The following is a 113,474-nucleotide window of genomic DNA, read 5'->3' on the forward strand; positions in this document are numbered from 1 at the left end:
TGCCAGTATCGGCATATCCGTCACGGACGGCGCTATCGAGAATCCAATGGAGCTGATACAGCAGGCGGACCTTGCCATGTACAGCGCCAAACAGCTGGGTCGAAACACTTATCAGTGGTTTTCTGAGGAGCTGAACACGTCCGCCAGCTACCGGGTCAAGCTGAGAAATGAACTGCAGGATGCCATCGAAAACGACAATCTGACCGTTTATTACCAGCCCGTTATCGATTCCCGAACTGGCCATGCCCGCTCGGTCGAAGCCCTCGTGCGCTGGGAACATGCAACCCGAGGGCTGGTCTCACCGGGAGATTTCATCCCCCTGGCGGAGGAAACCGGGCAAATCGTTGCCCTTGGCAAACAGGTTTTGCACAAAGCCTGCCGTGACATGGTTGAGCTCCATTCTGCCGGCTTCAGGGATTGCAAAGTAGCGGTAAACGTTTCACCGATACAGATTCGCAAAGAGGGTTTCAGCGAAACCGTCCAGGAGGCCCTCACTCGCTCGGGCCTGCCGCCAGAAGCCCTGGAGCTCGAGGTGGTCGAGTCTGCGGTGCTTTACGATACCGATCAGGTTATCCAGACATTGAACGAGCTACGAGAGCTGGGTGTGCGCATCGCCATTGATGATTTCGGTACAGGTTTCTCCAGCCTCAGTTATATCAAGCTGATGCCGGCCAACAAGATCAAGATTGACCGGTCCTTTATCAAGGATGTCATCCAGAGTCGAAGTGATGCTGCCATTACCCAGGGCGTTATCTCCATGGCGCACCATCTCGGGCTGGAAGTGGTTGCGGAAGGCGTAGAAACGGAGGGCCATGCCGTCTTCCTGAGAAAGCATCAGTGTGATCTGCTGCAGGGCTTCGTCTTCGCCAGACCGATGCCTTTTGCAGACCTTAAAACGTACATGAATACCCACGGGGCTGGAGCAGCAAACACCCATGGTGCCGAACTGACCAACCAGAAAACGCTGCTTCTGCTCGATGATGAGGAAAACATTCTTCGTGCGCTTAAACGGGTTTTCCGCAGGGATGGTTACCGCATTCTCTCCACCTCAAGTATCAGCGAGGCGTTCCGGCTACTTGCCGAAAACGATGTACAGGTCATAATCTCGGATCAACGGATGCCGGAAATGTCTGGAACCGAGTTTTTCAGCCAGGTTAAAGCCATCCACCCGGAAACGGTTCGGATTGTGCTGTCCGGCTACACCGACCTGAAATCCGTAACCGACGCCATCAACGAAGGGGCAATTTACAAGTTCCTGACCAAACCCTGGGACGACAGACAGATCCGTGAACAGATTCAACAAGCCTTTCAGTACCATGCAGCCATGCAGACTTGATGTAAGCGTTCACGTAAACCGCTGCTTCAACTGGAGTTGAATCCGGATTCAGAGGTAGACTGTCGCCACTATAAGCAGTATTCAGGAAACTTTGTTTTGACCGAACTTGTCCGAATCGCACCTGGCGCCCTGACCATCGGCCGGCCCCTGCCCTGGAACGTCTACGATGCCGACGGCAATGTCCTTCTGCGCCAGGGTTATGTGATTCAGACCAATTCCCAACTGGAGCAGCTGTTCGAGCGAGGGCGTTTCAAGCCCCGCAAGATTGAGCGCCCCCAGGAGGAAGTCTTCGAGGACAACCGGGAGCGCAATCCCTTTGCTGACTACCCGGATTTGCTGCATTCCCTCGAAGCAACCCTGAACGCCATCACCGAGTCTGACCCCTCGGCACAGAAGCGTCTGCTGGGCCTGGCCCGGATGATTGAGCGCACCTGCACCGAATCCCCGGAAGCCAGCCTGGCCCTGGTTCATCTTTACTCAATCGGGCCGGTCATTCACGAGCAAATCCTGTTTTACGCCATACTGTGCCAGTTCATCGGCCGGCAGTTCGGCCTGGAAGACAACAGGGTTGCCGTGCTCACCGCAGCCGCCCTCACCGCCAATCTTGCCCTTGTGCCCATTGCCGACAAGCTCAATGCCTCCAATACGGTCCTGAACGACGAGCAACGGGGCGTGATTCGCAAACATCCCCAGCGCAGCATTCAGGCCCTCAGGGCCGCCGGCATCGACAACAAGCTGCTGTTGACCATCATCGCCCAGCATCATGAACAGGCTGACGGCAGCGGCTATCCGAAGGGGCTGAGTGGCACTGAAATACGACCGGAAGCTGAAATCCTGGCCCTGGCAGAACGTTATGTGGCAATGATCACCAAACGCGCCTACCGGCAGCGCATGAACGTGGCCAACGCCCGCAAGCTGATTGCCAACCTTGCCGATGGCAAATTCCGCCCGGCCATACCCAAGGCCCTGCTGCAGGTACTCGGCGAGTTCCCGCCCGGCATTCTGGTGCGGCTGGACAATAACGAAGTGGGCGTGGTTACCCGGCGGCCGGTAAGGGCCCGGGGGCCGTTCGTGAAAGCCATTTTCGGCCCCCGCGGCAACCGCTACACCGGCACCTTCGAGCGGGATACCAGCCAGCCGGACTTTGGCATCCAGGCTCTCGAAGAGCCTGAAATCATGCCCTCCATGGACTTCAGTCTGGTCTGGGGCTTCCGCTCCTGAGCCAGCTCACAGACCCAGTGCTTTTGCGTGATGATCGAGGTGATCATCGATGAACGAGGCAATGAAGAAATAGCTGTGGTCATAGCCCCGATGCATGCGCAGGTTGATGTGATGGTGGAACTTCTCACAGGCATCTGCCAGGGCATCCGGGTTCAACTGGCTATCCAGAAACTCGTCCGCCGTGCCCTGGTCGACCAACAGCGGTAAGCGCTCACGGGCGGTTGGAATCAACAGGGTGGCATCCCATTCCTCCCAACTGCGGGGATTGTCCCCAAGATACCCCTTGAACGCTTTCTGGCCCCAGGGACATTCGGTGGGGTTGGCAATGGGCGCGAACGCCGACACCGAGGCATAGCGGCCGGGGTTCTTCAGGGCGCAAATCAGGGCGCCGTGGCCGCCCATGGAGTGACCGCTGATTGAACGTTTGTCCGAAACCGGTAATTCGTCCTCGATCAACTGTGGCAATTCCTTCACCACATAGTCGTACATCCGGTAATGGGGTGCCCAGGGTTGCTCGGTGGCATTGATGTAGAAACCGGCACCGGAGCCAAAGTCGTAACTGTCATCTTCGCCCGGCAGGTTGACCCCACGGGGGCTGGTATCGGGGCACACAATCGCCATGCCCAGTTGTGCGGCGCGCTTCAGGGCGCCGGCTTTCTGCATGAAGTTCTGGTCGGTGCAGGTCAGCCCTGATAACCAATAGAGGACCGGCACCTTGCCCGGCCTGGAGCCCACAGCCACGGGCGGCAGATACACCGCAAACTCCATGTCGCATTCGAGGGTAGCGGAGGTATGCCGGTAGCGGCGGTGCTCGCCTTCGAAACAGACGTTCGTGGATAGGAGTTCCATAGTGTCCTCAATTTTGGGGGAAGTGTGTTTCAGTCCAAGGCACTGGCGTGCTTTGGCGGCTCCAGACCAAAACCGGTGCGTGCCAGCTCGGCCAGGATAGCAGTACGCGTGACTATACCAATCAGTTTGCCGTGATCCACAACAGGGTACACCTTTGGCTTGCCCGCACCGAGGTTCTGGGCAAGATCCACCACCGACATCTCGGCCGAAATAGTCACCGGTTTCCGGAACATGACATCGTCAACGAGCGGGTCGCCCTCGCGGTGATAGCCGCTCACCAGCAGGGCATGGATGCAGTCCTGCTCGGAGATAAAGCCGATGACATGGCGCTGGTCATCAACAACCGGCAGGCCGGTTACGTGGTTGTGGAGCAGCGTCTTCACCACTTTGGTGAGCTGCGTGCCACAACGGATCGGCTCGATGTGGTTCCACATGACATCTGACACTTTCAGTGAACGCATGGGCAGAATCCCTCCCCTTGTTGGATGGTCGCCATTGCTATGAGCATAGGCAATCACACCCGAATCCACCACTTTTCCCGGGCCATCGGTTTACACGGAAAAATATCTGACTAAACTCAACCGGTTATACCCAACCCGGGTCAAAAATCCAAACCAATCCATGGCACACAGAGGGAGATCCCATGGAAGCTATTTCTGAATTCGTAGGGCAGATAAACGGACTGGTCTGGGGCCCACCCATGCTGGTTCTGATACTGGGCGTCGGGCTGTTTCTCAGCCTGGGCCTGAAGCTGATGCCGGTGCTGAAGCTGGGCGCTGGCTTCAAGCTGATGTGGAAAGGCCGCACCGCCGCCGGTGCCGAATCCGAGGGTGAAATACCGCCGTTCCAGGCATTGATGACAGCACTCTCGGCCACCGTTGGCACAGGTAACATTGCCGGCGTTGCAACAGCGGTTTTCCTGGGTGGCCCCGGCGCGCTGTTCTGGATGTGGCTCACGGCCCTGGTGGGCATGGCCACCAAGTACTCCGAGGCGGTGCTGGCAGTGCGTTACCGGGAAGTAGACGAGCGCGGAGATCACGTCGGTGGCCCCATGTACTACATCCGCAACGGGCTTGGTCGCAAATGGGCCTGGCTTGGTGTGCTGTTCGCCGTTTTCGCCGCCATTGCCGGTTTTGGCATCGGTAACACCGTGCAGGCCAACTCGGTGGCCGATGTCATGGAGACCAACTTCGGATTGCCACACTGGCTGACCGGCGTGGTCCTCATGGTTCTGGTGGGCATGGTTCTGATCGGTGGTATCCGCAGGATTGGCCATGTAGCCAGTGCCCTGGTGCCGTTAATGGCGGTTTCCTATCTGATTGCCGGGCTTGTGGTACTGGCGATCAACGCCGCCGACATTCCCGCCGCCTTTTCCCTGGTGATCGAGCATGCCTTCAGCCCCATCGCCGCCGAGGGTGGATTTGCCGGTGCGGCTGTCTGGGCAGCAATCCGCTTCGGGGTGGCCCGGGGCATCTTTTCCAATGAAGCTGGCCTGGGCTCCGCACCCATTGCCCATGCCGCCGCGCAAACCCGGAACCCGATCAACCAGGGCATGGTGGCCATGCTCGGCACATTCATTGACACCATTATTATCTGCACCATCACCGGCCTGGTGATTATCACCTCCGGCACCTGGACCTCCGGGGAATCCGGCGCGGCGCTGACTTCAATGGCGTTTCAAGAGGCGCTACCCGGTGTTGGCAACTATCTTGTAGCTATTGCCCTGGCAGTATTTGCATTCACTACCATCCTGGGTTGGTCATTCTATGGGGAACGCTGCGTCGAGTTCCTGTTCGGCGTAAAGGCCATAGTGCCGTACCGTGTTGCATGGATTCTGGCCATTCCGGTGGGTGCCACCCTGAACCTGGGCTTCGTCTGGCTGGTGGCAGACACCCTGAATGCCATGATGGCGCTACCAAACCTGATTGCCCTACTCATGCTGAGCCCGGTTGTGTTCAAGCTCACCCGGGAGCACTTTGAGAAAGAGAAGGCACTGGGGGGTTAAGCCCCTTGTAATTGCTTCATCTGGCACCAAGGTTTGTCGTATACACTCAGAACACAACCCGGCAGTTTTCGGGCCGGAATAACAAACGAAATAGTCACTACCATGATCGAAGGAGAGTACACATGACTTTACGTCTCGGAGATACCGCACCCGATTTTGAGCAGGACTCCAGTGAAGGGAAAATTTCGTTTTACGACTGGCTGGGGGACAGCTGGGGTGTATTGTTTTCACACCCGGCGGATTTCACCCCGGTCTGCACCACGGAGCTGGGTCTGACCGCCAAGCTGAAGGATGAGTTTGCCAAGCGCGGCGTGAAAGCCATCGCCCTGAGTGTTGATCCAGTGGATTCCCACCACGAGTGGATCAAGGACATCAACGAAACCCAGGGCTGCTCGGTGAACTTCCCGATCATCGCGGACCACGACCGCAAGGTGTCGCAGCTGTACGACATGATTCATCCCAATGCCGACAGCAGCCTTACCGTACGTTCGTTGTTCGTGATTGATCCGAACAAGAAAGTACGGCTGATGATTACCTACCCGGCCAGCACCGGTCGCAACTTCAACGAAGTTCTGCGGGTGATCGATTCGCTGCAGTTGACCGACGAACACAAGGTCGCCACACCGGGCAACTGGGAGCGTGGCGGAGATGTAGTCATCGTTCCGTCCCTGCAGGATGAGGATGAAATCAAGCAGCGCTTCCCGAAAGGCTACAAGGCGGTGAAATCCTACCTGCGGATGACACCGGACCCGAAAGCCAACTGGAGCGGTGACTGATTGAACGACTGAAACAGGGGTCAGATGAACGCTTTCATCTGACCCCCATCCTTCAACTATCAGAATGCCGGAACAACGGCACCTTCATACTTTCCCATGATGAAGTCGCGAACCGCATCGGACTTCAGAGCCTCGGCCAGCTTCTGCATGGCTTCGCTGTCCTTGTTATCCGGACGGGCAACCAGGATGTTCACGTAGGGTGACTCGGAGCCCTCAATCACCAGCGCGTCTTCAGACGGGTTCAAACCGGCTTCCAGCGCATAGTTGGTGTTGATCAGTGCCAGGTCCACCTGGTTCAGGATACGGGGCAGGGTGGCTGCTTCCAGTTCCTTGAAGTCCAGATTTTTCGGGTTATCGGCAATATCACGGGGTGTCGCGGTGATCTTGCTCTCGTCCTTCAGGGTGATCACACCGGCCTTCTGCAGGAGCAGCAGTGCACGGCCACCGTTGGTGGGATCGTTCGGAATGGCAACTACGGCACCTTCTTTCAGCTCGTCCAGCGAATCGATCTTGCTGGAGTAGGCGCCAAACGGCTCAACGTGAACGCCGGTCACGGTTACCAGGTTGGTACCACGGCCTTCGTTGAACTCGTCCAGGTACGGCTGGTGCTGGAAGAAGTTGGCGTCCATCCGCTTCTGGTCCACCTGGATGTTCGGCTGGATGTAATCGGTGAATACTTTCACGTCCAGTTCCACGCCCTGCTCCGCCAGCTGTGGCTTCACAAATTCCAGGATCTCGGCATGGGGCACCGGTGTGGCGGCTACGGAGAGCTCTTCGGCAGCAACGGCGCCTGAGAAAGTGGCAGCAGCAGCCAGTGCTGCGAGTGTTTTCTTCAGATTCATAGATCAGTTCTCCTGTTAAAAGCGTTGAATAAGTTGGGCTCAGCTATGGAGTACGGCCCGAGGTCGGTCGGAACCCCCTTCCGAAAAGCGCCCGTGAATACGTCCATGTAGGGCTCGGTCGCGCCATCCCTGGCGCTCCACGTTTTCGGAAGGGGGTTCCGACCGCCCACGGCCTATATCCAGCTTTTTTACTTTCTGCTGAAATACAGCACCAGACGGTCGCCGACCATCTGTAGGACTTGGACAAAAATAACCAGTAGAGCGACTGTAATGACCATTACGTCGGTCTGGAATCGTTGATAGCCGAAGCGGATGGCCAGGTCGCCGAGACCGCCGCCACCGATAACGCCGGACATGGCCGCGTAGGATACTAGTGTGATCGCGGTAACGGTGATACCGGCAATGATGCCCGGCAGCGCTTCCGGGAGCAGAGCACCGAAGATGATCTGCTTAACGCTGGCGCCCATTGCCTGTGTCGCTTCGATGATGCCTCTGTCCACTTCACGGAGAGAAGTTTCCACCAAACGGGCGAAGAACGGCGCACCGCCAGCCACCAGCGGCGGGATGGCACCAGCGACGCCCAGCGATGTGCCGATCAGCATTACAGTGAACGGAATCATTACGATCAGCAGGATTATGAAAGGCACGGAACGGAGCACGTTCACCACGAACGACAGCACCGCGTAGGCCACCGGCTGTTCCAGCAGCTGGCGTTTGCCGAACAGGAACAGCAGAACTCCGATGGGCAGGCCGATCAGGACGCTGAACAGCAGGGACATGCCCACCATCACCAGGGTGTCCCAGCTGGCCCATCCGATTTCGGTCCAGTCTACATTGCTCAACAGGGCTTCCATCAGCGCAGCACCTCCACGTGAACGTCGGCGGCTTTCAGCGCCTGCATGGCCACATCGAGATCACCGCCTACCAGTGACAGGGTCAGCTGGCCATAGGGCGTGTCCTTGATGTGGTCGATTCGGCCGGAGAGGATACTGAAATCCACGCCGGATTCCCGGGCGACGCTGCCCAGCAGCGGCTTGTAGGTGGATTCGCCCTTGAACGTCAGGCGCAGGATCCGGCCGTCGGCCTTGCTCAGGTCTTCCTGCAGTTCGTCCCGGTCAATGCTCTCGCTTTCGAATACGAAGTCCCGGGTGGTCGGGTGTTTCGGGTGCAGGAATACCTCGCTGACCGGCCCCATTTCGACCACTTCACCGGCATCCATCACCGCAACCCGGTCACAGACGCGGCGGACCACGTCCATTTCATGGGTGATCAGGACGATGGTCAGGCCCAGTTCGCGGTTGATGTCGGCCAGCAGCTTCAGAACCGACTGAGTGGTTTGCGGGTCCAGGGCGCTGGTGGCTTCGTCGCAGAGCAGGATCGTGGGCCGGCACGCCAGGGCACGGGCAATGCCCACTCGCTGTTTCTGGCCACCGGAGAGCTGCGACGGGTATTTGTTGGCGTGGTCGGTGAGGCTGACCCGGGCCAGCAGTTCTTCGACGCGATCCCGGATTTCCATCTTCGAGTAGATGCCTGCCAGCTTCATGGGGAAGGCAATGTTGTCCGCCACGGTTTTCGACGACAGCAGGTTGAAGTGCTGGAAGATCATTCCCACTTTGCGGCGAAAAGCACGAAGCTCGGCAGCGTTGTAATCGGTGATGTTCTCGTCGTCGATCAGAATGCGGCCGCCGGTGGGTGGTTCCAGCAGGTTGATCAGACGCACCAGCGTCGATTTACCGGCGCCGGAATGGCCGACGATGCCGAATACCTCGCCGGTTTCAATGGTCATATCGGTGGGATGCAGCGCGGGGATCGCCCGGCCGCCTACCTGATACGACTTCTGTACCTGGTCAAATACAATCACGGTCAGCGCCTTGTGGGTGCAGCGTTAAAACCGGCGATTATAGCCCAAACGGTCGGCAAACCCGAATTCCGGAATGATTCTCAGTGTGGGTAGATATCCCTACACAAACGGTTACCTGACACCGGGCAGCCCGGTGAACTAAACTTGGATAACAAAAGAACCTTACATTTCCCCGGAGCTCTTTCAGAGACGCGCTGCCCAGAGACTCACCAACGTGACCAACGAAAAACAACCAACGCCCTCACGGATGAACTCCACCCAGGCATGGGTTACCTATCTCAGCAAAGTCGAGCTGCCGGTACTGGCCAACACGCTTCGACGCATTAATGAGCTGACCGACAGTCAGAACAGCACAGTTAACGAGCTGGCCAACGTGATTCTCAACGATGCCCAGCTCACCTCCCAGGTTCTGCGGCTGTCCAATACCGTTTTCTACAACCAGACCCGGACCCAGGTCAGCACCGTTAGCCGGGCCATCACCCTGATCGGCTTCGACGCGGTGAAGTCCATGGCGATTTCCTCGCTGATCGTCGACACCCTGCTGAAACGCAACGACCGTCCTCATCTGTTGCGCTGCCTGGCACGGGCGATCCACGCCGCCGTCCAGGCCCGGTGTCTGATGCCGAAACGCAACGAGACCGCGCTAGAAGAGGTTTTTATCGGGGCATTGCTGATGAACATTGGCGAGCTGGCCTTCTGGTCTTGCGAAACCGACCAGGCCTCAGAACTGGAAGAGCGCCTGCGGCTTGAGGAGCCGCCGGTTGACGCCCAGAAGGCCGTGCTGCACTCAACCTTTACCGAAATCACCCGGGGCCTTGTGGATGCCTGGTCCCTGGGACCCTTTATCAAGGATGTTGTCTCACCGGGACAGGCCAACTCCATGGCCTCAAGCCTGGTACGTAACTCCGTGGATATGGCCCGGTTGTCCGAACAGGGCTGGAGCGGCCCGGACATGGACAAGGTGCTGGAACGACTGGGTAAGGATATTGGTGAGAGCCCGGCCGTGGTTCGCGACCAGCTCAAGGTGAATGCCTCGGAAGCGACTCGCGTTGCGGTCTCTCTGGGTATTCCCCAGGTTACCGCCATGATGCCGGGCGCGGAAGGGAAACCCGGCGACACCGGAGCAAAGGCTCCGGACATGGATCCGGAGTTGCAGCTGGAAATCCTGCGTGACCTAAGCCAGTGTCTGGCAGAGAAACCAGACATCAACGAAGTATGTCAGCTGGTCATCGAGGGCATCCACAGGGCAATTGGTATGCAGCGGGTGGCACTGCTGATGGGCGATCGTACCGGCAACGAACTGGTGCCCCGAAAACTGGGGGGCCGTGGCACCGAGGAATGGCGTCAGCACTTCGTGATCCGCAAGGATGGCACCGGGCCACTGGGGGCGCTTCTGCCCCACGCCCACTGCAGCATCTACGAACCCAAACCAAACTCAGAAGGCGTGCCCTACGATCGCTGGCTCGGCAAAGTACCTGCGCTGATTGGCCCGATCAAAGCCAACGGCCGACTCATCGGCCTGTTCTATGCAGACAATGCAGCCGGCGCTTACACGCCCTCAAAAGAGCAGCTCTCAGCCTTCGGCCATTTTATCCAGAACGCGCAGCTGTGCCTGACACTGTTATCCACACACTGACAGCCGGACCAAAGCTTCCGGCTGTCAGTGACTTCCTAGTGCAGAGCCCGCATCTGGCGCGGATAGAGCGCTGCGCTGACTTCCGGCTCTTCCAGCAGGTCGGCCAGTTCGCGATCTACGGTGGTTTCTTCACCTTCTTCCGGCAGCGGCTCGAACAGGGTGCTCAGCCAGGAGGCAACGGAGGGTGCTTCGTCCCGCTTGTAATCGGTGGACAGCGCCTTGATGCGGCGGAAGCCGATGATGCGCTGGTGTTTGGGATCCCGAATCTGTTCAAAACCCCGCCAGTAAACGTGGTCCCTGGTGTGCAGTTGCACGAAAAGGGTGTCGATAGGACCATCTGAATCGTCGGCACCCTCCGCTTCTTCTTCAACGGCTTCTGGCGCCGCTTCGGCTTCCACTTCAGGTTTCTTGTGACGGATGGTGGTCCAGGCCGGGTACAGCACGGCCACGGCATCCGCTTCAACATGCTCGCGGGCGGCGCGGAGGATCAACCCCCAGCGGGCCTTGTCGGCATCGGTTTCAAGGGAATTGATGGGCAAGTCGTAGCTTTGCTCGCTGGACAGAACGATAGCCATCATCGGGGCGTCTAACTCCCCCATGGCCTCGGCCTGTGCTACTGATACCAGTTCGTCGATTGCCATCGGTTGGTTCATAATACGCTCGCCTCCTCGATGCCATCAGGGTCGTTCAGGAAGAAGGGGTCTTCCTGACTAACAGCATAGCCTGTTCCGGCTACAAAGATAAACGTGGAGTTTCCCCAGCCGGATCACAACCCCGGATAACTCAAAACGCACCCTCAAGTTTTTCATAATTGCTGAACCAGGGGCTTGCCTCTTCCAGTTGGCCCGCCAGCTGCAACAGGGTCGCCTCGGCGCCATGAGGACCGCCAAACTGCACCCCCACTGGCAAACCCTCGGCTGTCCAGTGCATCGGCACAGACATGGCCGGTGTCCCGGTGAGGTTGGCCAGCTGGGTAAAGGGCGTTCGCGCCAGGCTTTCCAGAGCCATCTGATCCACCTGGCCAGAGCGGTGCACCAGCTTACCGGCCTTCAGCTTCAGCATCAGGCGTGCCGCAAATTTGAGATGGGCCGGCGTTTCCAGTTCGCCGATGGCCGCCGGCAACTGCCCGGTGGTAGGGCTGAGGTAGAGATCATAACTCCCGAAGAACGCGCCCAGCGCCCTGGCAAAATCGTTCCACTGCTGGCGCCTGCGGACATAATCAGAGAGCGGCATGGTCTCTCCAAGCATACCAATCAGCCGGGTATCCAGCTCGAAATCGCTGTCGGTGGCGCCGAACTGCTCTTTCGCCTTCGCCATCAGCGCCGACACTTCGCCGAAATAAAGGCCCAGATAGCAACGGGCGAGAGCCATGCCATCGAATTCCGGCGCAGCGTACTCAACCCTGTGACCAAGGTTCTCAAGAATCCGGGCCGTTTCCTCCACGGCAGCAACGCACTCCGGCGCAACCTCCGTATCGTACGGTGAAGATGTAAACACCCCGATTCTCAGGCTGCCCGGAGACCGCTGCATCAGCTCTGCGTAGGCGGCAGACGGTGCAGGAATCTCGAACGGATCGCCTGGCGCCGGCCCTTTCAGCACATCCAGCATCGCCGCACTGTCTCTGACCGTTCGGCTTACCACATGATCTGTGGATGCCCCGGTCCAGGCTTCGCCCATAAACGGACCCGAGGAAATGCGACCACGGGATGGCTTGAGGCCAAACAGGCCGTTATAGGCTGCGGGAATGCGGATGGAGCCGCCACCGTCGTTGGCGCCCGCCATGGGCACAATGCCAGCGGCGACCGCGGCGCCGGAACCACCACTGGAGCCACCCGGGGTTAGCTGCGTGTTCCAGGGGTTACGGGTTGGCCCCCAGAGCTCAGATTCGGTAACCGCTTTCAGACCAAACTCCGGCGTGGCCGTTCGCCCCAGGAAAACCAGACCGCCGTCCCGGGCCCGGCGGACGAATTCCGAGTCCTGGGGCGCAATATTCTTTGTCATCCCGCGACTGCCATAGGTACACGGATGCCCCGCCTGTTCCTGGGCGAGGTCCTTCAGCAGCAGAGGGACGCCGGCAAACACGGCCTGATCGGGGAAATGCTGGGCTGGCGCTTCGGAGAACTGGGGATAGCAGATCGCGTTCAGCGTGCCGTTCACGCGGGTTGCCCGTTCCACGGCCGCCTCGCATACTTCCCTTGAAGTGACCTCGCCCCGGCGAACAAGATCAGCGAGCGCAGTAGCATCGTAACGTAGGTATTCAGATTGCTTCATGGCAGGTTCCATTTGTTATTCTGTTTTAAGGAAGGTCACGGGTATAACGTCTATGGTCAGAATTCTCAAGAGCTTACGCCAGCTTGCCGTGATTTTCATCCTGGTGGCATCGGTGACCGTTGCCGCCCAGGAAACGCCCCCAGCCACCAGTGACGACAGCGACTGGACCCGCGTTGTCCGTTCCTCGCCCTACTGGGTCAGCCAGGGGGTGTTTGAAAACATTCTCACCATCAGACGCTGGGTGTTGAAGGAATCCGGCTATTGCGCCAGTGCCGATCGCCACGTTCTGTACGACATGCGCGGCCGGTTTCTGGCCTGGATCAGTGACGGGGAAGACCGCGACAGCACCCAGCGGCTGCTGAACGCCACCCGGAAATCACTGTATGAGAATGGCAAGGTAGAAGACTGGGTTGCCGGGGAGACCGGACAGACAGGCTATCCGTTCGCCCTTTCCTGCGACCAGCCCCATGTAAACGTCGATGAAGCCGTTGCCCGCTATCTTGGCACCCTGCCGGCAGACCGGATCTGGGGCGCCTGGGACGACCTCAACTTTGCCGACAGCGGTGCTACGGAAAGCCTGCATGACGCGCTGATTTACGTATACGAACACCGCAGCAATCAGAACCGCCTGACCCTGCCGCAAGCCTTGCCCCGACATCTGGCCGGCCAGATCCTGATTGAAAGTGGAGCGCAGGCAAGAGCCCATTCCCGGGCAAACGCCAGGGGAATCCTGCAGCTCTCACCCGCCGCACTCTCCGACTGCGAAATTGCCCCCGACAATTTCTGGCACCGGCTGGCACAGATCGACTGCGCCCTGCGCCTGATGAACCAGAATGCCCGCAATCTGGCACCGGTTTTCCAGCAACGCTTTGGTCACCTGCCGGAAGCCAAAAGGGACCGTTTGTTCACCCTCCTGCTGGTTCAGGCGTATCATGGCGGCGCCGGACGGGTTCAGGCGCTGCTGGACGACCCAGTGCTGGCAAAGCCGGCGGAATATTTTGCCGCCAACCACGAACGCTTCACCGCCGGTGATATTGCCTTCGGCCTGATTTTCCACAATCTTGGACGGGATCGTCTGGGGCTTGCCTCACTCTATTATGTTGCCGACGTTCAACTGGCAACCGAGGCCCTGTGTCGCACGGCCAAACTGAAATCAACGGAATTCTGTGAATGGAAGTACTCAACCAACTGATACCTGAAAGCCTGAGCCTTCCAGTCGCCGTTTTCCTGCTTGCCAGCTCCACCATTACCTCGATGATCACCGCCAGCCTCGGCGCAGGTGGCGGCGTTCTGCTGCTGGTACTGATGGCCAGCTGGATGCCTCCGGCGGCGATCATCCCGGTTCACGGCATGATCCAGCTGGGCTCCAATATTGGTCGGGCGGCACTGACCTGGCGGCACGTTGACTGGCGGGTGATTGCCGCGTTCCTGCCCGGTGTGATCGCAGGCGCGGCGCTTGGAGCCTGGTTACTGGTGAATCTCCCGGCCCACATCTGGCAGCTGACCATCGCCCTGTTCGTTCTCTATCTTTGCTGGGGGCCGGCGCTACCAAAGGGTGCCTTCGGTGCCCCGGGTGTGTTTCTGGCGTCGACGCTCACCAGTTTTGTCAGCCTGTTCGTGGGCGCCACCGGGCCGCTGGTTGCGGCGTTTATCAAGCAGATTCATACCGACCGGTTCAAAACGGTGGCCACCTTCGCCACTGCCATGACGCTGCAGCACGCCCCGAAGGCGCTGGTATTCGGAGCCGCCGGATTCATGTTCTTCGAATGGCTGCCGTTCATCCTCGCCATGATCGCCTGTGGCTTCGCCGGCACCTGGCTCGGGCTCCATGTACTCAGCACCCTGAGCAACCGGAAGTTCACACTGATCTTCAATATCGTGCTGACCGCGCTTGCGATCCACCTGCTATGGCAGGCCAGTCTCTCAGCCGGCTGGTGGTGACGGAACCACAACAACCCTGTTACGTCCCCGGGATTTGGCGATGTAGCTACCCTCATCCGCCCGGGCCATAACCTCCCGGGGGCCGCTGTCTTCCGGTGTCAGTTCCGTCAGGCCGATACTCGTGGTTACACCGAATGACCGGCCGTCATGCTCAAGGCGAAGAGCCTCAACATCCGCGCGGATCCGTTCCGCCAGAGCCTGGGCCCTTGCCATGCCACAGGCAGGCAGAATAATGCCGAACTCATCCCCGCCGAGCCTGGCCACGGTATCGGATTGGCGAACCGAGTCCTTGAACAGATCCGCCAGCCGTTTAAGCAAATCGTCGCCGAGCAGGTGACCGCCTTCATCGTTAACCGGCTTGAAGTAGTCGAGATCAATGAGCATCAATACCGACCGGACTTCCTGGCGATCGGCCTCTCCGAGACATCGGACCAGCGAGGCATTGAACGCACGCCGGTTGAGTAACTGGGTCAGGCTGTCGTGGGTTGCCTCCCAGGACAGCCGCTCTTCCTGTCGCCGGCGGTCGCTGTCGTCCCGCAACACAAACACCAGGCGTTCATCTTCGCGGCCCTGGCGTATGTGCAACATGGTGAGATCAATGGGGAATGGCACACCCAGCGAGTTCCGCAAGGTCACATAAAGACTGTCCAGATCTTCTCCGGACAGGAACTCCTGCGCCGTAAATTCACGGTCTTCCGTTTCAATGGTGACCAGCTGGAAAAAGTTCCTGAGTACGCACTCACCGTCTGTTCCCAGCAGCCGACAGGCGGCATCGTTGGCAAACCGGATCACACCTTCAACGTCCACCATGAGAACGCCTTCCTGCAGCACGCGAAGAATCGTCTCAGCGCGCTGCTGCTCTGTTCTGAGCGCCTCTTCCACCTCCAGCTCATGGGAGATATCCCGGACTACCGTGATGGTACCGAGGGCCTTGTCCGGCGTATGGATTGCTGCCGTCATCATATCCGCCCAGATCACCCGATCGGGAGCAGGGGATTTCAACCTTAACCGGCCCCTGAAAACGCTTTGGTTCCTGATCGCATTCTTCCAACCGGCAGTCGCCTCCAGTCTGTCGGTGTTGTGCACTCGATTGGCCAGGTAACTGTAGGTGAGTTCTTCTGCCGGCTGGCCGACGATAGCCTCGAAGGCCGGGTTGGCAAATTCGATACGTCCCAGAACATCGGTCTGGACGATGCCGATAGGCGCGCTCTGGGTGAGGGAACGGAAAAAAGCCTCTCTTTCAGCAAGCGATACCAGAACCTCGTCCCGCTCATCGGTCACGGTGTTAAAGATTTCCGCGACCTGGCGGATTTCCTTGCCTCCGGAGACATCCACCGGATCGGAGCGCATCCCCAGATGACGCTCGCGGATCTGAACGCCCAAGGTTTTCAGCGGCGCCATCAAGCGCCGGAAGCGCCAAAGCGCGAGGGGCGCAATCAACAGGATGACCACAAGCAGAATCCAAACCAGGGCATCCACGGTGCGGGTTATCGGCGCCAAGGCTTCCCGAGCCGGCCAGGAAGCAGACACGAACCAGGGAACCTGGGTCAGCTGCTGCACCGACATGATGGTCTTTTCACCATTACTGTCTCGAGTATCCAGAGTTCCTTCAAAGCCTTCCATGGCCTCCCGGAGTACAGGGTTCGCTACCCGAACCGGCGTCATGGCCTCGTCGTCCCGCTGGTTGACCACCACAAAACCGCTGCGGGTTGCCACTCCGAGAGAACCGGTAGTTCCTATGCGGATGTTGATGAACTGATCAAGAAAATTGTTGCCATCCAGGGCTATGGCGCCACCAAGCACACCAATGAACCGTTGGCGGTGGTCGAAAATCGGCGCAGCCACCATGATGGCCGGCTTTTCCTGATAGTTGGAAATGTAGGGTTCGCTGATCACCGGTGTGAGCGTGGAGGAAATACGCTGGAAATATTCCCGATTACTGACGTTCAACCCCGCCTGCTGGTAATCCTCCGGATGCTCGGCAATAACCAGGCCCTTTTCATCCATCAGGTAGACCGCATCAAACAAATGCTCCAGGGCCGTTTGCCGACGGGTCAGAACCCGGGCCCTTGCGTCCAGAACATCGCTGGACATGGTCAGGTTCTGGGCTACGTGGTTGAGTGCTTCGAGGCGCAGAGCCAGCTTGTCATCCAGCTCCCCGGCAATCAGGGTGGCAATGGTTTCCACCTGGTTCCGGGCCTGCTGTTCCAGCTCAGAGCGACTCAGCAAGAAACCGGCGACGGTTACCAGCAAGGCCGTCAGTATGATCGCAACAACCACCAGCGCAACGGCCCGATTCGCCAGGCTGCCCAACCATCGCTTGATCAGCATGACATCCAGACTCCGCAGCGGGTTCGACAACCGGTAATGACCTGACCTCCGTTCTCACGCTTTTTTGTGGCTCTTATATCTGACTTAAGTCTAACAGAGAGGCTGGCGATGTCAGATTACACGCTTGCAAATTTAATGATAATCGTTATTATTAAGTTCCATTTTTACATTATGAGATCACCTCTCATGACGGACCTCAATCTGCCCCTGAACACCGGCCCGCTCGCCCAACTCGTTGATATGGGTGGCCCTGTGATGCTGGTGCTCGTAGTGCTGGCGATATTCGGCGTCGTTACCTTTGTCTATCTGATGCTCCTCGGGGCCCTCTATGCACCGCGTTTGTCTGGCCGGCTTAAAAAAACCGTAATGAACTGGCAGAAGGATCCGGCGTCGGTGCAACCGTCCTACGTCCGACATCAGGCTGGCCGCTGGGGGCGGATGAATCCGTTGCAGCATCTGGTCACTGACACGATTGAGGCCATTCAGAACGGTCAGGACGACCAGCAGATCCGGGAAACCGCCGCACGGGATGCGCAACATGCCCTGGAGCCCTTCGAGGCACCGTTGAAGATCATCGAAGTGATCGCAGCCCTGGCACCCCTTCTCGGCCTGCTGGGAACGGTACTGGGGATGATGGAGGCGTTCAGCGCCATGGCGGCTACCGAGGGCCGAGCCAATGCCACCCAACTCAGCGGCGGAATTTACGAAGCCCTGACCACCACCGCCGCGGGCCTGGTAGTGGCCATACCGTTTGCTGCACTGGCTGCGTGGATCGAGTTCCGACTGCGACGCATCCACAAGACTATCAACAGCACACTGGTTTCCATTCTGCATATCGTGCCGGAGCAGACACTGGACGCCGTTGAAGCAGATTACCAGTCGCCGGAAAGCCAGCGTACCGCCGAAACCGCCGACGACGAGCCCGACCGTTACTCAACCGCCCGGGGTCAGCGATTCGCCCATGCAACTGGTTGAGCCCAGGCCAAACCGTGCGATTCCCATCCGGATCACGCCCCTGATCGATGTGGTCTTCATACTCCTGGTGTTCTTTATGCTGACCACCCGGCTATTGCCCGTGGACTACCTGGAGTTGGCCAATAACACATCGAGCCGCAGCCCGGTCACCGGAGAGCCGCTACCGGAGCTGACGGTAACGGCCAACGGCGACGTAAGGTGGCAGGGCCAGCCGGTAGCCCTGGACCGCCTGGTCACCGAGCTGTCTGAAGCCGGTATCACCGAAGTGAACCTCTCCACAACGGGCGACACACCCCTGGGAGCTTTCACTGCTGCCCTGAGTGCTTTGACTGACAGCGGCATCGACACTCACTGGAAGCGGACAAACGCGACAACACCATGAGCGATCTGGTTCCACCTCCGTTTACCTCCGGCAAAACCCTGATGGAACGCGTGGAAGATGCGCTTCTGCCGTTGATCAACCTGGTGTTCCTGCTGCTGATGTTTTTCATCGTTGCCGGCCAGCTGGCCGATGCCCCACTGCCAGAATTGCCCGCCACCGAGCAGGCCGAAGACCGGCAGTCTCCTCACGCGGACATGATTGTCAGCGCCAACGGAAAGTGGCAGGTCGACGGTGAGCTGCTCAACGAGGAATCCCTGGTTGTCAGGCTGCCGGAACCTGATGGCCAGCAACCCCTGAAAATCGCCGCTGCCGAGAGCATCACCATGGCAGACCTGGAAACACTCTTCCGCTTGCTTGAACAGGCCGGGTATCAGGATATTCTGCTGTTGACGGAGCCTGGCCAATGATGCCGCAACAGCCGCCCTTCCGGTGGGCACTTCTGCTGCTCGCAACGGTAGTGACCTTCGTCGCACTAGCGATCGCCGCTCCCGAAGAGACGGTGGAGCTCAACACCCTGGGCGAATCAGCGGTCAACACAGCGCCGGCCATCAGAATCAAGCTGGCCGGCGAACCCGCGCCGAGACCCGACGCCGCGCCAAAACCAGAGTCAAAACCCGAACCCGAACCCGACTCCAAACCTGAGCCAGAACCGGAACCCGAGCCAGAGCCAGAGCCAGAGCCAGAGCCAGAGCCTGAGCCTGAGCCGGAACCCCAGCCGGAACCTGAGCCGGTAACGGAACCAACGCCCGAGCCAGAGGTTGCCGAAGAGGTCGCGGAAGCGGAAACACCGAGCGGTGATCCGGCAGAGACTGCAACAGAGAAACAGTCACAGGCGACCGTTGCACTGCAAAACGCTGGCGTTAGATCGGAAGTGGATAATTACCTGTCCAAACTCAGCCGCCATCTTGCCCAATACTATGAATATCCACGCAGGGCGAGGCGCCTTGGCCAGGAAGGCACACCCGTGATTGTGTTCGAGTTTCAACGGGACGGATCCCTGGTGGCCCACAGCCTCAGAACCAGCTCCGGACATCAGCTTCTGGACGAGTCGGCGCTGGCCATGCTCGAACAGGCAGCGCCTCTGCCATCAGTGCCGGAAGCAATTGCAGGCCAGAAATTCCGCTACGCCTTGCCCGTACGCTTCAGTCTTCGCTGAGACGTTGCCCTGCTGCGCCAGGTTGCAGCAGCGGTCAATGGGAACGCACCGATCAGGTGCGTGAGAGCGGAGGTCGCCTCTTCTGCCGAGCCCGGCAACCACAGCACGAAAATTCTTACCCTTCTGATTTAATTCCGGTTTCCAGGCAACCTGCGATTCTGGCACAGTCTCTGCAACTTCTCAGACAGCGGAACCAATGTCGGTTCTGTTCACAGCGACAGATTTATTCAGACGACGGCGTCTACTTGCACCTGCAGATTGCAGGCAGCGGGTATCGCCGTTTTTTTATGGCCGTTTCAAAAGTCTGGTCATCCGATAGAAGTCAGAGGAAAACACTATGTCTTACATCGTGCCTTCGGAATTCGTCACCAAAATGGTCGACGCCGGCGAATCCAAAATTTATATGTCCACCCGGGATACCCTCATCCGGGCTTTCATGGCCGGCGCCATTCTGGCGCTGGCTGCAGCGTTCGCCATCACTGTAGCGGTCGAGACCGGAGTCTTTTTGATCGGCGCTATCCTGTTCCCGATCGGGTTTTGCATGCTCTACCTGATGGGCTTTGACCTGCTGACCGGCGTGTTCATGCTTACACCCCTGGCATTGCTTGATAAGCGCCCCGGCATAACCCCGGCAGCCATACTGCGCAACTGGGGCTGGGTATTCCTTGGCAACCTGGGCGGCGCGCTGACCGTCGCCTTCATGATGGCCTTTATCTTCACCTATGGTTTCAATACCGACCCGGGTGCCGTTGGCGCGAAGATCGCCAGTGTTGGCGAAGCGCGCACGCTTGGCTACGCGGAGTTCGGGGCTGCCGGCTGGGCCACCATTTTCATTCGCGGCATGCTGTGCAACTGGATGGTATCCATGGGCGTGGTTGGCGCCATGATTTCCACAAGCGTCAGTGGCAAGGTACTGGCCATGTGGATGCCCATCATGCTGTTCTTCTTCATGGGCTTTGAGCACTCTATCGTGAACATGTTCCTGTTCCCGTCCGCCATCATCATGGGCGGCGAGTTCTCAGTGATGGACTACCTGTGGTGGAACGAGATTCCCACCGTGCTGGGTAACCTGGTGGGCGGCCTGGCCTTTACCGGCCTTACCCTCTACACCACCCACGTGCGCACCGCACCCAAGCGCAAGATTGCAGCAGCCTACAGCGACGCTGCCCTGGCCCGCACCAACTAAGCCGGGTCTTCCTGCAACTCCGGCTGCCGCACCCGCCGGAGTTGCTTTTTCGTTTATCGGGGAAACTCCAGTTGTCAATGACCAGGTCCCTTGCCATTTCCGCCGGCCAGTACTCTGACGCCGGCGCAAACCCAGTAAACCAGGACTTCCACGGATTGTTGGTTCCGACGGGCCATCAGCTGATTACCAAGGGCATCGCCGTTGCCATCGCCGACGGTGTCAGCTCAAGCAATGTCAGTCAGATTGCCAGCGAGTCCGCCGTTGCGGGTTTTCTCAGCGACTACTTTTCCACCCCGGAAAGCTGGTCTGTCAAACAGTCCGCCCAGCGTGTGCTACGGGCAACCAATGCCTGGCTCCACGCCCAGACCCGGCAAAGCCAATACCGCTATGACCGCGACCGCGGGTATGTCTGTACCCTGAGCGTGATGGTGCTCAGGTCCGCGACCGCGCATCTGTTTCACATTGGCGATACCCGCATCTACCGGGTTCACCACGACCAGCTGGAACAGCTCAGCACCGATCACCGGCTCTGGCTCTCCCGGGAAGACAGCTGCCTGACCCGCGCCATGGGCATCAGCAATCAACTGGACATCGATTATCAAAGCCTGCCGATCCAACCCGGCGACACGTTCCTGCTGACCACCGACGGCATCCATGAACACCTGGACGAGCGAACCATGGCCCGCATCATTCGGGAAGCTGCCGGTGACCTGGACGCAGCCGCCCGCCAGCTGGCAGCCGCAGCCCTCGAGCGGGGCAGCACTGACAACCTGACTGCCCAGATCATTCGGATCGACTCGGTACCTTCAGCGCGGGAAAGCAGCGAGTTGTTTCACGAGCTGGCCAGGCTACCGTTTGCGCCGGAACTGCAGCCGGGACACCGTCTGGATGGCTACCGGATTCTGAGGCAGATTCATGCCAGCAGCCGTAGCCACGTCTACCTGGCCGTGGATGAGGAAACCGAAACCCGGGTGGTGCTGAAGATGCCATCACTGGAACAGCGGCATGATCCGGTCTACCTGGAACAGTTTTCCACCGAGCAGTGGATTGCCCGGCGAATCAACAACGCTCATGTTGTCAGGCCGTTCCGACCAGACCGGCACCCCAGCTTTCTCTACCAGGCCACCGAGTTCGTGGAAGGCTGTACCCTGCGGCAATGGATGCTGGATAACCCGGCGCCGACCCTCGAAACCGTGCGTAATCTCATCGAGCAGATCGGTAAAGGCCTGCGGGCATTCCACCGGCTTGAAATGGTGCACCAGGACCTGAAACCGGAAAATGTGCTGGTGGATGCCCATGGCACCGCCACCCTGATCGATTTCGGTGCCACCCGGGTCGCCGGCCTGGAGGACTCTGATATCGGCGAGCAGGCCGTTCCTCGGGGAGCAGCGCTTTACAGTGCCCCGGAGACCTTTCTCGGCGAGCCGGGCAGCTGGTTATCGGACCAGTTCTCCCTGGGCGTGATTACCTACCAGCTGCTCACCGGCCAGCTACCCTACGGCCCGGAAGTGCCAAAAATTCACAGCCGAAACCAGCTTAGAAACCTGAAATATCAGCCTGCTCGACAGTTCCGGGAGAGTCTGCCCGGGTGGGTCGACGATGCCATCGAAAAAGCGGTTCACCCCCAGGCCCACAGACGCTACCCGGCGCTCTCGGAATACCTGTACAACTTGCGACACCCTCCCGTTGACTGGCACAAGCGTCATCGGCCGCCATTAATGGAGCGCAATCCCGTGGCCTTCTGGCAGGGTGTATCCGGGTTATTGCTCCTGGCATTGCTGGCAGCCCTCGGCCTGGGCTGAAGCGGCCATTGGCCGAGCAAGTTCTTGCCCCGCCAGCAATCCGTCGCCTAGCGTTCGGGCGCGGGATTGCCTGGCAATCCCTGAGCATCTCCGAGAAAAACGACAACCCACTGTTTTCAACACAATTATCTCTTCTGGCACAGGCTTTGTACTGAAACTCGGCGTCCAGGGAACACCCCGGGGACACTATTCATTCACAAGTCATGGAGCAGACTATGCCAACTCCTTGTTATATCAGTATCGAAGGCCAAACCCAGGGCAACATCACTGCCGGCGCATTCACTTCCGATTCCGTCGGCAACATCTACGTGGAAGGCCACGAAGACGAAGTGCTGGTTCAGGAATTCAGCCACGTCGTTACCGTACCGACCGACCCCCAGTCCGGTCAGCCTTCCGGCCAGCGCGTGCACAAGCCGTTCAAGTTCACCTCCGCCCTGAACAAGGCCACCCCGCTGATGTACAACGCCCTGGCCTCCGGCGAGATGCTGCCCAAGGTCGAGCTGAAGTGGTACCGCACCTCTGTTGAGGGCAAGCAGGAGCACTTCTTCTCCACCATCCTCGAAGATGCCACCATCATCGACATCAACTGCAACATGCCCCACTGCCAGGACGCCGGGAACGCCGACTTCACTCAGCTGGTCACCGTTTCCCTGTCTTACCGCAAGGTAACCTGGGAACACGCCGTTGCCGGTACTTCCGGTGCTGACGACTGGCGTTCGCCGATCGAGGCGTAATCACGCCAGAAGGGCCCCGCAGGGGTCCTTCTGCTTTTGCAGGGATGAAAAAAATGGATAGTCAATTGTCGGCCGAAGACATTGATAAAATCAGAGCCATCATTAAGGCGTTCTACGGCCATTCTGTTGCTTCAGGATTCACTGAAAGCAGCGTAACCGAAGAAACCGTGCGCGCTATCGCCCATATGCTCGTGGAAACCGTCGATTGTAGTAGATGGGTTGATGCTGTTCCGTCTCCACAGGACCTACTACGACCAACACGCAGGATCACAAAATGGGCTTTACGCCTGATTCGCGAGGCAGGAAAACCTTTTTTGCAGAACGAAGTGAAGGTAAGCTGGCTTTGCCGAACTGTTCGTTCTGGCCAGTTCAGATCCTCTATCGAAACGACATTGAGATGAGACTCCCACCATGGCAAGGATAGCCCTAGCTTTATCATTTTTACTTCTTCTCTCCGGCTGCGCATCCCAATCGTCATTGGTCATTCAACCATACAGCGAACTAGCTATAGAAGTACCAGAAAAGATGTTCTCCTCTGTGAAGATGAGGGATGGCGAGCTTGTATTTTTGAGAAACAACCGGGTCGTAGGTTTTGTCAGATCGGAGGAGATTCCAAGTACAGTAAGCTCAAGTTCAGCGATTGACACCTCAACGACGCTTTTTGAGAGTGCCAATCAGGGTTCAAGTAAACCAATTTGGATGGAGCAAATTCCCGAAGCTCAGGTATTTGGAGTAGTTCAGGGGGACTTTAGAACCGTATTTATTGTACCGAACGGCCAAGCTCAATCGCTTGTTACCTTCCAGGGGCCTGCTGAGAGTTCAACGTCATTGCGGATAAATGGCGAAATGATTTCAGAATAATACATACCCGCCACTCACCCGGGCCCCGAATTCAGCAGCCTGCCAGCAGTTTTACATCGAAATACAATCGGTAATGAGAACATTCATAATTTTAAGGATTGTTTTGGCCAGCCTGATCTCAGGTTGTGCTGTAACTGACCAGGCATCCATTGAGTTTCGCACCTCCAACAACTTGGCGTTCGAAATCAATCAAGATCGGTTTGATACTGTCGATATCCAACCCTCTGAAACAAAGATTTGGCGCGGGTCAGAATTAGTGGGCTCTGTAGCAACGATGGAAACCAACGCCGACTTTTCAACGGCAGTTGAGGAGGTCAGACATGGTTTCAGGGAAGCAAAGAAATCCTTTGGTGACGTGATAAAACTGAAATTGGGCGAAGGAGTCTACGGGTTCTCTGCAACTGTAAACGACTACACCACTGCTTTTATCGCCACGTCGAACCACCCGTCATCATGGGTTACGATTAGCGCCGACGATGACGTTTTCTACGAAGTTTTATCCACATTGACGGTTCGCGAGAGGCACCGATAACATTTGCCGTTAGTTGACACCACTGGCATTGTCTTAATTGAGCGGCTTATTAGCCGCCTCAGCCTGTAAACGCTCAACGAGCCAGACCTTGATAATCGATTGACGAGTAACGCCAATACGCGCAGCCTCACGGTCCAGAGACTCTACGACCCACGCCGGAAAATCAACATTGATTCGCTTTTGTTCCTGATTCACCCGCCGGGCAGAAGATAAATCAAGATCCTCAACCACGTCCCCTTGGGCCTCATCAAACTTCTTGTCGAAATCTTTAGCTTTCATAAAGCTCAACCTCTTTTTTTTCGGGAACGCCTGACAGAAATCAGGCGAATACTCCCTTCCCGGTATGTCACAACGGCCGACCAGTGTTTGTCCCCAATCTTGCCAATCAGTAAATAACGGGGCTCATCCACGCACTTTGCCTTTATTTCCAGCAAATACGGGTCTTTCCACAACTGTTGGGCATCAACGAAATCAATGCCATGCTTGTCCAGATTTGCGTGGCTTTTGGTTTAGTCAAATTCAAACACATCCATGAGTACAAATTATTCCTTTTTTACTCCCCCAACAAGAGAGTACTACAAAACCTGGACCAGCCTCTCTCTTTTGGCTTCCAGATAGGACGCTATCACATTGGCGACCCGGCAGATTCTGGTGTATTCCATCAGCTTGCCGGGACGGAAGGTTTTCCGGGAGCGATAAAGTTCCAGAGCCTCAATCACCACATCCATGCCGATGCGACTCCGGAACTTAAAACAGTACGCCAGGGTTTTCTCAGAGTTGTATACGTTTACGAAGATGCCATCCACGTCCACCCGGTCAATGCCCGCACTGAAGGCCAGCGCGGAAATCAGGCAAAACACCGCATTGGGAAAACGGGTAGCGGCAGCCGCCAGATCCGGGTTTTCGATCGGGGGTACCTACTATAGCCCCGGGCCAGCGCTTCGCTCAGGCGAAGCTGGCCGCCGTGCTCTCGGAACAGGCTTTGGAGTTGCGCCCGGGAAGACTGGGAGGAGCCGGAATCAGACAAACTGTCACCACTTATTGATATCTGGTGACAATTTGTCTGATTAGCGTTGAGGGTTCAGGCGGCGGCTTCGTCTGCCTTCTCCGCCTGGTCACCCTGTATAGAAAGCGGGAGCTCCTCGGCCTTCATGATGAAAAGGCGTCTCCTGAAACTACCACTACACAAAATGTGGAAAGACTCTAAACAACATTGGGAAAGCAGACCATAGCAAACCGTAAATTCGAACGTTAAGCTTGTCTATTCTTACGCAACCGTGAAGTAGCCAGGTACCCAAGTTTGCAGAAAACGCCCTTACCAACCCAGACCGCCATCAGCCTCGGCGAGCTCATGTGCGCCGTCACCCGGCACTGGCTCTGGCAACCGGCGGAGCAGTGGGTCCGGGAACGCAATCCGGGCAGCGTCCTGCATTGCCGGGTTGGGTCCGGCCAGGCCACCTATCACCGTTACGATTCTCGAGACCGGCAACACCTGATCACCTACGGTGCCCGCATGATTGCCGCCAAGCACCAGCCGGAGACGGCGAGCGGCTGGCTGTCGGGCCGGGAGATCCGGAAACGGGGTTACTTCGGTGGGGAACTGAGCACCCTGAATTTGCTCGCACACACCTGCTGCCACGAGTTTGCCCATCTCCTGCAGCAAAGTGCCGGCCAGCGATATCGCGGATCCGTGCACAACCGCCATTTCTACACCATTCTGGATGAGTTGCACGAGAGCGGGACCGCGCAAGCGACCCGTAAGGCCCTGGCAGATGAGGCGAGGGAACAGGGTCTGGCGCTACCGGATACGCCCTTCGAGCCTGTGGACACAAGGCAACAGATGGCCCACTGGCAGGTGGGCGATACCGTGCGTTTTGGTGCCGGCCGGCGGGAACTGCACGGGCAGATTATCCGGGTTAATCGAAAGACCTGCACCGTAGACGGTATCGGGCACTCGAAAGGGGTGCGTTATAGGGTTCCGGTGCAGATGCTAAGCCCGCTTAAACCGACTCGGTAGCGGCAACCAGGAGGCTCCGTATCTCCGGCACACAGGACCCACAGTTAGTGCCGCACTTGAGCTCACGACCGAGGGCATCGACGCTGTTGGCACCCCGCCCAATCGCCTGCTGAATCTGTCGGTCCCCAACCTGGAAGCAGCTGCAAACCAGGTTGCCGGCATCATCCCCATCGACGGCCTTTGCCGCCAGCAGGCCGCGCCGGCTCGCCTCGTCGAGCTCTGGCTGACTAAAGCAGCTGACCAGCCAGTCCACGGATGGCAGTGCAGCCGGGTCACGATCCACCATGAGTACCGCCTCCAATTGACCATTGCGCAACCGCGCCGCCCGGAAGCGGCCTTCGCGGACGTCTTCCATCACCAGCTGCGGCTGGCCGCCGAGCCAGTCTGGCACAGCACTTTTCCAATCCATGTTGCACTGCCCCGCAACGATCCAGCTATCGCAATCGGGCAGAACCTGTTGGGCCCAGTAGTCTGCCTTCCAGCGTTTCGGACGATCCCGTCGCACCAGCAAACGTCCATACCAACGGGCAGGCCAGTGGGTGAGGGTAGCACGACCTTGCTTGGCCTCCGGTTGCCCGGATATCGGGTCCACCAGGCTGTCAGTAAGCGCTGTAGCCAGACCCTGCCCGGTGAACTGATCGTTCCAGTGGATCGGCACAAACACCTCACCACGCCGCTGCTCCGGCGCACTGCGCACCCGGCCGACAAAGTGCCCATGGGCACTCTTCAGTGTTGCCAATGCCCCCGGGGTGAGGGAAAGCGCCCGAATATCCTCGGGATGCACCTCAATGAACGGCTCGGGGCGATGGGCCAGCAACCGGCTGGACCGGGCTGTCCGGGTCATGGTGTGCCACTGGTCCCGGATACGGCCCGTATTCACGATCAACGGAAACGCTTCATTCGGATTCCTGGCCGGTAATCGAGAGGCAATCGGTATCAGGCGGGCGCGCCCGTTGGCGGTCGCAAAGCGACCGTCAGTGAACAGTCGCCTGGAATCAGACGCCGCCGCGGTAACCGGCCATTGGACAGGCTCAAGCAACTCGTATTGTTCATTGCTCAACTCCGCAAGCCCGGAAATATCAAAGAAACGCTGACCGGCGTTCTCGAACCCCGACAACCGGGCATGTTCCCGGAAAATGTCCGCGGGCCTTTCATAGTCAAAGCCCGCCTGGTGTCCCAGGGCGCGGGCCACCGCACTGACGATCCACCAGTCGGGCCTGGCCTCTCCGGGCAACGGCAGAAAGCGCCGCTGACGGGAAATGCAGCGTTCGGAATTGGTAACCGTGCCGTCTTTCTCACCCCAACCCGCCGCCGGCAACAGGATGTCTGCATGGCGGGCGGTGTCTGTGTCCCTGACGCAATCAGACACAATGACAGTCGGACACAGGTCCAGGGCCCGCCGGATACGATGGGTCTCCGGCAAACTGACCGCAGGGTTGGTGGCCATGATCCACAACACCTTGATATCACCCCGCTCAACCGCATCGAACAGGTCGACGGCTTTCATGCCCGGTCCATCTGGGACCGCCTCGGTCTCCCAGAACCGGGCCACGCGGTCCCGGGCACCCGGGCTGTCGTAATCCATATGAGCGGCAAGGGTGTTGGCCAGCCCTCCCACTTCCCGGCCACCCATGGCATTGGGTTGGCCGGTCAGGGAAAGGGGGCTGGCGCCGGGCTTGCCCACCCGGCCTGTGGCCAGATGGCAGTTGATAATGGCGTTGCCCTTGTCGGTGCCGGCCGAAGACTGATTGATGCCCTGGGAGAACGCCGTCACCGTGCGCTGCTCTTCTGCGAACCATCGGTAAAAGGTAATGACATCTTCTAACGGCAGCTCACAGATCCTGGACACCGCTTCGGGAGAGGGTGCCGCGGATCTGGCAGCGCTGAGACTGTCGTCAAAACCTTCACAATGATCAGCCAGGTAACCATGGTCAACAGTCTGCTGGTCGGCCAGCCAGACCAGTAAGCCATTGAACAGCACCGTATCGGTCCCGGGACGGATGGCCAGATGCAGATCCGCCAGATCGCTGGTGGCGGTTTTACGGGGATCAATCACCACCACACGACGACCGGGTCGCGCCGAAGCCTGCATTCTCTGATAGAGCACCGGATGCGCCCAGGCGGCATTGCTGCCCGCCAGCACCAACAGGTTGGCCAGTTCCAGGTCTTCATAACAGCCAGGAACCAGATCCCCGCCAAAGGCCCTTTTATGGGCAGCGACGGCGGACGACATGCACAGGCGGGAATTGGTATCCACGTTGGGTGTGCGGATAAACCCCTTGGCCAGTTTGTTGGCCACGTAATAATCTTCCGTCAATAACTGACCGGAGAGATAGAAGGCCACAGACCCGGGCCCATGAAGCGCCACTGATTCACGAATCCGTCGGGCCACTTCCGCCACTGCCTGCGGCCAGGCACTTTCACGACCGTGAACAACAGGCCGCAACAGTCGTCCATCAGGAGTCAGCGTTTCGTGTAAGGCAGAGCCCTTCACGCAAAGGCGCCCCAGATTCGCCGGATGTGTCTCATCCCCGCGGGTCGCAGATGGCGTTGCGCTCAATCCACAACCCACACCGCAATACGGGCAGGTGGTTTGAACCGTCGCCGGTTTTTTGTTGGTACCGGTCACAGCACCTCCTCGGGTTTCATAAAAAAAGCCCGCCAATCCGGATGCCTTGGAGGCGCATCAGGGGCGGGCTTCTTTGCCAATGGAATCAGGTTGTCTTGAACAGTCGCATAACCGGTTGCAATAACAGGGCCATTCCGATCGAGGGCGGCTCCGGGCTCTTCCAGACACCGACTATGGCGGCTCTCGAGGATTTCAGCCCCGCATCAATGCGCCAAGGCTCCGGGCCAACCATCAAATCCGGTATCAAAGTGGTGCAAACCTGCCCTACCACGCACTAAAACCAGACGAATACCCGCTCACCATACCTGCCGCCTTCTCGAAGAACTCTCCTAACTCGTTGTTTTATCGAGACCAGCCGATATGGCACGGCCCGTGCAAGACGCCAAGCAGAGACGCGCGTTACGACTCAACAGAAAACTGATCCCCAGGCACAGACGCCTGCTTTCCGGCAACGGAGAGCGGGCGTTTTTGCGTTTGGGCCAAACAGAATGAGGTATATCCATGTACACGCTCACACGAAGAACCGCCCGCTGGCTGACTCAAATTCTGCTAACAGCCACCTTCTGGACAGTCAGCACGGGGGCTCAGGCGGAAATTGGTCCGGCCGAGAAGCCGGACCTCAAGCTCGGCTTTATCAAGCTGACCGATATGGCGCCCCTGGCGATTGCCTGGGAACAGGGCTTCTTTATGGACGAAGGCCTGTTTGTGGAACTGGAAGCACAGGCGAACTGGAAGGTGCTACTGGACCGGGTGATTACCGGGGAGCTGGATGGCGCCCACATGCTCGCCGGCCAGCCCCTCGGCGCCTCCATTGGCTACGGCACCCGGGCCGATATCATCACGGCCTTCAGCATGGACCTGAACGGTAACGGTATAACGGTTTCCAATGATGTCTGGGACACCATGAGCCAGCATATCCCCGATAATGCCGACGGCAAGCCCGAGCACCCGATCAGCGCCAGTGCACTTCTGCCCGTGGTGGAAGCGGCCCGGGATCGGGGCGAACGGTTCCGAATGGGCATGGTGTTTCCCGTGTCCACCCATAACTATGAGCTTCGCTACTGGCTGGCAGCCGGCGGACTGAACCCCGGCTACTACGCCCCCCAGCGCGGCGACACCAGCGGCACCCTGGAAGCCGACGTGCACCTGTCGGTGACGCCACCGCCGCAGATGCCGGCCACCATGGAGGCGGGCACCATCCAGGGCTACTGCGTGGGTGAGCCCTGGAACCAGCAGGCAGTGTTCATGGGCATCGGCGTTCCGGTGATTACTGACTATGAGATCTGGCCGAATAACCCGGAAAAGGTCTTCGGCGTGACCCGTCAGTGGGCTGAGGACTACCCGAACACCCATTTGCGCCTGCTTCGCGCCATGATTCGCGCCGCCCACTGGCTCGATGAGAACAACAATGCCAACCGGGACGAGGCCGTGAAAATCCTGGCCCGGCCCAGCTATGTGGGTGCCGATGAGGCGGTGATTGCCAACTCCATGACCGGTACCTTCGAGTATGAAAAAGGCGACGTTCGCGAAGTCCCGGATTTCAATGTCTTCTTCCGGTATCACGCCACCTACCCGTATCCGTCCGATGCCATCTGGTATCTCACCCAGATGCGCCGCTGGGGCCAGATACCCGAGGCCAAGCCGGACGACTGGTATATGGAAACCGCAGCCCGGGTTTACCGGGCCGACATCTACCAGCAGGCAGCTCGTTCACTGATTGCCGACGGCACGCTGAAGGCCTCGGATTTTCCGGACTTCGATGCCGAGAACTTTCAGCGCCCGCAACAGGGCGAGCTGATTGACGGTATCGCCTTCACCCCCCGAACACCCAACGCCTATATCGACGGTTTCGACATCGGCCTGAAAGGTACGCAAACCCCGTAACCGGGTTTGCAAGGAGGTTTGATAACCATGACTACGATTACTTCGGCCAAAAACACCTCCCAGCCGCCGCGCTGGCTGGGCCAGAGATTCAGGTCCCTCGGTGAGTCGCTGACACCCGGCCAGCTCGCCGCCACCGGGCGCCAGATGTTGCTGCCACTGATAGGTATTCTGGTATTTGTCGGTTTCTGGCATCTGGCTGCACCGCAGGTGGATACCTCACTGGGCAGCTTCCCGGGCCCGGCACAGGTCTTGGAACAATCGGGGCAACTCTGGCAGGAGCACGTCAACCAACGTGAGCGGGCCGACAAGTTCATTGCCATGCAGGAAGAGCGGAACGCCCGGATTCTGGCGGACAACCCTGAGGCTGAGGTCAGGATCCGGGATTACCCCGGTGCCCCCACTTTTCCCGACCAGATCCTGACCAGTCTGGTTACTGTCCTGGCCGGATTCATCGTGGCGACCGCCATCGCCGTGCCCCTGGGCATCGTGGTGGGCCTGAACCGGCATTTCCAGGCGGCGGTCAACCCGCTGATCCAGGTGTTCAAGCCGGTGTCACCGCTGGCCTGGTTGCCGCTGGTGACCATGGTGGTCTCAGCAACCTATGTGAGCGATGACCCGATGTTCGAGAAGTCGTTCCTGACCTCCATGATCACGGTCACCCTGTGCAGTCTCTGGCCCACGTTGATCAATACCAGTGTCGGTGTGGCCGCGGTCAATCCGGATCTGCTGAATGTCTCCCGGGTGCTGCGGCTGTCGTTCTGGACCCATGTCCGCAAGGTGGTTCTGCCTTCTTCGGTGCCGATGATTTTCACCGGCCTTCGGGTGTCGCTGGGCATTGCCTGGATGGTGCTGATCGCGGCCGAGATGCTGGCCCAGAGCCCGGGGTTGGGCAAGTTCGTCTGGGATGAATTCCAGAACGGCAGCAGCCAGTCCCTGAGCAGGATCATGGTGGCGGTTCTGGCTATCGGGTTTATCGGGTTTGTGCTGGATCGGGTGATGCTTTTGATTCAGCGCCGGGTTGCCTGGAACGAATGAGCCCTGGTTTGGAGTATGCCGCACCGGGCAGGGGATGCCTCCCGGGACACGCGGTGAATACATCCATGTACGCTCCGCAAAAACATCCATGTTTTTGAGGGTCCCGGGAGGCATCCCCTGCCCGGAGCTCCGCATGATTGAGAGGTGACTTCCATGAGTAAAACACATTTGGAACTGACTGGTGTCGAGATGGCGTTTGATACGCCGAAGGGGCCATTTGTGGCCCTGGACAACATTAATCTGAAGATACAGAAGGGCGAGTTTGTTTCCCTGATTGGCCACTCCGGCTGTGGCAAGTCCACCGTCCTGAACATTGTGGCTGGCCTGCTTCAGGCCACCAAGGGTGGCTGTGTGCTGGATGGCCATGAGGTGAATTCGCCGGGGCCAGAGCGTGCGGTGGTGTTTCAGAACCATGCGCTGATGCCCTGGCTGACGGTGTACGAAAATGTCGAGCTGGCAGTGCAGCAGGTGTTTCGAAAATCGATGGGCAAGCAGGAGCGGCGCGACTGGATTCATCACAATCTGGAACTGGTGAATATGGCCCATGCGGCGGACAAACGGCCAGGTGAGGTATCGGGTGGTATGGCCCAGCGGGTGGGGATTGCCCGTGCCCTGGCCATGAAACCCAGTGTTCTTCTGATGGACGAGCCGTTTGGCGCACTGGATGCACTGACGCGGGCCCACCTGCAGGACTCACTGATGGAGATTCAGCAGGAGTTGAATAACACCGTCATCATGATCACCCACGATGTGGACGAGGCGGTGTTGCTGTCAGACCGGATCATCATGATGACCAACGGGCCCGAGGCCACCGTGGGTGAGGATCTCTACATTGATCTGCCCCGGCCCCGCAACCGGGTGACTCTGGCGGACAACCCGGAGTACGTGCGTTACCGGCAGGAGGTCTTGCGCTTCCTGTACGAGAAACAGCGCAAGCTGGAACACATCTCGCCACGCCGTTCGGGAAAGCCGGAAGCCTCCGAGGGTGAGCAACCGAAGGCCCGGGCCGCCAGGGCGTGATACGTTTCGGTTACTTCAGGACATCCGCCATGGATACCAGGGCCCGGGCGACCTCGGGCAACTTCCGGCCCTGGTCCATGGCCAGTTTCCTTAATACCCGGTGAGCCTCGTCGTTGCTGATCCTGCGATGTTCCATCAGCAGCAGCACGGCTTTTTCCTGGGTTTTGCGGTCTTCCAGAGCTTCCCTGGCACTCTGCAGTTCATCGGTCATCTGTTGCAGGCGCCGGGTCTGCTCCTGGACCAGATCGAAGATGGAGCGGCCAAACTGCTGACCAATACCATCGCTGGCCCAGGACTCACCGGCCTGTTGTTCGTTTCCGGAATCGCACAGCACCAACATGGGTTGAGAAGCCGGTTCCTGGGCATCCAGGGAAGTAATCAGGGTTTCCTGGTGGGCCAGCGAGTTTCTGGCATCGGCAAAACGCTCGGTGCAACGGGCATGAAAACAGCCCTCCACGGAATCCTCTATCTTTTTGAGCTCATCCATCCGCTCAGACATGAGCCTGAACCATTCATCGGCCAGGGCCGGGTCCAGGTCTTTATAACGACCAATGGCTGTGCCCCGCTGGCGGAGGTTTTCAACTTCGGACTCACGGGGGTTTTCGCGCAGTTTTTCCCACAGGTCCAGGGAACCCTCATCGGCAAAGCTGTTAAACACCTCAAAACAGCGCTCCTGCGCCTCAATCAGGTGCGCCATGCGCTCTGACAGTGCACGATCAAACCGGCCACTGGAAAACCCCGCCGAACCGACAGCCCGCTCCTGTCCACAGAATTCTTTGCCGTTCATCAGGTGCACCATGGCCACCAGAAGCCCCGCTATGGTGGGGTCAACCGCGGTATCTGCGGCCTCAAACACCACCGCAATCAGGTTGTGGATCAGGGTACTGTAATCCTCGGTGGCAGAGGCTGCGGTTACTTTCCGGGCCACCACACACCGTCGCAGTTCCGGCAGACCCTCAAGGCCGTGAAGGGCGCTCGCAAGCTGGTTAAGCAGGCGGCTACTGACAGGATGCGCCGTGAGTTCCTGGTGAATCTCGGCAAGGGCCTGCTCGAACTCCGAACGGAGCCGATCCGACGTCGCAACCAGGTGTTTTCGCTCCTGGGCAAACTTTTCGCCGGAAGAACCAAGAAACACGTTAGACGCACCCCGCTCGCACTGCAGTGCATGTACCAGATTGCTGATGCACTGGACCAGTTTGCCCATCTGCAAGAAGTACTGGAGGTTCATCAACTCGCAGCTTTTCGAGGCAATCAGGTAGTCGCCCGCGGATGGCGATTTATAGGCGGCGGCACGTTTGGTGTTCATAACAGACTCCGGAGGCAGACAGCCTCTAATGCGACAATCACGGTCAGATCAGTCACTCGCGTAACCAACCTCTTGCCAGTGCGCAGCAATTACCGCGCCACCGCATCTGGCCCAAAACCGTGCAATCCGCCCCGTCGCAGGGCAGTTTTCAAGTGTTCGTACAGGTGATAGCAACCCTGAAAAACGCTAACCGTATGATTTTTAAAGGTTCGAAGAACTGGCACGAAGATCGCTTTGCAATTGGTAAGGACGAATGTCCCGGCCAAGGATCAGGCCGGACCATCAGATCATTGTTGTTGGCATTGGCGCCGGACCATCGATTTCCCCTTGGGAATAGATGCTCCGGCTTTTTTTGTTTGGTCGGAAAGTACGGGTTCGAGCGAAATGACAGGAAACACTGAATCGACACTGGTGATCTGCGGGCACGGCATGGTTTCGCAACGCCTGCTGGAAGCTCTCTGCCGTGGGCGAGTCAGACCGTTTACCCGCATCATCGTGTTCAACGGTGAAGGTTCCGCTGCCTACAACCGGATACAACTCTCGCTGCTGCTCGCCGGTGAAACAAATGAAGCTTCGCTGGCCTTGCAGCAGGACCAGTGGTTTCGGAACAACGGCATTGAAGTCTGCAACGGAGAACCGGTAGTCACCATCAATCGGGAAGATCAGACGGTGACCACCGGATCCGGTCGGGTGCAACCCTATACCCATCTGGTGCTGGCCACCGGATCTCGGCCTGCAAAACCGGGGCTACCGGGCGCAGACCTTCCGGGTGTCATGACCTTCCGGGACCTGGAAGACACCAGGACCCTGATTGAGTCTGCTGGCCGCCATCGGCGAGCGGTGGTCGTCGGCGGAGGCTTTCTTGGCCTGGAAGCCGCTGAAGGTCTCCGCCAGCGTGGTATGGCCGTCACCCTGCTGCACCGCAGCGGCCATCTTCTGAACCGTCAGTTGGACAGAATCGGGGGTCAGCTCCTGCAACAGCACATGGAAGAGCGGGGCGTAAATATTCGCACCGGAACCGCTCCCAAAGCTCTGCTCGGGCGATCAACGGTCCGGGCCGTCCAGCTGGATGACGAAACTCTCGTCAGCACGGATCTGGTGCTATTCGCCACCGGTATCACGCCTGCTACCGAGCTTGCCCGGACTGCCGGTCTGGAGTGCGATCGCGGCATTCTGGTGGACGGGCAGCTACGCACCAGCGATCCGGCAGTCTCTGCGCTGGGTGAGTGTTGTCAGCTGGGAAACGCCACCTTCGGACTGGTGGAGCCCGGATACCAGCAGGCCGAGGTGCTTGCAGGCGTGCTCAACGGAAACACTCCAGACGCCGAGTATCGGCCGGTGGATACACCAACCCGCCTGAAGATCAGCGGGGTTCCGATTTTCTCCTGCGGACAGATCAGCCCCGACGGGGACACCGAATCCGTGGTCTGGCAGGACCACGAACAGAACCACTATTGCCGGCTGCTGATCCGGAATCAGCGGCTGACCGGCGCCGTACTGCTGGGCGACACCCGGGACGGCCCCTGGTACAGCCAGCGAATTCAGCAGCAGGACGATATTTCCCGCTACCGGGACTTCATTGCATTCGGCAAGAACTACTGCGAGGCGGCGGCATGAGCCGCTCTGGAAAGAGGACAGACCCATGAGCAAGAAAACCCTGATAGTCGTCGGCAACGGCATGGTCGGCCATCACTTCCTGGAACAATTCTGCGCCAGCCCGGCCGCTGCCGATTTCGAGATCATCGTGTTCGGCGAGGAAAAACAGCTGGCCTATGACCGGGTTCACCTGTCCGAGTATTTCGGCGGCTCCAGCCATGCCGATCTCGCCATGGGCACGCTGGAGTGGTACACCGAGCAGGGCATTCAACTGCACCTGAACGAACAGGTAACCGGCATCAACCGGGAACATCGCACCCTGGAAACGCCCCGTGGCGGCTACCGGTACGACGAACTGGTGTTGGCCACCGGCTCCTATCCGTTTGTGCCCCCCATCAAGGGCAATGACCGCCCGCACTGCCTGGTTTACCGGACCCTCGATGACCTTGATACCATTCGCGCCAGCTCGGAAGGTGCCCGCACAGGCGTGGTGGTAGGCGGCGGCCTGCTGGGTCTTGAAGCTGCCAATGCGCTCAAGAGCCTGGGACTGGAAGCCCACGTGGTGGAATTTGCGCCCCGGCTGATGCCGGTTCAGCTGGATGCCGATGGCGGCGCCCTGCTGCGCCACAAGATTGAGGAGCTGGGCGTTCAGGTACACACCGAGAAGGCGACCACAGCGATCACCGAGGGCGAGGATGCCCGTCTGCGCATGAATTTCAGCGACGAATCCTTCCTCGAGACAGACCTGATCGTCTTCTCCGCAGGCATTCGGCCCCAGGACGCCCTGGCCCGGGCCAGTGGACTGGAGATCGGCGAGCGCGGCGGCATCGTGATCGACAACCATTGCACCACTTCGGACCCCCATGTGCACGCCATTGGCGAGTGCGCGCTCTGGGAACAGAAGATTTTCGGCCTGGTGGCCCCCGGCTACACCATGGCCCGCACTTTGTCTTCCGCCCTGAACGGCGATCGAGACACTGCTTTCACCGGAGCCGACATGAGCACCAAGCTCAAATTGCTGGGCGTAGACGTGGGTTCCATCGGCGACGCCCATGCCCAGACCCCGGGCGCCCGCAACATTCGCTTCAACGATGAGCAGGCCGGCCACTATCGGCGCATGGTGATCAGCGAGGATGGCAAGACCCTGCTGGGCGCCATTCTGGTGGGCGACAACAGCCACTACGACACTCTGCTGCAATACGCCCTCAATGGCATCACCCTGCCGGAGAATCCGGAAACCCTGATCCTTCCGGAGAGCCAGGGCGGCGCGCCGGCCCTGGGCCCCGATGCCCTGCCGGAAACCGCTTCGATCTGTTCCTGCCACAACGTGACCAAGGGCGATATCTGCCGCGCCATTGATGCCGGCTGCTCGGACCTTGGCAGCGTCAAGTCCGAAACCAAGGCCAGCACCGGCTGTGGCGGCTGCACCGCCCTGCTCAAGAACGTAGTGGACAGCGAGCTGGAAAAACGCGGCGTGGAGGTCAGCAAAGATCTCTGCGAGCACTTCCCGTACAGTCGCCAGGAGTTGTTCCACCTGGTGAAGGTGAACGGCATCCGCACCTTCCGCACCCTGATCAGCCAGCATGGCAAGGGCCACGGCTGCGACATCTGCAAACCGGCGGTGGCGTCGATCCTCGCCATCTGCTGGAACGAGCACATCCTGGCCACCGACCACGTGCCTCTTCAGGACACCAACGACACCTTCATGGCCAACATGCAGAAGAACGGCACCTACTCGATTGTGCCGCGCATTCCCGGCGGCGAGATCACCCCGGACAAGCTGATCGTGCTGGGCGAGGTGGCCAAGGAGTACGACCTGTACACCAAGATCACCGGCGGCCAGCGCGTGGACCTGTTCGGTGCCACCCTGAGCCAGTTGCCGGAGATCTGGGAAAAACTGATTGCCGCCGGGTTCGAGACTGGCCACGCCTACGGCAAGTCATTGCGTACCGTGAAGTCCTGCGTTGGCAATACCTGGTGTCGCTACGGTGTCCAGGACAGCGTGGACATGGCGATCCGCCTGGAGGACCGTTACAAGGGTCTGCGGGCGCCCCACAAGGTGAAGATGGCAGTCTCCGGCTGTACCCGCGAATGCGCCGAAGCCCAGAGCAAGGACTTTGGCGTGATCGCCACGGAGAACGGCTGGAACCTGTATGTCTGCGGCAACGGCGGCATGCGGCCCCGGCACGCCGATCTGTTTGCCACGGACCTGTCTGACGAGGAGCTGATCCGCACCATTGACCGGGTGGTGATGTTCTATGTGCGCACCGCCGACCGGCTGCAGCGGACCAGTGTCTGGATGGAGAGCCTGGAGGGCGGTCTGGAGTACCTGAAGGAGGTGGTGCTGGAAGACAGTCTCGGGATTGGTGCGGAGCTGGAGGAGCACATGGAGGGGATTGTTGGAACCTACCAGTGCGAGTGGAAGACGGCTGTCGAGGATCCGGAGAAGCGGAAGCGCTTCCGGGAGTTTGTTAATGCGCCTTCGCAGGCAGATCCGGTTCAGGAGTGGACGGTTGAGCGGGGGCAGCGTCGGCCTGTTTTGGAGTCTGCTTAGACTGGGTGTTGAGGGGCGGAGCGTGGGGGTAGGTATCTTTCCCCTCGGGAAAAAGAACTCGCTGCGCTCAGACAGCTTTTTCCTGTCGGGGAAAGATACCTACCCCCGCGCTCACCGGGCCAACAGTTAACGCCTGGGTGCAACAGACCAGAATTTTTTAAGTCGAATCGGCGTGAAAAGCTAAAAACGATTCGATTGATTGCAATAGCGACATTGGAGGAACACATGAAACCACGCACTCGTTGGGAAGCCGTCTGTACCGTTGACGATTTGGTGCCCGAATCCGGCATCGCGGTCTGGACCGAGGACGGGCCGGTGGCGGTGTTTTATCTGCCGCATCGGCTGCCGGCGTTGTTTGCCATCAGCCACAGTGACCCGTTCAGCGGCGCCAATGTGCTGGCCCGGGGGATTACCGGGGATTTGAAAGGTGAGCCGGTGGTGGCATCGCCCTTATACAAACAACATTTCAGTCTGCGTACCGGTGTCTGTCTGGAGGACGACACCGTGCGGGTCAAAACCTATCCGGTGTTGCTGGATGGCAACCAGATCCGTCTGGAAGTCCGGGCCAATCAGCGGGAATCAATCGCTGCCTGAACAATGGCCTGTCTGGATGGCTGCAACTTCACGGGAGTCGACTCAGGTGATACTAATCTGCGCTACTATTGTCACAATATCGACAACAAGGACGCCCCGTGAAACCTCTCAGCCCTACGGATCAGCTTTTTCTCTGGCTGGAAAAGCGGCAGCAGCCCATGCACGTGGGCGGTCTTCAGCTGTTTTCTTTTCCCGACGACGCACCGGATGATTACGTCGCCCAGCTGGCCGACCGGCTCAGGCAGTACACGAAGGTAACCCCGCCGTTTAATCAGCGCCTGGATTACCGTTTCGGCCAACCGGTCTGGGTGGAAGACGAGCACCTGGATCTGGAGCACCACTTCCGATTCGAAGCACTGCCGACACCGGGGCGGGTCAGGGAACTGTTGTCGTTTGTTTCGGCAGAACATTCCCATCTGATGGACCGTGAGCGTCCGCTGTGGGAATTTCATCTAATTGAGGGGCTGGGGGAGCGGCAGTTTGCGGTGTACATCAAGGTGCACCATGCCCTGGTGGACGGCGTATCGGCCATGCGGATGGTCACTCAGATGCTGTGCCAGGATACCGGCGAGCGGGACATGCCGCCGATCTGGGCCATGCCGCCCCGCCCATCCCGTGAGAAGGATGATGGCGGCCCGTCCCTGTGGCGAAGTGTCGGCCATCTGCTGGGTGAATCCGGCAAACAACTGGGCACCGTACCCACCGTGGCCCGGGAACTGCTGCGAACCATCAACGACGCCCGCAAGGACCCGGCCTACTCCTCCATTTTCCACGCGCCCCGCAGCATCCTGAACCAGAAGATCACCGGCTCCCGACGCTTCGCCGCGCAGTCCTACTGCCTGAGCCGGATAAAGGGTGTGTGCAAGGCCTATGGAACCACGGTCAATGATGTGGTGATGGCCATGTGCGCCAGCGCGCTGCGCAGCTACCTGATGAACCAGGACGCCCTGCCGGAAAAGCCACTGATTGCCATGGTGCCGGTGTCCCTGCGCAAGGACAACAGCTCCGGCGGCAATCAGGTCGGCGTTATCCTCGCTTCGTTACACACCGATGTCACCAGTCCAGTGACCCGGCTGATGCAGATCCATGAGGATGTGAAAGCCGCCAAGGACCGCTACGCCCACATGTCTGCGGAAGAAATCATCAACTACACCGCCCTGACTCTGGCGCCGGCAGCGTTCAATCTGCTCACCGGCATGGCACCAAAATGGCAGACCTTCAACGTGGTGATTTCGAACGTCCCCGGACCGCGAGAGACTTGCTACTGGAACGGTGCCACGATGGACGGCATGTACCCGGTCTCCATCGCCATGGACCGCCTGGCCCTGAACATGACCCTGACCAGCTACGGCGACCAGGTGGAATTCGGCCTCATCGGCTGCCGCCGCACGCTACCCAGCCTGCAGCGGATGCTCGACTATCTGGAAAAGGCCCTGGTCGAACTGGAAACCGCCGCCGGCCTCTAGCCAGATCAGATCAACCGAACCGGCGCTCCTCGTTCCGGATGGAAATCTGGTTGTTCAGGGTCCAGAAGTCATACAGCACGCCAATCAGGAACAGACCGCCGGTGAACAGGTAGATGATCCCGGTAATCCACTTGCCCATGTACATGCGATGAATTCCGAACACCCCCAGGAAGGTCAGCAGGATCCAGCTTATGTTGTAGCTGACCTCACCTTCCCGGAACCGCAGGTCCGCTTCCCGGTCCATGGCCGGGATCAGGAACAGGTCGATGATCCAGCCGATGAACAGCAGCCCGAGGGTAAAAAACCAGATGGTGCCGGTAACGGGTTTGCCGTAGTAAAACCGGTGCGAACCCAGGAATCCGAAGATCCAGAGCAGGTAGCCGATCAGTTTGCTGTGGGTGTTTGGCCTTTGGGTCATGTTCGTTTTCATCCTTTTGGGTTGGTGTCCGGTTTCAATTATGGCCCTAGCCGGGTTGATTTGGGGGCTGGCCGGGGGGAAGGAATATTTTCCCTCGGGAAAAACAACTCGCTTCGCTCAGACATCTTTTTCCTGTCGGGAAAATATTCCTTCCCCCCGTCCGTCCAAACATTGTGGCATAGGAGACGAAAAGCAAATTAAGACAGGGCAACAAAAATTAAGACGGCAATCTCTTCTGTAAGCAGGGCGTGGGGTGGGGCATTATTTTTTCGGGGAAAAAGATGTCTGAGCGCAGCGAGTTGTTTTTACCCGAAAAAATAATGCCCCACCCTGCGACCACGCTCCCAACCAAGCGGTCCCAAAATATCAGGGCCCCACCTCGGGCGCAGGGTCCGGACCACCTTCGCGAAACTCGCTGGCCGACTTGCCGGTCCACTTCCGGAAGGCCCGGCTGAAGTTGGAGAGGTCCGCATACCCCAGCTCGTAGGCAATCTCGCTGACCGATTGGTTGGTATAACGGAGCAACTGGATCGCCCGGTCTTTCAGCACCGCTTCGACAATTTCCCGATAGCTGGTATCCCGGTCCGCCAGCCGGCGTTTCAGGGTGCGGGACGAGACGCAGAACCGTTCGGCCATGGCTTCCAGTGACGGCAAGGGGCCCGGCATCATCCGGAGCATGTTGCGGATCGCCAGGACAATGTCACCCTGTTCCTTCAGGGCCTTCTGCAGTTCGAACTCGCACTGGTCACGGGCCATTCGGGAGGCTTCGGCGTCGGCCAGACGCATACGCACCTCCAGAAGCTCCCGGGGGAACACCATCATTTCGTCGGGCTGGCCGTATTCGAACCGAACGGGAAGCTGGTCGGCAAACTGCCGGTACCAGGGCGGCTCCGGGGCGCTCAGGCGAACGGTGACACCCGACAGCTTGCCGTCTTCCAGGGCAAAGCCGTGTTTTGCCGCGTCCTCCCGGTCCAGGAGCTGTTCGGTCAGCAGAATCAGGGTGGCGCTGACGGTCTCGGCCAGAAACGGATAGAGGCCGGGCACTTCGAATTCGGTGCAGAGTTTTACCAGCACCTGATCCCCTGCTTCGGACTGGCTCATGCTGAGAAACGGCACTCGCAGGTGCAGGTATCGGCGCACAGAATCCAGGGCATCGGCGAAGGTGGGGCTGGTGAGGGCGGCGAAGCCCAGAGTGCCGTGGATTGTCAGCCGCAACTCCCGGGCCAGCATAAAGCTGAGACCGTCCTGACCGGCCAGGTTCATGGCCCGCTTGGCCATTATGATGGCATCGGTGACAAACACACGGCTGTCGTTGGACTTGAGATCGTCCGGGCTGAAGTCCAGGCCTTCATAGAGTAACCGGTCGTTATAGCCCAGTTGCCGGACGGTCTCGGCCAGAACCCGCAGGTAAGCGCCCGGCACCAGAAACAATCCCAGCATCTGCCGTTCTTTGTCCGGACCGGTTGCGCTCATTGGCATTCCTTATTATTCAGTTGGCTGAAGCACTTGGCCTGACTCTATCAGATGCCTCCCGCCACTACAGTGGGGCCCGGCACACCCGGGTCGCCGTCAGCATGGCCAATCAATTTCCTGCCCGTGTCCCATCCTGATCGACTGCCGTCCCCTTTGCGCATTCCTGCCTGACCTTGACTGCCCCACACTGAAGCCATGACATCAGCCAGAGTGAGGAGTACACACATGCTGAGCAGCAAAACCGCCGAAAAGAAGACGGCTCCGGTTACCCGGGCCTCCAACACACCCGGCAACGTCACCATCACAGCCCAGCGCATGGGGTTTGAATTCGGTGAGCAGGTGCCCCGTTACTGGGTCGATAACAGCTATACCATCAGCCACATCATGAACGGGCTCTCGGTGCTGTTTCCGCAGGGCGAGCAGTTCTTCGTGGATTCGGTAAGAGCGTTCCGGGACCAGATCTCCGATCCCAAGCTGAAGGAAGAGATACGCGGGTTCATTGGCCAGGAGGCCATGCACTCCCTGGAGCACATTGCCATGAACCAGCACGTTCGTGACCAGGGCATGCCGGTGGAAGAGCTCGAGAAACACCTGGAAGTGGTTCTTGGCATTACCAAAAAACTGCCCAAACGCCACCAGCTGGCTATCACCTGTGCCCTGGAGCACCTCACCGCCATGATGGCCGACATGCTGTTGGCCCGTGACGATGTACGCGAAGATATGGATGAATCCATGCGCCCACTATGGGTCTGGCACGCGATTGAAGAAACCGAGCACAAGGCGGTTGCCTTCGACGTGTTCCAGGCGGCGGGCGGCACCTACGCCGAAAGAACCTTTTATCTGGCGTTCAGCACAGCGGCCCTGGGTGTCATGAGCACCTATTTCACCAGCCGGATGATGCTGAACGACCGCAAGAACTTCTCTTTGAAAGACACGGCTACCGGCCTCTGGCGACTCTGGGGCGTAAACGGCACCTTCTCAAGCCTGATTCCCACATGGCTGGAGTATTTCAAGCCGGGTTTCCATCCCTGGGATCATGACAACAGCGACCTGATTGCCCGTTTCAAGGAAGAAATCCAGGCGCATATTGCACCGCAGTACCAGAAGGGTAATCGACGGACTCTGCAGTAATCTTGGGAGTTACGCGGACAAGCAGGTGGGGAGGCCTTTGTTCCGGGAAAAACAACTCGCTGCGCTCAGACATCTTTTTCCCTGCACAAAGGCCTCCCCACCCACTCATCCGCTTGATCTGGCAGAGATCAGCTGCCCGCTTTGGCCACTCCGGATCGAATAACCTCTCCCTTTCGCCAAAGCCGCCATTCACCTGGCTGGTAAACATCCCACTTTTCATCTGTGGTCAGAGGTTCAGTAACGATCACGCTGACGATGTCGTTGGGCGTCGTTTCCGATTCGAAATCCACCGTCACGTCCGCGTCTTTCAAACGGGCAGGGCCGAACGGTGCCCGTCGGGTAATGCTGGCCATTTTGGTGGTGCAGTAGGTGAACAGCCAGTCGCCGTTGCTCAGAAGAAGGTTGAACACGCCCTGGCTGGCGTAAGCCTTCGACAAGCGCACGAGCCGATCGGTGATGTCGTCGGTGGGGGTGTTCCGGTCGCAATGGCTGCGCAGGTGGTTGAGGATATCGCAGAACAGGGCTTCGCTGTCGGTGGTGCCGACCGGCTCGTAGAAGCCCGGATTTGAACGGAAGCCGGAGAGCTGGCCGTTGTGGGCGAATACCCAGTAGCGGCCCCAGAGTTCGCGCATGAACGGGTGGGTGTTGGCCAGGCAGATTGCGCCGACGTTGGCCTGGCGGATGTGGCAGATGGCTACTTCGCTTTTGATGGGATGAGTCTGGACCACTTCGGCGATTCGGGAACTGGCGCTGGCGTCGGCGTCGTGGAAGGCCCGCACGCCTTTGCCTTCGTAGAAGGCCACACCCCAGCCGTCCTTGTGGGGGCCGGTCTGGCCGCCCCGACGGGTCAGGCCGGTGAAACTGAAACACAGGTCGGTGGGCGTATTGGCGCTCATGGCCAGCAGTTCACACATGGGCTACTTCAATCTTGCAGGAGGATGATGGCCCAAGAATACCGGAATCAGCCGGCTTCGACAGTCAGAATCTCAAGCTGACGGGGGTTATGGCCAGCCCCTACAACCCGATTTCGCCCGGCTCGCTTGCCGCTGTAGAGCCAGCGATCGGCAACCCGGAACAGGCTTTCGGCCTCGCGACCATGGTCTGGCCACTGGGCGATCCCGAAGGAGGCAGTTACCCGGATGCGGGCATCGCCGTAAGATAGTTCTCGCTCGGAGATTCGCTGACGCAGCTCGTCCATCAGGACAAATGCATCCGCCGGTTTCACATCCCTGAGAATCAGGCCGAACTCCTCGCCACCCAGGCGGCCGACAAAGTCGGTGCTTCTCAGGCGCTCGGTCAGGCATCGGCTGATGTTCTTCAGAACAAAGTCTCCGGCCTCATGGCCCAGGGTGTCGTTGACAACCTTGAAGTGGTCAATATCCATCACCACCAGCGCAAACCCGGCTCCACTGCGATCACACTCGGCGATGGTGCGGTTCAACGTGCCCTGGAAGTTACTGCGATTGGCGAGGCCGGTCAGTGCGTCCGTCTGGGCCATGTCCACCAGGCGCTGTTCGGCCTCTTCACGGCGAACCTCATACATGTGAATGAAGGCCAGCATCAGTGCACCGCACAACACCATGTTGAGCAGATCGATCATCGCGTGGAGGCTGCCGACCTGGTCAAGGTGGATGTAGTAGATAACGCCGCCGACGATCATGAAAGGCGCGCTGAGAATCACGCCTTCTTTCTTGCCAAGCAACAGGTAGGCAAGAACCGGCATCATCAACACCCAGACGAAAGCGGACACCGAGGCTTCCGGTAACAGCATGATCACCAGGAAGAATGCGAACAGGGGCACCAGATAGGCATAGACCCATTGCTGTAAATACGGTGTCGACTTCAGGCGCCAGACGCCGAAATACAGCAACGCGCTGGCACACAACTCAGCAACCCCCACCCAGGGGTAGCCATTGAGGAACTGCAGGCATGCGAAAACCACCAGTGCCGAGCCGGTGATCAGAAAAAGCAGCCGCATCAGTGAGCGGCGATGGCTGTCGCGCAGACCCGAGCGGCTCTGTTCCAGAGTGGCCCCCAGGTCGGAATGGTGAGGCGTATTCATGCTGACTCTTCCTTGGATCAGCTTCCGAGTATAGCCCCGAAAAACTGTTTGTAAAACGTACAACGAGCCCGACCTTCAGGCCCGCTGCACGCATCGGTTCTTCAGATATAGAGGTTCTTGCGGGAGAAACGCTCCACCAGCGGCTGGTAAGCGGAACCCAGCAGACGGTTGATCGCATCAATACCCCAGGCATCCGGGCCCACCAGTATGCGGGACTCATTCTTGAGGATGCCTTTTACAATGGTTTCTGCGGCTTTCTCGGGCGTGGTCATGGCGAGTTTATCGAAACCTTTACGCTGGGCGACGGCGTTCTCGGACTTGCCCATTCGGGCCGCGTTGGCGATGTTTGTGCGGATACCCCCAGGGTGCACACAGCTCACCGCCACCGGCTGGTTCTCCAGCTTCATTTCCTGGCGCAGAGCTTCGGTGAATCCGCGCACCGCAAACTTGGCGGCGTTGTAGGCGCTCTGCTTGGGCACGCCGATCAGGCCAAACACACTGGACACGTTCACTACATGGCCATCGCCCGAGGCAATCAGATGTGGCAGGAAGGCGCGGGTACCATGGGCAACGCCCCAGAAATCAATGTCCATGACCCATTTGAAGTCCTCGTCGGTCATCTCGCGGACCGTGGCAGACAGGGCAACGCCCGCGTTGTTGATGACCAGATTGACCTGGCCGAAATCTTTCACAACCTCCTCCGCATGGGCAAAGATGGCATCACGATCAGACACATCCAGCGAGTAGGTCTTCACATCGGCGCCTTCAAGCGCTTCCGCGGTTTCCACGAGGCCTGCCTCATTGACGTCAGACAGCGCCAGCCGGCAGCCCCGGTCCGCCAGCGATCTGGCGAGCGCGCGGCCGATACCCGAACCGGCACCGGTAACAACGGCAACTTTGTTCTTCAGATTCTTCATGGTCACAGACCTCTTGATTGTAGGCACATCAATTAAAGCAGATACTCTACCAATTGCCTGCCGGCGGGATATGGCTTTAGTGAACCAGGCCACATGGCATTCCGGCCACCCTCTGACGCGGCACCCGGTTTCCGGTACAATCCTGTGCCGTTGGTCGGTGCACGACACCGACCCTCTACCTCCCCCGAACCTGTGGATTTTCTGTATGGAATGGAGTCTTACGCATTTCTGGCTGATCCTGGCCCTGGTGCTGAGCCTGGCGGAACTGGCCTCAGGTGTTCTGTTACTTCTGGCCCTGGGCATCGCGGCCGCGCTGACCGCCTTGCTGGCCTTTCTGGACATACCATTCGAATGGCAGCTGGCCGGTATGGGGCTGTTCTCGGGAATCCTGGTGCCTGTCGCCATTCGCTGGATTCGGCCGCGCTTCTCACCAAAGGGCGTGGCTTATGGCACAACCGGTACGGGCGTGGAGCAGGGCCGGCGTTACCAGACCCTGAAGCGGGATTTCGACGGTGCGACTGGCATCAAGGTCAATGGTGATTTCTATCGCCTGCGAGTGACTGACACCGGAGAAACCGACCTACCGGAAGGAACCGACGTCATTTTCAAACAGTTTGACGGCACCACCGCCGTTGTTGAGACGATCACACACAAGGAACAGTAAGCATGGAACAGTATCTTTCACCCGGGCTGATCATCAGCCTGATTCTGGTCGCCATCGGCATCTTCATCATTGCCAAGGGGCTGGTCATCGTGCGCCAATCCGAGGTCATGGTTATTGAGCGCCTCGGTTCGTTCAACCGGATCCTCGAAAGCGGCGTGAACATCATCATTCCCTTCATCGAGCGGCCACGGCCGATCACCATGCTTCGCTACGTGCGCATGGGCGAGGATTATCATCCGGTGATGAGCGATGAAGTCCGGATTGACCGCCGGGAAACGGTTATGGACTTCCCGGGACAGCCGGTAGTAACCACCGACAACGTGACGGTTAAGATCAACGGCGCCCTCTACTACCAGATTATTGACCCCCGCCGGGCCGTTTATGAAGTGGCCAACATGAGCCAGGCGGTAGAAGTTCTGGCAAAAACCACTCTGCGCTCGGTGGTGGGCAAGATGGAACTGGACAAGCTGTTTGAATCCCGCAGCGAGGTGAACAACGCTATCCAGGCAGAGATGGAAGAGGCCGCTTCAAAGTGGGGCGTCAAGCTTACCCGGGTCGAGGTCCAGGACATCAGCATGCCCGAAGAAGTGGAAGAAGCCATGCGCCTGCAGATGGCTGCGGAACGAAAGCGCCGGGCCACGGTCACCGAAGCCGAGGGCGAAAAGTCGGCGGCGATCGCCATGGCCCAGGGCCAGCGCGAGTCCGCCATTCTGAATGCCCAGGGCGACAAGGAATCCGCCATTCTCCGGGCCCAGGGCGAGCAGGAGTCCATTCGACTGGTGCTCAGCGCCATGGGTGACTCCGAAGAGAACAAGCAGACGGTTATTGGCTACCTGCTGGGCCAGAGCTATATCAAGGTTCTGCCGAATATGGCAAAAGAGGGTGAGCGGGTATTCGTACCCTATGAATCCTCAGCGCTGCTGGGCTCCATGGGCATGTTCCGGGAACTGGCCGGCAGCCCCGAGGACACCGTTCGCCAGCATTTGCAGCGCGATGGCCTGCGTGGCGGGCTGGTTGGTTCCGCGGGTAACAGTTAAGCCCTGAGAAACTTTCAACCGAGCAGGTTATCCAGGGGTTGCTCATAACTGGGGGCAAACACCTTCAGGAAATAGGCAACCTCTGGCAGTCCGTCTGCGTCCAGCCGCTGGCGGATCTGTCGGGCGGCCGGCTCGAATTCCTTGTTGCCGGCCCGGATCTCCGCCTGGCACTTGAGCCACGCCGACAGCCTGTCGGCGGCTTTGATCAATTCTTTGTCTTCTGCCGGTAACTGCGATTCCCGAACGTAGGGCGAGAAATCCTCCCGCAGATCCTCCGGCAACAGCGCCAGCAGCTCGGCCTCGGCCTTGTGCTCGATGTCTCCGAATGCCTCACGCATCACCTTCGAATGGTATTTCACCGGTGTCGGCATATCCCCGGTAATCACTTCCGTCGCATCGTGGTAAAGCGCGGCCGCGGCAATGCGGTCGGTGTTCACCTGGCCGCCAAAATGCCGGTTTCGGATAATGGCAAGGGCGTGGGCGAGTGTTGCCACCTCCCAGGAATGGGTGGCCACATTTTCCTCAATGGCATTTCGCATCAGCCCCCAGCGCTTGATCCAGCGCAGGCGGGAAACATAGGCGAAAAAATGGCTGGCAACGTTACCCATCACATACAGACCTGTTTTGCATTAGTTCATAATCTTTTGCTTCAGATGCACAAAATCCCCGTGCTATTCTGAATGCGTATTCAATTGTTACACAACCGGGGATACCGTGTCCGCCAAAGCCCATATTCGGAAACTGCTGGCCATCCTTACTGCCGCTATTGTGCTGGCAACGGCGCCGGTTCATGCAAACGAAACCGAAATCACTGTGGGCGTTTACCACTTTCCTCCAGTCGCCGGTGTTGGCAACAGCGGGGAAGCCACAGGCCTGCTCGGAGACCTGCTGAAGGAACTTGAGCAAGCCCACCCAACGGTATCCTTCCGGGTCTTTCATACCTCGCCCAAGCGACGATACCTGGATTTCGACGCCGGCCTCTACGACGTCATCTTCTTTGAAAGTCCCGACTGGGGCTGGACAGAGAAGGAAGTGGACATCAGCCGTCCGATCCTGGCCGACGAAGAACTGTATGTCGCTCTCAAGAAACCGGGCAGAGATTCCTCATTCTTTGACGATCTGCACAGCCGATCCATCGTCGCCATTTCAGGCTATCACTATGGTTTTACCGGGTTCGAAACCGACAATTCGGTACTGGAACAGACATTCGATATCGAGTTTTCCGACAGCCACAGCCGCAACATAAATCTGATCAAGGCCGACCGGCCGTCCGTTGCAGAGGTCGCCATTGTCAGCTACTCCTACCTGCAGCGGCACCTCGCGCGGCATCCGGAGGACTGGGACACATTACTGATCTCAAATGAGCCCGACCAGCGCTATCGGCTCAGCATCATCGCCCAAAAGGGCGGGGCTGCGACCGCAGACGAGATGCTGCGACTGCTTGCGCCACTGGTGGACAACGGTCGATACCGGCAACTCGTTGAAAAATGGGGCCTCCAGTTACCAGCTGGTTTTCTGACCGGTTTCAAGGCCCCCTGAATTCAACGAACATCCAGGTTGAACGCGACGATAACGTTACCTTCGCCTCCCACTTCCGCATTTCGAGCCGGATCAAGCAGGAATAACTGATCAGCCGGTACTCCGTGGGTTTGCTGCAGGACATTGCGCAGGGTTACACCTCGCGAGGACGCCAGGTTGCTCAAAGCCTCCGGCGCCAGTGAGCGCTCACCCGCCAGGTAGGCTTCACGGGCCTCCTGCCATGCCTCCTCGGACAGTTCCTGCTTACCGCCGGCGGTCAGATCGTCCCGCAATAGCGCAAGTCCGTCTGCCTGGGGTTCAATGTTGCCCCGGATATTCAAAAGAAGGTCTGGCCGTTCCAGCAGCGCGTCTGCCAGTGCTGCCAGCTTTTCGGCCTCACCCTCGGCCAACTGGATACTACCGGGAATAAAGCTTACCTTGCCAAGCTCTTCCCCGCTCAGGCCGGCCAGTTCGGCAATCGAGCCAAGCATACTGAACGGCGACGCAGCCGCCTTCGCCAGCAGGTTCACAAATGCCCGCATCACCACCTTGCCGACGCTGAAGTCCGGGTCGGACAGATCGCCGCTGATGGGCAGGTCCACTTCGATAACCCCTTTGCTGTCCCGTAACAGGGCCAGACCCAGCTTGACCGGCGCGTTGACGGCCTCATCGCTGGCTATGGCGGATCCCAGTTCAAGGCGATCCATCACCACCAGATTGGAGGCATCAATTCTTGAGCCGGCAATTTCGTAATCCAGATTCAGATTCAGTTTGCCACTGTCCACGCCATAGCCCAGGTATCGACCAAAATAAGGCGAGAGCGCGGGCAGCGACACATCCTGCATCATCAACTGCAGGTCACTGACATCCTCTGTTCCGAGTGTGCCAATGGTACCCTCAAAATCCAGATCCGCCACGCCGCCAACGCGGCCCCGGATGGACACCTTGCCCTGCTGAGGGGAAATGTTGCTCAGCCCGGTTACGCTGCCATTCAGCTCATCGAACGATGTAGTGAAGACCGGGTCCAGAGTACGATCAGTGTAAGCCAGCTCACCATCCTCGAGCATCAGCTGGCCAATGCGGAAAATGAACTCCGGTTCGGAATCCCCCGCTCCCTGAGCGTCCGCAGCCGGTTCCTGTTCTTCGGCTGAACCGTTTGTCCTGGCAATACGCTCCACGTTATGGACACTGTCGGTATTTCGGACGATGTTGATAACCGGCTGCGCCAGGGTCACGGTGCCGATTTCCAGCCGGGCGGGATAGACGTTGTATTCAATCGGCGCCAGGCGCAGGGTTTGCCACGACACCAGAGATCCGGAACTGTCAGGCAGCTTCAGGTCAAGGCCGGCCACTTCCGCAGTACCGCTGAAGGTGCCGGTGAGAGGTTCCTGCTGGCCGTCGAGATCCAGATTGCCATCCACCGCCAGAGTGCCGGTGGTTATGGCAAGGTTGGCGCCTTCCTGAACGTAGGGCTCGAAGGCCGCCAGTGAGACATCGCTGCCGGAAATGGCAGCCTCCAACGTAAACGGCGCAGGGGTTACCTGGCCGTTCAAAGAAAGCTTCCCGCCACTGACCAGCGTTCCGGCCACCTTGTAAGTTACCGGCTCGTCAAGTTGATGGCTGAGTTCGCCAATTGAAACCGAGAGCTGTTCAAGGGCAATTTCAGCCGCCGTCGCCGGCTGACTGTCCTGCCATAGCACACGCCCTCCGGAAAGCGTTACACCCGCAACGGACCAACGGAATGGCTCGCCGCCGGCGGAAGCTTCGCCGGCGCTTGCAGCCTCACCGTCATCGGATGACAGCGGCGCCAACCAGTCGATCTCTCCGGTTGCGCTCCGCGCCAGGGCGAGTTCGAGGTTATCCAGAGAAACCTGGCCAATGCGGACCTCCCGCCGGTTAAGGTCGAAACCGATGGCATCCACAGACAGCATGGCGTTGCTCAACCTGGCCTGTTCACTCTGCTCATCCAGGGCAACCGCAAGATTATCGAGTTCCAGCTGACCGTTGGTCGTTTCCAGGTAAAAAACGTCACCGGCCTGCACTTCGTAGTCCGAGCTGAGGGTAACGCTGCCACCACGCAGGTCATAGGGGAAAAACGGTGCCAGAAAATGCGCCAGGGTTTCATGATCCACCGATGACACTTTGAGGGTACCGTTGGAATAGAACGGTGCGACACTCAGATCGCCCTGCCACTCGATGGTCTGGCTACCCAATGCCGCCAGCAGGGAATAGTCGCTATCCTGTCCCTCCCGGCGCCAGGTAGCCAGATCGTTCAGGGTCAGATCCAGCGGGATGATCCGGAACTCTGCCATAGTCTCCTTGGTGAAATCCCGGAACAGCATTTCACCGCCGTTGAGCTCGATTCTCCCGAAATAAAGCCTCGGCGGCGCGGCCGAGTCATCGGATTGCCCGGCTGCCGGCTCTGCCTCGGCAGGCTCCGCATTGGCCGCCTGCCAGTCCCTGGCGAAATTAACGCTGTAGTCCTCCAGCAGATCCACCCGAACGTAAGGCTCGTCCAGTTGAATCGCTTCAAAACCGGCAATACCACGAACCAGCTGGAAAAAATTCATGTCTACCATGAGCCGATCGAAGCCAACCACCTGTTCACCATCAGTGTCGGCTGCCGACAACCCCAGTGCTTCGACCCGCAAGGTAAATGGATTGGTATGAATCTCGGTGATTTCTGCCTGCCAGCCCATGCGCTGATCCAGCTGCTCCGGCACCAGCCGCTCGAGCCACCAGGGAAGAAGCAGGAAACCGGCCAGGGTGTACAGAATCAGAAGGGCCAGGAATCCAATCAACAGATTCCTGGACATGTGACTGCGTTTACGGCTTTGAGCCACGGACATCTCCTTATAAACGGCGGATTCTCGGGGCAATCTTTCCCACCTGCCTGTTCACAAGGATAGTCGGCCTTGTGCCGGTTTGTCAGCTGTGGCGGTTATGACCCGGCAACACCAGTTCCGGGTCAGAAACCATGTTCGCAAACTGGCCAATCTCGTTAAGATCTCTGGGCACCATGGCAGCGCGCAACAGCTTGCGTGTGGAGTTGCCGGTAACCGGATAAGCGGACTGACCCGCACGCCAGGTGACCTGCATCGCCGGAGTCCCGATGCGCTCATCAATCTGCCGTAGCCGCTTGTACATGAACGCGTGCTGACTGTCCTCATGATCCGGCACCAGGGCAAAGAAGGCGCTGGCCGAATACCGGGCCAGAAATACCGGCTCCGACATCTGATCCCGCAGTGCTGCACTGATTTCCCTGACTACCGCATTCAACGATTCGTCACCCATGCCAGTGGAAAGCTCACGAAAGTTGGCAATATCGAGGAAAATCAGGGCAAACGGGTTACCACCTGCGTTGTCCCGAGCAAGGATATCCAGCATTCGTTGTTCCAGTGCTGAACGATTCGGCAGCCCGGTGACAGGATCGGTGAAAGCGAGCTCTGCCACCCGCAGGTCTTCTTCTGCCTTGAACACCGCAAGTTCACGCTGGTGTTTCACGTCCATAACAGTGACCACCAATGCGACAGCGAGCAGCGCAATACAGAAAACGGCCAGTGGTATGCCCATCCAGGCCCCTTGCAGGCCATTATCAGCCGACGGTACGGTACCTTCAGGGAAGGTCATCGCCATCATGCCGGTGTAGTGCATGCCACAGATCGCCGCAGCCATGACCAGAGCAGCCACAAACTGAGTGGCCATGGATCCTGAACCGTCCATGTCCTGTAGTTTACGGCACAGGGCAAGAGCGGCCCCGGAAGCAACGATGGCAATCACGATGGAAACGATGAGAAACCCGATATTGAATGTCGGCGGTGCTGACATTCGCATCGCGTACATCCCCAGGTAATGCATGACCACAATGCCGCCGGCCATGGACAGCGTCGCACCGATAAACAGGGGCGATCCCAGACGCTCACGCCCGATGATGTGCAGTGCAACGCCGGAGGCAAGCACAGCGGCAAACCAGGAAACCGCCGTCATCAGGACATCGAACGACATGGCGACATCCATCGGCATGGCCCGCATGCCCACAAAGTGCATGGTCCAGACACCGGTTCCCATCAACAGGGCGCCGGCGAACAGCCACTTCCGACGCTCGTCGGTGTTAGCGTTGGCCAGCCTGGCACCAAAAAACAGGGCCGCATAAGCCGCCAGCACAGCGATCAGGAACGATGCGACGACAAGGGGCAAATCATAGTTGGACATCATCTTGTTCAGACCTTTTGTTGGTGTGTGCGAACGGGCCAGCTTTCCCTGCTATTGATTGCTGACCTGCATCAATGTCGACAGAAATACGAGTTCGCTGTGAACCGGGTCTCATTTTATTGTTGGATTTATGTAACCGATTCAGACATAAGCAGCGCTGACAGACAGGCCTGAACCCGATATGCTTCGGAGTCGTATTTATCCCGGCCCAGTTAAACTCGAAGGAGAGGAAAAATTATGGACATCGGCGATATGCGTCGTGATTTCGAGAGCGAGGGGCTGGATCGCGACGCGCTGGACGGTAATCCGGTCAGGCAGTTCCAGACCTGGTTTGAAGATGCCCGGGAGGCAGGCATTCTCGAACCCAACGCCATGTCGCTGGCGACCGCGGGGCGGGATGGCATGCCGGACCTCCGCACGGTATTGCTGAAATACTTCGACGACCAGGGGTTCGTTTTCTATACCAACTACGGCAGCCGGAAAGCCCGGGAAATGGAAGAAAACCCCCAGGCGGCCCTGCTGTTCCCCTGGATCGGACTGAATCGACAGGTACGGATCCAGGGCGCCGTCGAAAAAGTCAGCAAGGCCGAATCCCTGCGCTACTTTGCATCGCGACCAAGGGGCAGCCAGATTGGCGCCTGGGTTTCCGAGCAGAGCAAGGCCATCACCTCCCGAGGACTGCTCGAACAGAAGGTGGCTGAGATCAAGCGAAAATTCAGCGATGGCGAAGTGCCCCTGCCCAGTTTCTGGGGCGGTTATCGAATTGTCCCCGACCGTATTGAATTCTGGCAGGGCCGGCCCAGCCGGCTTCACGATCGCTTTGAATATGTGAGGGAAGGCGATGGCTGGCTCATCCAACGACTTCAGCCCTGATGCCCGCCCATCTGTCTGGCTTTGCCACCAGACAGATGGGCCAGAGACGGCCCACCCGAACTGGCTGAGCGACTATGAACGCCAGACAGCAAGTAAATTCAGCGGCCCCCGGGAACGGGAGTACCTGTCCAGTCGCTGGCTGATTCGCCAGGCCATTGGCAAGTCAGCTAAGGTCTCTCCAGAACTTTGCTGCCCGGTGTCGGGACGCCCCAATGCCTCGGGCACGCCTGAAGGCTGGCAACTGTCTCTCAGTCACAGCCAGGGTCTCTCCGCCTGCGCCACCCGTGCAGGCTCACCCATTGGACTGGATCTGGAGCCTTGTCAGCGCCATGCTCAGTGGCAGAAAGTGGTGAAACGCTGGTTCTCTCCCGTCGAACAGGAATGGTTGTTCCGGGAGGACGACTCCAACACGTTCCTCAAGGTCTGGACCCTGAAAGAGGCCTGGTTAAAAGCAACCGGAAGAGGTATTGCCGGCAACCTGCAGACACTGGAAGTAAGGAAAAACTTCGAGATCTACGGCGATCAACCCGAACAGGACTGGCAGGCGGCCTGCTGCTACATTGAAGGCTATCTGGTGACCGTAGTGTACCGGGGAATCCGGCCGGTATGGCCGGAGCTCACATTACTTGAGCCGCCACCACACGACTTTGCCCTGGTGGATGCCGAGCCCATGGAGGCCTCTTGGGAGCCGCTGTTCCAGCGCACTATTCGCCGTAAAAGCCCGTAGGACAAATCCGGGCCAAATACAGAAAACACAGGTCGATGTATGGATAATCCCGAACGCTGCCCATGGTGCGGCGACGACCCACTTTACGTTCACTATCACGATACCGTGTGGGGCCGCCCCGAATACGATGACCTCGCATTGTTCGAAAAACTCTGCCTGGACGGCCAGCAGGCCGGCCTGAGCTGGATCACCATCCTGCGAAAACAGGAGAATTACCGAGCGGCCTACGATAACTTCAATCCGGAAAAGATCGTACGCTACGACGATTCCCGGGTAGAGGAGCTGCTGACCGACCCGGGCATCATCCGCAACCGATTGAAGGTACAGTCGGTAATCAAGAATGCCCGGGGCTACCTGGATCTTCTGGACCGAGGTATTGGTTTCAGCGATTTTCTCTGGTCCTTTGTCGAGAACCAGCCGATTCAGAACCAATGGCGTTCATTTTCCGAGGTTCCCACCGCAACCCCCGAATCTGAAGCCATGTCGAAGGCGCTGAAACGATCCGGTTTTACCTTTGTGGGCCCCACCATTGTCTACGCCTTCATGCAGGCCACCGGCATGGTGAACGATCACCTGGTTCAGTGCCCGCAGCACCGGCAATGCTATTTACTGAGCCAATGATCTCAATAGGCCGGGGGGTCGTAAGTTCTGGAGTGTTTCAAACCCCGGAGCTTTACTGTGCGAATCACCCTCGACCAACTCAGAAGCCTGCAGAGCCCTGTTATCGATCTGCTTGAGATTCTCTCGCTTGAGGGCCAACACTACATGGCCCGCCTGAGTATGGATGGACAGCCGCTTCTTCTTTCCGATAAAAACGGGACCACCAGCCTGTTCCGCAGTGCCTGGCAGATACAGGATACCCTGGCCTCCTTCGATATCCGGGAAACCCAGGTGGTGCACCCCTCGGCTTACCATGAAATGGTTGGCATGGATCCGTCAGAAATTGAACCCATGCGAATCAGGGTGCAGAGGCAGAAAACGTGATCGCAGTAGCAAGACTTGCCATCCTGGTCGGCATCGCCGGACTGATTCCTTTTATCGGCCTTCTGGCGGGGCTGTTTTTCATGCCCCAGTACAGCGTGGCGCTGGTTGGCTATTTCTATCTTTACAGCGCAGGCATTCTTGCGTTCATGGCCGGCGTTTACTGGCCCATCGCCATGCAGCTGGATAACTGCTGCTATCCCCTCTCGCCTCTGATTACCATGTTACTCAGCCAGGTGTTTTTCGTGGCTGCGGGCGTTGGTCTGCTTTTGCCTGTTGCCGGCCAGATTGTGCTCTATACCAGCGCCTATCTGGCACTCTACCTGGTGGACGCACGTTGGATGAGAGTGTACTGGCCGGTCTGGTATCTGCGGCTTCGACTTCTTCTGACCTCGGTCGTGCTGGTCTGCCAGCTCACAGCGGCCGCCTGGTTCTTTCTTCTCCACGCCGCACACTGATGGATTGCGGGCATTTGATGATCAGGCTCCAAATGCATCTTCGGGAGTTTCAAAGCGGCTCTGCAATTTCCGCAACGCTGTTTTCTCGATCTGTCGCACCCGTTCACGACTGATACCCAGGTCATCGGAAATCACCTGCAGAGTTTCCGGCTCCGGCAAACCCAGACCGTACCGGCGCGACAGGATATCCTTCTCCCGATCACTCAGCTCGCTGAGCATGGACGTCAGGGTTCTGCGGCGATCCCTGTCGGACATCGGATGATCCGGCGCCATCTGGTCACCGGCATCCAGGCTGTCGCCCAGGGTAACCGAGCCATCTTCCACCAGTGGCACGTCCGTGGACAGTTCTCTGGTCGCCAGCGCTCTCAGTTCACCAATCCTGGACGGACTGGCTTCCATCTCCCGGGCCAGCTCCGATTGCGAGGGTGTCCGACCGAGGCTCTGATGCATTCTCAGGGACACCTTGTGCAGCTGACGAATCTCGTCTACCACGTTCTCCGGTGTGTGCACCAGACGGGTTCCCCGCTGCAGGCAGCGTTTGACTTCCTCACTGATCCACCAGTAGGCATAGGTCGAGAACCGGAAGCCTTTGGTAGGATCAAAACGCTCCACCGCCTTGATCAGGCCAACGTTGGCGTCCTGAATGAGGTCAGACATGGGGATACCGTGCTGACCGTAACGACGGGCGATATGAACCGCCAGGCGCAGGTTGCTCTGGATCAGCTTGCGACGACAGGCGGTAGCCAGATGGAAAGCACGGCGACATCGGGAGGAAAACGCACAAGCATCTCCAAGGCTGCCAATCACTTCCCGGAACGTCTGCGGAGTCTCCTCCGGCAGAGCCAGTTCGGTACTGATGATTCGGTAGCACAGTGTCAGTTTGCGGGAGAGGCGGCGTTCGGCCTCATCTGTCAGCAGTTCATACCGGGACGCATCCCTGAAGTACAGCCCGACCAGGGAATCCCTTTCACCATCGTTGGGCGTTGTCGGAGACGGTCCCAGCCTGTCGGTCTTAGGCATGACTAGGATACCGGTCAGAATTTACACCAAAGAATACGATGTGCCGGTGCTGATGGATTTACCGGGGGAGGGTCAGTAAAAACCCACAGGCGACACGAACGGTCGGCCTGTGGGCATTACTTGCGAGGCTGCAGCGACTCAGGCTGCGACAATGGCGTACTCGTGGTTGTGTGGCTCGATCAGAACGCCGTGCAAGGCGACGATGGCCTTCTCGTAGTCATCCTCATCCACCACAAACTGGATATCCACCTGACGCATGCACTGGTGCAGGGCCAGAATGCTGATTTCCTCATCCGCCAACGATTTTACGGAGCGGGCCAAAATGCCCGGCACCTTCATATCGCTGCCGATGGCGGAGACCACAGCCACCTTGCGGGTATTGATTTCCGCGTTGGGAAACTCTTCCTTCAGCGCCTTGACCACCCGCTTGACGTGTTTCAGGGTGCTGCCCACGTAATGGGTAATGGTGTTGGCGTTGGTGTCCTTGGACATGAACCGAACCTTGAAGCGGCTCAGCACGTCCAGAATACGACGGTCGGAACCCGGCTCGCCCTGCATGTCCTGATCGAACACTTCCACGGCGAAGACGCCCTTGGCACCAGCAATGATTTCCACCTGGGGCTTCTCACTGACGTAATCGCCGGTGATCAGGGTACCCGTGTGTTCCGGCTCGAAGGTATTCATTACCCGCAGCGGAATTTCGTTCTGGCGCATGCCCTTACCGGCACGGGGATGAATTGCCTCCATACCCAGATTGGCCAGTTGGTCCGCCACGTCGTAATTGGTACGCCCCAGGGGAACCACCTTGTCTGCGCCCACGATGTTGGGATCGGCGGAACTCAGGTGGTATTCCTTGTGGATAATCGCCTCACGGGCCTCGGTGATCACGGCCACCCGGCTGAAGGTCATCTCGCTGTAACCGCGGTCGAAGGTGCGCATCAGACCTTCCTTGCACTGGGCGTAACCGGTCACGATGGGCAGCTCACGGGTGAGATCCACGGCGTCGAAAGCCTGCTTGAGCTTTTCGTCCAGCGGCAGCAGTTCGTTATCGCGCCAGCCGGTCAGGTCCACAAAGCGGGCATTGATGCCTTCCTGCTGAAGTTTCAAAGCGGTATTGAAGGCACTGTGTGCCTCGCCGATACCGGCCAGCATTTCGCGCACTGTCAGCAGGTGTTCTTCCAGCTGGAACTGGCCGTAGGAGCACAGGCGCTGCAGGTCGATCAGGCAGCCCCGAACGCCCTCGATACGGTCGGTAATGAACTGGTCCGCCTGCTGCTTGAGCATCGGATCCTCGAACAGTTCGCCGTTGATATCGGTCAGGAACTTGACCAGTTTGGTGAGGTCGTCACCCCAGGCCCAGTCTGACTCGGCATCCGCAAACAGGGCATAGACGCCCGGCTCACCGGTCTTCTTGTGTTCAAGCAGCTCGTTGGTCACACCACCGTAGGCAGAGACCACGAAAATTCGCTGATACAGGTCGTCCTTCTTTCGATTACCGATGATGATGTTATCTCGGACGGCCTCGTAGTTACTCATCGACGTACCGCCGATCTTTTCAACGGTATGTTGTTGGCTGGTCATAGTTTTGCCTTTGCTATCCTGCAGCATGAATGTCCGGAGGTGCGGGCGTCTTAAGACGCCTCGCTAAGCCCTTCCTGCATGATTTCGTCCACACTTTTCGCCAGCAGGGCTGCCCCTTTCTTCAGGTCTTCCTCACTGGTCGTCAGCGGCATCAGGCACTTGATGACTTCATCGTTCGGACCACTGGTCTCGATGATCAGGCCGTGCTCGAAGGCACGTTTGGTAATCGGGCCTGTGATATCCGCGTGGGTTGCTTCAATGCCACGCATCAAACCGCGCCCCTTCATTTTGAACTGACCGGGGTACTTGTCGCAAATCGCCTGCAGCGCATCGCCCAGAACCTTGGTCTTGGCCTTTACCTCGTTGGCAAAGGCGTCGTCTTTCCAGTAGGTCTCAACAGCGGTCCGTGCGGTAATGAACGCCATGTTGTTACCACGGAAGGTACCGTTGTGCTCGCCCGGATCCCAAACATCCAGTTCCGGCTTGAACAACACCAGCGCCATCGGCAGACCGTAGCCACTGAGGGACTTGGAAACGGTTACGATGTCCGGCTTGATACCGGCAAATTCAAAGCTGAAGAACTCACCGGTGCGGCCATTGCCCGCCTGGATATCATCCAGAATCAGCAGAATATCGTGCTTCTTGCACAGTTCGGACAGCCCCTTCAGCCATTCCGCGCGACAGGCGTTCAGACCACCTTCGCCCTGAACCGCTTCGACGATCACCGCCGCCGGCAGTTCAAAACCGGAGGAGCCGTCGCTCAGCAGTTTGTCCATAATCGCCAGGGTATCAACATCGTCGCCCAGGTAGCCGTCGTAAAACATGAAATCGACATTACCCAGTGGCGTGCCAACGCCGCCCCGGTGGTGCTTGTTACCGGTGGTGGCAACGGCACCCATGGTGACGCCGTGGAAACCATTGGTGAACGAGATAATGCCACTGCGGCCTTTGACCTTGCGGGCCAGCTTCAGGGCCGCTTCCACACAGTTGGTGCCGGTGGGGCCAGTAAACTGCATTTTATAGTCCAGGCCACGGGGATCCAGAATGTGCTTCTTGTAGGATTCCATGAAGTCGTGTTTGGCCGTGGTAAACATGTCCAGGCCCTGGCTCACGCCGTCTGCCTCGATGTACTCAAGCAGTGCCTTCTTCAGAATGTCGTTGTTGTGGCCGTAGTTCAGAGACCCGGCGCCGGCGAGAAAATCCAGGTATTCCTTGCCATCTTCGGTGTAAAGGTGCGCGTTCTTGGCGCGGTTGAAGATAACCGGAAACGCACGGCTGTATACACGTACTTCGGATTCAGTCGACTTGAAAATTTCCATCGTCTTGCCTCTTAGCATGTCAGGTTCGAGGTAGATGCGCGGTGGCTTATCAAAATATGCGGATGCGGTCGCGATAGGCCTACCGTGCGTTGATTAAAGCCTTGTGACAGACCTACCTCAGTGGTCCGCCGGCTAATTCAAATCACAGCTTTACAGTCGTTCACAGCCCCGCAATTACATCACGGGGCCGATCCTGGACCGCGGCTCTCAGGCTGGCTTCGTGAAAGGCCCGATGCGCAGCAGAAATTCGGAATCATGCTGCCCGCCGAAATGGGTCTCTTTCTCGAAATGCTCGTGGTAGGTGAGCTCAGCTCCCATATCACGGGCAAATGAACGGAACAGCGCCCATGAGGCCTCGTTGTCTTCGGTGATGGTCGTCTCCATGTGGGTGACGTTCTTGCATGCATCACGGCCAACGATTTCTTTCAGCATCCGTTTGGCGAGGCCTTGTCCACGACCTTTTTCGTGAACTGCCACCTGCCAGACAAAAACGGTATCGGGCTGTTGGGGAGGGATGTATCCGGAGATAAAGCCGACCAGATCGCCTTCCTTCTCCGCGGCCACGCCGGTTTCGGCAAAGTGGCTGCACTGCAACAGGTTGCAGTAAATCGAGTTGGGGTCCAGCGGCGGGCACTCTGCCACCAACTGGTGGAGCCTGAAGCCATCATCCTTCACGGGTGTGCGAAGCGTGATGGCGGTGGTATTCGATCCTTCTGATGTCATAGCGTGATCAGTTCGTGGCAAAAAGTTAGTGTTGAATTATATAGACCACAAAATATATTTCAAGTACAGCTCAAAACCCGCCTGCGGCAAGGCCCCAACTCACTCTCTCAGAATAGACCGGATTGAAGCATTCGCCAGTGACAAAATGGTTAAATTAGTGAAGGGAAAATCACATCGTCGGCACTCAGTGAGGTGCCAGTCAGAATCCGGTTCCGATAGGACACGGCGGCGGGCGAGCCCGCCGGCCATAACCGGTCAAACTCCGGCAGCCAGGCCTCAAGGGGGAAGGATACCGGCAGCAGAGAGACATGCAGGCCCTGGCGCTCAATTCCGGCAACAGGCTCAATGGCAGGGCTGGAGAGACCGATTCGGGTGATCAGCCCGCGCGGGTCCGATTGCAGATTGCCCATACCCGCAGACCCATTGTTCACAACTACCCGACTCTGCTCACCCACCAGACCCGACCAGAGTACCGGCAGACAGGTATGGGTAGAGGCAATCACATCGGCCCCCGAGGCCAGGAACCATTCTGAGAGCTTGCCATCGTTACCCTCGCCAAAGGCTTCGTAAGCCAACCCCCATCCGGCCAGGGACTCTGGATCACCATGCACCACCAAAACCTTTAGGCCTCCAAAGATCAGGCATCGATACCTTGGCAGCAAAGACAACCGCCGCTGGATATCCGGATGTTCCCCGGCAATGCTCTGAAGCCGTTCCATGATCCGGTTCGACCGCTCCACCACGCCCTGATCAACAAAATCCGGATAGGCGCAACCGCAGCCAGCGCCGGCACTGGGATTCGCCAGCTCGTAGTCCACATTGCCCAGACTGACCGTGTGATCCAGAACCCGGTTATTAATGGTCCGGAACAGGCTGTCGCTGGCGTTAAACCAGTTGAAGTCGCCATTGAACACCAGCTTCACCCGATGCCCCTGCCACTCTTCCGCCAGCGCCATCTGCTCGATTTCATCCAGCGCCCACGGATTGCCATACAACCCGCCGACGATATACAGCACATCCTCGGAGACCGGACGGGCGTCCTGGCACAGGGACTCGGCAGAGTACCGATACGCCAGCGGACAGCTACGGCCCTCGCTCATGGTTTCAGGCCTCCCCCGCCGCCAATGACCGCCCGGCAAGACGCCGTAGCAGCAAAGGCGCAAAGAAACCGGCGGTACAGATCAGGAAGCCGTAGGCGTTCACGCCCAGCAACATGGCGTATTGGCCATCGCCAATCGCCCAGCTCGCTGGAATCAGCCCAACCGCAAGCAAGACCCCGAGCCCCAGACCAGTCCAGAAGCTCAGATGGAAACTCCAGGGCGACCACTTGGTGAAACCGTAGAACAGGAACACCGGTGCCAGCCCCATCACCATGGTGCCGGAAATGGTAGTGGCCTTGAGGATATCGGTACCGGCAAACATCGGCAGGTTGCCCAGAAATGCAAAGATCACCATCACAACCGCACCCACCCGCATGCTCGGCAGTTTGTCAGACGCGCGCTTTGCGAGCCGGGGCAGATCCACCGCCAGAGATTTGGCCAGGGAAGTAAAGGTGGAATCCAGGGTGGAACCGGCCGATGTCATCATCACCACACTCATGAAGAACAACGCCGCCAGCCCCAGGGACTGCCCCACCGCCGCCGGCGCATTGCCCATGGCCTCAATGCCGTTAAGCCGGGCGTGGACACCCACCAGACTGAAGATAAACACCGCGACAAACCCCAGCAGCCCGGCGATCACAAAGCTCTTGAGCATGGTCTTTTCCCTGTTCACAAAGCCCCGGTCGGTCAACACCGGATCGTGGAACGGATAGCTGAACAGCTGCAGCAGGGCCACCAGCAAGAGGTCGAAGCCGGCATTGAGCCGGAACTCGCCATTGGTCAACAGGGCGCTGGTGTCGTTGGCCGGAATAATCAGGAACAGCACGGCACCCACAAAGAACACAAACACAAAGGCCTGAATCACATCGGTGAAAATCGACGACCGCAGCCCACCCTTCAGGCTGTAGGCCAGGGTAAACACCGTAAACAGCATCGCCGCCGCGTAATACTCCCACTCACCGGGCAGCCCGAAATAACCGCCAACTACCGCAGTGTTACTCCAGACCTCGTTATAAAGCCGGATCAGAATCGCCGCCGCAAATGCCAGACTCGCCAACCGACCAAACCGGGAAGTCAGAAAATCCTGCAAACTCCGCGCCCCGGTCTGAGTCCGGATCAGGTAAATCACATACCCCGCCACCGGAATCGACAGCCAGTAACTCGCATAAGCCAGACCACCTACCACACCATAAGCCGCACCCAGGTTCGCCGCATTGGTCACCGACTTGGCAAAGATCCAGCTGATAAAAATGCTCGCCGTCAGCGACCACTGCCCAACCGGGTTGCCCTGGTCATCCGCGCCTTTATAGAACGAATTCGCGTTCTTGCTCTTGGGCGACAGCCAGTACATCACAACGCCGTACACCAGCAGAAATCCCCAGAACAGGGAGGCCTCTGTGAAGTTCATGTTCTCGTTCCTTTGTTCTTTGGTTCCGGGGCTTATCCCGGGGTTTCTGGTTTCGGTGCTTTTCGGGGCAGGCCGGTAGGGGGTTCAAAAAAACGCCCGTGAACCCGTCCATGGGGGGCTTGGTCGCGCCGTCCCTGGCGCTCCACATTTTTTGAACCCCCTACCGGCCTGCCCCTTGTTCAACCTCAGTTCTGGTATCCCCGACAACGGACTTGGCCGTCAAACCATTCGGGCGGGTGGTTTAATCTCTTTTCCTTTCTTGTATTTCCTTCCCACTCAGCAACCGAATAGCACAGCCGTACCCGCGGTCTGGGTGGTGAGGTTATTTTCCCGCCAGGAAAAAGATGTCTGAGCGAAGCGAGTTGTTTTTCCCAAGGGAAAATAACCTCACCTCCCAGGCCGCCAATGACCAGCAATCAGTCCTGAGAAGTCCCACACCAGAATCAAGCCGGCGCCGAACAACTAGCCCCAAAGCGGTAACAGGAAAAACACCGGTGATGCCGCAACATAATGCGCTCATCCATACTCTCGGCCAGCGTACCGCCGAGGTCATACTGCGGATCATCATCCACCAGCGTGCAGGCATACACCCGAACCTGATCGCCCTTCTTCACCAACATCCGCGTATACGTGCACATAAAGTGCGAACGCGCTTCCTTCGTTGGATACTTCTCCATGCAGGTCTCGGTAATCTCCGGGCTGCCGTCTTCCGACCCGGGGGTACCCAGATCCGGAAACGCGGTAAACGCCAGGTTCTCCGGAATCTTCCATTCCCGGAAGATCTCACGGAAGGCCGCCTCGACATCCGCCGGAATCTCCTCCGGATCCGTCTGGCGAGCAATGGACACCTTGAAACCCTGTTCGATCAGCCAGTGGATGCCCTCCAGTGCCTGGTCGAAGCTGCCGTCACCGCGATCCTTGTCGTGCCGGGCGCGGTCGGGGAAATCCAGGCTGACCCGGAAGTGGATCGGGTAGGGGTTATCCAGCAATGGCAGCACCTGATGCCGGCGTTTCAGCAGCGGCTCGGTGGCGTTGGTGAGCACGAAACAGGGCCGGTGCTGGCTGGCGTAATCCAGGATATTGACGAAATCGCGGATCACGAAGGGCTCACCGCCGGTGAAGGAAAACTGCTCCACACCCATGTCGATGGCTTCGTGGATAAACGGCTTCACGTCGCTGAGTTTCATGCCCGGAATGCGGCCGTCGCCGGGGTGCGAGCCTTCCAGGCAGAAGGGGCAGGCCAGATTGCAGGCGGTGCCGGTGTGGATCCACAGTTCTTTCAACTTGTCCGCATCAATGTAACCCCGGGGGGCACCGTTGCGGGTATGGGTCCAGCTATCGCGGGCCCGGGGTTCCAGGACTTCCACGGCCGGAATACGTGCACTGCGGGCCGGTCTGGTTTCAGTCAGGGGCATAGATGCTCCTCGGTGTATTCGTGTTTTTCCCACGGCGCCAGCCATGGAGCTTCTCCAGCAGCTTCAGGATACCTTCGGGCGCATGGGCCCGTTTCCATTCACCGGCGGCATACTTGGCTGACTCGTTCCAGGTCGGGTACGGGTGAATGGTGCCCAGGATCTTGTTCAGGCCAAGGCCATGCTTCATGGCCAGGGTGAACTCGGCCAGGATTTCCCCGGCGTGGCTGCCCACCACAACGGCGCCCAGAATCTTGTCCTTACCCGGCGGGGTCAGCACCTTGATAAAGCCATGGTCCTCGCTCTCGGCAATGGCCCGGTCCAGATCATCCAGACCATAGCGGGTGACCTCATAGGCCACACCCTGGGCCTTGGCTTCGGCTTCACTGAGCCCCACCCGCGCCACTTCCGGCGAGGTAAAGGTCACCCAGGGCATCACCCGGTAGTCCACCTTGAATCGCTTGAACTGCCCGAACAGACCGTTCACCGCCGCGTACCAGGCCTGGTGCGCCGCCGCGTGGGTGAACTGGTAGGGGCCAGCCACATCACCGCAGGCAAAGACGTTCGGGTACCGCAGGCTCATATCCTCTTCCACCGGAACGGTTCCGTTCGGCAGGGTATCCACGCCAATCCGCTCCAGATTCAGGCCAGTGGTGTTGGCGGCGCGACCAACAGCGACGAGTACCTGGTCAAAAGGAATGCGCACCCGCTCACCCTCGTGCTCGCAGTAGGCAACCTTCTCTCCCTCTTCTATACGGAACTCCACCGCAGAATGTTTCAGCCGGACATCCACACCGTCTGCCTGGAACTGTTTCACAATCAGTTCGGAGACATCCACATCTTCCTTGGCCAGCAAACGCTCGCCCATTTCAACCTGGGTCACCTTGCTACCCAGCCGAGCAAATGCGTGGGCCAACTCGGAGCCAATCGGACCACCGCCCAGCACCAGCAGACGTTCCGGCTGCTCCTGCAGATCCCAGAGATTATCGGAAGTCAGCGGTTGCATCTCTTTCAGGCCGGGAATCGGGGGTACCGCCGGCTTGCCACCGGTGGCTACGACGATGCTGCGGGCAGTCAGGCGTTCGGTGCGGCCATCATTGTGCCGGACCTCAAGCTCCCAGGGCGACACGAAGCTGGCTTCGCCGGCAATGCAGTCGACACCCAGCTTGCGGTAACGCTCCGGGGAGTCGTGGGGCTCCACTTTCGCGACAACATCTTTGACCCGGTTCATGATGTTTTTGAACGAGCCTTTGACGGGCACCGATTCCAGGCCGTAACGGTTGGCATGACGCAGGGTATCCGCCGCTTTGGCACTGCGGATCAGGGCCTTGGAGGGCACACAGCCGGTATTCAGGCAGTCGCCACCCATCTTGTGCTTTTCAATCAGCGCCACCTTGGCTTTCACTGCCGCCGCAATGTAGGCGGAGACCAGACCGGCAGAGCCACCGCCGATGACCAGCAGGTTGTAGTCAAAATGCTCGGGCTTCTGCCAGCCGGCATACACCTTGCGGCGGCGAATGAAGCCCACCACAAACTTGGCGATCAGCGGGAACAAACCCAACAGGGCAAAGGACAGCAACAGATCGGCGGAGACGATGTCGCCGGTGGACTGGATCTGGCCCAACTGGGTGCCAGCGTTCACATAAACAAAGGTGCCGGGCAGCATGGCAATCCAGCTCACCAGAGCGTAGGTACGCAGCTTCATGGCCGTAAGGCCCATGGCCAGGTTGATCAGGAAGAAGGGGAACACCGGTACCAGGCGCAGGGTTGCCAAGTAGAAGGCACCGTCTTTTTCAATGCCGCGATCCATCTTCGCCACGGTTTCGCCATACCGTTTTCGAAGCGTGTCCCGCATCAGGAACCGGGCCACGAGGAATGCCAGGGATGCGCCGATGGTTGAGGCAATGGAGACGGCTGCCAGACCGTAAAGATTGCCGAAAAAGGCACCACCGGCCAGGGTCATTATGGCAGCGCCTGGCAGTGAAAGTGCTGTTACCACCACGTAAACAGCGACGAAACCCAGCACCGCAACCAACAGATTCTGATCGATCCAGTTACCGAGGGACTGCTGGTTTTCCTTCAGGTTCTCGAGAGTCAGAAGCTCGCTTCCGCCACCGGCAATAAACCCGACAACCACCGCCGCTATCAACGCGACCAGAATCCATTTCTTGAGTGTCATGAAATAATCCTTTCTATCTTGAACGTGATAACGAAGAGACAACCCAATCCCGAAAGTGTTACATCAAACCTTGGGCTCTGTGTTCGTTACCGGCTTACCGTTGTTGTACGTCGTTGGGCAACGCATTGTGTCAACGATTGCTCATGAATATCTAACAATTTGATCACGCACACTCAGGATCTTGCCCGGGGAACTGTTCAGCGGCTTTCAAAACCATACGGCGCTTCCTGAACAATGGCTTGTCTCAGTATGATGGGGACACCGAAGCTAACAAAACGTCCAGATCAGCGAAGTCATCAAATAACCTCCTGATCGGACTTATTAATCGACCCTGGAGGATCTCCGATGGCCCTCGAAATGCCGCACCAGAGAAACGCTGCAATCGCCGCTGCCCTTTGCGGTGGCTGGGTCGCCGACGCTGCTAGCCTGGGTGTGCACTGGCTCTACAACAGCGAGCGCATCGCAGAGGTTGGCGGCCAGGCGCCGGAATTCCTGCCCCCACGGGCTGACTACTACACAAAGGGGTTCGGTTACTTTGCCCATGAAGGCAAGGCTGTTGGCGATGTGAGTCATTATGGCGCTGCCACCGGCGTTCTGACCGACAGTCTACTGGCCAACAACGGCACTCTGGATATCCGCGATTACCAGCGGCGGTTTCGTTCATTCTTTGGCCCCGGCGGCCAGTGGCAGGGATTCATTGATAATCCCACGCGGATCACGCTGGAGAATTTCAATGCCATAGAACGCAGGGCAGTCGAAGAGGCGCAGTCCGGCATGCCGGATGGTCTTACCGATAAACAGAAGCGGATTCTGGTGCAGAAGGTAATGCCCTACACCCGTCGTTTGAGCGGCAGCGAGCTAGCACAACCGGTGCGTGAGGCGATCAGCCTGACCTATAAGGAAAAGAACATTCAGGATGCCGGCGTCCACCTGGCAGAAACCATCGACCGCAATATGGCGCGGGAAAGCGGCGCCGACGACATGCAGCTACCTGCGGTGTCCAAACTGCCGCCACTGGTTGCCGCCCATTGCGGAAACAGCGATCTTATGGACGTTGTGGAAGCAGCCGTGCGGGTAACCAATCACAACGACGATGCGGTTGCCTGGGCAAAGTGCGCAGCGGTACTGCTGGACAGGCTGTTCAGGGGCGAGAGTCTTGCTAGCGCAATGAATGCGGCGATCACCGAAGCACCGGATCAGGCGTGCCTCCAGCGCGCCCTGGAAGCCTCAGAGCTGAACGGCGTTGCTGCCGGCGACGCCTTTGGCCGCACCTGCTACCTGCATGAGGCCATGCCGGTCAGCTTTCACATTCTGAACACCGCCCGGAGCTACACTGAAGCCATTCGCGCCAACATTCATTGTGGCGGTGACTCTTGCGGTCGAGCGTGGCTCATTGGACCCGCCATGGCGGCCATTCACGGTGTTGGCGGTGAGAACGGTATTCCCCTGAGCTGGCTGGCACGGGTAACCGATGCCGCAACTGTCTATCGGGACATTGAATCCCTGTTGAGCATCTGAGCATTCGTACCGGGTATCAAACCCTGCCATCCAGCTGCAGCCAGCGGGAGAGCCGTGAGTGCGGGCGCCGCCTCAGGTACAGGGGCAAAGTACTCATCACCAACAATACCGTGGCGGCCGCCACAACGGTCAGGGCAGGATTGAGCTCGAAGGTATGGCCCAGGCCAGCAAACACAAAGGTCATGGGCAGCATGCCAAGGGCAGTGGCGAGGGCGTAACGCCACAGGTGTATGGCCGTCACACCGGCGGCATAACTGATCAGGGCAAAGGAGAACAGGGGAATGAGCCGGGTCAGGAATACTGCGATAAACAGGAACCGCTGCGAACCCCGGGCCGAGAATACCGGGTTATTTTCAAGCTTCTGCTGAACAGCTTCACGCCCGAGCACCCGCGCCAGGTAGAACGCAATCAGCGAACCGGCCAGGGCGCCCATTACTGCTATCACAGTTCCGTTAAACATGCCGTAAACCAGGCCGGAGGCTGCACTGATCGGCAGAGTGGGTATGGGCCCGACCACGACGGCCAGAATCATCAGGAGCATCAGTAATACCGGCCCAAGTGCACCCTGGCTGGCAAGCCAGTCGGACAGCACCGAAGGTGCAAAGCTGGCAGGCATGCCCAGTTGCCGCAGCAGCAGCCAGATTGCCGCCATCAGCAGCGCGACAATAGCCAGAAAGGAGAGACGGAAAACCAACTGCGAACGGGTCATATGGCCATTCTACCCGCTATCCCGGAAACGGGAAGCGATAGCCGTTGTCCGCAATCAGCCTGAGGGTCCGGAAGGCTCAGCTGGCCAGTCGGTTGACCTGCTCCACAAACGCCGTTGGCAGAGTGTCGATCACCGGCCGGGCATCGCCGCAGACATCCGGGTTCGGAGCATCTGGCTCTTTTGCCAACACTACTGGCGATTCCGACCAGTGCAGCAGCTCCAGTTTGCCGTTCTCCTGCTCCACAAGGGCCGTGCAGTGCTCCACCCAGTCACCGTCGTTGCAGTAAAGTCCTTCTTCGCTGCGCAGGAAGCCCGCGGAGTGGATGTGGCCGCAGATAAAACCGTCGTAGTTGCCCTTTTCCGCTACCGTCAGGGCTGCCAGTTCAAACCGGCGGATGAAGGTGCGGGCCTTGCCGATGCGGCTTTTCACCCAGGCCGCCAGCGACCAGTAGGGCTTGCCCTTGAGCCGGCGCCAGGCATTGAACCAGCGGTTCAGGCGCAGCAGGATGCCGTGGGCACGGTCACCGACCAGAAGCATCAGCGGGCTGCAACGCACCACCTGGTCAAACTGGTCACCGTGGCAGACCATGAACCGGCGGCCGTCAGCCGTGGTATGCACGGCTTTGTATCGAAGCTCAATGCCGGCAATGGTCTGGCCGCAGAACCGGCGCAGGAAATCGTCGTGGTTACCGGGCACGTAGACCACCCGGGTTCCGCTGGCCGCCAGCTCGATAAGCTTATGAATGACGGCCTGATGGGAATCGGGGAAGTGCACCCGTCGCTGCATCGCGATCAGGTCGATGATATCGCCCACCAGGTAGAGGGTTTCGCAGCGGACCTGGTTCAGGAAATCCAGCAGGTACTCCGCCTGGCAGTCCGCCGTGCCCAGGTGTACGTCGGAAATGAAAACGCTCCGGTAGCTCCGCATCTTGTCTCCCGTCTTTCAACCAGTCCGGATGGTGCCACTTTGGCAAGTTCGGGTGACGGGGAAATGACAACGGGGAGACACTTCTGTGACGTTCAGAAAAGAGTCACGGGAGAGAATGCAACAACGATCCGGTAACCCGGGGGGGGGGTTACCGGAATACCATTGCCCGGCGTTTGGTAACGGTTAGCGCAGGTCCGGATTCAGGGTATAGGTGCCCGTTACACGGGCGCTGGCCAACACATGCCCCGCCATGGCTTCGCGCACGTCGTTGCCGTCAAACCCGCCATCGAGGGCGAGCGTATCCACGTCCAGTGCGTGCACTTCGAAGTGGTAGTGATGGATGATCTCATCGTTCCAGGGCGGACAGGGACCATCGTACCCGGCGTAGGTGCCGTTCATGTCGGGATTGCCCGCCAGAAACTGGGTGTAGTTGTTCACGCCGCGGATACCGATAGGGCCGGGACCCGGCTCCTTGCCCTTGGGAATCACGCCATCACTGTCTTCGCCTTCCGGAATCCGGGTGGTGCCGGCCGGCACATCAACCAGCAGCCAGTGGAAAAAATCGACCCGCGGGATGTCCTTCGAGACGGTCTTGCCTTCCTGGTTCACGTCGTCTGCAACGCTGGGCACATCCGGATCGAACATCATCACCACGAAGCTCTTGGTGCCCTCGGGTGCATCGTCCCAGACAATTTCGGGGTTCCGGTTGGGACCGAAGCTCATGTGGTCCTCTTCGCTGTAAACCCCGAATGCGAATTTCTCGGGAATTGGCTGGCCTTCGTCTATGCCTTGAACCTGTAGTTTCACGGCGTTGCCTCCTGTGGTTTTTGGCCTTGGGCTCATTGGACTGTGTCTGGGACAGTCTCATTCTGTGATAATACGGTTTTAACACAAAATCGATTCAACTGACCACGGAGCCCCGATGAGCCAACAGAAGCCCGGCAAGCCGCAACAGCCCGCAAACCAGAAAGACGAGGATGCGGTTGCCTTCGCCCAGGGCATTTTCGAACTGGCACGCAACGGCGGTGCAGGGCCTCTCAGCGTGATGCTGGATGCCGGCGTCCCGGTGAACATGCGCACCAGCGAGGGCGAGACCCTCTTGATCCTGGCCAGCAAACACGGCCACGCGGAAACGGTGCGTCTACTGCTGGAAAAAGGCGCCGATCGCGACGCGAAAGACAGCAACGGCAACACCGCACTGGCTCTGGCAAAAACCGACAGCGTAAGGCGCCTGTTCGAAGAGCAAAGCCGGTAAGCCGGCATGTTCAACAAGGGCGAAATTATTCACCACACCAGGGATGCCCTGGGCAGTATCCTGGTGGTGGATTACCGCAAACACCGGGTGCTGACGTTCAACTCGGTGTTCGAGCAGAGCAAGATCGATCGTCGATACCCTTATCTGCCAGTGCACGAGTACAACCGGGCCATGATGCTGCCGGCGGTATTTGCCACCCCCCGCCACGTCACCATTCTGGGCCTGGGCGGCGGCGTGATGGCCGGCGCATTTCACCATCTCTATCCTGAATGCCGGATACACGCCGTCGAACTTCGCCAGGCGGTACTGGACACCGCCAGGGAGTTCTTCGATCTGCCAGACAGTAAGCGCCTTGAGGTGACTATTGCCGATGCCCGGGATGCCCTGGAAAAGCTCCCGGCGGCGAGTACGGATATGATTCTGGCTGATCTGTATAACGCAGACCGGATGAGCCCAGCCCAGGCCCAGAAGCAGTTCGTGGATGAATGCGCCCGGGTGCTCACGGATGACGGCTGGCTGGTGCTGAACTACCATCGCACCCCGGATGTCGAAGGCGCCTACTTCCGTAGGCTCAAGAGGCACTTTGCGGTGCTTCTGGGCTTCCGTAGCAAAAGCAACAACACCGTGGTTTATGCCAGCAAACAGCACTTTCAGTCGGTCCATCCCAAAGACCCTGTGTTAGCAGAACTGGAGAACCGGCTGCCAATAGACTGGCGTCGATTGATGGCTAAAGTCAGCCGGATGGAGTGAGGCGGAAAACGGTCTCGGAGTTGATCTGGGTCCTTGATGATTGCCGGGGATCATCCATAGTTACTGGTATGGAATCCACTGAGTGCGAGAGGAGTGCTGATCATGAGTGAGGAAGACTATAAAAAACTGCATCCGGTACTGAGCGAGGTCACCAAGACCTACGTCGATCTATACACCAACCGGCCCAACGAAAAAAACCGGGAGAAGCTGATCAAGCTTGAAGCCCTGCTGCACGAGAAACTGGAAGCGATTCAGAAAGCCAAGGAAGAGAAAGAATAAGGCCCGACTGCGCCGGGCCGAAGTCTGATCAGGTCCATTTTTCTCCGGGGCTCTGATAGTCCAGGACGGCCCGGTGCAGCGTCTCTGGCTGGTCGGTCTGAATCAGCATGTCGATGTATTGCTGCTTGAGAAACCCGGCCCGCTCCATGGTTTGCGCCATCGCCAGCAACGGATCGAAAAATCCGTTGACGTTGTAGATGGCACAGGGCTTCTGGTGCAACCCTAACTGGCCCCAGGTCCAGGCCTCAAACAGCTCTTCCAGGGTGCCGATCCCGCCTGGCAGCGCAACGAAACCATCGGCCAGATCCGCCATCAGGGCCTTGCGCTCGTGCATGTTTTTTACCACGTGCAGCTCGGTAAGGCCGGAATGGGCCAGCTCACGGTCCCGCAGATGCTCGGGAATCACCCCGTGAACCCGGCCGCCTGCGGCCAATACAGCATCGGCGACTATACCCATCAGGCCGACATGGCCACCGCCAAACACCAGCTCGATGTCATTGCGACCGAAGTAGTCACCCAGCTCCCGGGCCTTGTCCGCGTAGAGCGGATCGTTGCCTGACCGGGAGCCGCAATAGACCGCAACTTTCATTCACCGTCCCCGATCTTGTCCTGGGTCCGGGTGTCGAAATCGCTGGCATCGTGGCGCTCGTGCAGCTGGCTGCTGGGCTCACCCCAGGCCCGGTTGACCATCCGGCCACGCCTGACCGCCGGGCGCTGAGCGACCTCATCGGCCCAGCGAATGACGTTGGTGTAGGTGTGGGCTTCCAGGAACTCGGCCGCATCGTACACCTTGTTTTTTACCAGGGCGCCGTACCAGGGCCAGATGGCCATATCGGCAATGGTGTATTCGTCACCCGCGATGTAGCGGTTATTGGCCAACTGCCGATCGAGTACATCCAGCTGACGTTTGACTTCCATGGTGTAGCGGTTAATCGGGTACTCGTAGTATTCCGGCGCGTAGGCGTAGAAATGGCCAAAGCCGCCACCGAGCATAGGTGCGCTGCCCATCTGCCAGAACAACCAGTTCATAGTTTCGGCACGCCCTGCGGTGTCCTTGGGCAGGAAAGCGCCAAATTTTTCCGCCAGGTAGAGCAGGATGGATCCGGATTCAAACAGGCGGATGGAGGGGCTGACACTGTGGTCCATCATGGCGGGAATCTTGGAATTCGGGTTCACCTCCACAAAACCGCTGCCAAACTGGTCGCCCTCGGTAATCTTGACCAGCCAGGCGTCGTACTCGGCTTCTTTAATACCCAGTTCCAGCAGCTCCTCCAGCATCACCGTTACCTTGACGCCGTTTGGCGTCGCCAGCGAATAAAGCTGCAACGGATGCTCGCCAACCGGCAGCTCCTTGTCATGGGTCGGACCGGCGATCGGGCGATTGATACTGGCAAACCGACCTCCGCTCTCGGAGTCCCATTTCCAGACTTTGGGTGGCGTGTAGGTAGCGTCGGTCATGGCATTTCTCCTCACAAAGTAGCATTCAGCTGGCTCCGAGGTCGCATTGAGCCCGGGGCCGAAAACTCTAGCATGGAAGATCAAACAAAAAGAACCACAGGAGTACCCCATGGCAGGGCGCATTGTGCTCCTTCTTGCCTGTCTGTTTGTAATGCCCCAGGTTCAGGCCGAGCTGTCAGACAGCAAGCGAGCGCTGATCCAGGAGCTGTTTCCCTCAGCAACGGTCATTGAAGACAAGCTGCCGGACTTCCCGGTGTATCCGGTGTATCAACTCCAGGAGCTGCTCGGCTATGCCTACGAAACCATAGACCACAGCCGCCTGCAGGGCTTTGCCGGCAAACCGATCAGTATGTTGATCGGTCTGGACGCCAAAGGGCGTTTCACCGGTATCAAGGTGCTGAATCACCACGAGCCGGTCTTTCTGCATGGCCTCGGCGAAGAGCCCCTGCTCGAATTCGTAGATCAATACGAAGGGCACTCGCTTCAGGAGCAGATTATTGTCAGCACCTCCAACTCCAGCCGTTCCGGACGAACCAGTGATGGCAACGTGGTGCACTTTGACGGAGTCAGCAAGGCTACGGTCTCGGTCCTGATCATCAACGATACCGTGCTCTCGTCAGCCCTCAAGGTGGCCCGCAAGAAACTCGAAGGCTTCGCCCAGAGCGCGCCCACACGGGCGAAGCCGGATTTCTACCAGCCGCTGCCCTGGCAGCAGCTGGTCGAGCGCGGTTACATTGGACACTGGCAAATTGGCAGTGAGTCCATCGAGGCTGAACTGGGCCGGCCTCTTTCGGATTACCCCATGGACATCGAGCCGGCGGACGGCGAGCCCTTTGCCGAACTGTTCTTCGCCTACATCAATTCGCCCATGGTGGGCCGCAACGTGCTCGGCGACGACGGCTACCGCCGCCTAATGGAACGACTCGACGATGGTGCGCAGGTTCTGGCTGTCATGTCCCGGGGCGCCTTTCCCCATGTTTCCCGCGAGTTCGTGCCTGGCAGTTCCCCCGACCGTGTCGGCCTTACCCAGAACAACCTGGCCGTGGAAATGCGCGATCTCAACCTGCTCGACCAAAATCTCGAGTTCCGCGCCGCCGGCATGCCGTCGTTCGAGGCCGGCAACCTGTTTCGGGTGGGCGGCAACGCCGGCTTTAACCCGGGGGCAAAGGCCAACCTGAAGCTCAACGTCGAGCTGGCCCGTAACCACCTGATGGTGGACCGCACATCCCTGGATATCCCGGTTCAATTCAGCGAAGAGCTGTTTGAAACCGTGGAGGTTGCTCCCAACCCTGAGGACACCCGTCAACCGGTCTGGATCGGGCTCTGGAAAGAACGCTGGTGGCAGATTTCCCTGCTGGTTCTCGGCCTGACCGTGCTGACCGTATTCTTCGCCCGGCAGAAAACCCTGAGCCGCAACCCGAAGCTGGTGCACCGGTTCCGCTGGGGATTCCTGTTTTTCACCCTGTTTTTCATTGGCTTCTACGCCCAGGGCCAGCTTTCGGTGTTTAACATCTACACCCTGTTCCTGGCGATCTGGGACGGTTTCTCTCTCAATGTCTTCCTGCTGGACCCGATCATCTTCATTCTCTGGGTCTACACCTTCGTCACCCTGTTTATCTGGGGCCGGGGCCTGTTCTGTGGCTGGCTCTGCCCGTTTGGCGCCCTGCAGGAAATGGCCGCCTGGCTTGGCGAAAAACTGAAGTTCCGCCAGATCAAAGTGCCAGAACAATGGCACCGGCGCCTGATTCTGCTCAAATACCCGATTCTGCTGGGTCTGGTAGGCACCGCCTTCTACTCCCTGACCATTGCTGAGAAACTGGCGGAAGTGGAGCCTTTCAAAACCAGTATTACCCTGTTCTTTGTTCGCCACTGGCCCTTCGTACTTTATGCCGTTGGCCTGCTGGTGCTCGGCATGTTCATTCACAAGTTCTATTGCCGCTACCTGTGCCCGTTGGGCGCCGGCCTTGCAGTGCTTGGCCGGTTCAGACTGTTCAGCTGGCTGGACCGGGTCGAGCTCTGCGGCAATCCCTGCCAGCACTGTAAAAACGAGTGTGGCATCAATGCTATCCGCAAGGATGGCCGGATCGATTACGACGAATGCATCCAATGCCTGGAATGCGTCGTTATCCTCGAAGATGACACCCGGTGCGTCGACAAACGGCTCGAGACCAAAAAACGTTCAAGGCAGGCAAACATACTGGCAACGGATGCGGGCTGAGCCGCACCCGTTGCCCAGAACGACCCGAATGACTGGCCCCTTAAGCCAATCAACCTGGTTGGCATTTGAGCATCACTCATTTTTCTTTCTGGCGTTTGATCGATTACAACTTCAGGCTAACTATTATTGAGCATTCATTCTAGCTATAATTGAACGGTCACTCAAATCACGACAATGGTGAATCGTTGTTATGGCCAGACACGCACGCTATGACCGAAAAACCGCCCTGGAAAAAGCCGTAGGTCTGTTCTGGGAGAAGGGTTATCACGGCAGCTCAATGAAACAGATTGAGCAGGCCCTCGATATGCGGCCGGGCAGCATCTACGCCACGTTTGGCAGCAAGGACGGTCTGTTTTCAGAAGCACTGGCCGCCTATGCGGAACAGGGCGGCAGAGAGTTGGCCGTACACCTCAAGGGATTTGATTCGGTCGTTGAAGGTCTGCAGGATTATCTACGCCGCATTGCCTGCAGTTGCGGGGACGAAGACGCAGCGCCGTCCCGGGCCTGTATGATTGTGAAAACCCTGCTGGAATCCAGCAATACCCACCCGGCCCTGGCTGATCAGGCCAACAGCATTCTTGCCGCCATCGAACAATCCATCGCAGAATTACTGGAACAGGCAAAGGTGAAAGGTGAGTTGGTTCAGTCGGTAGACAGCCGGCGACTGGCCCGGCTTCTCCAGGCGCAGATCATGGGTCTGAGATCCATGGGTGAACGCAATCTCGACCCGCAAATCATGTGCGACCTGGGTGATGACATGGCCGCTATTCTGGACGGCTACCGCACTCAGCACTGAACCTGCCCCTTCCAGAGCCCCGGTGAGAGAGTTCCCGCCGGGGTTGAAGGTACCAGCACTTCCGTAGAATTGTACCCACGGCCCGGGCCGCGTTAACATTAACGCCCGGTTCAGGCCCTGCCCTGTTTCCTTGTCTAACCCCGGCTGCACGTCTGGTTCCCAGTGAGGACAGCCAAGCATTCTTGCCCGGAGAGTGCTTGGCTCTCTTCACTTACAGGTCTGATTGGTATGGAAAACCTTCATCACATCGTTGTGGTCGGCGGTGGCGCCGGCGGTCTGGAACTGGTTACCAGCCTGGGCAACAAACTGGGTAAAAAACGAAAAGCCAGAATCACACTGGTGGATTCCGGCCTGACCCACGTCTGGAAACCACTGCTGCACGAAGTTGCTTCCGGTTCCCTGGATGCGAGCGCGAACGAGATTAACTACCGCGCCCATGCCCGCAAGCACCATTACGAATTCCAGCTGGGCCGCATGAGCGGTCTGGACCGCCAGAACAAACAAGTGGTCATAGCGCCGTTTCACGATATCGATGGCACAGAAGTGGTTCCCGAGCGCCACATCCAGTACGACACCCTGGTGATTGCCGTGGGCAGCACCGCCAACGATTTCGGCACCCCCGGCGCCCAGGACAACTGCCTGTTCCTGGATAGCCTCGAGCAGGCGCGGCGCTTCCACAATCTTATGCTTAACGCTTTCCTTCGGAAAAACCACGAAGCACTGCAGGATGAAAAGCATACGCTGAACATTAGCATCATCGGCGCCGGTGCAACCGGCGTGGAATTGGCCGCCGAGCTAAGGTTGGCGTCCCGGGAACTACCTGTCTATGGTATGAACCATCTTCAGCCTTCCGATGTTTCCATCAGTGTGATCGAGGCCGCAAACCGTATTCTGCCCGCTCTTCCCGGGCGGCTCTCATCAGCAGCTACCCGGGAACTGGAACATCAACGGATCAAGGTTCTGACTGGTCAACCTGTCAGTGAGGTCCACGCAGACAGTGTGGTTATGCAGGATGGCACAAAACTCGCCTCAGACATGACCATATGGGCTGCAGGCATCAAGGCGCCCGCCTTCCTGGCAGAGCTGGATGGACTGGAAGTCAACAAAGGCAATCAACTGGCCGTAGAGCAAACCCTGCAAACCACCCAGGATGCAGACATCTATGCTTTTGGCGACTGTGCGGCTTGTCCACAACCGGATTCCGACCGGCCGGTTCCGCCCCGGGCGCAAGCTGCCCATCAGCAGGCCGATGCTCTGTTCAAGACCCTTTGCAATCGTCTGGAGGGCCGGGAAGCCGTACCATTCCTTTATAATGATCATGGCTCGCTGATCAATTTCAGTCGCTACACAACCGTGGGCAATCTCATGGGGAATCTGTCGGGGCGGAGTATGTTCATTGAAGGGAAAGTCGCCAGGCTGTTCTACGTTTCCCTTTATCGCATGCATCAGGTCGCGCTACACGGTTTCTTCCGCACCGGTATTATCTGGCTGATGGATAAAATCAGCCGTGCCATGCAGCCGCGACTCAAACTACACTAGAAAGGAAGTTGGCCGGTAAGGCAGTGGAGCGGGTGAAGGGAATCGAACCCTCGTATGCAGCTTGGGAAGCTGCCGTTCTACCATTGAACTACACCCGCAAAAAAATGACCGCGAGAGCAATATAAGCGGTCTGCCCGGCAATGGGCAAGCATTCTGTCTGGAGCAACAATGGATCCCACCCTGACCCTGATTGGCGCCCTGATGCTGGTCATCAGTATCGTGCTCAGCCCGCTTTCCAGCCGGGTGGGCATGCCTGTGCTGCTTATCTTCCTGGTCGTGGGCATGATGATGGGCGAGGACGGGCCAGGTGGTATCCAGTTCGACGATTTCGAGCTGGCCTTTTTGATTGCCAACCTGGCTCTGGGGGTGATCCTGCTGGACGGTGGCATGCGTACCCGGGCGGAAACCTTCCGGGTAGGCCTGAAACCCGCGCTGATACTGGCCACTCTCGGTGTTGCAATGACCGCCGCTGGCGCCGCGGTTGTCGCCTGGTGGGTGTTCGACCTGCACTGGCTCACCGCTTTGCTGATCGGTGCCATCATCTCATCCACCGATGCCGCCGCCGTGTTTAGCCTGCTTCAGGGCCGGGGCCTGCACCTGAACGAACGGGTCAGTGCCACCCTGGAGATCGAATCGGGCAGTAACGACCCCATGGCGATTTTCCTGACCCTCATGCTGGTCACTCTGATCGGCAACGATGGTGATCATGCGGGCTGGGCCGCGCTGACCATGCTGGTGCAACAGTTTGGCATCGGCGCGGTTGCCGGGATTATTGGCGGCTTTGCGGTGGTGGAGCTGGCCAATCGTATCCGCCTGACGCCCTCCCTGTACCCCTTGCTGGTAGCAGCTGCCGGCATTTCGGTGTTTTCCGCCACCAACGCCCTTGGCGGCAGCGGCTTTCTGGCCATTTACCTGACCGGCGTGGTGATTGGCAACCGTCATGTCCGGATGATGCCGATGATCCTGCAGGTGCACGATGGTCTGGCCTGGCTGGCCCAACTGTGCCTGTTCCTGATGCTCGGACTGCTGGTAACACCCTCCGATCTGATTCCGCTGGCCGGCGGCGGGTTAATACTGGCCCTCTCCCTGATCTTCATCATCCGTCCGCTGACCGTCATCCTGACCCTCTGGCCGTTCGCCTTTAACCGCCGCGAGCTCGGCTTTATCAGCTGGGTCGGCCTGCGAGGGGCTGTCCCCATCGTGCTGGCCCTGTTCCCGATCATCGCCGACTTGCCGGAAGCGCAACTGGTGTTCCACGCGGCTTTCTTTATTGTCCTCGTCTCTCTCCTGGTTCAGGGCACCACCATGACACCCCTGGCCCGCAAACTTCGCCTGGAAGTCCCCGCCGGGGAAGATCCCTATCGGAGGCTGCCCCTGGATGCCCCGGCTGCAGGCGACCACGAATTGATGCTGTTCCCGCTCCGGGGCGAAAGCTGGGAAACACCGCGCCGGCTGGGGCAGCTGCGTTTTCCGGAGAACACCGCTGTGGCCGGCGTATTCCGCAACCGGGTCTGTTTGCAGCCGAAAGCCGATCTGGAGGTCTCCAGCGGGGATATGGTTGCCATGTTCGCGACCCCCAGCGTATTGCCGGAACTGGGCAAGGCACTTAGCGGTCGACACGCGCCCAAGTACCTTGCCGAGCGGGCATTCTTTGGTGATTTCGTGCTCAACGGCGATGCCCTGCTGGGCGATGTCGAGCAGGTTTACGGCATCGAGTTTGACGACCTGCCCCCGGAACTTTCCCTGGCCGAGTGCTTTGCAAAACGCACCAAGGGGCACCCGGTTGTCGGTGATGTGGTCACTCTTGGCCCGGTAACACTGGTTGCCAGAGCCACCAGCGCCGACAAGGTCACCAAGGTGGGCCTGAAGATGGACAGTTCACAAAATGTCTGAAGAGCGAACCAGATAGCCAAAAAAGTTAACAAAACCCCTTAACAGATCCCTTGCGGGCTATGGTATAAAACGCCTGTACAAAGATTAATCATTGGTAAGTTAAGGACATGAGCATTTTCCGCGCCCTGCTATCCACTCTCGCCCTGCTCTGCCTGGCAGTTGCTCCGAGCACTTTCGCCACCGAGCTGCTGGCCAAGGCCGACACCCGAATGCCGGCTGCCACCATGTATAAGCCCGCGGATATTCAGAGTGTCAGCAAAGTGGTCGTTCGCAAGGGAGAGCGCCGCCTGTACCTGATGGACGGTGAGGACGTGGTTCGCAGCTACCGGATTTCCCTGGGCGACAACCCGGAAGGTCACAAGCTTTATGAAGGCGACGAGCGCACCCCCGAAGGCGACTACACTCTGGACTGGCGCAATGCCGAAAGCGATTTCTACAAATCGATCCACATTTCCTACCCCAGCGATCGGGACCGTGAACTGGCGTCGGCCTGGGGCCTGGACCCCGGCGGCAGCATCATGATCCATGGCCTTCCCAATGATGTGGGCGACCTGGCCTTCGCCTACGTTGGCCTGGACTGGACCGATGGCTGTATCGCCGTGACCAACGACGAGATGGACGAAATCTGGCAGCTGGTGTCCAACGGAACCCCCATCAGCATTCATCCCTGAGTCAAATCTGACAGCAGCATTAAGTTGTTGTCATATGCTTAGCAAATTTACGTATCTGCAGTTAACATTCCTGCTTACAGTGTTTTACACTGTTTAACGACTCCGGTAGTCATTGCCTGACAAACGTTGCTGCGCAGGTTGACAGGAAGTCGTCTATACTGACTTTCGGATCACAGGAAATAACTCGACCAATAAGGGGATTTACAATGCGTAAACTGACGATCGCCGGGATTGCACTGGCCACTGCTCTGACTGCAGGTTGTGCCACAACTGACCAGGGCGCCATCGACGAAGCAAATGCAACCGCCAGCTCCGCTGAGCGCACTGCTGAAAATGCACTGAACACCGCTAACAGCGCTGCCAGCTCCGCCCGCACTGCCCAGCAGACTGCGGAAGAAGCTCTGGCCGCTGCCCGTGCAGCCCAGAAAGCTGCCGACGAAGCAAACGAGCGTGCCAAGCGTATGCTCGAGCGTGCCAGCCAGAAGTAAGGCTGAGACGTAACGGAAGGCCGGCAATGCCGGCCTTTTTTATGCCTCGGGTTCCGGTTTTTCCGGACTGGGCTTATCAGGCGTGAAGGGTTTGTTCTCCTTCAGGAACGTGGTCATCAGCTCCATTGGCAGCGGGAATACAATGGTGGATGAGTTGGTATTGCTCATATCCGCCAGGGTCTGCAAGTAACGCAACTGCATCGAACCGGAGTTGGTGGACATGACATCCGCCGCTTCCACCAGCTTTCTGGACGCCTGCAATTCGCCCTCGGCGTGGATGACCTTGGCACGCCGCTCACGCTCGGCCTCCGCCTGACGGGCAATGGCACGAATCATCGATTCGTTGAGATCCACGTGTTTGATTTCCACGTTGGCCACCTTGATGCCCCACTCTTCAGTCTGGGCATCGATGATTTCCTGGATATCGGAATTGAGCTTGTCCCGCTCCGACAGCATTTCGTCGAGATCGTGCTTGCCAAGAACCGACCGCAGCGTAGTCTGAGCCAGTTGGCTGGTTGCGGAATTGAAATCCTCCACCCGGATAATGGCGCGCTCGGGATCCACGACACGGAAGTACAGAACGGCATTCACCCGGACCGTCACGTTATCGCGGGAGATCACGTCCTGGCTGGGAACATCCAGGGTGATTACCCGCAGATCCACCCGCACGATCTGCTGAATGCCGGGAATGACGATAATCAGCCCCGGGCCTTTCACACCCTGGAACCGCCCGAGGAAGAACACCACGCCACGCTCGTACTCCGGCAGGATCTTGATGGCCGAAGCAAGAATCAGCAGTAACACCACCGTGGGTGCCAGATAGGGAATCAGATCGCCAATCATACGGCCTCCTTGTATTGCCGTTACTTTGTCTGCCGGTTCAGCCGTTGTCCGGAATGATCCTGACAGTTACCGTTAAACCTTCAATTGCTGTCACTTGAACCCGGTCACCCTCTTTGACAGGCGCCTCGCTGATGGCATTCCAACGCTCACCGCTGAGCCGCACATGGCCGCGGTAGTGGCCATGTTCTCCCGAGAATTCATCCAGTGCCACGCCTTCTTCATGGGTAAGCTGTTCGGTGCCACTGACCGGATGCCGTCGACGCAGACCGATAAACCGGGTCACCGTCCAGAGAATAAACCCCGCAGCGACTACCGCGGTGCCTCCGATGGTCGGCAGGGAGATATCCCGGTGACTGCCGTCCATCAGTATGATCGAGCCAGTCACAAAGGCGACAATCCCGCCAACCCCCAATATCCCGAAACTGGGCACAAAGGCTTCGCCCACAATGAACGCCAACCCGAGCAGAATCAGCGCCAGGCCAGCGTAATTCACCGACAGAACCTGGAATGCGAAGAGCGCAAGAATCAACGAGATGGCACCAATCACACCTGGCACCACGGCGCCCGGGTTGGCCAGTTCGAAGATGATGCCGTAGAAGCCGATAATCATCAGGAAGTAGGCAACGTTCGGATCGGTAATGACGGAAAGCAGACGGGTACGCCAGTCCGGCTGGGATCGGACGATTTCCAGATTGGCCGTGGTCAGGGTCATGTCGCCCGACGCCATGCGAACGGTGCGGCCATCTACTTGCTGCAACAGGTCCCGAAGATTGGGGGAAACCACGTCAATGACGTTTTTCTCCAGCGCCTCTTCAGCACCAAGATTGACAGCCTCACGGACAGCCTCTTCCGCCCAGTCGGCATTCCGGCCATGGCGTTCAGCAAGGCCACGAATGTAACTGACCGCATCCTCCAGTACCTTGCGTTCCATGGCGGTGCCGCCGCGACGTTTACCGTCGTCCTCGCTGGCTTGCTGTTCGTCGTCGGACGAAGACCCGGATGCGGAATCAGATCCTTCCTCAGTTTGCGGTTCGCCGGAGGCCGGATCTCTCTCCGGTTCGGGGCTACCCGGCAGGCCGCCCAACTGGACCGGCGTGGCCGACCCCAGGTTGGTTGCAGGCGCCATGGCAGCTATGTGGCTTCCGTAGAGAATATAGGTGCCGGCACTGGCCGCCCGGGCGCCCTGCGGGGAAACATACGTCGCTACGGGAACGTCGGAAGCAAGAATCGTCTTGATGATATCCCGCATGGAGTCCATCAGGCCCCCCGGCGTGTCCATTTCGATAATCACCAGACCGGCACCCTCGGATTCCGCCCGGCGGATGCCCCGGGTGACGTAATCCATGGTCGCGGGGCCGATAGCCCCCTCAACCGTCAGTACCAGAGCCGTGTCGGAAGATTTCTGCTGGGCAAAAACCTGATGGGCCAGGGACACCATTGCAAGCAGCACACCAGTCAGGAATACCAGAGCCCATGTCCGGAGACGGCCGGGATTCTGTGATCTCATGGGACGGTGTGCCTGCATAACGCCTCCCTGGACCGGAATAAATTCAACGCCTGAATATACGATGGAACAGTGGCCGCGGTTCTATCCGTACAAGGCGGGCCTCCTGCCCAGACAACTATCTCAGAAGTATAGTCGCTGCTCAGGCTCGCTCGCCGATTCCGGCGATTTCTCTTCCACAGTCTTGTCAGCGGCCATCCGGGTAACCCGTTCACCAATCATGGTTGGCAGGCCATCGGCCTGGTCCACGGCCAGCTCAATGGCACCACGCTTGACCTCAACACCCGGGTGCCGGCTGCGGAAGGCTTCCACTTCGGCAAATACCTGCTGCCACAAGCGCTCTCGATCTTCGCGGGGGTAGTCTTCGTGGGGACGATGGACTTCCAGCCACACCTCACCGTCCGAGAAACCAATCTTGACGGCATCGTGCACGACCTGAACCGGCGTACCCTTTTCAACCTGGTAAACGAACCGGGAGATATCCTCGTTGTACATCCGGAAACAGCCATGACTGACCGGCATGCCCACACCAAATTTCTTGTTGGTACCGTGGATCAGATAGCCTTTTTCACTCAGCAACAGGGCGTGGGTGCCGAGCGGGTTTCCCGGACCGGGGGGAATCATACGGGGCAGATACTCACCGGACGCCTCGTACTCCGCACGAATGCTCGCCGGCGGATACCAGGCCGGGGACTCCAGTGGCATGGTGACCTCTGCATCCGTCAGCGGGGAGGGATTCTCAGCCGTGCCAACGCCTACCGGGTACACCTGCACACCCTCATCGGTGAAGTAATACAGGCGGTACTCCGCCAGATTGATAACGATGCCTTCGCGTCGGGCGTCTGGCAGCACATACTGGCGCGGCAGAGTGATCGTGGTGCCCTCTCCGGGTAGCCAGGGATCCACACCGGGGTTGGCCTTCACCAGTTCCAGATACCCCATGGCCAAGCGATTACCTATGCCGGCAAAGGTGTCCTCGTAACGGGTTTCAAAAACGCCGAGCTTTCCGGCCAGGTCACCCTGAACCGGGAACGTGGGCACACGAGGGCTTCTGTCCGGCTCTTCCGGGGCTTCCGGATCGCTGGCAGCATCCAGAGGCTCCGCCAACCCTGCGGTCGGAAACACCAGGAACTGCGCCAGAGAAAAAACCGCTAAAAATCTGAACCACATAGAAAACATTCCGAAAGCATCAGGCAACCGGGTACAGTGACAGCAAGCACCCTCAAGAGTTCATATAGGTCGCCCATACTGTTACGACGGCAAGCGCCACGAACAGAACACTTGCACCAATCCGGGCTGTGGCAAGGGGCAACCGTTCCATCAGCCAGCGTCCTGCCATGATAACCGGTATGTTGGCCAACAGCATACCCACCGTGGTGCCCAGAATAACCCAGAAGGTTTCGGTAAAGCGGGCAGCGAGAACCACGGTTGCAACCTGCGTCTTGTCGCCGATCTCCGCCAGGAAGAACATGATGGTGGTGGCCATGAATGCCCCCATTCCCAGAAACTTGGAGTCTTCGCTGTCATCCTTGTCTGGCACCAGCAGCCACAGTGCAATGGCAACGAAGCTGATGGCCAGAATCCAGGGCAACCAGGCTTGTGGAATGAATGATGCCACCCAGGCACCGAGCCAGGCCGATAGGGCGTGATTGAGAACCGTCGCGACAAAAATGCCGAGTATGATGGGCAGGCGAGTAGCGTATCGGGCAACGAGGAAAAGCGACAGCAGCTGGGTCTTGTCACCTATTTCCGCTATGGCGACGGCAACCGTAGAAGCGAGGAAAGCGTCCATGAAAAACTCCAGGGCGGATAACCAGACATGAGGCAGCCCACCTTCCGCCCAATGGAGGTGAAACCGCCTCAGGTCTTGCCAGTTTCACCGGTGTGGCGGTGAAACATGATAGCCATGGGGATTTGGCCCCAAGTATGTTGACTACCATCCGACCGACAGTTCCGGTGCGGAGGCTACTCCCCTGAAGAGATGAGGGCATAGTAATGAATTCGGAACAAGGCCGCAACCAGACGAGATCCTAGGCCCGCATCTTCCATACCGGAATCGCGGCGACTGCCACGAATGCAGCCACCAGCCACCAGGCGGAATGGAACGCGTTGATTGTCGGCAGCCCGGAGCTGTGTTCCCCGAATTCAATGGTCAGTGCCACCAGGTTGACACCAAAGGCGCCCCCAAGCTGGCGCATGAAGTTCAGAGTACTGGAGCCGGCTCCCAGCTCCTGTGGCTCCAACGGATTCAGGGCGCCCGTTGAAAGGGCCGGAAGCATGAAGCCGATACCGATGCGCCCCAAAACCGTCCACAGCACCAGCCAGCCAAACGCCAGCTTCAGATCAGACAGCGCAAACAGCACGGCCGACAGGGCAAATGCAGCAATCCCGAAGACAACCAGAACCCTGGTGCTATGCCTGTCCGCCAGCCGCCCGGCTAAAGGGAACGTCATACCCAGGACAATCCCTGCCGGCAGCATCAGTAAACCGGCCTCTGTCGCACTGAACCCGAGAGCTGTCTGCACGAACAGCGGGATGAGATAGGTGGATCCGAACAGCGCCAGCCCCAGTGCCATGGCACCCAGGCAGGCGAACACAAAGACCGGTTTGCGCAACAGGGCCATGTTCACCAACGGATGCGCGGTTCGTCTTTCACGGAGCACGAAGAGCAGCAGCCCGCCCAGCGCCAGTATTCCCTCAGCGAAAATCCAGCTCTTCTGGCCCGCCGCCTGTTGCAACCGGTTCAGAGCGTCGAGCGACACGGCGATGGCAAACCCCAGCAATATCAGGCCGGGGAGATCAAAACGATAGGGCGCTGGCCGGGAAACCGGCAAAGGCAGGAAGCGCCAGGCCATGAGAACACCCACCAGGGTGACGGGGGCCGGTGCGAACATCACGTAGCGCCAGTCGAGTTGATCAACCAGGAAGCCCCCCAGCACGGGACCCAAAGCCGGTGCCAGAATAACCCCCATGCCATAGATTCCCATGGCCTGGCCTCGCCGATGGCGTGGAAAAATGCGGAACACCAGGTACATGCCCATGGGCTGCATCAAGCCCGCCATTGCGCCCTGTCCTATCCGGGCAGCGATAAGCTGGCCCGGCGTCTCGGCAAAACCACCGGCGAGGGAAATCAGGGTGAAGATAAACATGGCTACGGCAAGGGTCTTGCGAACCCCGAAGTGATCAAGCAGCCAGGAGGAGGCGAGCATGGTAGTGGTCATGGCGGCGATAAAGCCCGTTGCCAGCCAGTGAACCTGGCCCTGACGGATGCCGAACTCTACCATGATGTCGTGCAACGCTACGTTGACCACAGTGGCACTGAGCACTGTGGCCATGGTGCCTATCATCACCGTGGCCACCGCCAGCCAGCGCCAGCGATCCCCGTAGCGGGCTTTCAGCCCCTCAACTGAGTTATCAGCCAAGAATTACTTCTGCTTTTCAGCGTTTTCCAGGATCTTGTGGAAGACCTTCACGGTGCACTCGATCTCTTCGTCACTGATGCCTTCGAGCATTTCCTCCCGCAACACCTCGGCTCGCTCGGACAGGTCGTCCATAAACGCACGGCCGGCGTTGGTCAGATGCAGCCGTCGCGCACGGCGATCATTGGGGCAGGGCCTACGCTCGATCAACCCCTGTTGCTCCAGGCTGTCCAGCAGTCGAACCAGGGTCGGATTCTCGATCGCCATGAGGCTGGCCAGTTCGCGCTGGGTAAGGCCTTCACCGCCTTTCTCCAGGTACACCATGGTGCTCCAGCGCGCCTGGGTGACGCCCAGATCCTTCAGGCGCTCATCGAGCATTTTTCTCCAACGCCGGGTAACCCGGGCAACCGCAAAAGGAAACTGGTCTCTCATTTGTCGTCACTCCATAAAAAAGGGCATTCGCCCTGGCCAGGCGCAACCGCGCACTCGACCAACAATTCACATTATCGGAAAGTCACCAATAGTATGCTAACCATTGAAATAAAAACAGATACGGAAGTAAAAACAAAATCGGGGAAAACCGAAAGCAACGTCAGCTCGCCTGACGCTGCTCTTCGTGCATCTCCTCGACTTCGGGAGACTCTTGGAACTGTGTATTTCGCGGATCGATCTCGGCGAGCACCGGCGACGCTTCCGGCATGGCAGGCACGAAGTGCTCCTGATCCGCAACGGCAACGTCCTCGGTATGACTGATCCGGTAACTGGTAATCACTGCCAACAGCAGCAGGAAGCCGGCATTGCCGAAAAACAGGCCTTTCGGCCCCAGGAGGTTGATCAGTTCAGCCATGACAACCGGGCCGATGACACTGCCGACCCCATAACTGAGTAACAGCGTGGCGCTGGCGGCAACAATACGAGTGCTTTCCATACGGTCATTGGTGATTGCCACTGCAACCGGGTAGAGCGCCGCAGACAGACCGGTAAACAGACCAACCAGAAGGGTCAGTGCCCATGCGTTGGACGCCCCCAGCACCCCGACACCACCAGCGGCGGCGGCCGCCACCACGGCAATCCAGAACATCACTCGGCGCCGGTCAAAACTGTCGCAAAGCCGTCCCAGCGGCCAGGCAAGGATCATGGCTGCGACAATGGCACTGGCCATAAACGTGGATGTCCGGGAGACGTCCAGCCCGACCAGTGTTGCGTAAACCGGCCCAAGCGCATAGAACCCGCCAATCATGACCCCACAAATCAGGGCGCCGGCAACACCGCTAAAGGACTCCCTGGCCAGGGTAAAGATCGAAATACGCTGGACCTGCTCGATTACCGGCGCTTCCATCCGGGTCATTGAGAGCGGCACCAGAGCCAGTGTCAGCAGGATCGCTGCAATCGAGAACGGCATGAAGTTGGCTGGGTCGCCGACATTGACGATGAGCTGTCCGCCGGCGGCGGACAGATAAAACACGATCTGGTAAACCGCAAACAGCGCACCGCGGTTGGCATTGGTGGCGCGGCTGGAGAACCAGCTCTCGATCACCACCAGCACACCGGCAATACTGAACCCGGAAAGCACCCGCAACACGGCCCAGAAAATCTCGGAAACAGCCATCGGGTAAAGTAGCGACGTAACAGCAGCAATCGCCGCAAACACGGCAAAGGCACGAATGTGGCCAACCCGGCCTATAATCCGGTGAACATACAGCGTACCCAACACAAAACCGATGGAATAGCAGACCAGAATCCAGCCGATAATGTCCGGCGATATCGCCTCAATACTCAGACGTATACCCAGTAGCGTCATCAGAAACGCATTGCCGCTGACCAGCAGAATAATGCTCAGAATCAGGGCAGACAGGGAGGTGACCATTCGGGTCATTACAGCGGCTCCGGGCGTGAGAGGGTATTTTCGATCGGGTGTCAGACAAAATAGCAGCAAGCACCGGACTTTGCCGGGCGCGTATTAAATCAGGAGCGGGAAGCGAAACCACTAGGCACTTCCCGAAACCTGTTAACCGCGTCACAAAAACCCGCAAAGGCCGTCGTGGAGCGGTTTAACAGGGTTTTACATTAATGTGCCGTAACAGACCCTGCCGGCCGGAGCAGGTAACATGAAAGTGAGCTATTCATTGGACCGTGAGCGCCTGGTTATGAAAAAAACGGACTGGCCCATCCGCTGGGATCTGCTGCTTCGCTATCGACTGATCGAAACCATTGCCCTGTGGGAGGGTCGCCTGACCACCAACCACATCTGCCACAGTTTCGGTATCGGTCGTCAGCAGGCGTCCAAGGACATCAACACCTACCTGCGCGAGCTGGCGCCGGGCAATCTGGTTTATGACCGCCACCTGAAAGGTTATGTGCCGGCGGAGAAATTCCGTCCAGTGGTTACCCGTGGAGTGGTGAACGAGTATCTGGATCTGCTTGCCCGCCAGCAAAACCTGAGCAACACGTTCGAGTCCCTGAACATTGGCCTGCCGGACAGCACGGTGGTCCTGGGCCCGAATCGTGTGATTGCACCGGAAACCATGCGTGCCGTGGTGACGGCAACACGACAGGGCAGGCAGTTGCGCGCCAGCTACGCCTCCCTGAGTCGCCCGGAAGCGGTGGAAAGCATTCTTGAACCTCATACCCTGGTCTGTGCCGGCAACAGCTGGCACTTGCGGGCCTGGTGTGACTCCAACCGGGAATTCCGGGACTTTGCCCTGAGCCGTTTCCGGACGTCGCCCGACGCGTTGCGGCAGCGCGCCAGACATAGCCGGGAGCAAGACGAGCACTGGAATCGGGAGGTTACCCTGGTGGTTACGCCTGACCGACGCCTGACCGACGCCCAGCAACAGATTATCGCCCGGGACTATGGTATGGAGCATGGCCGCCTGGAGGTTGCCACCCGTGCCGCTCTTGCACCCTACGTGCTGTCACGGCTCGGAATTACCTTTGACAACCAGCATCCGGATCCGCTGGTACAACAGCTTGAGCTGGCCAATCCGGATCAGTTGGGATTTGGCAGCAAACGCGAACAGGCCCTGAAAGCCGTTGCCGGTCTCAGTTAAACTGCCGGTGTGAATTCTGAAACCCGGTGGTATTCCTTTCTCTGTTTCCTGATTCTGCCGTTCCTGCCTCTGGTGGCAACGGCAGAATCAGCCTGTGGTAAACCCGCAACACCGATTTCCGAAGTACAGGGCACCGGCCCGGCCTCACTTCTGGCAGGCAAAGCCGTCACAGTCGAAGGCATTCTGACCCAGGATTCCCGGTCAGAGGGTGGGTTTGGCGGCTTTTATCTCCAGCAGGCCGACCACGAGACCGACAATAATCCCGCCACTTCCGAGGCTCTGTTTGTTTATACCGACCGCGATATCGGCAAACCCGGCATGCGGCTGCGGGTTACCGGCAAGGTAAAGGAATACCACGGACTGACTGAACTGGTAGCGATCCGAAGCATCCGGATTTGCGGGCGGGAAGCGCTGCCGGCGCCCTCGCCATTGGCTTTGCCCTGGACCCGGGATCCCGAACATCTGGAGAATATGAGGGTTACTTTCCGTCAGCCCCTGACGGTGGTAGACAACTACAACCTCGGCCGCTACGGCGAACTGGCGCTGGCGGCAGCAGATCAGGTCCAACCCACCGAGTACCTTCCTCCTGGTGACGATGCGCACAGAGCATCCATCCGGAACCGGCAGAACCGCGTGCTTCTGGACGACAACCAGTCCACCAGAAACCCCAGCCCCATACCCTGGCCGCCCGGGGGCCTGTCCTCGACAACCGTGCGCTCTGGTGACCAGATTGAGCGGCTTGAGGGGGTACTGGACTTCCGGTTCGATGCCTGGCGAATCCAGCCCGCCAGGGCGCCGGTTTTCCTGGCAACCAACCCGAGAGATCCCGCACCGGCGCCTCTGCCCGGTGATCCTGTGCGAATCATGGCACTGAATCTCGGTAATTTTTTCAACGGCGATGGTCGTGGCGGCCAGTTTCCGACAAGCCGGGGGGCGGAGACATCGACGGGGTTTCAGCGCCAGCAACAGCGACTGGTGCAGACACTTCTGGCCCCGGATCCGGATATCCTCGCGCTCACGGAACTCGAGAACGACGGCTACGGCCCGCACAGCGCCATCGCCAGCCTGGCCGAGGCCCTGGGCAATCAGTGGCGGTTCGTCAGCACACCGGGCCAGGATGGCAATGACGAGATACGGACCGGCCTGCTCTACCGCAGCGACCGGGTCAGCGCCATTGGCCTGCCGGAACGGCTTGCCAGCGGTCCGTTCAGATCCGGAGGACGGCCGCCGCTGGCCCAGGATTTCGCCCGCCTCGACGGCGACACAACGGTCAGGGTTATTGTTCCTCACTTGAAATCAAAATCCTGTCGGGGCGCCCGCGGCGATGATCGCGATCAGGCCGATGGCCAGGGCTGTTACGCTAGCCGGCGGAATGCCGAAGCACAAGCGCTGGCCGGATGGCCCGGCGTTGACGCCGGGGGCCCCGAGTCGGCCGGCACCCTGATTATCGGGGACCTGAACAGCTATGCCCGTGAACAACCCCTTCGTGTGCTGGCAAGAGCGGGCTTCGTCAGCATGGTGCACCACTTCCATCCCTGCGATGAGACCAGCTGTCGCCATTACACCTATCGATACCGTGGCGAGAAAGGGTCCCTGGATTACGCCCTGGCCTCCGAGACATTGAAGCCACGGGTTGTCGGTGCCCGAAGCTGGCTGGTGAATGCGGACGAGCCCAGGGTTCTTGGCTACCAGAGCGAGCACACCGTTGATGCGCAGTGGCCCTGGCGGTCCAGCGACCATAACCCGGTTATTGTAGACGTGGAGCTCTGACCCCTATTTCGCGGCGGATCTCCAGGACTTTGTTCTCCGCCACCGCCAGTAGGCAGGCCTGGCTGAGCCGTGCAAGCCAGCCAAGGATTGGCCTTTCAGGCCATTTATTTCGTCAGCGAAGTCATGGGGGAGCGAACCGGAAGGCGCCATAATCGTCGACACTACGCGTTCTGCGACATAACAAGAACAGAATCAGACGAGGAAACCCCATGCGCGCCTCCGTTTCAACGGCACAGGACCTGGGCATGCCGGCCATCTACCTGCACCTTCTGGCCGAGCTGCTGAATACCATCGGTGTTGATGAACAGGACCTTCTGCTTCGGGTCGGACTCGACCCGGCCCGCCTTCAATCCACCGATCTGCGGGTCAGCCAGACCCAGGCCAGCGAATTTGTCACCCGGGCCATTATCGAAAGCGGCGAGCCCGGGCTCGGAATCATGCTCGCCCGGGAACTCAAGCTGCCACTGCACGGCGCCCTGGGTACGGCGGTCATGAGCAGCCGCACATTGGGCGATGCCATGGAGCTGATGACCCGGTACCTGACACTGCGGGTGCCCCATCTTCAGGTCCGCAAACGGGAAACCGGCAACCTGGCCTGGTACGTTGTCAGCTGCGATATCGATCTCGGGCCCCTGCACGGGTTCATCATGGACGCCATGCTGTTCGGATGCGTTTCCATGGGAGCGCAACTGACGGGCTCGGTGGTTGATGGTTTGCGCGTTGTTCGCCGGGGGCCGGAGCCGGCCTATTTCCAACGGTTCCGCTCACAGATCCCGATACCCGTGGAGTTCGGTGCCACGGAGAATGCCCTGGTGATCCCCGCCGCCCACCTGGATCTGCCCGTACGCTTCACCGACGATCAACTGGCCGCCTCATCAAGAGCCCAGTGCGAAGAGGCGCTGCGGCAGCTGACCGAAGACGCCGGATTTGCCTGTCGGGTCCGGCGAGTGATTGAAACCAGCCACCCCTTCCCACCTAAACTGGCCCGGGTTGCAGGCACCCTGTTTGTCTCTGAAAGAACACTCAAACGGCGACTGCAGGAAGAAGAAGCCAGCTTCCAGCAGCTGGTGGATCAGGTCCGCCTGGAGCGGGCACAGGATCTACTCCGCAGTACCGGCATGAACCTGAGCCAGATTGCTGACGCCCTGGGCTATGCCGACGCCGCGAACTTCACCCGGGCTTTCAAGCGCTGGACCGGCACCAGCCCCAGTCACTACCGAAGCGCGCCTGCCAGACCCGCCTCGACACCTGCCGAGCGGGCACTGGCAACCGGCTGATCAGTCGATTCCGATGATTTTGTGCATCTGCAGGGTAAGACGCCACTGGGGGTGCGCAAGACAGTAGTTGGTAGCGCGGCGGGTATTACTTTGCTTGATCTCGTCCACCGCCGTTTCCGGTGTCGACGGAGAGGCCATGGGCGACAGGAAATAATGGCTCGCGCGAATACCGAGGAATCGCTCCGGCATCGCCAGGGGCTGGGGATAGACCAGCTTCAGCTCGTCACAGGCCTCGATCACCACCGGGGCATCGGCCTTGGGACTGACGCAGAGCCAGTCAATACCTTCGGGGGCTGGCAGGGTGCCATTGGTCTCTACCCCCACTTCAAACCCTTCCCGGTGGAAAGCTTCAATCAGGGCTGTATCCAGCTGCAACAGGGGCTCGCCGCCGGTGCAGACCACATAGGGCTTGCCAGGCGCGTCCGGCCAGAGATTCCGTATGTGACGAGCCAGGGCTTCCGCTGTTTCAAAACGGCCACCATTCTGGCCGTCCGTACCCACAAAATCGGTATCACAGAAATTGCAGACCGCACTGGCACGGTCTTTCTCACGACCGGTCCAGAGGTTGCACTTGCTGAAGCGACAGAACACGGCAGCGCGGCCGGCCTGGGCGCCTTCGCCCTGCAGGGTGTAGAAGGCTTCCTTGACCCGATACATCAGCCTGCGCCCTCGTATTCCAGAGGATCGGTCACACCATTGGCGGCAAACGCTTCCAGACGTTCAACGCATGAACCACAGCGGCCACAGGCTTGCTCCCGACCGTTGTAGCAGGTCCAGGTCTGCGAATAATCCAGGCCCAGGCGGAGACCTTCGGCCAGGATCTGGCCCTTGTCCATGGCCATGAAGGGTGCCTCAATGCCCACCGGTTCGTAGTTGGCGACTCGGCAGACTGCGTCCATCTTCTCAACGAACTCCGGGCGACAGTCCGGGTAGATGGCATGGTCGCCACCGTGAGCCCCATACCACACAGCGCCTGCGCCAACGGTCACGGCGTAACCGGTTGCCAGCGACAGGAGGATCATGTTGCGGTTCGGCACCACTGTCGCTTTCATACTGTCTTCTTCGTAGTGGCCTTCCGGGACCTCTATATCCGAGGTCAGGGATGATCCGGCCATCACCTCACTCATGGCGCGGATATCGATCACTTTGTGGGGAATACCCTGCGCCTCACATACCGAACGCGCACACTCCAGCTCCCGAACGTGACGCTGGCCATAGTTGAAGGACAGCGCATGAACCTGATGCCCACGTTCCCTGGCCAGGTGCAGCAGAGTGTAGGAGTCCATGCCTCCGGAATAGATTACAACCACGGTGTCTATCATTCGGGCTCCCCGTATGGTGCGATTGGGTGTGGGCTGGTTTACTGTCGCGCCCGACGCCTGTTGCTGTCATCGGGCTTTTACAATGAATGGACATATTGTAACAGTGCAGGCACAGGTTGGGTTCGCGTCTCGGTTGCGGGGCGGGTAAACTCAGCGAAAAACAACTCATCAGCTACACTGACTCCATGACCACTATCCAGCCGGCATTCATCGATTTCGAGGCATCCAGCCTTGATCTGATCGCGAGCTACCCCATTGAGGTAGGGATCTGCATGCCGGATGGCTCTCTCCATAGCTGGCTGATCGCCCCCCATGTCCTCTGGCAGGACTGGTCGGAAAGCGCTGAACAGATACACGGCATTTCCCGTGAGACTCTGGAAGCAGACGGTATTGCCGTGGGTGAAGTGGCCAGGGCCCTGAACGAGCTGCTGCCAGAACAGGTGTTTTGCGATGCCTGGACGTTCGACAGCTTCTGGCTGCACCGCTTGTTCAGGGCCGCCCGCATCACGCCGGCGTTTCAGCTCGAGTCCATTTCAGCATTGCTGGACACGCGCCAGGTGCGCCAATGGTCGGGGCTTCGTCAGCAGGTGATTACCGAACTTGGCTTGCCAGTACACCGGGCAGCAAATGACGCCCTGATCCTTCACAAAACCTGGGAACGGATTGCGGAGGACCATGGCGCCCTGGAGCCATTAACCGGTCAGAGCCGTCGGGCCTGATCCGGAATCAGGCAATCAGTGTCTGACACGCAATGCGATAACTTCGAGACCATCCCGAAGGGTATTGAGAGTCCAGTAAGTCACCAGCGCCATGAGCGCGGCACCCGTTACGGTAAACACCAGGTTTTCGCCCACAACCTGCTCCTGTGCGGCAAACAGGTATAGCCCCAGTGCGATAATCAGGGCGAGTTCAATCAATGCGTGGGAACGGAATTTTCTACTGGCAGATCCGGCGTCGTCGGACATTTTGCTAGGTTTCAACCTCTGTCTGTCTATGGCAATGAATGAAAAGGTAGTGTGCAAATTATCGCCAGGACAGCCAACAAAATCTGTACGAAGTAGTGGCTACGAAGATTCCACTACCCAAAAAAAACGCAGCCATAGAGGCTGCGTAGAAAGGAGAGATCCATTGACTGCTTGGCGCGGCAGGCAGTCAGGATTGCACAACGTAAAACACGTGACGCTGCGAATTATGCCAAGCGCCCATGGGGCCGTCTGTAGGGGTTTGCCGAAGATGCAGACCTATTGCAAACGGCCCGATAGCCTATACACTGGTAGTCGAACCGAAATTCAAGAGCCGATATGACCAGAATGATTCCACAGTTTATTGCTTACACAGCAGCAGGTTGCCATGCAGTGCAGTCTGTCCGCGCGATGGTGAAAGACATCTAACGGCTTTCGGTCAGTCCCGGGAGCCTTTGTAGCGACCGGGTCAGCTTCTCCGCGAAACCCCGGTTGCTTCAGGCACCGGGGTTTTTGTTTTTGCAGCCGCAAAACGACAAGGAGAACATCATGAAAAGACATCCGACAACTCGTGCAGCAAACCAGCCCATCAACAATCGTCAGGGCCCGATCAAGCGCCCGGAAAAGCTGCCGCTGCTGGATGCGATCTGCAAAAAATTGAATCAGCGCGTCAACCTGGACGACGAACAGCGGGTGCTGGGTGTGTATGAGCGGGGCTGGATCTTCAAGGGCGTTCTGGGCAACCTTAACGACGCCGAGGCGAGGTACGTGAGAGCACTGGCGACCCGTTACAATTCCTGGATTGCCCGGCAGGTCGCCTGATCAGACTGTGATAGGTCTGAACCGGTCAGTGGCGCCGGTTCAGACCCTGCATCATCGCCATGTCGCCGCCGTGAACCATGGCGTAATTGTTCACCACATCGTGTATTTTTTCCTGGGAATAGGGCTTGACCACGTACCCGTTAGCGCCGGCACTGATCGCCCGCTGAATACTCTCAATCGAGTCGTCCGCTGTCACCAGGACAATGTGCTGTTCCTCACGGGCGTCCTTGAATTCCAGCATCAGTTCGTGGCCATCGCCATCCGGCAGGCCCAGATCCAGCAGGATAATCTGAAATTCCCCAGCCTTGAACGCCGCCCTGGCGGAAGCCGCATCAATACACTCGACCACCTTGGTTGCGCCAGCCTTGTAAAGCATGTCCACCAGCCGCTCTCGCATCACCGGCTCATCTTCCACTACCAGCACTCTCAGATCCGTCATGGGGGTTGCTCCTGTCAAGCTGTTGGGTGGTTGCCGGTGCGCCGGGGCAGATCCAGCGGCGCCGGGCGAGGCTCACCCATGTCGCTGTCGTCAGACCGTGGCGAGTTCTCGTCATTAAATGTTGTCGCGTCTTCCATGCCAAATCGTGTCAGGATATTGCTGATGCTCACGGCCGTTGTGTACAGAGAAATGGCAATAATCAGAAGGATCGGCTGAACAAAGGTTACGAAACCGGGCACATCCGCGCTCCCCAGTATACTCAATATCAGGATGATTGCCGGGCCCAGCACCACGAACAGTGTCAACGCGATGAAGAAAACGATCCGTTCCTTGTAACGCCCGAGATCCCGATTGGTCACCAGACCGAGCACGAACTTGCCGATGGCCAGGCCGGCCAGAATGGCGGCGGCGATACTCAGGTCCGGTCGCAGCAGGGTTTCATACAGCCGGCCTTCCCACAGCCGTTGCATACCAATGATCAGAAACGGAAACAGCACAAACAGTATGTCCGCGTAGGTTCCGTACATCATGCTCAGGGAATGGTGTTCTCGGCGTTCCGTCAACTCACTCATCGGGTTCTTCCTGTTGGTTGTTCTCGACATACATCAGCCCGGGGTTTTCGCAGCGGCAAGGGCACGCTCTATCATTTCACCGAGTCCCTTGAGCTCGCTGCGAACCCGGTCCCAGTCCGGTTCGGTGACTTTCAGAAGATCTTCCACTATACCCGCCTGTCGAGTCATCAGCGGATAGCCCATGGCCCCCGCCGTGCCCTTGATCTGGTGGGCTTCGGTTTTCATGGCCTCACCATCAGCGTTCGCCAGCGCCGCTTCCATTCGCGCCCGGCGGGCGGCCAGGCCATCAAGAAACTGTGCAACCAGATGGGAAATTTCGGCATCCTCACCGGAGTCCGTGGCGGAAACCGCACCAGCGCCAAGCAGTCGATCCAGCAGGGATGTCAGGTGGGACTGATCAATGGGCTTGTTCAACACTCCGTCACAACCGGCATCAAGCAGGGCATCGGTTTCCCGCTGATCACCAGCCGTAAAGGCAATCACCGGCCGCCGGAACCCGGCCTGGCGCAGCAGTCTGGTTGCAGCAACGCCATCCATACCGGGCATGTGGCGGTCCATCAGAACCAGATGAATGGTATCGGACAGTGCCGTCCGGACCGCTTCCTCGCCACTGGTAACCGACATCACATCCAGCCCCTCCCGGCGTAGCATGCGCTCCACCAGCTGCCGGTTCTCGGTATTGTCTTCAGCAACCAGCACCTTGCCCTGATACCGCGGCACGGGGCTTTCGACAATCTCCGGGGTAACCGAAAGGTACCGGGCCAGGGCTTCATAGAACCGCTGTTTGTCGATGGGCTTGGCCAGATGCTCATTGCAGCCCGCCAGACGATAATCGGCAATGTCTTCGGACATCACATTCGCGGTCAGGGCGATCACCGGCGTATTAATCCCGGCCTCGCGCAGTGCCGCCGTGGCGTCACGGCCGTTCATCACCGGCATCTGGATGTCCATCAATATCAGATCAAAAGGCTCGCGAATCGCCAGCTCTAGGGCTTCGGCGCCATTGCTCACATGAACCAGTTCGGCGCCGGTTCGCGACACCAGCAAGGACACCAGCCGCCGGTTCACGTCGTTGTCTTCGGCACACAGGATGCGCCCGGACAATCTCGGTGCCACCACCATGGGTATGGCCCTGCGGCGCTGGCTGAGCTCCGACGCATCACGCAGGAAATGAACCTGATCCAATGGCCCGGTCCGGATCGACAGCTCGAACTCACTGCCCTCGCCATAGGTGCTGTGCACCCGGATACTGCCACCGAGCATTTCTGCCAGCCGCCGCGAGATACTGAGCCCGAGGCCGGTGCCACCATACTGTCTGGAAATGGCAGCGCTGCCCTGGGCAAAGGGATCAAACAGCCGCCCCAACTGTTCCGGCTTCATGCCAATGCCGGTATCTACCACCCTGGCCACCAGCAATTCGTGCTCGCGATCGCAGCGGACTACCAGGGAAATGGAACCTTTGTCGGTGAACTTCAGGGCGTTGCCGCAAAGGTTGATGATGATCTGACGCAGCCTGGTGGGGTCGGTTTGCACCTGCTCCGGCAATGGGTATTCGCAGATGATGCTGAAATCCAGACCCTTTTCCCGGGCCCGGGGGGCAAAAAAGGCGCGGATTTCATCCAGAAGTTCCGGCAGATTGACCGATACGATATCCACATCCAGTTTGTTGGCGTCGATCTTCGAATGGTCGAGGATGTCGTTGACCAGGTCCAGCAGATGGCGGCCGCTTCGTACCACGGTCTCTGCGCTGCTTCTTTTCTCGGGATCACTGAGGTCCGGATCAAGCAGGGTTTCACCGTAACCGATGATCGCCGCCAGCGGCGTACGGATTTCATGGCTCATATTGGCCAGGAACTGACTCTTTGCCTCCGCCGAGTTACGGGCCAGTTCCTTTTCAAGCCGCTCCTGCTCCCGCTCCCGCTCGATTCTCTGCCGGTTGTGACTTTCGGTGGCGTCGATGCAGGTGCCCTCCAGATGAGTGGGCTCGCCTTCGGTGTCATAAACCGTATGCAAGGAGATGGTCGCCCAGCGCTCGTCGCCATCGCGGGTCAGGTATCGGGCCTCAATGCCCTTGACGGTCCCCCGGGCCTCCAGCTGTTCAATCACCAGCCGCCGCAAGCGATCATCGGCGATGCAGGTTTCCAGGACATCCGGGTTCCGCTTGAGCAGCTCCCGGCTGCTGTTGTAGCCCAGCAAACGGGCCATGGCCGGATTGGCTGTGACAAATCGCCGGTCCGGGGACATCTGGAAGACCCCTTCAATGGCATTATCGAACAGCGACTGGTAGCGCTGAAGATTCGACAACGCCCGCTGGCTCCAGCCCAGCGCCTCGCCCTGAACCTGCTTGATCCGATCTGCCAGGGCAAACGAGAACAGAATGATCTGGGCGGTCAGACCAAACTGGGGCGAATAAGCGGTGAAGGTGTTCAGCGGCAGTATGCCCATCACCGTCAGGGCGTAGATACCGAAGCCCACCAGCGCCAGAGTCCAGGCAAAAAAGTAGGAACGGGCCGCCGGGTTGTAATAACGCCAGGACAGGTAACTGACGACGATCAGGATCAGGCTCAGCAGGACGGAACCAACCACAATCCATTCCATGGCCACGTGGTAGGGCAGGAACAGTGATAGAACGAATGTCGCGACCACCGAATACAGACAGAGGCGGATAACCTGGTCAAGGTCGGCAGAACGCTCCCGGGTCTCCAGCAGTGACCTGGCCATCAACAGGCCCCAGAACCAGGTCAGGATAATCTGGAAGTGGAGGAACTGCTTGTCGAAAAGAGCGGGCCGGCTCTCGAGAAGCTGGATACCGTGAACTTGTTCGGTAAAGATAAAGATGGTCGCGAACACCAGGTAGAGCACGTAATAGATGTTGCTCCGCTCGCGAACCGCGACCGCGACGAACAGGTTGTAGGCAAGAATGGCGAGCACCGCTCCGAGTAGAATGCCCCGCACCAGTTCATCTACCGAGACTTTTTCAATATAGCTGTCCGGGTGCCACAGGCTGATCGGCAAACGGAAGGTGTTGGTGTTGACCACCCGAAGATAGACGTGGCTGAGGGTATCCGGTGCCAGGGCGAGGCGGAATGTGGGGTTGGGAACCGCCAGGTCCCGCTCCACCCAGTTATCCTCATAACCGGCCTGGCGCTGCTCAACCAGGGCGCCGTCGCGGACCATGAACAGGGCAACCTCATCCACCAGGGGCAGGGCAAGCTCCAGGATCCAGCCATTCTGGTCGAGGTTGCGGGCGGACCGCAGATCCAGGCGCACCCAGTATGCCGACTCGGTGTAACCGAAGTTCAACACACCGCCTTCGTGGCGGGTGAAGGCTCCCGATTCCAGTTTGCGAACCTCATCCAGAGTCAGTGTCTGATCCGGATCCTCGAGGTACCAGATACAGCCACCCAGATCGCGGATACTCTCGATACCGCCATCCAGGACAATCTCCCCATCACGGCAGGGCCCGGCTGCACTGGCCGAAGACGGCATTATGGCCGTGGCCAGAAGCAGCAGGACTATCATCAAAGACGTCACCGCTGGGGGCGCCGATTCAAGCCGTTGCCGCAAAATGTGATCTCCGCGAGGGTAGATACCTGTTTTTTGTTTTACTGTCGGTAACCGCACCAGGGCTATACCGTCCTGGTGAATCACTTTAGCCGTTTACACCGTTTATCGCATCCCGGGGCCTTCTGAAATGAGACATTCCTGCATTTTCGCTGCTGTTTCCGTGACCACGCTTGTCCTGACTGGCTGCGGACTCGAGGACACTGGCCCTTCAGCATTCAACCCGGCTACCAATGTGGATCTGACGTTCTCAAGCTTCGACCTGCAGAACACCGAGGGGGTCCCGGACAACCTTGGCCACACTCGTTTCTGGGACTTTTACCGGGGCATCCAGCCCGCAGGGGAAGCGTCCGACGATCTCGAGACGACCAGCGAAATACGCTCCCATATCGAGATTTTTACCCGTGCCACGGCAACAGACTCGGGCTCCACCTATGACAGCGTGCGCAACCCTCTGGACCTGATGAATCAGGTGCTCGCATCCGGTGAAGTCACCAATTTCCAGGAGGGTAAACGATACATCAGCCAGCGCATTGCCGATGGCGTCGCAGGCACCTACAACACCCGGGGTAACGGCGCCCAGATCCGGTTTACAGACCAGTCGGCAGTGATTGCCGATCTGCCGCTGAATGACCAGCTCTGGATCTACCCCACCCTGGACTGGCGTTACCTGCCAGATGGCCCGGAAGGATCGGATCTCGAGAACAAGGTGTATCGCACTATCCAGTACGTCAGCCGCAGCGTGGAGGAAGAAGACCAGGCGGCCCAGCCGGAACTTGTCAGCGTGCTGGCAGGCAGCCGGTTTGACGCCAACAGCTTCATGACGCTGGGTTACAGCCCCACCGAGTTCGCCACCGCCGACTACCTGAGCCGGAACCATGGCAGCATCGAACTGCGCCAGGATTTCATTGACGAAAACACCGATACGCTGTTTATCAAGAATCAGGAATCCGAGGTCATCCAACTCGATCGCTATGCCGGTTACACCCTGGAAGACAACCATCCCGACTGCCTCAGAATCGAGCTGGATTACAACATGGAACGGGTCAGGATTTTTGCCTCGGACGGCGAGCCGGCCCGTATTGACGATCCCGACTCAACGGACGAGCAGGACACCATTGCCAATCCGGCCAACTGCACCTATCAGGAAGACGCGGACGCGGTGACCACTTGGGGAACGGTGGCTATCGCCGAGCGCTAGCTGGCGCCCCCGTCCCTGAGATCCCAGTTTTGCAGGAAACCTTTCTTGCGATCGATCATCCGTTCATAGGTGGAGATCATGATAGCCGCGTGGGGCGCTTTGACCAGACGGAGGGTTTCGATCCGGCGTTCGAGCCGCTCGACTTCCGAGCGCACCTGCTGATGCACGTGATTGCGAACGCTGTCGTGATGGTCCAGCTTGACCTCGCGGGAGGAAGACTGGTGGCTGGGGGGTGTGGGCTTGTCCATTCGGCTTCTCGTCCATTGAGTCGTGATAGATCCTTTTCCCATCACGCAAGTCTGCACAACAGTCCGGAAAAGTGCAATTAAAATGAATAGAGTTTCATTTTTATTTTCAGTCTTACCGGTCCTTCTGTCATTCACACGAAGGAAGCCCTGCTATAGTTCCCTGTAGATATGACATTGCCCACCGACAGGAGCTCCCATGACCCAGACATCCGTGGCTGACACCCTCCGTGAATATCTGTCGCTGCTGGAACTGCTGGACGACGCTTACTGGGAAGCCAGCAGCATTCACCACAAGGACATGCTGTACGACATCATCAGTATCTTCAGCCAGGAAGTAGCCGAGATAAACAAGCTCAGTATCCAGGACCACCATTACCCCTATGAGGTCATTACCGAGGGCATCCGCCGGGTTGTGCCGAAGCTGGAGCGGCTTGATGAAAACCGCGAAGACGTGATTCAACGCACCCAGACACTGACCGATTTCCGCGACATCCTGTCATCAGTGCTGGGCATCCTGGAGGCCCAGCTCCGGACCCTCTGAACAAAACGCCTCAAGCGGCGATCAGTGGTCGCCGGTGCTCCGGCATCAGCGGAAAGCGGTTACCGACGGTATACACGAACTTCGCCAGCGCCGGCAGATGGTGGCCGACAATCGGGATGCCCGTGTTCAGCAGGCTGACCGAAATATCACGGGCAGCGTCTGCCCAGCACAGCTTGTTGATCAGACCGACGTGGCCAAAGGCAAACCGGCTGTTCTGGCCCCAGAGACCCACCGGGTTGCCGCCCAGCATCATGCCGGCACTGAAGCGCATGGGTATCATCATGGTGCGGTCTATCTGCAGGGAACCGAACTGCTGAATGGCACGGCGAATGGTGATCTCACTGCAGATTCGCCGGCCGTTCCAGAGCCCGCCATTCAACATCATCTGGAAGAAACGACTCACTTCCTCTGCGGTCCCGCACAGGTTTCCCGCCGGGATCACCGCTTCCTGGAAGCGCGGATCATTGGTAACCCGTTCAACGGTCCGGATATCGCCGCCAAGCGCCCGGTTGACGACCCAGGACACCGGGAAACGGGGGGTTGGCCCGGTGGCGTAGTTGCAGGCCAGGTCGTTCAGATGTTCCGGGGCGATGCCATAGGTAAACCATTTCATACCCATGGGCCGACGCAGGTGCTTGTCGAGATAATTCTCGATGGTATCGCCGGTCACGCGTTCCAGAACGCGCTGGAGCACAAAGCCGCCGGTGATCGCATGATACGCCACCTTGGCGCCGTCGACCTCCACCGGCCGGGCGGCGCAGAGCAGCCGCCAGATTTCGTCGTTGTCCCAAAGCACATCAATCGGCGTTTCCCGCGGAATGGCAGGAATGCCACCCCGGTGGGAGAGAATCTGGTGCACGGTAATGGTGCGTTTGCCATTAACCCCGAACTCCGGACAGTAGTAGGACACGGGATCCATCAGGTTCACCAACCCCTGCTCTGCCAGCATGTGCATCAGCAGGGCGGTAACCGCCTTGGAAGCAGAGAAGTAGCAAATCGGGGTATCGGTCGTCATCGGGACTTTAACCGCATCCTTCGGGTCATGGGGGCCATTGCCACTGGCATGGCCGATGGCCCGGTGCAGCACCTGCTCGCCCTTATGGCGAATGGAGATCTGGATACCCGGATGCACACCAGTCCGGTAAATGCTCTGGACGCTGTGCCATAAAGCATCAACCGTCTCCCGACTGACGCCTGCAGCAGCCGGGTTTTCACCAGCGGCGTCCCGGAAGGTGACGGTTTCGAGATCCTCGGGAATCTGGCTGCTATGAAGGGCACGGCGGGCAAGTCGGTTCATCAGTTCAAACCTTTTTCAGTACGATTGTTGTTTTTCTATTTTCCATAGAACCACCCCGCTGCACATTGGCCGGGCCGCAACCATGCTGACGTCACCGCCTCCACCTGGCCCGGAACACGGGTCTCATTACTGATTATGGACCTGGTCGTGCAGGTGCGCCATGGCAACACAGTTTCGCCCGCGCTCCTTGGCCAGATACATGGCCTTGTCGGCCGCAGCACAAAGTGTGGAGGCCGTCTGCCCGTGATCGGGATAGACCGCAACGCCGACACTGATCGTCAGGGGCACCGTCTGGTCATTCCCGAGCGGCTGGGGCTCGTCGGCCACTTTGCGCCGGAGCCGCTCGGCCGTCTCCTGAGCTTCTTCAAGATCCATTTCCGGCAGAACGATAACGAACTCCTCACCACCAAACCGGCCGATGGAGTCCACACTCCTCACGCTGCTCTGGAGCAGACGACTGATGGAGCGCAGAACTGAGTCACCGGCGGCGTGACCGAAAGTATCGTTGATATCCTTGAAGTGGTCGAAATCAACCCAGAGCACGGCCATGGGCCTCTGATATCGCCTGGCCCGTTCCAGCTCCTCCTCCAGAACCCTCGACATTTCCCGGCGGTTGAACAGCCCGGTCAATGGGTCCCGGGTGGCCAGCTCCTCCAGCTCATTTTCAAGGGTCTTGCGATCGGAAATGTCCAGCACGATGCCTTCAAGCACAACGGTGCCATCTTCTTCCTCGATGCCCCGGCCACGCTCCCACACCCAGATACGACTGCCATCCTGGCGGGTAAGGCCATATTCCAGTGAAAAGGATTCGTCATTGTCCAGAGCCGTCTGCACCTCAAACAGGATCCGCTCACTGTCACCTTCATCCATCAGGCTGGCGTAACTGACCACCCGGTTATTGATAAGGTCCTCAGGCTCATAGCCAGTAAGGCGGGTGCAGCCCTGGGAAACGAACAGCATGGTCCAATGCGGATCGTATCGGCACCGATACGCCATACCGGGGAGATTATCCATCAGGACCTGTAGCTGACGCTCCCGCTTGCGCAGGGCCTGGCGCTGATTGTGTTGCAGGGTGAGCAGGGCCCGGTCCTTGGTGAGCTGGCGCAGGAGCACCACGAACAGCACAAGGCCCGTGGTCAGGACAAACAGAAAGCCCTTCCAGGTCTGAACCAGGGAAAGCGCCTGCGGGTCGGGGAACCAGGCCTCGGCGGCGGTATCGGAAAACGCAATCCATGCAAAGCCGGCAATCAGATAGACCACCGCAGCCCAGCCAGCCCGCCGCAGGGGTGTCCGGTTATCGTTCAATCTTTTCATTCCTTGATAGTCTGACCGCGAAGGCTCCATGAACACACAGCCATCGGTGTTTGGACATTTAGGGTATTTGGACATTTATAATGTACGAAAAATAGTCATAACGGGACCTTAAGTCGAGCGGCAAATGTCATGAGCCGTAAAATCGTCCTCTGCCCACTGTCCAGGGACAGTTGTTGCAGTGCCGCTTAGCTGCTTTAATTCCCGGTCTCTGTCCCCCAATACCGGAGCCGAGCATGACGCCAGGCATTAACGCGGCTCGCAAGGCCGCAGTGCCCCATACAATCCACGAGTACGACCACGATCCGGCCAGCGAAAGCTATGGCACCGAGGCGGCTGAGAAAACCGGCGTGGAGCCGGCCCGGGTGTTCAAGACTCTGGTGGTGGCCATCGATGGTAAGGAGCTGGTCGTGGGCATCGTGCCGGTGACCACCATGCTCAACATGAAACTGATTGCCCGGGCGGCCCGCGGAAAGAAAGCCACCATGGCTGACAAACAGGCGGTAGAACGCACGACGGGCTATGTTCTGGGTGGTGTAAGCCCCCTGGGGCAGAAAAAAAAGCTGAAAACCTTTATCGACGACTCGGCCCTGGGCTTTGATACCATTTTTGTCAGCGCCGGGCGCCGCGGCCTGGAAATTGAACTTGCACCCCGGGATCTGGCAACACTGGTAAACGGCGGTTTTTTCCCACTCCATCAGGAGTAAGCCTTGAACCACGCAACGGACCTGCTATTGATCGGCGGCACCTTGCTGCTGGCCCTGGCCGCACATGGCATCGGCCAACGCATACATGTGCCCAGGGTTACCCTGTTGCTCTTGCTTGGTGCGCTGGCCGGGCCGGAACTTCTGGACCTTCTGCCAGAAGGTGCCGACGCCCACTTCGGATTCATTACCCAGTTAACCCTTGCCATGGTTGGCTTCCTGCTGGGTGAACGCATGGCGGTGAAGAACCTGGCGGAAGGGCGGGAGGCGGTGATCGTGAGCATCGCCGTCACCCTTGTGACGGCGGCATTTGTTGCCGTCGCAGTCTGGCTGGTTACCCGGAATCTTCCCGCTGCGCTGCTTCTGGGCTCCATCGCAACGGCAACAGCGCCGGCAGCAACACTGGATACGTTGAAAGAAGCGGGTGCCAACGGCCCTCTGACTCGGCTGGTGTTCCAGGTGGTCGCCATTGACGACGCCTGGGGCGCCATCCTGTTCAGTATCTGCCTGGTCGGCGCACAACTGCTGCTGGGCGGTGGCGGTACCGGGCTTTCAACCCTTGGAATCGGTCTTCTGGATGTCGGGGGGGCGGTTCTGCTGGGCATTGTCCTGGGTCTGCCCATGGCCTGGCTCACGGGCCGACTGCGGCCCGGCGAGCCCATGTTGCTGGAATCTGCCGGTTTCGTCTTCGTGGCCGCCGGCATCGCGTCGTTTCTTGGCCTCTCCTATCTGCTGACCTGCATGACCCTGGGCATCGTAGTCGCCAACCGGGCAAGGCACCATGTGCGCCCATTCCGCTCGATAGAAGGCATTTCCGAACCGTTCCTGGCCCTGTTCTTTTTCATGGCCGGCTACCAGCTTGAGTGGGCGATGCTGCCAACCCTCGGCGCGCTGGGTCTGGCCTATGTGGCCGCCCGGATTGCCGGCAGGTTGGCGGGCGGGCGGTTCGGCGGCTATCTGGCCGGTTCCGCGACTCATACCCGGAAACGGATCGGCGCCTGCCTGATGCCCCAGGCCGGCGTTGCCCTCGGCCTGGCACTGCTGGCCACAGAACGGCTGCCGGAACTGACGTATATTCTGCCCCTGGTCATTGGCGCAACGGTAATCTTTGAACTGGTGGGGCCGCCGCTCACCCTGATTCAGCTCAGGCGTGCCGGCGAAACCGGCAAAGGCTATCAGGACGAACCGGACGAGGAGTGATCACCTGTTACACGGCCATAAAAAAACCGGAGAACCCGCCAGGGTTGTCCGGTTTTTTGCTGACATCCGGGCGTGGGCCCGGATGCTATAGCGCTGAACTTACTTCACGGATGCACGGGCATCCTCAAGGATCCTGTTCAACGTGGCACTGGGCTGCATGACTTCACAGACCTTCTCCATCGGCGGGTGGTAGTAACCACCGATATCCGCCGGATGGCCCTGAACCACCGTCATTTCCTCCAGGATCTTGTCCTTGTTCTCCTCCAGCTGTGCAGACAGCTTGGTGAAGAACTCCTTCAGTTCCGTGTCGCTGTCCTGGTTGGCCAGCTCTTCTGCCCAGTAACGGGCAAGGTGGAAGTGAGAACCACGGTTGTCCAGCTCACCGGTAACCCGGGACGGAGACTGGTTGTTCTCCAGCAGACGCTCGGTGGCCTTGTCCAGGGTCTGACCCAGCAGGCGCGCGCGCTCGTTGCTCTGCTTCTCGCCCAGTTCGTCCAGGGAGACCGCTGTGGCCAGGAATTCACCCAGGGAATCCCAGCGCAGGTGGTTTTCCTGGATCAGCTGCTGCACGTGCTTGGGCGCGGAACCGCCGGCACCGGTCTCGTACAGACCACCACCGTTGAGCAGCGGAACGATGGAGAGCATCTTGGCACTGGTGCCCAGCTCCAGAATCGGGAACAGATCAGTGAGGTAGTCACGCAGTACGTTACCGGTAACGGAGATGGTATCCAGACCGCGGATCAGACGCTCCATGGTCCAGCGGATCGCGCGAACCGGAGACATGATGCGGATATCCAGACCTTCCGTGTCGTGATCCTTCAGGTAGGTGTTTACCTTCTGGATCAGCTGGGCGTCGTGGGCACGCTCGTCGTCCAGCCAGAACACCGCAGGCATGCCGGTGGCACGGGCGCGGTTGACGGCCAGCTTGACCCAGTCACGGATCGGCAGGTCCTTGGTCTGGCAGGCGCGCCAGATGTCGCCTTGCTCGACGTTATGCTCTGTCAGCACGGTGCCGTCTTCGGCAACAACGCGTACAATGCCATCTTCCTTGATTTCAAAGGTCTTGTCGTGGGAGCCGTATTCCTCGGCTTTCTGCGCCATCAGGCCAACGTTCGGTACGGTACCCATGGTGGTGGGATCGAAGGCACCGTGGGTCTTACAGAAGTTGATCACTTCCTGGTAGATGGTGGCATAGGTGGACTCAGGCATGACCGCCTTGGTGTCCTTCAGCTTGTTGTCCCGGGCCCACATCTTGCCTGAATTACGGATCATGGCCGGCATGGAGGCGTCCACGATGACGTCACTGGGCACGTGCAGGTTGGTGATGCCCTTGACGGAATCGACCATGGCGATTTCCGGACGGTGCTCGTAGCAGGCGTGCAGGTCTTCCTGGATCTGCTCCTGTTTGGATTCCGGCAGCTGCTTGATCTTCTCGACCACACTGGACAGACCGTTGTTCGGGTTCACGCCGATCTCGTCGAACAGCTCACCGTACTTGTCGAACAGGTCCTTGTAGAAAACCTTCACCGCGTGACCAAACACGATCGGGTGGGAGATTTTCATCATGGTCGCTTTCACGTGCAACGAGAACATAACGCCGGTGTTTTCGCAGTCAGCAATGGCGTCCTCGAAGAACTTCACCAATGCCTTCTTGCTCATGAACATGCCGTCCAGCACTTCGCCTTCCTGCAGCGGCAGGTCGGATTTCAGAACGGTCTGCTTACCCTGCTTGTTCTCGAACACGATATTGGCTTTCGTGGCCTTATCCAGCGTTACAGACTGCTCACTGGAGTAGAAATCGCCACCGCGCATGTGGGCAACGTGGGTACGGGATGCCGGGCTCCACTCACCCATGGTGTGCGGGTATTTGCGGGCAAAGGCTTTCACCGCTGCCGGAGCACGACGGTCGGAGTTGCCTTCACGGAGTACCGGGTTAACAGCACTTCCCAGAACCTTGGCATAGCGGGACTGGATTTCTTTCTCTTCGTCGTTTGCAGGGTTTTCCTTGTATTCCGGAACCTTGTAACCCTGTTCGTTCAGCTCCTTGATAGCGGCCCGCAGCTGCGGAATGGACGCTGAGATGTTGGGCAGTTTGATAATGTTGGCGTCCGGGTCTTTGGTGTATTCACCCAGTTCGGCCAGAGCATCCGGAACCCGCTGATCTTCTTCGAGATAATCCGGGAAGTTCGCCAGAATACGCGCCGCGAGAGAGATATCGCTGGTTTCGAATTCAATACCAGCCGGCTTGGCGTAGGTTTCCAGGATTGGAAGAAGCGACCGTGTCGCGAGGGCTGGTGCCTCGTCGGTCAGTGTGTAGACAATCTTGGCTTTGGATGATGTCATTTTCGTCCTCAGGCTAATGGGTGGGTTCAGGACGGTCATGGCGGGGTCAGGCGTCTTTTGAACGTCCGACCTGAGCAATGACTGATTAGGAACTTTTGATAGGTCTACTAAGATACCATTTTTTCGTTAATTTTGGTTACGATCTTAGTATAAGAACGGACTAAAAATGCCTGATCTTCGGTTACAAGACGATGAAATGGCGGGAATTTACGAAACTTTCTAACATCGGACATTCGGGTAGAGCGGCAGAAGAGTAGGTCGGATTAGCCAACGGCGTAATCCGACAACCACCCTCAGATTTCAGACCTTCAATCGGGCAACAACCCAACCTCAGCCAACCGCTCCCGAATATGATCCAACGCCTCGGGATTACCGAGAGCGTCCCGGTTATCAGCCTTTTTCGAACCATTGATCAATCGGGCCACGGCCAGCTCCACCTTCTTGCCACTGCGGGTGTAAGGAATGTCGCTCACCTGCACGATGTGCTTGGGTACGTGGCGTGGGCTGGCGCCTTCGCGGATTCGGCTCTTGAGCTGTTTCAGCAGGTCGTCGGTGATTTCCTGGCCATCGGCCGGGACCACCAGCAGAACCACTTCCACGTCGCCATCGATCTGGCGCCCGACCACCAGGCTGTCTTTGACCTCGGTCACGGTTTCGACCTGGCGGTAGATTTCCGCGGTACCGATTCGAACGCCGCCCGGGTTCAGGGTGGCATCAGAGCGGCCGTAGATGATGGCGCCGCCGTGCTCGGTGAATTCGATGAAATCGCCGTGGGCCCAAACGCCCGGGAAGGTGCTGAAGTAGGCGTCCTTGTAGCGTTCGTCTCCAGGGTCCTGCCAGAAGCTGACGGGCATGGATGGCAGGGGCTGGCGGCAGACCAGTTCTCCCCGGCCTTCGCTGACCGGTTGGCCGTCGTCGCCGTAGGCGACAGCATCGACGCCCAGGAAACGGCACTGGATTTCGCCGCGACGAACTGGCAGCAACGGCGTTGAGCCGACGAAACAGCCGCAGATATCGGTGCCGCCGGCGATGGAACCAAGCAGGGCGCCGGGGGCGCCGTCGCTGTAGACCCAGTCGTAGTCTTCCGGCAGCAGTGGTGAGCCGGTGGAGAACACTACCCGCAGTTTGCTCTGGTCCAGGGTTTTCGCGGGCTGGAGCTCGCCCTTCCGGCAGCCGGCGATGAATCTCGCGCTGGTGCCGAAGTGGGTGACTTTCTCTTCCGCCACGGTGTCCCAGAGGAAGTTCAGGCTTGGATAGCCCGGGGAACCATCAACGGTGATCACGGCGGCGCCGGTCATCAGGGCGGAAGCCTGCCAGTTCCACATCATCCAACCACAGGTGGTGAAGTACAGGAACCGGTCTTCGGGACCAACGTCGCCATGGAGCATCAGTTCCTTGGCGTGGTTAACCAGCAGGCCGGCGTTGCCGTGAACGATGCACTTGGGCTTGCCCGTGGTACCGGAGGAATACAGGATATAGACCGGATGATCCGGGGGCAGCGGCGTGAAGGAGGGAGCATTGCCTTTGCCGTAGGCCAGCATGTCTTCCCAGGTGGCAACCAGGTCCCCGGCAATCGGGGGCTCGTCCGGCAATTGCTGGACACTGACCACCGTTTTGAGAGTGGGTAGCCCCGCAATCAGTTCTGCGAAGTCCTGCTGGCGAGCGAATACCTTGCCGCCATAGCCGTAGCCATTCACCACGATCAGTGCCGAAGGTTCAATCTGGCCAAAACGGTCGAGAATGGCCCCGATGCCGAAATCGGGAGAGGCAGAACTCCAGATGGCACCCATGCTTGTCGCAGCCAGCATGCCAACAAGGGCTTCGTAGCCATTGGTAACAACGCCAGCCACACGATCGCCCTGTTGAATCCCCTTGTCACGCAGGAAGGCTTCCAGGGCGCCCGCGTCCGCTTTAAGTTGGGCGTAGCTGCGGCGCAGCACCGGGCGCGTTTCGCAGTATGCTACGACCGCTTCCCGATCCGCGTGTTCGCCATCCGCCAGCCGGAGCAGGTTGGCGGCAAAGTTCAGTTTCATGCCCGGGAACCATTCGGCGCCCGGCATTTCGCGCTTGCCCAGTACTTTTTCGGACGGGGTATCGCAGACCAGGCCGCAGTAGTCCCAGACTTTCTGCCAGAAGATTTCCAGCTCATCAATGGACCACTGGTGCAAGGCGTGATAATCGGCAAAGGGACCGAAGCCCTGCTGCTCCAGCCAGGCCTTGAACTGGCCCATTCGGGAATTGGCCAGGGTGTCTTCCGACGGAGACCAGACTACCGGTGATTGTTCTTCATTGCTCATCCATATCTCCTGAATGTTACTGCATATGCCAGCCGTGACTGACCACGATGGACTGGCCAGTCAAAGCCGCAGAGGGGAATGCAGCCAGATGAACCGCCAACTCTGCCACGTCTTCAAGGGTGGTGAATTCCCCGTCCACAGTGTTCTTGAGCATAACTTTACTGATCACTTCCTGTTCGGAAATGCCCAGCTCCTTGGCCTGTTCCGGAATCTGCTTGTCCACCAGGGGCGTGCGCACAAACCCGGGGCAGATGATGTTGCTCCGCACCCCGTGT

106 protein-coding genes and 1 tRNA gene (2 of these 107 cut by a window edge) are annotated in these 113,474 nt (G+C 58.7%); 54 read left to right on the forward strand and 53 right to left on the reverse strand.

All coding sequences use genetic code 11. From position 1 onward, the window contains the following. Positions 1-1,336 carry the final stretch of an EAL domain-containing protein gene (locus tag KEHDKFFH_RS04890; RefSeq protein WP_104321091.1) on the forward strand. 1,529 nt of this gene lie to the left of the window's left edge, so 1,336 of the gene's 2,865 nt are visible here — the last part of the coding sequence; its start codon lies beyond the left edge, outside the window; its stop codon occupies positions 1,334-1,336. A 96-nt stretch (positions 1,337-1,432) separates the two neighbouring features. After that, positions 1,433-2,557, forward strand: a complete 1,125-nt coding sequence (locus KEHDKFFH_RS04895) for an HD-GYP domain-containing protein (RefSeq protein ID WP_104320880.1) — start codon at positions 1,433-1,435, stop codon at positions 2,555-2,557. 6 nt (positions 2,558-2,563) lie between these two features. Here KEHDKFFH_RS04895 and fghA read toward each other — a convergent pair whose 3' ends face one another. Beyond that, positions 2,564-3,406 (reverse strand): S-formylglutathione hydrolase, encoded by an 843-nt coding sequence (fghA, locus tag KEHDKFFH_RS04900; protein WP_104320881.1) that lies wholly within the window; start codon positions 3,404-3,406, stop codon positions 2,564-2,566. Between the two features lie 29 nt (positions 3,407-3,435). Further along, the gene (locus tag KEHDKFFH_RS04905; RefSeq protein WP_104320882.1) at positions 3,436-3,867 is read right to left on the reverse strand and encodes a CBS domain-containing protein; all 432 of its coding nucleotides are present in this window, start codon (positions 3,865-3,867) and stop codon (positions 3,436-3,438) included. A 182-nt stretch (positions 3,868-4,049) separates the two neighbouring features. Between KEHDKFFH_RS04905 and KEHDKFFH_RS04910 the strand changes: the two genes are divergently transcribed. Continuing rightward, positions 4,050-5,411 carry an alanine/glycine:cation symporter family protein gene (locus KEHDKFFH_RS04910; RefSeq protein WP_104320883.1) on the forward strand — a complete coding sequence of 454 codons (1,362 nt, stop codon included), beginning with the start codon at positions 4,050-4,052 and terminating at the stop codon, positions 5,409-5,411. Between the two features lie 122 nt (positions 5,412-5,533). After that, positions 5,534-6,187, forward strand: coding sequence for a peroxiredoxin (locus KEHDKFFH_RS04915; RefSeq protein WP_064229279.1), 654 nt, complete (start codon positions 5,534-5,536; stop codon positions 6,185-6,187). A gap of 59 nt (positions 6,188-6,246) precedes the next feature. Here the strand turns inward: KEHDKFFH_RS04915 and KEHDKFFH_RS04920 are convergent, their stop codons facing one another. From KEHDKFFH_RS04920 to KEHDKFFH_RS04930, 3 genes are all read right to left on the reverse strand, one after another. Continuing rightward, positions 6,247-7,029 (reverse strand): MetQ/NlpA family ABC transporter substrate-binding protein, encoded by a 783-nt coding sequence (locus KEHDKFFH_RS04920; RefSeq protein WP_104320884.1) that lies wholly within the window; start codon positions 7,027-7,029, stop codon positions 6,247-6,249. Between the two features lie 188 nt (positions 7,030-7,217). Beyond that, positions 7,218-7,883, reverse strand: coding sequence for a methionine ABC transporter permease (locus KEHDKFFH_RS04925; protein WP_104320885.1), 666 nt, complete (start codon positions 7,881-7,883; stop codon positions 7,218-7,220). Further along, positions 7,883-8,890: a methionine ABC transporter ATP-binding protein gene (locus KEHDKFFH_RS04930; RefSeq protein WP_104320886.1), complete on the reverse strand. Its 1,008-nt coding sequence runs from the start codon at positions 8,888-8,890 to the stop codon at positions 7,883-7,885. The genes KEHDKFFH_RS04925 and KEHDKFFH_RS04930 overlap by 1 nt, the downstream gene beginning before the upstream one ends. A gap of 214 nt (positions 8,891-9,104) precedes the next feature. Between KEHDKFFH_RS04930 and KEHDKFFH_RS04935 the strand changes: the two genes are divergently transcribed. Next, positions 9,105-10,526 (forward strand): HDOD domain-containing protein, encoded by a 1,422-nt coding sequence (locus KEHDKFFH_RS04935; RefSeq protein WP_104320887.1) that lies wholly within the window; start codon positions 9,105-9,107, stop codon positions 10,524-10,526. Positions 10,527-10,561: 35 nt separating this feature from the next. Here KEHDKFFH_RS04935 and KEHDKFFH_RS04940 read toward each other — a convergent pair whose 3' ends face one another. Next, positions 10,562-11,179: a hypothetical protein gene (locus KEHDKFFH_RS04940; RefSeq protein ID WP_008176983.1), complete on the reverse strand. Its 618-nt coding sequence runs from the start codon at positions 11,177-11,179 to the stop codon at positions 10,562-10,564. A gap of 130 nt (positions 11,180-11,309) precedes the next feature. Then, positions 11,310-12,797: an amidase gene (locus KEHDKFFH_RS04945; RefSeq protein WP_241956435.1), complete on the reverse strand. Its 1,488-nt coding sequence runs from the start codon at positions 12,795-12,797 to the stop codon at positions 11,310-11,312. A gap of 52 nt (positions 12,798-12,849) precedes the next feature. Here KEHDKFFH_RS04945 and KEHDKFFH_RS04950 point away from each other — a divergent pair, with 52 nt between their 5' ends. Next, positions 12,850-13,989, forward strand: a complete 1,140-nt coding sequence (locus tag KEHDKFFH_RS04950; RefSeq protein WP_104320889.1) for a lysozyme family protein — start codon at positions 12,850-12,852, stop codon at positions 13,987-13,989. Beyond that, complete coding sequence (locus KEHDKFFH_RS04955) at positions 13,968-14,738, forward strand: sulfite exporter TauE/SafE family protein (RefSeq protein WP_104320890.1); 771 nt, start codon at positions 13,968-13,970, stop codon at positions 14,736-14,738. Before KEHDKFFH_RS04950 ends, KEHDKFFH_RS04955 begins: the two co-directional genes overlap by 22 nt. Here KEHDKFFH_RS04955 and KEHDKFFH_RS04960 read toward each other — a convergent pair. Then, positions 14,721-17,069 carry a sensor domain-containing diguanylate cyclase gene (locus KEHDKFFH_RS04960; RefSeq protein WP_104320891.1) on the reverse strand — a complete coding sequence of 783 codons (2,349 nt, stop codon included), beginning with the start codon at positions 17,067-17,069 and terminating at the stop codon, positions 14,721-14,723. The two genes, KEHDKFFH_RS04955 and KEHDKFFH_RS04960, sit on opposite strands and share 18 nt — an antisense overlap. Before the next feature lie 186 nt (positions 17,070-17,255). Between KEHDKFFH_RS04960 and KEHDKFFH_RS04965 the strand changes: the two genes are divergently transcribed. The 10 genes from KEHDKFFH_RS04965 to KEHDKFFH_RS05000 all read left to right on the forward strand — a co-directional run bounded on the left by KEHDKFFH_RS04965 (position 17,256) and on the right by KEHDKFFH_RS05000 (position 24,697). Continuing rightward, on the forward strand, positions 17,256-18,044 hold the full coding sequence (locus tag KEHDKFFH_RS04965; RefSeq protein ID WP_104321092.1) for a MotA/TolQ/ExbB proton channel family protein: 789 nt from the start codon (positions 17,256-17,258) through the stop codon (positions 18,042-18,044). Continuing rightward, complete coding sequence (locus tag KEHDKFFH_RS04970) at positions 18,031-18,426, forward strand: ExbD/TolR family protein (RefSeq protein WP_104320892.1); 396 nt, start codon at positions 18,031-18,033, stop codon at positions 18,424-18,426. The genes KEHDKFFH_RS04965 and KEHDKFFH_RS04970 overlap by 14 nt, the downstream gene beginning before the upstream one ends. After that, positions 18,423-18,833, forward strand: coding sequence for an ExbD/TolR family protein (locus KEHDKFFH_RS04975; RefSeq protein ID WP_104320893.1), 411 nt, complete (start codon positions 18,423-18,425; stop codon positions 18,831-18,833). Before KEHDKFFH_RS04970 ends, KEHDKFFH_RS04975 begins: the two co-directional genes overlap by 4 nt. Then, positions 18,830-19,582 carry an energy transducer TonB gene (locus KEHDKFFH_RS04980; RefSeq protein WP_104320894.1) on the forward strand — a complete coding sequence of 251 codons (753 nt, stop codon included), beginning with the start codon at positions 18,830-18,832 and terminating at the stop codon, positions 19,580-19,582. Before KEHDKFFH_RS04975 ends, KEHDKFFH_RS04980 begins: the two co-directional genes overlap by 4 nt. A 337-nt stretch (positions 19,583-19,919) precedes the next feature. Then, positions 19,920-20,768 (forward strand): formate/nitrite transporter family protein, encoded by an 849-nt coding sequence (locus KEHDKFFH_RS04985; RefSeq protein WP_104320895.1) that lies wholly within the window; start codon positions 19,920-19,922, stop codon positions 20,766-20,768. Between the two features lie 77 nt (positions 20,769-20,845). Beyond that, complete coding sequence (locus tag KEHDKFFH_RS04990; protein ID WP_104320896.1) at positions 20,846-22,570, forward strand: bifunctional protein-serine/threonine kinase/phosphatase; 1,725 nt, start codon at positions 20,846-20,848, stop codon at positions 22,568-22,570. Positions 22,571-22,785: 215 nt separating this feature from the next. After that, positions 22,786-23,304, forward strand: a complete 519-nt coding sequence (locus KEHDKFFH_RS04995) for an Hcp family type VI secretion system effector (RefSeq protein WP_008176957.1) — start codon at positions 22,786-22,788, stop codon at positions 23,302-23,304. Positions 23,305-23,357: 53 nt separating this feature from the next. Beyond that, entirely contained in the window at positions 23,358-23,705 is a 348-nt protein-coding gene (locus tag KEHDKFFH_RS20045; RefSeq protein ID WP_146084191.1) for a hypothetical protein, read from the forward strand. A gap of 10 nt (positions 23,706-23,715) precedes the next feature. After that, on the forward strand, positions 23,716-24,165 hold the full coding sequence (locus tag KEHDKFFH_RS20050; protein WP_146084192.1) for a hypothetical protein: 450 nt from the start codon (positions 23,716-23,718) through the stop codon (positions 24,163-24,165). A gap of 103 nt (positions 24,166-24,268) precedes the next feature. Beyond that, positions 24,269-24,697 (forward strand): hypothetical protein, encoded by a 429-nt coding sequence (locus KEHDKFFH_RS05000; protein ID WP_104320897.1) that lies wholly within the window; start codon positions 24,269-24,271, stop codon positions 24,695-24,697. A gap of 33 nt (positions 24,698-24,730) precedes the next feature. On the opposite strand, the gene brnA is transcribed toward KEHDKFFH_RS05000, so the two are convergent. Together brnA and KEHDKFFH_RS20570 are read right to left on the reverse strand one after the other, a co-directional pair. Then, a complete protein-coding gene (gene brnA, locus KEHDKFFH_RS05005; protein ID WP_104320898.1) occupies positions 24,731-24,976 on the reverse strand; it encodes a type II toxin-antitoxin system BrnA family antitoxin in 246 nt (81 codons plus the stop codon). Positions 24,977-24,981: 5 nt separating this feature from the next. After that, a complete protein-coding gene (locus tag KEHDKFFH_RS20570; protein ID WP_422385684.1) occupies positions 24,982-25,149 on the reverse strand; it encodes a BrnT family toxin in 168 nt (55 codons plus the stop codon). A 3-nt stretch (positions 25,150-25,152) separates the two neighbouring features. On the opposite strand from KEHDKFFH_RS20570, the gene KEHDKFFH_RS20215 reads away from it, so the two are divergent. Then, positions 25,153-25,623, forward strand: coding sequence for a hypothetical protein (locus KEHDKFFH_RS20215; protein WP_192875754.1), 471 nt, complete (start codon positions 25,153-25,155; stop codon positions 25,621-25,623). Between the two features lie 425 nt (positions 25,624-26,048). Beyond that, a complete protein-coding gene (locus KEHDKFFH_RS05020; RefSeq protein WP_104321094.1) occupies positions 26,049-26,714 on the forward strand; it encodes a hypothetical protein in 666 nt (221 codons plus the stop codon). Here KEHDKFFH_RS05020 and KEHDKFFH_RS05025 read toward each other — a convergent pair. After that, complete coding sequence (locus KEHDKFFH_RS05025) at positions 26,698-29,343, reverse strand: nitrate reductase (protein WP_104321093.1); 2,646 nt, start codon at positions 29,341-29,343, stop codon at positions 26,698-26,700. The two genes, KEHDKFFH_RS05020 and KEHDKFFH_RS05025, sit on opposite strands and share 17 nt — an antisense overlap. Before the next feature lie 501 nt (positions 29,344-29,844). Between KEHDKFFH_RS05025 and KEHDKFFH_RS05030 the strand changes: the two genes are divergently transcribed. From KEHDKFFH_RS05030 to KEHDKFFH_RS05040, 3 genes are all read left to right on the forward strand, one after another. Then, a complete protein-coding gene (locus KEHDKFFH_RS05030) occupies positions 29,845-31,227 on the forward strand; it encodes a CmpA/NrtA family ABC transporter substrate-binding protein (protein WP_104320899.1) in 1,383 nt (460 codons plus the stop codon). 27 nt (positions 31,228-31,254) lie between these two features. Then, complete coding sequence (locus KEHDKFFH_RS05035; RefSeq protein ID WP_104320900.1) at positions 31,255-32,262, forward strand: ABC transporter permease; 1,008 nt, start codon at positions 31,255-31,257, stop codon at positions 32,260-32,262. Between the two features lie 153 nt (positions 32,263-32,415). Then, positions 32,416-33,282: an ABC transporter ATP-binding protein gene (locus tag KEHDKFFH_RS05040; protein ID WP_104320901.1), complete on the forward strand. Its 867-nt coding sequence runs from the start codon at positions 32,416-32,418 to the stop codon at positions 33,280-33,282. A 10-nt stretch (positions 33,283-33,292) separates the two neighbouring features. Here the strand turns inward: KEHDKFFH_RS05040 and KEHDKFFH_RS05045 are convergent, their stop codons facing one another. Beyond that, positions 33,293-34,588 (reverse strand): nitrate- and nitrite sensing domain-containing protein, encoded by a 1,296-nt coding sequence (locus KEHDKFFH_RS05045; protein WP_104320902.1) that lies wholly within the window; start codon positions 34,586-34,588, stop codon positions 33,293-33,295. A gap of 384 nt (positions 34,589-34,972) precedes the next feature. On the opposite strand from KEHDKFFH_RS05045, the gene KEHDKFFH_RS05050 reads away from it, so the two are divergent. The 4 genes from KEHDKFFH_RS05050 (at position 34,973) to KEHDKFFH_RS05065 (ending at position 40,798) form a co-directional block, all read left to right on the forward strand. Next, entirely contained in the window at positions 34,973-36,205 is a 1,233-nt protein-coding gene (locus KEHDKFFH_RS05050) for an NAD(P)/FAD-dependent oxidoreductase (RefSeq protein WP_192875746.1), read from the forward strand. 25 nt (positions 36,206-36,230) lie between these two features. After that, positions 36,231-38,738 (forward strand): nitrite reductase large subunit NirB, encoded by a 2,508-nt coding sequence (nirB, locus tag KEHDKFFH_RS05055; RefSeq protein WP_104320903.1) that lies wholly within the window; start codon positions 36,231-36,233, stop codon positions 38,736-38,738. A 225-nt stretch (positions 38,739-38,963) separates the two neighbouring features. Next, positions 38,964-39,332: a nitrite reductase small subunit NirD gene (nirD, locus tag KEHDKFFH_RS05060; RefSeq protein ID WP_104320904.1), complete on the forward strand. Its 369-nt coding sequence runs from the start codon at positions 38,964-38,966 to the stop codon at positions 39,330-39,332. 98 nt (positions 39,333-39,430) lie between these two features. Next, positions 39,431-40,798 carry a WS/DGAT/MGAT family O-acyltransferase gene (locus KEHDKFFH_RS05065; RefSeq protein ID WP_104320905.1) on the forward strand — a complete coding sequence of 456 codons (1,368 nt, stop codon included), beginning with the start codon at positions 39,431-39,433 and terminating at the stop codon, positions 40,796-40,798. Between the two features lie 10 nt (positions 40,799-40,808). Here the strand turns inward: KEHDKFFH_RS05065 and KEHDKFFH_RS05070 are convergent, their stop codons facing one another. Both KEHDKFFH_RS05070 and KEHDKFFH_RS05080 read right to left on the reverse strand, forming a co-directional pair. After that, positions 40,809-41,216, reverse strand: coding sequence for an NINE protein (locus tag KEHDKFFH_RS05070; protein ID WP_104320906.1), 408 nt, complete (start codon positions 41,214-41,216; stop codon positions 40,809-40,811). A gap of 366 nt (positions 41,217-41,582) precedes the next feature. Next, a complete protein-coding gene (locus KEHDKFFH_RS05080) occupies positions 41,583-42,689 on the reverse strand; it encodes a helix-turn-helix domain-containing protein (RefSeq protein WP_104320908.1) in 1,107 nt (368 codons plus the stop codon). A gap of 225 nt (positions 42,690-42,914) precedes the next feature. On the opposite strand from KEHDKFFH_RS05080, the gene KEHDKFFH_RS05085 reads away from it, so the two are divergent. Then, positions 42,915-43,820: a metal-dependent hydrolase gene (locus KEHDKFFH_RS05085; protein ID WP_104320909.1), complete on the forward strand. Its 906-nt coding sequence runs from the start codon at positions 42,915-42,917 to the stop codon at positions 43,818-43,820. 128 nt (positions 43,821-43,948) lie between these two features. On the opposite strand, the gene KEHDKFFH_RS05090 is transcribed toward KEHDKFFH_RS05085, so the two are convergent. The 3 genes from KEHDKFFH_RS05090 to KEHDKFFH_RS05100 form a co-directional block, all read right to left on the reverse strand. Beyond that, positions 43,949-44,734: a class II glutamine amidotransferase gene (locus tag KEHDKFFH_RS05090; protein ID WP_104320910.1), complete on the reverse strand. Its 786-nt coding sequence runs from the start codon at positions 44,732-44,734 to the stop codon at positions 43,949-43,951. Positions 44,735-44,781: 47 nt separating this feature from the next. After that, complete coding sequence (locus KEHDKFFH_RS05095) at positions 44,782-45,882, reverse strand: GGDEF domain-containing protein (RefSeq protein ID WP_104320911.1); 1,101 nt, start codon at positions 45,880-45,882, stop codon at positions 44,782-44,784. Between the two features lie 101 nt (positions 45,883-45,983). Next, positions 45,984-46,799, reverse strand: a complete 816-nt coding sequence (locus tag KEHDKFFH_RS05100; protein WP_104320912.1) for an SDR family NAD(P)-dependent oxidoreductase — start codon at positions 46,797-46,799, stop codon at positions 45,984-45,986. Between the two features lie 205 nt (positions 46,800-47,004). Between KEHDKFFH_RS05100 and KEHDKFFH_RS05105 the strand changes: the two genes are divergently transcribed. Together KEHDKFFH_RS05105 and KEHDKFFH_RS05110 are read left to right on the forward strand one after the other, a co-directional pair. Further along, positions 47,005-47,463, forward strand: a complete 459-nt coding sequence (locus tag KEHDKFFH_RS05105; RefSeq protein ID WP_104320913.1) for an NfeD family protein — start codon at positions 47,005-47,007, stop codon at positions 47,461-47,463. Between the two features lie 2 nt (positions 47,464-47,465). Next, positions 47,466-48,500: an SPFH domain-containing protein gene (locus KEHDKFFH_RS05110; protein WP_104320914.1), complete on the forward strand. Its 1,035-nt coding sequence runs from the start codon at positions 47,466-47,468 to the stop codon at positions 48,498-48,500. 14 nt (positions 48,501-48,514) lie between these two features. Here the strand turns inward: KEHDKFFH_RS05110 and yfbR are convergent, their stop codons facing one another. Then, on the reverse strand, positions 48,515-49,108 hold the full coding sequence (yfbR, locus tag KEHDKFFH_RS05115; protein ID WP_064229317.1) for a 5'-deoxynucleotidase: 594 nt from the start codon (positions 49,106-49,108) through the stop codon (positions 48,515-48,517). A 106-nt stretch (positions 49,109-49,214) separates the two neighbouring features. Here yfbR and KEHDKFFH_RS05120 point away from each other — a divergent pair, with 106 nt between their 5' ends. Then, positions 49,215-50,039 carry a substrate-binding periplasmic protein gene (locus KEHDKFFH_RS05120; protein WP_241956437.1) on the forward strand — a complete coding sequence of 275 codons (825 nt, stop codon included), beginning with the start codon at positions 49,215-49,217 and terminating at the stop codon, positions 50,037-50,039. Positions 50,040-50,041: 2 nt separating this feature from the next. Here the strand turns inward: KEHDKFFH_RS05120 and KEHDKFFH_RS05125 are convergent, their stop codons facing one another. Beyond that, positions 50,042-52,867, reverse strand: coding sequence for a DUF748 domain-containing protein (locus KEHDKFFH_RS05125; RefSeq protein WP_104320915.1), 2,826 nt, complete (start codon positions 52,865-52,867; stop codon positions 50,042-50,044). A gap of 79 nt (positions 52,868-52,946) precedes the next feature. Beyond that, complete coding sequence (locus KEHDKFFH_RS05130; protein WP_104320916.1) at positions 52,947-54,233, reverse strand: MHYT domain-containing protein; 1,287 nt, start codon at positions 54,231-54,233, stop codon at positions 52,947-52,949. A gap of 234 nt (positions 54,234-54,467) precedes the next feature. Between KEHDKFFH_RS05130 and pdxH the strand changes: the two genes are divergently transcribed. Genes pdxH through KEHDKFFH_RS05155 form a run of 5 tightly spaced genes read left to right on the forward strand, consistent with a single transcriptional unit; the run spans position 54,468 to position 57,269 of the window. Further along, positions 54,468-55,103, forward strand: a complete 636-nt coding sequence (pdxH, locus tag KEHDKFFH_RS05135) for a pyridoxamine 5'-phosphate oxidase (RefSeq protein ID WP_104320917.1) — start codon at positions 54,468-54,470, stop codon at positions 55,101-55,103. Next, a complete protein-coding gene (locus KEHDKFFH_RS05140; protein ID WP_104320918.1) occupies positions 55,072-55,830 on the forward strand; it encodes a 4'-phosphopantetheinyl transferase family protein in 759 nt (252 codons plus the stop codon). The genes pdxH and KEHDKFFH_RS05140 overlap by 32 nt, the downstream gene beginning before the upstream one ends. A gap of 39 nt (positions 55,831-55,869) precedes the next feature. Beyond that, the gene (locus KEHDKFFH_RS05145) at positions 55,870-56,451 is read left to right on the forward strand and encodes a DNA-3-methyladenine glycosylase I (RefSeq protein ID WP_104320919.1); all 582 of its coding nucleotides are present in this window, start codon (positions 55,870-55,872) and stop codon (positions 56,449-56,451) included. A gap of 57 nt (positions 56,452-56,508) precedes the next feature. Further along, a complete protein-coding gene (locus tag KEHDKFFH_RS05150) occupies positions 56,509-56,814 on the forward strand; it encodes a DUF6482 family protein (RefSeq protein ID WP_104320920.1) in 306 nt (101 codons plus the stop codon). Continuing rightward, complete coding sequence (locus KEHDKFFH_RS05155) at positions 56,811-57,269, forward strand: DUF3429 domain-containing protein (protein WP_104320921.1); 459 nt, start codon at positions 56,811-56,813, stop codon at positions 57,267-57,269. Before KEHDKFFH_RS05150 ends, KEHDKFFH_RS05155 begins: the two co-directional genes overlap by 4 nt. A 21-nt stretch (positions 57,270-57,290) precedes the next feature. On the opposite strand, the gene KEHDKFFH_RS05160 is transcribed toward KEHDKFFH_RS05155, so the two are convergent. The 8 genes from KEHDKFFH_RS05160 to KEHDKFFH_RS05195 form a co-directional block, all read right to left on the reverse strand. Continuing rightward, positions 57,291-58,289 carry a sigma-70 family RNA polymerase sigma factor gene (locus KEHDKFFH_RS05160; RefSeq protein WP_104320922.1) on the reverse strand — a complete coding sequence of 333 codons (999 nt, stop codon included), beginning with the start codon at positions 58,287-58,289 and terminating at the stop codon, positions 57,291-57,293. 138 nt (positions 58,290-58,427) lie between these two features. Then, positions 58,428-59,870 (reverse strand): aspartate kinase, encoded by a 1,443-nt coding sequence (locus KEHDKFFH_RS05165; RefSeq protein ID WP_104321097.1) that lies wholly within the window; start codon positions 59,868-59,870, stop codon positions 58,428-58,430. 50 nt (positions 59,871-59,920) lie between these two features. Beyond that, positions 59,921-61,189, reverse strand: coding sequence for a diaminobutyrate--2-oxoglutarate transaminase (gene ectB / locus KEHDKFFH_RS05170; protein WP_104320923.1), 1,269 nt, complete (start codon positions 61,187-61,189; stop codon positions 59,921-59,923). A gap of 207 nt (positions 61,190-61,396) precedes the next feature. After that, positions 61,397-61,912, reverse strand: coding sequence for a diaminobutyrate acetyltransferase (gene ectA, locus KEHDKFFH_RS05175; protein ID WP_104320924.1), 516 nt, complete (start codon positions 61,910-61,912; stop codon positions 61,397-61,399). Between the two features lie 149 nt (positions 61,913-62,061). After that, positions 62,062-63,012 carry a metallophosphoesterase family protein gene (locus KEHDKFFH_RS05180; RefSeq protein ID WP_104320925.1) on the reverse strand — a complete coding sequence of 317 codons (951 nt, stop codon included), beginning with the start codon at positions 63,010-63,012 and terminating at the stop codon, positions 62,062-62,064. A gap of 4 nt (positions 63,013-63,016) precedes the next feature. Next, positions 63,017-64,420, reverse strand: a complete 1,404-nt coding sequence (locus KEHDKFFH_RS05185; protein WP_104320926.1) for a sodium:solute symporter family transporter — start codon at positions 64,418-64,420, stop codon at positions 63,017-63,019. Positions 64,421-64,863: 443 nt separating this feature from the next. Beyond that, positions 64,864-65,835: a radical SAM protein gene (locus KEHDKFFH_RS05190; protein WP_104320927.1), complete on the reverse strand. Its 972-nt coding sequence runs from the start codon at positions 65,833-65,835 to the stop codon at positions 64,864-64,866. After that, the gene (locus KEHDKFFH_RS05195) at positions 65,822-68,011 is read right to left on the reverse strand and encodes an FAD-dependent oxidoreductase (protein WP_104320928.1); all 2,190 of its coding nucleotides are present in this window, start codon (positions 68,009-68,011) and stop codon (positions 65,822-65,824) included. The genes KEHDKFFH_RS05190 and KEHDKFFH_RS05195 overlap by 14 nt, the downstream gene beginning before the upstream one ends. 345 nt (positions 68,012-68,356) lie before the next feature. Between KEHDKFFH_RS05195 and KEHDKFFH_RS05200 the strand changes: the two genes are divergently transcribed. Next, the gene (locus KEHDKFFH_RS05200; RefSeq protein ID WP_104320929.1) at positions 68,357-69,529 is read left to right on the forward strand and encodes an ADP-ribosylglycohydrolase family protein; all 1,173 of its coding nucleotides are present in this window, start codon (positions 68,357-68,359) and stop codon (positions 69,527-69,529) included. A 16-nt stretch (positions 69,530-69,545) separates the two neighbouring features. Here the strand turns inward: KEHDKFFH_RS05200 and KEHDKFFH_RS05205 are convergent, their stop codons facing one another. The 3 genes from KEHDKFFH_RS05205 to KEHDKFFH_RS05215 form a co-directional block, all read right to left on the reverse strand. Beyond that, complete coding sequence (locus tag KEHDKFFH_RS05205) at positions 69,546-70,238, reverse strand: TVP38/TMEM64 family protein (protein ID WP_104320930.1); 693 nt, start codon at positions 70,236-70,238, stop codon at positions 69,546-69,548. A gap of 76 nt (positions 70,239-70,314) precedes the next feature. After that, a complete protein-coding gene (locus KEHDKFFH_RS05210; protein ID WP_104320931.1) occupies positions 70,315-71,166 on the reverse strand; it encodes a UDP-2,3-diacylglucosamine diphosphatase in 852 nt (283 codons plus the stop codon). Positions 71,167-71,349: 183 nt separating this feature from the next. Continuing rightward, complete coding sequence (locus KEHDKFFH_RS05215; RefSeq protein WP_104320932.1) at positions 71,350-71,973, reverse strand: YbhB/YbcL family Raf kinase inhibitor-like protein; 624 nt, start codon at positions 71,971-71,973, stop codon at positions 71,350-71,352. A 115-nt stretch (positions 71,974-72,088) separates the two neighbouring features. Between KEHDKFFH_RS05215 and KEHDKFFH_RS05220 the strand changes: the two genes are divergently transcribed. The 3 genes from KEHDKFFH_RS05220 (at position 72,089) to KEHDKFFH_RS05230 (ending at position 73,450) form a co-directional block, all read left to right on the forward strand. Further along, a complete protein-coding gene (locus KEHDKFFH_RS05220; RefSeq protein WP_104320933.1) occupies positions 72,089-72,421 on the forward strand; it encodes an ankyrin repeat domain-containing protein in 333 nt (110 codons plus the stop codon). A gap of 6 nt (positions 72,422-72,427) precedes the next feature. After that, on the forward strand, positions 72,428-73,171 hold the full coding sequence (locus tag KEHDKFFH_RS05225) for a spermidine synthase (RefSeq protein WP_104320934.1): 744 nt from the start codon (positions 72,428-72,430) through the stop codon (positions 73,169-73,171). 102 nt (positions 73,172-73,273) lie between these two features. Then, complete coding sequence (locus tag KEHDKFFH_RS05230; RefSeq protein WP_162841252.1) at positions 73,274-73,450, forward strand: hypothetical protein; 177 nt, start codon at positions 73,274-73,276, stop codon at positions 73,448-73,450. Positions 73,451-73,478: 28 nt separating this feature from the next. Here KEHDKFFH_RS05230 and KEHDKFFH_RS05235 read toward each other — a convergent pair whose 3' ends face one another. Together KEHDKFFH_RS05235 and yghU are read right to left on the reverse strand one after the other, a co-directional pair. Further along, complete coding sequence (locus KEHDKFFH_RS05235; protein ID WP_104320936.1) at positions 73,479-74,039, reverse strand: LOG family protein; 561 nt, start codon at positions 74,037-74,039, stop codon at positions 73,479-73,481. Then, complete coding sequence (yghU, locus tag KEHDKFFH_RS05240; protein WP_104320937.1) at positions 74,036-74,908, reverse strand: glutathione-dependent disulfide-bond oxidoreductase; 873 nt, start codon at positions 74,906-74,908, stop codon at positions 74,036-74,038. The genes KEHDKFFH_RS05235 and yghU overlap by 4 nt, the downstream gene beginning before the upstream one ends. Positions 74,909-75,017: 109 nt before the next feature. Here yghU and KEHDKFFH_RS05245 point away from each other — a divergent pair, with 109 nt between their 5' ends. The 3 genes from KEHDKFFH_RS05245 (at position 75,018) to KEHDKFFH_RS05255 (ending at position 79,461) form a co-directional block, all read left to right on the forward strand. Beyond that, positions 75,018-77,126 (forward strand): NosR/NirI family protein, encoded by a 2,109-nt coding sequence (locus tag KEHDKFFH_RS05245; protein ID WP_104320938.1) that lies wholly within the window; start codon positions 75,018-75,020, stop codon positions 77,124-77,126. Positions 77,127-77,316: 190 nt separating this feature from the next. Next, positions 77,317-77,922, forward strand: a complete 606-nt coding sequence (locus KEHDKFFH_RS05250; protein ID WP_104320939.1) for a TetR/AcrR family transcriptional regulator — start codon at positions 77,317-77,319, stop codon at positions 77,920-77,922. A gap of 228 nt (positions 77,923-78,150) precedes the next feature. Continuing rightward, positions 78,151-79,461, forward strand: a complete 1,311-nt coding sequence (locus KEHDKFFH_RS05255; protein ID WP_104320940.1) for an NAD(P)/FAD-dependent oxidoreductase — start codon at positions 78,151-78,153, stop codon at positions 79,459-79,461. Between the two features lie 24 nt (positions 79,462-79,485). Here the strand turns inward: KEHDKFFH_RS05255 and KEHDKFFH_RS05260 are convergent. Continuing rightward, positions 79,486-79,559, reverse strand: a tRNA-Gly gene (locus KEHDKFFH_RS05260). 70 nt (positions 79,560-79,629) lie between these two features. On the opposite strand from KEHDKFFH_RS05260, the gene KEHDKFFH_RS05265 reads away from it, so the two are divergent. The 3 genes from KEHDKFFH_RS05265 (at position 79,630) to KEHDKFFH_RS05275 (ending at position 82,513) form a co-directional block, all read left to right on the forward strand. Continuing rightward, the gene (locus KEHDKFFH_RS05265; RefSeq protein ID WP_104320941.1) at positions 79,630-81,354 is read left to right on the forward strand and encodes a potassium/proton antiporter; all 1,725 of its coding nucleotides are present in this window, start codon (positions 79,630-79,632) and stop codon (positions 81,352-81,354) included. 107 nt (positions 81,355-81,461) lie between these two features. Beyond that, positions 81,462-82,025 (forward strand): L,D-transpeptidase family protein, encoded by a 564-nt coding sequence (locus KEHDKFFH_RS05270; RefSeq protein WP_104320942.1) that lies wholly within the window; start codon positions 81,462-81,464, stop codon positions 82,023-82,025. A 206-nt stretch (positions 82,026-82,231) separates the two neighbouring features. Further along, complete coding sequence (locus KEHDKFFH_RS05275; RefSeq protein WP_064229359.1) at positions 82,232-82,513, forward strand: Lpp/OprI family alanine-zipper lipoprotein; 282 nt, start codon at positions 82,232-82,234, stop codon at positions 82,511-82,513. Positions 82,514-82,552: 39 nt separating this feature from the next. On the opposite strand, the gene KEHDKFFH_RS05280 is transcribed toward KEHDKFFH_RS05275, so the two are convergent. The 7 genes from KEHDKFFH_RS05280 to KEHDKFFH_RS05310 all read right to left on the reverse strand — a co-directional run bounded on the left by KEHDKFFH_RS05280 (position 82,553) and on the right by KEHDKFFH_RS05310 (position 90,155). After that, a complete protein-coding gene (locus KEHDKFFH_RS05280; protein ID WP_104320943.1) occupies positions 82,553-83,356 on the reverse strand; it encodes a slipin family protein in 804 nt (267 codons plus the stop codon). Between the two features lie 37 nt (positions 83,357-83,393). Beyond that, positions 83,394-84,881 (reverse strand): NfeD family protein, encoded by a 1,488-nt coding sequence (locus KEHDKFFH_RS05285; protein WP_104320944.1) that lies wholly within the window; start codon positions 84,879-84,881, stop codon positions 83,394-83,396. Positions 84,882-84,983: 102 nt separating this feature from the next. Then, positions 84,984-86,030: a L,D-transpeptidase family protein gene (locus tag KEHDKFFH_RS05290; RefSeq protein WP_104320945.1), complete on the reverse strand. Its 1,047-nt coding sequence runs from the start codon at positions 86,028-86,030 to the stop codon at positions 84,984-84,986. 52 nt (positions 86,031-86,082) lie between these two features. Then, positions 86,083-86,652 carry a TMEM165/GDT1 family protein gene (locus tag KEHDKFFH_RS05295; protein ID WP_064229363.1) on the reverse strand — a complete coding sequence of 190 codons (570 nt, stop codon included), beginning with the start codon at positions 86,650-86,652 and terminating at the stop codon, positions 86,083-86,085. A gap of 238 nt (positions 86,653-86,890) precedes the next feature. Then, positions 86,891-88,282 (reverse strand): MDR family MFS transporter, encoded by a 1,392-nt coding sequence (locus tag KEHDKFFH_RS05300; protein ID WP_104320946.1) that lies wholly within the window; start codon positions 88,280-88,282, stop codon positions 86,891-86,893. Positions 88,283-88,285: 3 nt separating this feature from the next. Then, positions 88,286-88,711: a MarR family transcriptional regulator gene (locus tag KEHDKFFH_RS05305; protein ID WP_104320947.1), complete on the reverse strand. Its 426-nt coding sequence runs from the start codon at positions 88,709-88,711 to the stop codon at positions 88,286-88,288. Positions 88,712-88,871: 160 nt separating this feature from the next. After that, the gene (locus KEHDKFFH_RS05310; RefSeq protein ID WP_104320948.1) at positions 88,872-90,155 is read right to left on the reverse strand and encodes an MFS transporter; all 1,284 of its coding nucleotides are present in this window, start codon (positions 90,153-90,155) and stop codon (positions 88,872-88,874) included. A gap of 271 nt (positions 90,156-90,426) precedes the next feature. Here KEHDKFFH_RS05310 and KEHDKFFH_RS05315 point away from each other — a divergent pair, with 271 nt between their 5' ends. From KEHDKFFH_RS05315 to KEHDKFFH_RS05325, 3 genes are all read left to right on the forward strand, one after another. Next, complete coding sequence (locus tag KEHDKFFH_RS05315; protein ID WP_192875752.1) at positions 90,427-91,329, forward strand: helix-turn-helix transcriptional regulator; 903 nt, start codon at positions 90,427-90,429, stop codon at positions 91,327-91,329. 9 nt (positions 91,330-91,338) lie between these two features. Continuing rightward, a complete protein-coding gene (locus KEHDKFFH_RS05320; protein ID WP_104320950.1) occupies positions 91,339-93,099 on the forward strand; it encodes an ExeM/NucH family extracellular endonuclease in 1,761 nt (586 codons plus the stop codon). Positions 93,100-93,308: 209 nt separating this feature from the next. Beyond that, on the forward strand, positions 93,309-94,376 hold the full coding sequence (locus tag KEHDKFFH_RS05325) for an AraC family transcriptional regulator (protein ID WP_104320951.1): 1,068 nt from the start codon (positions 93,309-93,311) through the stop codon (positions 94,374-94,376). On the opposite strand, the gene queE is transcribed toward KEHDKFFH_RS05325, so the two are convergent. Together queE and queC are read right to left on the reverse strand one after the other, a co-directional pair. Beyond that, positions 94,377-95,033 carry a 7-carboxy-7-deazaguanine synthase gene (gene queE, locus KEHDKFFH_RS05330; protein ID WP_104320952.1) on the reverse strand — a complete coding sequence of 219 codons (657 nt, stop codon included), beginning with the start codon at positions 95,031-95,033 and terminating at the stop codon, positions 94,377-94,379. After that, positions 95,033-95,698: a 7-cyano-7-deazaguanine synthase QueC gene (queC, locus tag KEHDKFFH_RS05335; RefSeq protein WP_104320953.1), complete on the reverse strand. Its 666-nt coding sequence runs from the start codon at positions 95,696-95,698 to the stop codon at positions 95,033-95,035. The genes queE and queC overlap by 1 nt, the downstream gene beginning before the upstream one ends. Positions 95,699-95,883: 185 nt before the next feature. Between queC and KEHDKFFH_RS05340 the strand changes: the two genes are divergently transcribed. Beyond that, positions 95,884-96,417, forward strand: coding sequence for a 3'-5' exonuclease (locus tag KEHDKFFH_RS05340; RefSeq protein ID WP_104321098.1), 534 nt, complete (start codon positions 95,884-95,886; stop codon positions 96,415-96,417). Positions 96,418-96,432: 15 nt separating this feature from the next. Here KEHDKFFH_RS05340 and KEHDKFFH_RS05345 read toward each other — a convergent pair whose 3' ends face one another. Continuing rightward, entirely contained in the window at positions 96,433-96,663 is a 231-nt protein-coding gene (locus KEHDKFFH_RS05345; RefSeq protein WP_104320954.1) for a hypothetical protein, read from the reverse strand. Between the two features lie 546 nt (positions 96,664-97,209). Between KEHDKFFH_RS05345 and KEHDKFFH_RS05350 the strand changes: the two genes are divergently transcribed. After that, positions 97,210-97,482, forward strand: a complete 273-nt coding sequence (locus KEHDKFFH_RS05350; RefSeq protein ID WP_104320955.1) for a hypothetical protein — start codon at positions 97,210-97,212, stop codon at positions 97,480-97,482. A gap of 25 nt (positions 97,483-97,507) precedes the next feature. On the opposite strand, the gene KEHDKFFH_RS05355 is transcribed toward KEHDKFFH_RS05350, so the two are convergent. The 3 genes from KEHDKFFH_RS05355 to KEHDKFFH_RS05365 are packed head-to-tail and all read right to left on the reverse strand — an operon-like array spanning position 97,508 to position 102,015. Further along, positions 97,508-97,921, reverse strand: a complete 414-nt coding sequence (locus KEHDKFFH_RS05355; RefSeq protein WP_104320956.1) for a response regulator — start codon at positions 97,919-97,921, stop codon at positions 97,508-97,510. Between the two features lie 14 nt (positions 97,922-97,935). Beyond that, the gene (locus KEHDKFFH_RS05360; protein ID WP_104320957.1) at positions 97,936-98,493 is read right to left on the reverse strand and encodes a hypothetical protein; all 558 of its coding nucleotides are present in this window, start codon (positions 98,491-98,493) and stop codon (positions 97,936-97,938) included. A gap of 33 nt (positions 98,494-98,526) precedes the next feature. Next, positions 98,527-102,015, reverse strand: a complete 3,489-nt coding sequence (locus KEHDKFFH_RS05365) for a response regulator (protein WP_241956438.1) — start codon at positions 102,013-102,015, stop codon at positions 98,527-98,529. A gap of 172 nt (positions 102,016-102,187) precedes the next feature. Here KEHDKFFH_RS05365 and KEHDKFFH_RS05370 point away from each other — a divergent pair, with 172 nt between their 5' ends. Beyond that, a complete protein-coding gene (locus tag KEHDKFFH_RS05370) occupies positions 102,188-103,258 on the forward strand; it encodes a hypothetical protein (protein WP_104320959.1) in 1,071 nt (356 codons plus the stop codon). Here KEHDKFFH_RS05370 and KEHDKFFH_RS05375 read toward each other — a convergent pair. Continuing rightward, positions 103,255-103,506 (reverse strand): hypothetical protein, encoded by a 252-nt coding sequence (locus tag KEHDKFFH_RS05375; protein WP_104320960.1) that lies wholly within the window; start codon positions 103,504-103,506, stop codon positions 103,255-103,257. The genes KEHDKFFH_RS05370 and KEHDKFFH_RS05375 overlap by 4 nt on opposite strands. A gap of 196 nt (positions 103,507-103,702) precedes the next feature. On the opposite strand from KEHDKFFH_RS05375, the gene KEHDKFFH_RS05380 reads away from it, so the two are divergent. Then, on the forward strand, positions 103,703-104,047 hold the full coding sequence (locus KEHDKFFH_RS05380; protein WP_008176786.1) for a hypothetical protein: 345 nt from the start codon (positions 103,703-103,705) through the stop codon (positions 104,045-104,047). Between the two features lie 10 nt (positions 104,048-104,057). Here KEHDKFFH_RS05380 and KEHDKFFH_RS05385 read toward each other — a convergent pair whose 3' ends face one another. After that, positions 104,058-105,344, reverse strand: a complete 1,287-nt coding sequence (locus tag KEHDKFFH_RS05385; protein ID WP_104320961.1) for a serine hydrolase domain-containing protein — start codon at positions 105,342-105,344, stop codon at positions 104,058-104,060. Positions 105,345-105,470: 126 nt separating this feature from the next. Further along, positions 105,471-106,658, reverse strand: coding sequence for a GGDEF domain-containing protein (locus KEHDKFFH_RS05390; protein WP_241956439.1), 1,188 nt, complete (start codon positions 106,656-106,658; stop codon positions 105,471-105,473). Between the two features lie 233 nt (positions 106,659-106,891). Here KEHDKFFH_RS05390 and ybaK point away from each other — a divergent pair, with 233 nt between their 5' ends. Then, a complete protein-coding gene (gene ybaK, locus KEHDKFFH_RS05395) occupies positions 106,892-107,362 on the forward strand; it encodes a Cys-tRNA(Pro) deacylase (protein ID WP_104320963.1) in 471 nt (156 codons plus the stop codon). Positions 107,363-107,365: 3 nt separating this feature from the next. Further along, a complete protein-coding gene (locus tag KEHDKFFH_RS05400; protein ID WP_104320964.1) occupies positions 107,366-108,559 on the forward strand; it encodes a cation:proton antiporter in 1,194 nt (397 codons plus the stop codon). A gap of 99 nt (positions 108,560-108,658) precedes the next feature. Here KEHDKFFH_RS05400 and KEHDKFFH_RS05405 read toward each other — a convergent pair whose 3' ends face one another. From KEHDKFFH_RS05405 to KEHDKFFH_RS05415, 3 genes are all read right to left on the reverse strand, one after another. After that, positions 108,659-110,902, reverse strand: a complete 2,244-nt coding sequence (locus KEHDKFFH_RS05405) for an NADP-dependent isocitrate dehydrogenase (protein WP_104320965.1) — start codon at positions 110,900-110,902, stop codon at positions 108,659-108,661. A gap of 308 nt (positions 110,903-111,210) precedes the next feature. After that, positions 111,211-113,199, reverse strand: a complete 1,989-nt coding sequence (locus KEHDKFFH_RS05410) for an acetoacetate--CoA ligase (RefSeq protein ID WP_104320966.1) — start codon at positions 113,197-113,199, stop codon at positions 111,211-111,213. A 16-nt stretch (positions 113,200-113,215) separates the two neighbouring features. Then, on the reverse strand, positions 113,216-113,474 hold the 3' end of the coding sequence (locus tag KEHDKFFH_RS05415; protein ID WP_104320967.1) for a 3-hydroxybutyrate dehydrogenase. Its footprint extends 521 nt past the window's final position; only the last 259 of its 780 coding nucleotides appear in the window; the start codon falls outside the window, past its right edge; it ends in the stop codon at positions 113,216-113,218.

The organism is Marinobacter maroccanus, from assembly GCF_002933275.1.
Classification (GTDB): Bacteria; Pseudomonadota; Gammaproteobacteria; order Pseudomonadales; family Oleiphilaceae; genus Marinobacter; species Marinobacter maroccanus.

Excerpts from the sequence above, each read along its gene's own strand:
- fghA (WP_104320881.1), bottom strand. The coding sequence starts at position 3,406 with ATGGAACTCCTATCCACGAACGTCTGTTTCGAAGGCGAGCACCGCCGC.
- KEHDKFFH_RS04905 (WP_104320882.1), bottom strand. The coding sequence starts at position 3,867 with ATGCGTTCACTGAAAGTGTCAGATGTCATGTGGAACCACATCGAGCCG.
- KEHDKFFH_RS04910 (WP_104320883.1), top strand. The coding sequence starts at position 4,050 with ATGGAAGCTATTTCTGAATTCGTAGGGCAGATAAACGGACTGGTCTGG.
- KEHDKFFH_RS04915 (WP_064229279.1), top strand. The coding sequence starts at position 5,534 with ATGACTTTACGTCTCGGAGATACCGCACCCGATTTTGAGCAGGACTCC.
- KEHDKFFH_RS04920 (WP_104320884.1), bottom strand. The coding sequence starts at position 7,029 with ATGAATCTGAAGAAAACACTCGCAGCACTGGCTGCTGCTGCCACTTTC.
- KEHDKFFH_RS04925 (WP_104320885.1), bottom strand. The coding sequence starts at position 7,883 with ATGGAAGCCCTGTTGAGCAATGTAGACTGGACCGAAATCGGATGGGCC.
- KEHDKFFH_RS04940 (WP_008176983.1), bottom strand. The coding sequence starts at position 11,179 with ATGAACCAACCGATGGCAATCGACGAACTGGTATCAGTAGCACAGGCC.
- KEHDKFFH_RS04945 (WP_241956435.1), bottom strand. The coding sequence starts at position 12,797 with ATGAAGCAATCTGAATACCTACGTTACGATGCTACTGCGCTCGCTGAT.
- KEHDKFFH_RS04950 (WP_104320889.1), top strand. The coding sequence starts at position 12,850 with ATGGTCAGAATTCTCAAGAGCTTACGCCAGCTTGCCGTGATTTTCATC.
- KEHDKFFH_RS04955 (WP_104320890.1), top strand. The coding sequence starts at position 13,968 with ATGGAAGTACTCAACCAACTGATACCTGAAAGCCTGAGCCTTCCAGTC.
- KEHDKFFH_RS04960 (WP_104320891.1), bottom strand. The coding sequence starts at position 17,069 with ATGCTGATCAAGCGATGGTTGGGCAGCCTGGCGAATCGGGCCGTTGCG.
- KEHDKFFH_RS04965 (WP_104321092.1), top strand. The coding sequence starts at position 17,256 with ATGACGGACCTCAATCTGCCCCTGAACACCGGCCCGCTCGCCCAACTC.
- KEHDKFFH_RS04970 (WP_104320892.1), top strand. The coding sequence starts at position 18,031 with ATGCAACTGGTTGAGCCCAGGCCAAACCGTGCGATTCCCATCCGGATC.
- KEHDKFFH_RS04975 (WP_104320893.1), top strand. The coding sequence starts at position 18,423 with ATGAGCGATCTGGTTCCACCTCCGTTTACCTCCGGCAAAACCCTGATG.
- KEHDKFFH_RS04980 (WP_104320894.1), top strand. The coding sequence starts at position 18,830 with ATGATGCCGCAACAGCCGCCCTTCCGGTGGGCACTTCTGCTGCTCGCA.
- KEHDKFFH_RS04985 (WP_104320895.1), top strand. The coding sequence starts at position 19,920 with ATGTCTTACATCGTGCCTTCGGAATTCGTCACCAAAATGGTCGACGCC.
- KEHDKFFH_RS04990 (WP_104320896.1), top strand. The coding sequence starts at position 20,846 with ATGACCAGGTCCCTTGCCATTTCCGCCGGCCAGTACTCTGACGCCGGC.
- KEHDKFFH_RS04995 (WP_008176957.1), top strand. The coding sequence starts at position 22,786 with ATGCCAACTCCTTGTTATATCAGTATCGAAGGCCAAACCCAGGGCAAC.
- KEHDKFFH_RS20045 (WP_146084191.1), top strand. The coding sequence starts at position 23,358 with ATGGATAGTCAATTGTCGGCCGAAGACATTGATAAAATCAGAGCCATC.
- KEHDKFFH_RS20050 (WP_146084192.1), top strand. The coding sequence starts at position 23,716 with ATGGCAAGGATAGCCCTAGCTTTATCATTTTTACTTCTTCTCTCCGGC.
- brnA (WP_104320898.1), bottom strand. The coding sequence starts at position 24,976 with ATGAAAGCTAAAGATTTCGACAAGAAGTTTGATGAGGCCCAAGGGGAC.
- KEHDKFFH_RS05020 (WP_104321094.1), top strand. The coding sequence starts at position 26,049 with ATGTGCGCCGTCACCCGGCACTGGCTCTGGCAACCGGCGGAGCAGTGG.
- KEHDKFFH_RS05030 (WP_104320899.1), top strand. The coding sequence starts at position 29,845 with ATGTACACGCTCACACGAAGAACCGCCCGCTGGCTGACTCAAATTCTG.
- KEHDKFFH_RS05035 (WP_104320900.1), top strand. The coding sequence starts at position 31,255 with ATGACTACGATTACTTCGGCCAAAAACACCTCCCAGCCGCCGCGCTGG.
- KEHDKFFH_RS05040 (WP_104320901.1), top strand. The coding sequence starts at position 32,416 with ATGAGTAAAACACATTTGGAACTGACTGGTGTCGAGATGGCGTTTGAT.
- KEHDKFFH_RS05045 (WP_104320902.1), bottom strand. The coding sequence starts at position 34,588 with ATGAACACCAAACGTGCCGCCGCCTATAAATCGCCATCCGCGGGCGAC.
- KEHDKFFH_RS05050 (WP_192875746.1), top strand. The coding sequence starts at position 34,973 with ATGACAGGAAACACTGAATCGACACTGGTGATCTGCGGGCACGGCATG.
- nirB (WP_104320903.1), top strand. The coding sequence starts at position 36,231 with ATGAGCAAGAAAACCCTGATAGTCGTCGGCAACGGCATGGTCGGCCAT.
- nirD (WP_104320904.1), top strand. The coding sequence starts at position 38,964 with ATGAAACCACGCACTCGTTGGGAAGCCGTCTGTACCGTTGACGATTTG.
- KEHDKFFH_RS05070 (WP_104320906.1), bottom strand. The coding sequence starts at position 41,216 with ATGACCCAAAGGCCAAACACCCACAGCAAACTGATCGGCTACCTGCTC.
- KEHDKFFH_RS05080 (WP_104320908.1), bottom strand. The coding sequence starts at position 42,689 with ATGAGCGCAACCGGTCCGGACAAAGAACGGCAGATGCTGGGATTGTTT.
- KEHDKFFH_RS05085 (WP_104320909.1), top strand. The coding sequence starts at position 42,915 with ATGCTGAGCAGCAAAACCGCCGAAAAGAAGACGGCTCCGGTTACCCGG.
- KEHDKFFH_RS05090 (WP_104320910.1), bottom strand. The coding sequence starts at position 44,734 with ATGTGTGAACTGCTGGCCATGAGCGCCAATACGCCCACCGACCTGTGT.
- KEHDKFFH_RS05095 (WP_104320911.1), bottom strand. The coding sequence starts at position 45,882 with ATGAATACGCCTCACCATTCCGACCTGGGGGCCACTCTGGAACAGAGC.
- KEHDKFFH_RS05100 (WP_104320912.1), bottom strand. The coding sequence starts at position 46,799 with ATGAAGAATCTGAAGAACAAAGTTGCCGTTGTTACCGGTGCCGGTTCG.
- KEHDKFFH_RS05105 (WP_104320913.1), top strand. The coding sequence starts at position 47,005 with ATGGAATGGAGTCTTACGCATTTCTGGCTGATCCTGGCCCTGGTGCTG.
- KEHDKFFH_RS05110 (WP_104320914.1), top strand. The coding sequence starts at position 47,466 with ATGGAACAGTATCTTTCACCCGGGCTGATCATCAGCCTGATTCTGGTC.
- yfbR (WP_064229317.1), bottom strand. The coding sequence starts at position 49,108 with ATGGGTAACGTTGCCAGCCATTTTTTCGCCTATGTTTCCCGCCTGCGC.
- KEHDKFFH_RS05125 (WP_104320915.1), bottom strand. The coding sequence starts at position 52,867 with ATGTCCGTGGCTCAAAGCCGTAAACGCAGTCACATGTCCAGGAATCTG.
- KEHDKFFH_RS05130 (WP_104320916.1), bottom strand. The coding sequence starts at position 54,233 with ATGATGTCCAACTATGATTTGCCCCTTGTCGTCGCATCGTTCCTGATC.
- pdxH (WP_104320917.1), top strand. The coding sequence starts at position 54,468 with ATGGACATCGGCGATATGCGTCGTGATTTCGAGAGCGAGGGGCTGGAT.
- KEHDKFFH_RS05140 (WP_104320918.1), top strand. The coding sequence starts at position 55,072 with ATGGCTGGCTCATCCAACGACTTCAGCCCTGATGCCCGCCCATCTGTC.
- KEHDKFFH_RS05145 (WP_104320919.1), top strand. The coding sequence starts at position 55,870 with ATGGATAATCCCGAACGCTGCCCATGGTGCGGCGACGACCCACTTTAC.
- KEHDKFFH_RS05160 (WP_104320922.1), bottom strand. The coding sequence starts at position 58,289 with ATGCCTAAGACCGACAGGCTGGGACCGTCTCCGACAACGCCCAACGAT.
- KEHDKFFH_RS05165 (WP_104321097.1), bottom strand. The coding sequence starts at position 59,870 with ATGACCAGCCAACAACATACCGTTGAAAAGATCGGCGGTACGTCGATG.
- ectB (WP_104320923.1), bottom strand. The coding sequence starts at position 61,189 with ATGGAAATTTTCAAGTCGACTGAATCCGAAGTACGTGTATACAGCCGT.
- ectA (WP_104320924.1), bottom strand. The coding sequence starts at position 61,912 with ATGACATCAGAAGGATCGAATACCACCGCCATCACGCTTCGCACACCC.
- KEHDKFFH_RS05180 (WP_104320925.1), bottom strand. The coding sequence starts at position 63,012 with ATGAGCGAGGGCCGTAGCTGTCCGCTGGCGTATCGGTACTCTGCCGAG.
- KEHDKFFH_RS05185 (WP_104320926.1), bottom strand. The coding sequence starts at position 64,420 with ATGAACTTCACAGAGGCCTCCCTGTTCTGGGGATTTCTGCTGGTGTAC.
- KEHDKFFH_RS05190 (WP_104320927.1), bottom strand. The coding sequence starts at position 65,835 with ATGCCCCTGACTGAAACCAGACCGGCCCGCAGTGCACGTATTCCGGCC.
- KEHDKFFH_RS05195 (WP_104320928.1), bottom strand. The coding sequence starts at position 68,011 with ATGACACTCAAGAAATGGATTCTGGTCGCGTTGATAGCGGCGGTGGTT.
- KEHDKFFH_RS05200 (WP_104320929.1), top strand. The coding sequence starts at position 68,357 with ATGGCCCTCGAAATGCCGCACCAGAGAAACGCTGCAATCGCCGCTGCC.
- KEHDKFFH_RS05205 (WP_104320930.1), bottom strand. The coding sequence starts at position 70,238 with ATGACCCGTTCGCAGTTGGTTTTCCGTCTCTCCTTTCTGGCTATTGTC.
- KEHDKFFH_RS05210 (WP_104320931.1), bottom strand. The coding sequence starts at position 71,166 with ATGCGGAGCTACCGGAGCGTTTTCATTTCCGACGTACACCTGGGCACG.
- KEHDKFFH_RS05220 (WP_104320933.1), top strand. The coding sequence starts at position 72,089 with ATGAGCCAACAGAAGCCCGGCAAGCCGCAACAGCCCGCAAACCAGAAA.
- KEHDKFFH_RS05225 (WP_104320934.1), top strand. The coding sequence starts at position 72,428 with ATGTTCAACAAGGGCGAAATTATTCACCACACCAGGGATGCCCTGGGC.
- KEHDKFFH_RS05230 (WP_162841252.1), top strand. The coding sequence starts at position 73,274 with ATGAGTGAGGAAGACTATAAAAAACTGCATCCGGTACTGAGCGAGGTC.
- KEHDKFFH_RS05235 (WP_104320936.1), bottom strand. The coding sequence starts at position 74,039 with ATGAAAGTTGCGGTCTATTGCGGCTCCCGGTCAGGCAACGATCCGCTC.
- yghU (WP_104320937.1), bottom strand. The coding sequence starts at position 74,908 with ATGACCGACGCTACCTACACGCCACCCAAAGTCTGGAAATGGGACTCC.
- KEHDKFFH_RS05245 (WP_104320938.1), top strand. The coding sequence starts at position 75,018 with ATGGCAGGGCGCATTGTGCTCCTTCTTGCCTGTCTGTTTGTAATGCCC.
- KEHDKFFH_RS05250 (WP_104320939.1), top strand. The coding sequence starts at position 77,317 with ATGGCCAGACACGCACGCTATGACCGAAAAACCGCCCTGGAAAAAGCC.
- KEHDKFFH_RS05255 (WP_104320940.1), top strand. The coding sequence starts at position 78,151 with ATGGAAAACCTTCATCACATCGTTGTGGTCGGCGGTGGCGCCGGCGGT.
- KEHDKFFH_RS05265 (WP_104320941.1), top strand. The coding sequence starts at position 79,630 with ATGGATCCCACCCTGACCCTGATTGGCGCCCTGATGCTGGTCATCAGT.
- KEHDKFFH_RS05270 (WP_104320942.1), top strand. The coding sequence starts at position 81,462 with ATGAGCATTTTCCGCGCCCTGCTATCCACTCTCGCCCTGCTCTGCCTG.
- KEHDKFFH_RS05275 (WP_064229359.1), top strand. The coding sequence starts at position 82,232 with ATGCGTAAACTGACGATCGCCGGGATTGCACTGGCCACTGCTCTGACT.
- KEHDKFFH_RS05280 (WP_104320943.1), bottom strand. The coding sequence starts at position 83,356 with ATGATTGGCGATCTGATTCCCTATCTGGCACCCACGGTGGTGTTACTG.
- KEHDKFFH_RS05285 (WP_104320944.1), bottom strand. The coding sequence starts at position 84,881 with ATGCAGGCACACCGTCCCATGAGATCACAGAATCCCGGCCGTCTCCGG.
- KEHDKFFH_RS05290 (WP_104320945.1), bottom strand. The coding sequence starts at position 86,030 with ATGTGGTTCAGATTTTTAGCGGTTTTTTCTCTGGCGCAGTTCCTGGTG.
- KEHDKFFH_RS05295 (WP_064229363.1), bottom strand. The coding sequence starts at position 86,652 with ATGGACGCTTTCCTCGCTTCTACGGTTGCCGTCGCCATAGCGGAAATA.
- KEHDKFFH_RS05305 (WP_104320947.1), bottom strand. The coding sequence starts at position 88,711 with ATGAGAGACCAGTTTCCTTTTGCGGTTGCCCGGGTTACCCGGCGTTGG.
- KEHDKFFH_RS05310 (WP_104320948.1), bottom strand. The coding sequence starts at position 90,155 with ATGACCCGAATGGTCACCTCCCTGTCTGCCCTGATTCTGAGCATTATT.
- KEHDKFFH_RS05315 (WP_192875752.1), top strand. The coding sequence starts at position 90,427 with ATGAAAAAAACGGACTGGCCCATCCGCTGGGATCTGCTGCTTCGCTAT.
- KEHDKFFH_RS05325 (WP_104320951.1), top strand. The coding sequence starts at position 93,309 with ATGCGCGCCTCCGTTTCAACGGCACAGGACCTGGGCATGCCGGCCATC.
- queE (WP_104320952.1), bottom strand. The coding sequence starts at position 95,033 with ATGTATCGGGTCAAGGAAGCCTTCTACACCCTGCAGGGCGAAGGCGCC.
- queC (WP_104320953.1), bottom strand. The coding sequence starts at position 95,698 with ATGATAGACACCGTGGTTGTAATCTATTCCGGAGGCATGGACTCCTAC.
- KEHDKFFH_RS05340 (WP_104321098.1), top strand. The coding sequence starts at position 95,884 with ATGACCACTATCCAGCCGGCATTCATCGATTTCGAGGCATCCAGCCTT.
- KEHDKFFH_RS05345 (WP_104320954.1), bottom strand. The coding sequence starts at position 96,663 with ATGTCCGACGACGCCGGATCTGCCAGTAGAAAATTCCGTTCCCACGCA.
- KEHDKFFH_RS05350 (WP_104320955.1), top strand. The coding sequence starts at position 97,210 with ATGAAAAGACATCCGACAACTCGTGCAGCAAACCAGCCCATCAACAAT.
- KEHDKFFH_RS05355 (WP_104320956.1), bottom strand. The coding sequence starts at position 97,921 with ATGACGGATCTGAGAGTGCTGGTAGTGGAAGATGAGCCGGTGATGCGA.
- KEHDKFFH_RS05360 (WP_104320957.1), bottom strand. The coding sequence starts at position 98,493 with ATGAGTGAGTTGACGGAACGCCGAGAACACCATTCCCTGAGCATGATG.
- KEHDKFFH_RS05365 (WP_241956438.1), bottom strand. The coding sequence starts at position 102,015 with ATGATAGTCCTGCTGCTTCTGGCCACGGCCATAATGCCGTCTTCGGCC.
- KEHDKFFH_RS05370 (WP_104320959.1), top strand. The coding sequence starts at position 102,188 with ATGAGACATTCCTGCATTTTCGCTGCTGTTTCCGTGACCACGCTTGTC.
- KEHDKFFH_RS05375 (WP_104320960.1), bottom strand. The coding sequence starts at position 103,506 with ATGGACAAGCCCACACCCCCCAGCCACCAGTCTTCCTCCCGCGAGGTC.
- KEHDKFFH_RS05380 (WP_008176786.1), top strand. The coding sequence starts at position 103,703 with ATGACCCAGACATCCGTGGCTGACACCCTCCGTGAATATCTGTCGCTG.
- KEHDKFFH_RS05385 (WP_104320961.1), bottom strand. The coding sequence starts at position 105,344 with ATGAACCGACTTGCCCGCCGTGCCCTTCATAGCAGCCAGATTCCCGAG.
- KEHDKFFH_RS05390 (WP_241956439.1), bottom strand. The coding sequence starts at position 106,658 with ATGAAAAGATTGAACGATAACCGGACACCCCTGCGGCGGGCTGGCTGG.
- ybaK (WP_104320963.1), top strand. The coding sequence starts at position 106,892 with ATGACGCCAGGCATTAACGCGGCTCGCAAGGCCGCAGTGCCCCATACA.
- KEHDKFFH_RS05405 (WP_104320965.1), bottom strand. The coding sequence starts at position 110,902 with ATGACATCATCCAAAGCCAAGATTGTCTACACACTGACCGACGAGGCA.
- KEHDKFFH_RS05410 (WP_104320966.1), bottom strand. The coding sequence starts at position 113,199 with ATGAGCAATGAAGAACAATCACCGGTAGTCTGGTCTCCGTCGGAAGAC.